This is a genomic window from Streptomyces sp. NPDC029674 (assembly GCF_044903205.1).
Classification (GTDB): Bacteria; Actinomycetota; Actinomycetes; order Streptomycetales; family Streptomycetaceae; genus Streptomyces.
In genome coordinates, this window is record NZ_JBJDPY010000008.1 from 62970 (window position 1) to 171339 (window position 108370).

General features: G+C 72.5%; 108 protein-coding genes and 2 pseudogenes. 63 read left to right on the plus strand and 47 right to left on the minus strand.

Features of this window, described 5'->3' with window-relative positions:
- Window positions 1-130: 130 nt before the first annotated feature.
- From ACI2L3_RS20310 to ACI2L3_RS20340, 7 genes are all read right to left on the minus strand, one after another.
- On the minus strand, window positions 131-1297 hold the full coding sequence (locus tag ACI2L3_RS20310; RefSeq protein WP_404753748.1) for an aldose epimerase family protein: 1167 nt from the start codon (window positions 1295-1297) through the stop codon (window positions 131-133).
- A gap of 38 nt (window positions 1298-1335) precedes the next feature.
- Window positions 1336-2565 (minus strand): multiple monosaccharide ABC transporter permease, encoded by a 1230-nt coding sequence (gene mmsB / locus ACI2L3_RS20315; protein ID WP_362993055.1) that lies wholly within the window; start codon window positions 2563-2565, stop codon window positions 1336-1338.
- Window positions 2566-2575: 10 nt separating this feature from the next.
- Entirely contained in the window at window positions 2576-4114 is a 1539-nt protein-coding gene (gene mmsA, locus ACI2L3_RS20320) for a multiple monosaccharide ABC transporter ATP-binding protein (protein ID WP_404754031.1), read from the minus strand.
- Window positions 4115-4131: 17 nt separating this feature from the next.
- Entirely contained in the window at window positions 4132-5241 is a 1110-nt protein-coding gene (chvE, locus tag ACI2L3_RS20325) for a multiple monosaccharide ABC transporter substrate-binding protein (RefSeq protein WP_404753749.1), read from the minus strand.
- Window positions 5242-5244: 3 nt separating this feature from the next.
- On the minus strand, window positions 5245-6213 hold the full coding sequence (locus ACI2L3_RS20330) for a hypothetical protein (RefSeq protein WP_404753750.1): 969 nt from the start codon (window positions 6211-6213) through the stop codon (window positions 5245-5247).
- A 159-nt stretch (window positions 6214-6372) separates the two neighbouring features.
- A complete protein-coding gene (locus ACI2L3_RS20335) occupies window positions 6373-7386 on the minus strand; it encodes a zinc-binding dehydrogenase (RefSeq protein ID WP_404753751.1) in 1014 nt (337 codons plus the stop codon).
- Entirely contained in the window at window positions 7383-8549 is a 1167-nt protein-coding gene (locus ACI2L3_RS20340; RefSeq protein ID WP_404753752.1) for a mandelate racemase/muconate lactonizing enzyme family protein, read from the minus strand. Before ACI2L3_RS20340 ends, ACI2L3_RS20335 begins: the two co-directional genes overlap by 4 nt.
- A gap of 246 nt (window positions 8550-8795) precedes the next feature.
- Here ACI2L3_RS20340 and ACI2L3_RS20345 point away from each other — a divergent pair, with 246 nt between their 5' ends.
- The gene (locus ACI2L3_RS20345; RefSeq protein ID WP_404753753.1) at window positions 8796-9566 is read left to right on the plus strand and encodes an IclR family transcriptional regulator; all 771 of its coding nucleotides are present in this window, start codon (window positions 8796-8798) and stop codon (window positions 9564-9566) included.
- Window positions 9563-10432 carry an SMP-30/gluconolactonase/LRE family protein gene (locus ACI2L3_RS20350; RefSeq protein ID WP_404753754.1) on the plus strand — a complete coding sequence of 290 codons (870 nt, stop codon included), beginning with the start codon at window positions 9563-9565 and terminating at the stop codon, window positions 10430-10432. Before ACI2L3_RS20345 ends, ACI2L3_RS20350 begins: the two co-directional genes overlap by 4 nt.
- A gap of 16 nt (window positions 10433-10448) precedes the next feature.
- On the opposite strand, the gene ACI2L3_RS20355 is transcribed toward ACI2L3_RS20350, so the two are convergent.
- The 6 genes from ACI2L3_RS20355 to ACI2L3_RS20380 are packed head-to-tail and all read right to left on the minus strand — an operon-like array spanning window position 10449 to window position 16513.
- Window positions 10449-11450, minus strand: a complete 1002-nt coding sequence (locus tag ACI2L3_RS20355) for an ABC transporter substrate-binding protein (protein WP_404753755.1) — start codon at window positions 11448-11450, stop codon at window positions 10449-10451.
- Window positions 11451-11479: 29 nt separating this feature from the next.
- Window positions 11480-12271, minus strand: coding sequence for an ABC transporter ATP-binding protein (locus tag ACI2L3_RS20360; protein ID WP_404753756.1), 792 nt, complete (start codon window positions 12269-12271; stop codon window positions 11480-11482).
- A gap of 1 nt (window position 12272) precedes the next feature.
- Entirely contained in the window at window positions 12273-13379 is a 1107-nt protein-coding gene (locus ACI2L3_RS20365; protein WP_404753757.1) for a FecCD family ABC transporter permease, read from the minus strand.
- Entirely contained in the window at window positions 13376-14644 is a 1269-nt protein-coding gene (locus ACI2L3_RS20370; RefSeq protein WP_404753758.1) for an MFS transporter, read from the minus strand. The genes ACI2L3_RS20365 and ACI2L3_RS20370 overlap by 4 nt, the downstream gene beginning before the upstream one ends.
- Window positions 14641-15477: a Rossmann-like domain-containing protein gene (locus ACI2L3_RS20375; protein ID WP_404753759.1), complete on the minus strand. Its 837-nt coding sequence runs from the start codon at window positions 15475-15477 to the stop codon at window positions 14641-14643. The genes ACI2L3_RS20370 and ACI2L3_RS20375 overlap by 4 nt, the downstream gene beginning before the upstream one ends.
- A 40-nt stretch (window positions 15478-15517) precedes the next feature.
- Window positions 15518-16513 (minus strand): cysteine synthase family protein, encoded by a 996-nt coding sequence (locus tag ACI2L3_RS20380; RefSeq protein WP_404753760.1) that lies wholly within the window; start codon window positions 16511-16513, stop codon window positions 15518-15520.
- A gap of 198 nt (window positions 16514-16711) precedes the next feature.
- On the opposite strand from ACI2L3_RS20380, the gene ACI2L3_RS20385 reads away from it, so the two are divergent.
- Window positions 16712-18136 (plus strand): hypothetical protein, encoded by a 1425-nt coding sequence (locus ACI2L3_RS20385; protein WP_404753761.1) that lies wholly within the window; start codon window positions 16712-16714, stop codon window positions 18134-18136.
- Window positions 18137-18237: 101 nt separating this feature from the next.
- Window positions 18238-18657 (plus strand): Fur family transcriptional regulator, encoded by a 420-nt coding sequence (locus ACI2L3_RS20390; RefSeq protein ID WP_404753762.1) that lies wholly within the window; start codon window positions 18238-18240, stop codon window positions 18655-18657.
- Here ACI2L3_RS20390 and ACI2L3_RS20395 read toward each other — a convergent pair.
- The gene (locus tag ACI2L3_RS20395) at window positions 18587-20572 is read right to left on the minus strand and encodes a heavy metal translocating P-type ATPase (protein ID WP_404753763.1); all 1986 of its coding nucleotides are present in this window, start codon (window positions 20570-20572) and stop codon (window positions 18587-18589) included. The two genes, ACI2L3_RS20390 and ACI2L3_RS20395, sit on opposite strands and share 71 nt — an antisense overlap.
- Window positions 20573-20729: 157 nt before the next feature.
- Between ACI2L3_RS20395 and ACI2L3_RS20400 the strand changes: the two genes are divergently transcribed.
- Window positions 20730-21098, plus strand: a complete 369-nt coding sequence (locus tag ACI2L3_RS20400; RefSeq protein ID WP_404753764.1) for an ArsR/SmtB family transcription factor — start codon at window positions 20730-20732, stop codon at window positions 21096-21098.
- Window positions 21099-21403: 305 nt separating this feature from the next.
- Here ACI2L3_RS20400 and ACI2L3_RS20405 read toward each other — a convergent pair whose 3' ends face one another.
- A complete protein-coding gene (locus ACI2L3_RS20405) occupies window positions 21404-22606 on the minus strand; it encodes a glutamate--cysteine ligase (protein WP_404753765.1) in 1203 nt (400 codons plus the stop codon).
- A gap of 136 nt (window positions 22607-22742) precedes the next feature.
- Window positions 22743-22940 (minus strand): hypothetical protein, encoded by a 198-nt coding sequence (locus ACI2L3_RS20410; RefSeq protein WP_404753766.1) that lies wholly within the window; start codon window positions 22938-22940, stop codon window positions 22743-22745.
- Window positions 22941-23030: 90 nt separating this feature from the next.
- On the opposite strand from ACI2L3_RS20410, the gene ACI2L3_RS20415 reads away from it, so the two are divergent.
- The 3 genes from ACI2L3_RS20415 (at window position 23031) to ACI2L3_RS20425 (ending at window position 24977) form a co-directional block, all read left to right on the plus strand.
- Window positions 23031-23246, plus strand: a complete 216-nt coding sequence (locus tag ACI2L3_RS20415) for a hypothetical protein (RefSeq protein WP_404753767.1) — start codon at window positions 23031-23033, stop codon at window positions 23244-23246.
- A 97-nt stretch (window positions 23247-23343) separates the two neighbouring features.
- A complete protein-coding gene (locus tag ACI2L3_RS20420; protein ID WP_404753768.1) occupies window positions 23344-24024 on the plus strand; it encodes a hypothetical protein in 681 nt (226 codons plus the stop codon).
- Window positions 24025-24065: 41 nt separating this feature from the next.
- The gene (locus tag ACI2L3_RS20425) at window positions 24066-24977 is read left to right on the plus strand and encodes a phosphotransferase family protein (protein WP_404753769.1); all 912 of its coding nucleotides are present in this window, start codon (window positions 24066-24068) and stop codon (window positions 24975-24977) included.
- Between the two features lie 198 nt (window positions 24978-25175).
- Here ACI2L3_RS20425 and ACI2L3_RS20430 read toward each other — a convergent pair whose 3' ends face one another.
- Window positions 25176-25937, minus strand: a complete 762-nt coding sequence (locus tag ACI2L3_RS20430) for an NAD(P)H-dependent oxidoreductase (RefSeq protein WP_404753770.1) — start codon at window positions 25935-25937, stop codon at window positions 25176-25178.
- A 167-nt stretch (window positions 25938-26104) separates the two neighbouring features.
- Between ACI2L3_RS20430 and ACI2L3_RS20435 the strand changes: the two genes are divergently transcribed.
- Window positions 26105-26293, plus strand: coding sequence for a hypothetical protein (locus ACI2L3_RS20435; RefSeq protein ID WP_404753771.1), 189 nt, complete (start codon window positions 26105-26107; stop codon window positions 26291-26293).
- Window positions 26294-26319: 26 nt separating this feature from the next.
- Here ACI2L3_RS20435 and ACI2L3_RS20440 read toward each other — a convergent pair whose 3' ends face one another.
- Window positions 26320-26922: a TetR/AcrR family transcriptional regulator gene (locus ACI2L3_RS20440; protein ID WP_404753772.1), complete on the minus strand. Its 603-nt coding sequence runs from the start codon at window positions 26920-26922 to the stop codon at window positions 26320-26322.
- A 96-nt stretch (window positions 26923-27018) separates the two neighbouring features.
- Here ACI2L3_RS20440 and ACI2L3_RS20445 point away from each other — a divergent pair, with 96 nt between their 5' ends.
- The 11 genes from ACI2L3_RS20445 (at window position 27019) to ACI2L3_RS20495 (ending at window position 39725) form a co-directional block, all read left to right on the plus strand.
- Window positions 27019-28005 (plus strand): GNAT family N-acetyltransferase, encoded by a 987-nt coding sequence (locus ACI2L3_RS20445; protein WP_404753773.1) that lies wholly within the window; start codon window positions 27019-27021, stop codon window positions 28003-28005.
- A 117-nt stretch (window positions 28006-28122) separates the two neighbouring features.
- The gene (locus tag ACI2L3_RS20450; RefSeq protein ID WP_404753774.1) at window positions 28123-28956 is read left to right on the plus strand and encodes a M55 family metallopeptidase; all 834 of its coding nucleotides are present in this window, start codon (window positions 28123-28125) and stop codon (window positions 28954-28956) included.
- Window positions 28949-30340: a M20/M25/M40 family metallo-hydrolase gene (locus tag ACI2L3_RS20455; protein WP_404753775.1), complete on the plus strand. Its 1392-nt coding sequence runs from the start codon at window positions 28949-28951 to the stop codon at window positions 30338-30340. Before ACI2L3_RS20450 ends, ACI2L3_RS20455 begins: the two co-directional genes overlap by 8 nt.
- Before the next feature lie 24 nt (window positions 30341-30364).
- The gene (locus tag ACI2L3_RS20460; protein WP_404753776.1) at window positions 30365-32362 is read left to right on the plus strand and encodes a prolyl oligopeptidase family serine peptidase; all 1998 of its coding nucleotides are present in this window, start codon (window positions 30365-30367) and stop codon (window positions 32360-32362) included.
- Window positions 32359-33303 carry an LD-carboxypeptidase gene (locus ACI2L3_RS20465; RefSeq protein ID WP_404753777.1) on the plus strand — a complete coding sequence of 315 codons (945 nt, stop codon included), beginning with the start codon at window positions 32359-32361 and terminating at the stop codon, window positions 33301-33303. Before ACI2L3_RS20460 ends, ACI2L3_RS20465 begins: the two co-directional genes overlap by 4 nt.
- 203 nt (window positions 33304-33506) lie before the next feature.
- Window positions 33507-35273, plus strand: a complete 1767-nt coding sequence (locus tag ACI2L3_RS20470) for a CocE/NonD family hydrolase (protein WP_404753778.1) — start codon at window positions 33507-33509, stop codon at window positions 35271-35273.
- A gap of 120 nt (window positions 35274-35393) precedes the next feature.
- On the plus strand, window positions 35394-35642 hold the full coding sequence (locus tag ACI2L3_RS20475; protein ID WP_404753779.1) for a DUF1049 domain-containing protein: 249 nt from the start codon (window positions 35394-35396) through the stop codon (window positions 35640-35642).
- A gap of 9 nt (window positions 35643-35651) precedes the next feature.
- Window positions 35652-36191, plus strand: a complete 540-nt coding sequence (locus tag ACI2L3_RS20480; RefSeq protein WP_404753780.1) for a GNAT family N-acetyltransferase — start codon at window positions 35652-35654, stop codon at window positions 36189-36191.
- A 92-nt stretch (window positions 36192-36283) separates the two neighbouring features.
- Window positions 36284-37180, plus strand: coding sequence for an arginase family protein (locus tag ACI2L3_RS20485; protein ID WP_404753781.1), 897 nt, complete (start codon window positions 36284-36286; stop codon window positions 37178-37180).
- A gap of 81 nt (window positions 37181-37261) precedes the next feature.
- Window positions 37262-39238, plus strand: coding sequence for a DUF5107 domain-containing protein (locus tag ACI2L3_RS20490; RefSeq protein WP_404753782.1), 1977 nt, complete (start codon window positions 37262-37264; stop codon window positions 39236-39238).
- 97 nt (window positions 39239-39335) lie between these two features.
- The gene (locus tag ACI2L3_RS20495) at window positions 39336-39725 is read left to right on the plus strand and encodes a VOC family protein (protein ID WP_404753783.1); all 390 of its coding nucleotides are present in this window, start codon (window positions 39336-39338) and stop codon (window positions 39723-39725) included.
- A gap of 14 nt (window positions 39726-39739) precedes the next feature.
- Here ACI2L3_RS20495 and ACI2L3_RS20500 read toward each other — a convergent pair whose 3' ends face one another.
- Both ACI2L3_RS20500 and ACI2L3_RS20505 read right to left on the minus strand, forming a co-directional pair.
- The gene (locus ACI2L3_RS20500; RefSeq protein WP_404753784.1) at window positions 39740-40096 is read right to left on the minus strand and encodes a VOC family protein; all 357 of its coding nucleotides are present in this window, start codon (window positions 40094-40096) and stop codon (window positions 39740-39742) included.
- A 141-nt stretch (window positions 40097-40237) separates the two neighbouring features.
- Window positions 40238-40315 (minus strand): 50S ribosomal protein bL37, encoded by a 78-nt coding sequence (locus tag ACI2L3_RS20505; protein ID WP_370443954.1) that lies wholly within the window; start codon window positions 40313-40315, stop codon window positions 40238-40240.
- A 148-nt stretch (window positions 40316-40463) separates the two neighbouring features.
- Here ACI2L3_RS20505 and ACI2L3_RS20510 point away from each other — a divergent pair, with 148 nt between their 5' ends.
- Window positions 40464-40970 carry a phage holin family protein gene (locus ACI2L3_RS20510; protein WP_404753785.1) on the plus strand — a complete coding sequence of 169 codons (507 nt, stop codon included), beginning with the start codon at window positions 40464-40466 and terminating at the stop codon, window positions 40968-40970.
- Between the two features lie 22 nt (window positions 40971-40992).
- Here the strand turns inward: ACI2L3_RS20510 and ACI2L3_RS20515 are convergent, their stop codons facing one another.
- On the minus strand, window positions 40993-42090 hold the full coding sequence (locus ACI2L3_RS20515; RefSeq protein WP_404753786.1) for an enolase C-terminal domain-like protein: 1098 nt from the start codon (window positions 42088-42090) through the stop codon (window positions 40993-40995).
- A 73-nt stretch (window positions 42091-42163) separates the two neighbouring features.
- On the minus strand, window positions 42164-43156 hold the full coding sequence (locus ACI2L3_RS20520) for a TIGR03557 family F420-dependent LLM class oxidoreductase (protein WP_404753787.1): 993 nt from the start codon (window positions 43154-43156) through the stop codon (window positions 42164-42166).
- Between the two features lie 254 nt (window positions 43157-43410).
- Here ACI2L3_RS20520 and ACI2L3_RS20525 point away from each other — a divergent pair.
- Both ACI2L3_RS20525 and ACI2L3_RS20530 read left to right on the plus strand, forming a co-directional pair.
- Window positions 43411-44352: pseudogene (locus tag ACI2L3_RS20525) on the plus strand (NAD(P)/FAD-dependent oxidoreductase); the annotation flags it as partial.
- 127 nt (window positions 44353-44479) lie between these two features.
- A complete protein-coding gene (locus ACI2L3_RS20530; protein WP_404753788.1) occupies window positions 44480-46333 on the plus strand; it encodes a transketolase in 1854 nt (617 codons plus the stop codon).
- Window positions 46334-46371: 38 nt separating this feature from the next.
- Here ACI2L3_RS20530 and ACI2L3_RS20535 read toward each other — a convergent pair whose 3' ends face one another.
- Complete coding sequence (locus tag ACI2L3_RS20535) at window positions 46372-46956, minus strand: hypothetical protein (protein ID WP_404753789.1); 585 nt, start codon at window positions 46954-46956, stop codon at window positions 46372-46374.
- A gap of 259 nt (window positions 46957-47215) precedes the next feature.
- On the opposite strand from ACI2L3_RS20535, the gene ligD reads away from it, so the two are divergent.
- The 11 genes from ligD (at window position 47216) to ACI2L3_RS20590 (ending at window position 53701) form a co-directional block, all read left to right on the plus strand.
- The gene (gene ligD, locus ACI2L3_RS20540; RefSeq protein WP_404753790.1) at window positions 47216-48187 is read left to right on the plus strand and encodes a non-homologous end-joining DNA ligase; all 972 of its coding nucleotides are present in this window, start codon (window positions 47216-47218) and stop codon (window positions 48185-48187) included.
- A gap of 78 nt (window positions 48188-48265) precedes the next feature.
- Window positions 48266-48658, plus strand: a complete 393-nt coding sequence (locus tag ACI2L3_RS20545; protein WP_404753791.1) for a gas vesicle protein — start codon at window positions 48266-48268, stop codon at window positions 48656-48658.
- Between the two features lie 94 nt (window positions 48659-48752).
- Entirely contained in the window at window positions 48753-49184 is a 432-nt protein-coding gene (locus tag ACI2L3_RS20550) for a gas vesicle structural protein GvpA (protein WP_404753792.1), read from the plus strand.
- Window positions 49181-49921, plus strand: coding sequence for a GvpL/GvpF family gas vesicle protein (locus tag ACI2L3_RS20555; protein WP_404753793.1), 741 nt, complete (start codon window positions 49181-49183; stop codon window positions 49919-49921). The genes ACI2L3_RS20550 and ACI2L3_RS20555 overlap by 4 nt, the downstream gene beginning before the upstream one ends.
- Before the next feature lie 10 nt (window positions 49922-49931).
- Window positions 49932-50171, plus strand: a complete 240-nt coding sequence (locus ACI2L3_RS20560) for a gas vesicle protein GvpG (protein WP_365361392.1) — start codon at window positions 49932-49934, stop codon at window positions 50169-50171.
- Window positions 50172-50173: 2 nt separating this feature from the next.
- Window positions 50174-50875 carry a DNA primase gene (locus ACI2L3_RS20565; RefSeq protein WP_404753794.1) on the plus strand — a complete coding sequence of 234 codons (702 nt, stop codon included), beginning with the start codon at window positions 50174-50176 and terminating at the stop codon, window positions 50873-50875.
- Window positions 50868-51980, plus strand: coding sequence for an SRPBCC family protein (locus ACI2L3_RS20570; RefSeq protein ID WP_404753795.1), 1113 nt, complete (start codon window positions 50868-50870; stop codon window positions 51978-51980). The genes ACI2L3_RS20565 and ACI2L3_RS20570 overlap by 8 nt, the downstream gene beginning before the upstream one ends.
- The gene (locus ACI2L3_RS20575; protein WP_404753796.1) at window positions 51977-52339 is read left to right on the plus strand and encodes a gas vesicle protein; all 363 of its coding nucleotides are present in this window, start codon (window positions 51977-51979) and stop codon (window positions 52337-52339) included. Before ACI2L3_RS20570 ends, ACI2L3_RS20575 begins: the two co-directional genes overlap by 4 nt.
- Complete coding sequence (locus tag ACI2L3_RS20580) at window positions 52320-53213, plus strand: GvpL/GvpF family gas vesicle protein (RefSeq protein WP_404753797.1); 894 nt, start codon at window positions 52320-52322, stop codon at window positions 53211-53213. Before ACI2L3_RS20575 ends, ACI2L3_RS20580 begins: the two co-directional genes overlap by 20 nt.
- Window positions 53210-53398, plus strand: a complete 189-nt coding sequence (locus ACI2L3_RS20585) for a gas vesicle protein (protein WP_362992974.1) — start codon at window positions 53210-53212, stop codon at window positions 53396-53398. The genes ACI2L3_RS20580 and ACI2L3_RS20585 overlap by 4 nt, the downstream gene beginning before the upstream one ends.
- 3 nt (window positions 53399-53401) lie before the next feature.
- Window positions 53402-53701 carry a gas vesicle protein K gene (locus tag ACI2L3_RS20590; RefSeq protein ID WP_362992972.1) on the plus strand — a complete coding sequence of 100 codons (300 nt, stop codon included), beginning with the start codon at window positions 53402-53404 and terminating at the stop codon, window positions 53699-53701.
- A 17-nt stretch (window positions 53702-53718) separates the two neighbouring features.
- Here ACI2L3_RS20590 and ACI2L3_RS20595 read toward each other — a convergent pair whose 3' ends face one another.
- The gene (locus tag ACI2L3_RS20595; protein WP_404753798.1) at window positions 53719-54534 is read right to left on the minus strand and encodes a class I SAM-dependent methyltransferase; all 816 of its coding nucleotides are present in this window, start codon (window positions 54532-54534) and stop codon (window positions 53719-53721) included.
- Between the two features lie 114 nt (window positions 54535-54648).
- Window positions 54649-56181 carry a bifunctional phosphatase PAP2/diacylglycerol kinase family protein gene (locus ACI2L3_RS20600; RefSeq protein WP_404753799.1) on the minus strand — a complete coding sequence of 511 codons (1533 nt, stop codon included), beginning with the start codon at window positions 56179-56181 and terminating at the stop codon, window positions 54649-54651.
- A gap of 124 nt (window positions 56182-56305) precedes the next feature.
- Here ACI2L3_RS20600 and ACI2L3_RS20605 point away from each other — a divergent pair, with 124 nt between their 5' ends.
- On the plus strand, window positions 56306-57934 hold the full coding sequence (locus tag ACI2L3_RS20605; RefSeq protein WP_404753800.1) for an ABC-F family ATP-binding cassette domain-containing protein: 1629 nt from the start codon (window positions 56306-56308) through the stop codon (window positions 57932-57934).
- A 25-nt stretch (window positions 57935-57959) separates the two neighbouring features.
- On the opposite strand, the gene ACI2L3_RS20610 is transcribed toward ACI2L3_RS20605, so the two are convergent.
- Window positions 57960-59501: an alpha/beta hydrolase gene (locus ACI2L3_RS20610; RefSeq protein ID WP_404753801.1), complete on the minus strand. Its 1542-nt coding sequence runs from the start codon at window positions 59499-59501 to the stop codon at window positions 57960-57962.
- A gap of 241 nt (window positions 59502-59742) precedes the next feature.
- On the opposite strand from ACI2L3_RS20610, the gene ACI2L3_RS20615 reads away from it, so the two are divergent.
- Genes ACI2L3_RS20615 through ACI2L3_RS20625 form a run of 3 tightly spaced genes read left to right on the plus strand, consistent with a single transcriptional unit; the run spans window position 59743 to window position 61637 of the window.
- Window positions 59743-59976 carry a DUF6158 family protein gene (locus ACI2L3_RS20615; RefSeq protein WP_404753802.1) on the plus strand — a complete coding sequence of 78 codons (234 nt, stop codon included), beginning with the start codon at window positions 59743-59745 and terminating at the stop codon, window positions 59974-59976.
- Window positions 59973-60578, plus strand: a complete 606-nt coding sequence (locus ACI2L3_RS20620) for a TIGR03086 family metal-binding protein (protein ID WP_404753803.1) — start codon at window positions 59973-59975, stop codon at window positions 60576-60578. The genes ACI2L3_RS20615 and ACI2L3_RS20620 overlap by 4 nt, the downstream gene beginning before the upstream one ends.
- A gap of 30 nt (window positions 60579-60608) precedes the next feature.
- The gene (locus ACI2L3_RS20625; protein ID WP_404753804.1) at window positions 60609-61637 is read left to right on the plus strand and encodes a Ppx/GppA family phosphatase; all 1029 of its coding nucleotides are present in this window, start codon (window positions 60609-60611) and stop codon (window positions 61635-61637) included.
- A 3-nt stretch (window positions 61638-61640) separates the two neighbouring features.
- Here the strand turns inward: ACI2L3_RS20625 and ACI2L3_RS20630 are convergent, their stop codons facing one another.
- Together ACI2L3_RS20630 and ACI2L3_RS20635 are read right to left on the minus strand one after the other, a co-directional pair.
- Window positions 61641-62195 carry a type 1 glutamine amidotransferase domain-containing protein gene (locus ACI2L3_RS20630; protein WP_404753805.1) on the minus strand — a complete coding sequence of 185 codons (555 nt, stop codon included), beginning with the start codon at window positions 62193-62195 and terminating at the stop codon, window positions 61641-61643.
- A 66-nt stretch (window positions 62196-62261) separates the two neighbouring features.
- The gene (locus tag ACI2L3_RS20635; protein WP_404753806.1) at window positions 62262-62648 is read right to left on the minus strand and encodes a CBS domain-containing protein; all 387 of its coding nucleotides are present in this window, start codon (window positions 62646-62648) and stop codon (window positions 62262-62264) included.
- Window positions 62649-62818: 170 nt separating this feature from the next.
- Here ACI2L3_RS20635 and ACI2L3_RS20640 point away from each other — a divergent pair, with 170 nt between their 5' ends.
- A complete protein-coding gene (locus tag ACI2L3_RS20640; protein WP_404753807.1) occupies window positions 62819-62947 on the plus strand; it encodes a hypothetical protein in 129 nt (42 codons plus the stop codon).
- A gap of 79 nt (window positions 62948-63026) precedes the next feature.
- Here ACI2L3_RS20640 and ACI2L3_RS20645 read toward each other — a convergent pair whose 3' ends face one another.
- A complete protein-coding gene (locus ACI2L3_RS20645) occupies window positions 63027-64823 on the minus strand; it encodes a thiamine pyrophosphate-requiring protein (protein ID WP_404753808.1) in 1797 nt (598 codons plus the stop codon).
- A gap of 280 nt (window positions 64824-65103) precedes the next feature.
- Between ACI2L3_RS20645 and ACI2L3_RS20650 the strand changes: the two genes are divergently transcribed.
- Window positions 65104-65913 carry an RNA polymerase sigma factor SigF gene (locus tag ACI2L3_RS20650; protein ID WP_404753809.1) on the plus strand — a complete coding sequence of 270 codons (810 nt, stop codon included), beginning with the start codon at window positions 65104-65106 and terminating at the stop codon, window positions 65911-65913.
- A 4-nt stretch (window positions 65914-65917) separates the two neighbouring features.
- On the opposite strand, the gene ACI2L3_RS20655 is transcribed toward ACI2L3_RS20650, so the two are convergent.
- Window positions 65918-67060 carry a PAS domain-containing protein gene (locus tag ACI2L3_RS20655; RefSeq protein ID WP_404753810.1) on the minus strand — a complete coding sequence of 381 codons (1143 nt, stop codon included), beginning with the start codon at window positions 67058-67060 and terminating at the stop codon, window positions 65918-65920.
- 83 nt (window positions 67061-67143) lie between these two features.
- On the opposite strand from ACI2L3_RS20655, the gene ACI2L3_RS20660 reads away from it, so the two are divergent.
- From ACI2L3_RS20660 to ACI2L3_RS20670, 3 genes are all read left to right on the plus strand, one after another.
- A complete protein-coding gene (locus ACI2L3_RS20660; protein WP_404754032.1) occupies window positions 67144-67842 on the plus strand; it encodes an ANTAR domain-containing response regulator in 699 nt (232 codons plus the stop codon).
- 282 nt (window positions 67843-68124) lie between these two features.
- Window positions 68125-69372 carry an aminotransferase class I/II-fold pyridoxal phosphate-dependent enzyme gene (locus tag ACI2L3_RS20665; RefSeq protein WP_404753811.1) on the plus strand — a complete coding sequence of 416 codons (1248 nt, stop codon included), beginning with the start codon at window positions 68125-68127 and terminating at the stop codon, window positions 69370-69372.
- A gap of 365 nt (window positions 69373-69737) precedes the next feature.
- Complete coding sequence (locus ACI2L3_RS20670) at window positions 69738-70772, plus strand: MBL fold metallo-hydrolase (RefSeq protein WP_404754033.1); 1035 nt, start codon at window positions 69738-69740, stop codon at window positions 70770-70772.
- Here ACI2L3_RS20670 and ACI2L3_RS20675 read toward each other — a convergent pair.
- On the minus strand, window positions 70660-71667 hold the full coding sequence (locus ACI2L3_RS20675) for a hypothetical protein (RefSeq protein ID WP_404753812.1): 1008 nt from the start codon (window positions 71665-71667) through the stop codon (window positions 70660-70662). The genes ACI2L3_RS20670 and ACI2L3_RS20675 overlap by 113 nt on opposite strands.
- Before the next feature lie 4 nt (window positions 71668-71671).
- Window positions 71672-72064 carry a hypothetical protein gene (locus ACI2L3_RS20680; protein ID WP_404753813.1) on the minus strand — a complete coding sequence of 131 codons (393 nt, stop codon included), beginning with the start codon at window positions 72062-72064 and terminating at the stop codon, window positions 71672-71674.
- A 111-nt stretch (window positions 72065-72175) separates the two neighbouring features.
- Between ACI2L3_RS20680 and ACI2L3_RS20685 the strand changes: the two genes are divergently transcribed.
- Window positions 72176-75610, plus strand: a complete 3435-nt coding sequence (locus ACI2L3_RS20685; RefSeq protein ID WP_404753814.1) for a CHAT domain-containing protein — start codon at window positions 72176-72178, stop codon at window positions 75608-75610.
- A 30-nt stretch (window positions 75611-75640) separates the two neighbouring features.
- Here ACI2L3_RS20685 and ACI2L3_RS20690 read toward each other — a convergent pair whose 3' ends face one another.
- Window positions 75641-76255, minus strand: coding sequence for a DedA family protein (locus ACI2L3_RS20690; protein ID WP_404753815.1), 615 nt, complete (start codon window positions 76253-76255; stop codon window positions 75641-75643).
- Window positions 76255-77031, minus strand: coding sequence for an MBL fold metallo-hydrolase (locus tag ACI2L3_RS20695; protein WP_404753816.1), 777 nt, complete (start codon window positions 77029-77031; stop codon window positions 76255-76257). Before ACI2L3_RS20695 ends, ACI2L3_RS20690 begins: the two co-directional genes overlap by 1 nt.
- Before the next feature lie 124 nt (window positions 77032-77155).
- Between ACI2L3_RS20695 and ACI2L3_RS20700 the strand changes: the two genes are divergently transcribed.
- The 3 genes from ACI2L3_RS20700 to ACI2L3_RS20710 all read left to right on the plus strand — a co-directional run bounded on the left by ACI2L3_RS20700 (window position 77156) and on the right by ACI2L3_RS20710 (window position 81252).
- Window positions 77156-77551: a hypothetical protein gene (locus ACI2L3_RS20700; protein ID WP_404754034.1), complete on the plus strand. Its 396-nt coding sequence runs from the start codon at window positions 77156-77158 to the stop codon at window positions 77549-77551.
- A gap of 69 nt (window positions 77552-77620) precedes the next feature.
- Entirely contained in the window at window positions 77621-79771 is a 2151-nt protein-coding gene (locus tag ACI2L3_RS20705) for an alkaline phosphatase family protein (protein ID WP_404753817.1), read from the plus strand.
- An 83-nt stretch (window positions 79772-79854) separates the two neighbouring features.
- Window positions 79855-81252, plus strand: coding sequence for an amino acid permease (locus ACI2L3_RS20710; RefSeq protein ID WP_404753818.1), 1398 nt, complete (start codon window positions 79855-79857; stop codon window positions 81250-81252).
- A gap of 5 nt (window positions 81253-81257) precedes the next feature.
- Here ACI2L3_RS20710 and ACI2L3_RS20715 read toward each other — a convergent pair whose 3' ends face one another.
- Both ACI2L3_RS20715 and ACI2L3_RS20720 read right to left on the minus strand, forming a co-directional pair.
- Window positions 81258-82889 (minus strand): DUF6345 domain-containing protein, encoded by a 1632-nt coding sequence (locus ACI2L3_RS20715; RefSeq protein WP_404753819.1) that lies wholly within the window; start codon window positions 82887-82889, stop codon window positions 81258-81260.
- Between the two features lie 267 nt (window positions 82890-83156).
- On the minus strand, window positions 83157-83903 hold the full coding sequence (locus ACI2L3_RS20720; RefSeq protein WP_404753820.1) for a class F sortase: 747 nt from the start codon (window positions 83901-83903) through the stop codon (window positions 83157-83159).
- 322 nt (window positions 83904-84225) lie between these two features.
- Here ACI2L3_RS20720 and ACI2L3_RS20725 point away from each other — a divergent pair, with 322 nt between their 5' ends.
- Window positions 84226-84783, plus strand: a complete 558-nt coding sequence (locus ACI2L3_RS20725) for a hypothetical protein (protein ID WP_404753821.1) — start codon at window positions 84226-84228, stop codon at window positions 84781-84783.
- A gap of 63 nt (window positions 84784-84846) precedes the next feature.
- On the opposite strand, the gene ACI2L3_RS20730 is transcribed toward ACI2L3_RS20725, so the two are convergent.
- Window positions 84847-85581: a S1 family peptidase gene (locus tag ACI2L3_RS20730; RefSeq protein WP_404753822.1), complete on the minus strand. Its 735-nt coding sequence runs from the start codon at window positions 85579-85581 to the stop codon at window positions 84847-84849.
- A 179-nt stretch (window positions 85582-85760) separates the two neighbouring features.
- Here ACI2L3_RS20730 and ACI2L3_RS20735 point away from each other — a divergent pair, with 179 nt between their 5' ends.
- From ACI2L3_RS20735 to dnaK, 3 genes are all read left to right on the plus strand, one after another.
- Window positions 85761-86561, plus strand: a complete 801-nt coding sequence (locus tag ACI2L3_RS20735; RefSeq protein WP_404753823.1) for an SAM-dependent methyltransferase — start codon at window positions 85761-85763, stop codon at window positions 86559-86561.
- Window positions 86562-86684: 123 nt separating this feature from the next.
- Window positions 86685-87110, plus strand: a complete 426-nt coding sequence (locus ACI2L3_RS20740) for an OsmC family protein (RefSeq protein WP_404753824.1) — start codon at window positions 86685-86687, stop codon at window positions 87108-87110.
- 149 nt (window positions 87111-87259) lie between these two features.
- Complete coding sequence (gene dnaK / locus ACI2L3_RS20745; protein WP_404753825.1) at window positions 87260-89146, plus strand: molecular chaperone DnaK; 1887 nt, start codon at window positions 87260-87262, stop codon at window positions 89144-89146.
- 21 nt (window positions 89147-89167) lie between these two features.
- Here the strand turns inward: dnaK and narI are convergent, their stop codons facing one another.
- From narI to ACI2L3_RS20765, 4 genes and pseudogenes are all read right to left on the minus strand, one after another.
- Window positions 89168-89890 (minus strand): respiratory nitrate reductase subunit gamma, encoded by a 723-nt coding sequence (narI, locus tag ACI2L3_RS20750; protein WP_404753826.1) that lies wholly within the window; start codon window positions 89888-89890, stop codon window positions 89168-89170.
- Window positions 89887-90465 carry a nitrate reductase molybdenum cofactor assembly chaperone gene (gene narJ / locus ACI2L3_RS20755; protein WP_404753827.1) on the minus strand — a complete coding sequence of 193 codons (579 nt, stop codon included), beginning with the start codon at window positions 90463-90465 and terminating at the stop codon, window positions 89887-89889. The genes narI and narJ overlap by 4 nt, the downstream gene beginning before the upstream one ends.
- Window positions 90462-92093, minus strand: a complete 1632-nt coding sequence (gene narH / locus ACI2L3_RS20760) for a nitrate reductase subunit beta (protein WP_404753828.1) — start codon at window positions 92091-92093, stop codon at window positions 90462-90464. The genes narJ and narH overlap by 4 nt, the downstream gene beginning before the upstream one ends.
- Window positions 92094-92127: 34 nt before the next feature.
- Window positions 92128-93620: pseudogene (locus ACI2L3_RS20765) on the minus strand (molybdopterin dinucleotide binding domain-containing protein).
- A 243-nt stretch (window positions 93621-93863) separates the two neighbouring features.
- On the opposite strand from ACI2L3_RS20765, the gene ACI2L3_RS20770 reads away from it, so the two are divergent.
- Window positions 93864-94286: a hypothetical protein gene (locus ACI2L3_RS20770; RefSeq protein ID WP_404753829.1), complete on the plus strand. Its 423-nt coding sequence runs from the start codon at window positions 93864-93866 to the stop codon at window positions 94284-94286.
- A gap of 19 nt (window positions 94287-94305) precedes the next feature.
- Here ACI2L3_RS20770 and ACI2L3_RS20775 read toward each other — a convergent pair whose 3' ends face one another.
- On the minus strand, window positions 94306-95166 hold the full coding sequence (locus tag ACI2L3_RS20775) for a helix-turn-helix domain-containing protein (RefSeq protein ID WP_404753830.1): 861 nt from the start codon (window positions 95164-95166) through the stop codon (window positions 94306-94308).
- Window positions 95167-95237: 71 nt separating this feature from the next.
- Here ACI2L3_RS20775 and ACI2L3_RS20780 point away from each other — a divergent pair, with 71 nt between their 5' ends.
- From ACI2L3_RS20780 to ACI2L3_RS20795, 4 genes are all read left to right on the plus strand, one after another.
- Entirely contained in the window at window positions 95238-95543 is a 306-nt protein-coding gene (locus ACI2L3_RS20780) for a 4a-hydroxytetrahydrobiopterin dehydratase (RefSeq protein WP_404753831.1), read from the plus strand.
- A 6-nt stretch (window positions 95544-95549) separates the two neighbouring features.
- Complete coding sequence (locus tag ACI2L3_RS20785; RefSeq protein ID WP_404753832.1) at window positions 95550-96290, plus strand: class I SAM-dependent methyltransferase; 741 nt, start codon at window positions 95550-95552, stop codon at window positions 96288-96290.
- A gap of 112 nt (window positions 96291-96402) precedes the next feature.
- The gene (locus ACI2L3_RS20790) at window positions 96403-97317 is read left to right on the plus strand and encodes a class I SAM-dependent methyltransferase (RefSeq protein WP_404753833.1); all 915 of its coding nucleotides are present in this window, start codon (window positions 96403-96405) and stop codon (window positions 97315-97317) included.
- A 102-nt stretch (window positions 97318-97419) separates the two neighbouring features.
- Entirely contained in the window at window positions 97420-97773 is a 354-nt protein-coding gene (locus tag ACI2L3_RS20795) for a CU044_2847 family protein (RefSeq protein ID WP_404753834.1), read from the plus strand.
- Between the two features lie 22 nt (window positions 97774-97795).
- On the opposite strand, the gene ACI2L3_RS20800 is transcribed toward ACI2L3_RS20795, so the two are convergent.
- Entirely contained in the window at window positions 97796-98587 is a 792-nt protein-coding gene (locus ACI2L3_RS20800) for an aldo/keto reductase (RefSeq protein ID WP_404754035.1), read from the minus strand.
- Between the two features lie 226 nt (window positions 98588-98813).
- Here ACI2L3_RS20800 and pqqA point away from each other — a divergent pair, with 226 nt between their 5' ends.
- The 5 genes from pqqA to pqqE are packed head-to-tail and all read left to right on the plus strand — an operon-like array spanning window position 98814 to window position 102294.
- Complete coding sequence (gene pqqA, locus ACI2L3_RS20805) at window positions 98814-98969, plus strand: pyrroloquinoline quinone precursor peptide PqqA (protein WP_404753835.1); 156 nt, start codon at window positions 98814-98816, stop codon at window positions 98967-98969.
- A 10-nt stretch (window positions 98970-98979) separates the two neighbouring features.
- On the plus strand, window positions 98980-100131 hold the full coding sequence (locus tag ACI2L3_RS20810) for an MBL fold metallo-hydrolase (RefSeq protein WP_404753836.1): 1152 nt from the start codon (window positions 98980-98982) through the stop codon (window positions 100129-100131).
- A gap of 32 nt (window positions 100132-100163) precedes the next feature.
- Window positions 100164-100868: a pyrroloquinoline-quinone synthase PqqC gene (gene pqqC / locus ACI2L3_RS20815; protein WP_404754036.1), complete on the plus strand. Its 705-nt coding sequence runs from the start codon at window positions 100164-100166 to the stop codon at window positions 100866-100868.
- Window positions 100865-101143 (plus strand): pyrroloquinoline quinone biosynthesis peptide chaperone PqqD, encoded by a 279-nt coding sequence (gene pqqD, locus ACI2L3_RS20820; RefSeq protein ID WP_404753837.1) that lies wholly within the window; start codon window positions 100865-100867, stop codon window positions 101141-101143. Before pqqC ends, pqqD begins: the two co-directional genes overlap by 4 nt.
- A gap of 26 nt (window positions 101144-101169) precedes the next feature.
- Window positions 101170-102294 (plus strand): pyrroloquinoline quinone biosynthesis protein PqqE, encoded by a 1125-nt coding sequence (gene pqqE, locus ACI2L3_RS20825; protein ID WP_404754037.1) that lies wholly within the window; start codon window positions 101170-101172, stop codon window positions 102292-102294.
- A 15-nt stretch (window positions 102295-102309) separates the two neighbouring features.
- Here the strand turns inward: pqqE and ACI2L3_RS20830 are convergent, their stop codons facing one another.
- Both ACI2L3_RS20830 and ACI2L3_RS20835 read right to left on the minus strand, forming a co-directional pair.
- Window positions 102310-103239, minus strand: a complete 930-nt coding sequence (locus tag ACI2L3_RS20830) for a PaaX family transcriptional regulator C-terminal domain-containing protein (RefSeq protein ID WP_404753838.1) — start codon at window positions 103237-103239, stop codon at window positions 102310-102312.
- Window positions 103236-103874 carry a GNAT family N-acetyltransferase gene (locus tag ACI2L3_RS20835; protein WP_404754038.1) on the minus strand — a complete coding sequence of 213 codons (639 nt, stop codon included), beginning with the start codon at window positions 103872-103874 and terminating at the stop codon, window positions 103236-103238. The genes ACI2L3_RS20830 and ACI2L3_RS20835 overlap by 4 nt, the downstream gene beginning before the upstream one ends.
- 136 nt (window positions 103875-104010) lie before the next feature.
- Between ACI2L3_RS20835 and ACI2L3_RS20840 the strand changes: the two genes are divergently transcribed.
- Together ACI2L3_RS20840 and ACI2L3_RS20845 are read left to right on the plus strand one after the other, a co-directional pair.
- Complete coding sequence (locus tag ACI2L3_RS20840) at window positions 104011-105102, plus strand: alpha/beta hydrolase family protein (protein WP_404753839.1); 1092 nt, start codon at window positions 104011-104013, stop codon at window positions 105100-105102.
- The gene (locus tag ACI2L3_RS20845) at window positions 105099-106382 is read left to right on the plus strand and encodes a DUF418 domain-containing protein (RefSeq protein WP_404753840.1); all 1284 of its coding nucleotides are present in this window, start codon (window positions 105099-105101) and stop codon (window positions 106380-106382) included. Before ACI2L3_RS20840 ends, ACI2L3_RS20845 begins: the two co-directional genes overlap by 4 nt.
- Here ACI2L3_RS20845 and ACI2L3_RS20850 read toward each other — a convergent pair.
- Both ACI2L3_RS20850 and ACI2L3_RS20855 read right to left on the minus strand, forming a co-directional pair.
- Window positions 106325-107134, minus strand: a complete 810-nt coding sequence (locus tag ACI2L3_RS20850; RefSeq protein WP_404753841.1) for an ABC transporter ATP-binding protein — start codon at window positions 107132-107134, stop codon at window positions 106325-106327. The genes ACI2L3_RS20845 and ACI2L3_RS20850 overlap by 58 nt on opposite strands.
- The gene (locus ACI2L3_RS20855; RefSeq protein WP_404753842.1) at window positions 107131-108036 is read right to left on the minus strand and encodes an ABC transporter ATP-binding protein; all 906 of its coding nucleotides are present in this window, start codon (window positions 108034-108036) and stop codon (window positions 107131-107133) included. The genes ACI2L3_RS20850 and ACI2L3_RS20855 overlap by 4 nt, the downstream gene beginning before the upstream one ends.
- Window positions 108037-108370 lie beyond the last annotated feature (334 nt).

Below are 108370 nucleotides of genomic sequence, written 5' to 3' on the forward strand. Positions count from 1 at the left end.
GGGGCGGGCAGCGCCGCGCCCCGGCCGTCCGGGGGCGGCGGGGGGCCCCGGGGCCGCTGTTATTTTTTCGTGGCCCCCCCCCGGGACGGGGGGCGGGGGGGCGCGCCGGAGTCCGGACGTACGGGCCGGATCAGCGGGCCGCGAAGGTGTGAACCGTGCTCGACCGGTAGGTCTCGCCGGGGCGCAGCACCGTCGAGGGGAACTTCGGCTGGTTGGGGGAGTCCGGGAAGTGCTGGGTCTCCAGGCAGAGCCCGTCGCCCTGGCGGTACGTACGTCCGGAGGGGCCCGTCAGCGTGCCGTCGAGGAAGTTGCCGGAGTAGAACTGCACGCCCGGCTCGGTCGTGGCGATCTTCATGGTGCGGCCGGACTCCGGGTCCCGGAGGGTCGCGAAGTGCTCGGGGCGGCGGGTGATGCCCTTGTCCAGGACCCAGTTGTGGTCGTACCCCTTGGCGGTCACCAGCTGCGGATGCGCGGTGCGGATGTCCTCGCCCACCGGCTTCGCGCGCCGGAAGTCGAAGGGGGTGCCCGCGACCTTCGCCAGTTCGCCCGTCGGGATCAGACCGGAGTCCGTGGGCGTGAACCGGGAAGCGGCCAGCGTCAGTTCGTGGTCGTAGATGCCGCCGCTGCCCTCGCCCGCCAGGTTGTAGTACGTGTGGTTGGTGAGGTTCACGACGGTCGCCTTGTCGGTGGTCGCCGCGTAGTCGATCAGCCAGTCGCCGCGGTCGGTGAGGGTGTACGTCACCTTCACCCGCAGCGTCCCCGGATAGCCCATCTCGCCGTCGACGCTCACGTGGCGCAGGACGAGGCCGACACCGGAAGGACCGGTGAACGGCTCCACGTCCCACACCCGCGTGTTGAAGCCCTTGGCCCCGCCGTGCAGGCTGTTCTCCCCGTCATTGACGGACAGCTGGTGTTCCTTGCCGTCCAGGGTGAAGCGGCCGCGCGCGATGCGGTTGCCGTAGCGGCCGATGAGCGCGCCGAAGAACGTGGTCCCGGCGACGTACGCATCGAGGTTGTCGTAGCCCAGGGAGACGTTGGTGTACCGGCCGCGCCGGTCGGGGAGTTCGAGGGACTGCACGATGCCGCCGTACGACAGCACCTTCATCCGGGTGCCGCCGTTCGCCAGCGACCAGCGGTACACCTTCGTCCCGTCGGCGAGCCTGCCGAAGAGTTCCTTGGTGGGGCGCGCGCCTTCCTTCGCGTACGGCGTACTCGCGTACGACGTGCCGCCCGCGACGGTCGCGGTGATGCCCGTGGCGGCGGCCGCCGCCAGTACGGTGCGTCTGCTCGTTTCCATGTACGGCTTCCTGTCGTCGTGTTGAGGCGGAGTGCCGGTCACCGGCCGACCTTGCGCTTGTTCCAGACGTCGAACCCGACCGCGGCCAGCAGCACCAAGCCCTTGATGACCTGCTGGTAGTCCGTGCCGATGTTGACCAGCGACATGCCCTGGTTGAGGACGCCGAGCACCAGGCCGCCGATCACGGCGCCCATCACCGTGCCCACGCCGCCGCTCATCGACGCGCCGCCGATGAACGAGGCCGCGATCGCCTCCAGTTCGAAGTTGAGGCCGGCCTGCGGGGTGCCCGCGTTCAGGCGCGCCGCGTACACACAGCCCGCGAGCGCCGCGAGCACACCCATGTTGACGAAGATCAGGAAGGTGACGCGCTTGTCCTTGACGCCGGACAGCTTCGCCGCCGCCTTGTTGCCGCCGAGCGCGTACACGTGCCGCCCGATGACCGCGTTGCGCATCACATAGCCGAGGCCGATGAGGAGGCCGCACATGATGAGCAGCACGACGGGCACACCGCGGAAGCTGGCCAGGGTCAGCGTGAAGGCGATGACGGCGGCGCTGATCGCGACCAGCTTGGCCACCCACAGGCTCGTCGGCGTGACGTCGAGGTCGTACGCGAGCTGCTGCTTGCGGCTGCGCCATTCGCGGAAGACCAGGAAGACGACCGTCACGAAGCCGATGACCAGCGTCGGGTTGTGGTACTGCGTGTACGGGCCCATCTCCGGGATGAAGCCCTTGGCGATGTTCTGGAAGCCGTCGGGGAACGGCGAAAGGGACTGGCCCTCCAGGACGATCTGTGTGAGACCGCGGAAGAGCAGCATGCCGGCCAGGGTCACGATGAACGACGGGATGCCGACGTACGCGATGAAGAAGCCCTGCCACGCCCCCGCGACCGCGCCGATCAGCAGCGAGAGGACGAGCGCGAGCACCCACGGCATGTCGTGTTTGACCATCATCACCGCCGACATGGCGCCGACGAAGGCCACCAGCGAACCGACGGACAGGTCGATGTGCCCGGCGATGATGACGATCATCATGCCGATGGCCAGGATGAGGATGTAGCCGTTCTGCTGGATCAGGTTGGAGACGTTGCTCGGCAGCAGCAGGACGCCGTCCGACCAGATCTGGAAGAGGATGACGATGAACGCCAGGGCGATGAGCATGCCGTACTGGCGCATGTTGGAGCGCACACTGCGCAGCAGCAGTTCACCGACGGAGGCCTTGGCGGGTGGGGTGGCCGCGGTGTCGCGCGGGGGCGTGGTCGTGGTGGTCATGGCGGATGCCTCAGCTTCTGTTCTTGGTCATGTGGCGCATCAGGAGTTCCTGGGTGGCGTCCGCGCGGTCGACCTCACCGGTCAGCCGGCCCTCGGCCATCGTGTAGATCCGGTCGCACATCCCGAGCAGCTCGGGCAGTTCGGAGGAGATGAAGAGGACCGCCTTGCCGTCGGCCGCGAGCTTGTCGATGACGGTGTAGATCTCGTACTTGGCGCCGACGTCGATGCCGCGCGTCGGCTCGTCGAGGATCAGCACCTCGGGGTCGGCGTGGATCCACTTGCTCAGCACGACCTTCTGCTGGTTGCCGCCTGAGAGCCGCCCCACCTGCTCGAACACCGTGGGCGCCTTGATGTTCATGGACTTCCGGTAGCGCTCGGCGACGGACCGCTCGTGGTGCTCGTCGACGAAGCCGTCCCGGCGCCGCATGCCGGGCAGTGAGGCGAGGGAAATGTTGCGGTTGATGTTGTCGATGAGGTTCAGGCCGTACTGCTTGCGGTCCTCGGTGACGTACGCGATGCCCGCGTCGACCGCGGCGGGCACCGTCTTCGTGACGACCTCGCGCCCGCCCACCGACACCTTCCCGGCCACGTACTGACCGTACGAACGCCCGAAGACGGACATCGCGAGCTCCGTGCGGCCCGCGCCCATCAGACCCGCGATGCCGACGATCTCTCCGCGCCGCACGGTCAGCGACACGTCGTCGACGACCTTGCGCTGGTGGTCGACCGGGTGCCGCACCGTCCACCCCTCGACGGCGAGGGCGGGCGAGCCCGCGTCCTCACCCACATAGGGCGTGCGGTCGGGGAACCGGTGGTCGAGGTCGCGGCCGACCATGCCGCGGATGATGCGGTCCTCCGACAACTGCGGTGCCGCATCCGGATTCTCACGGATCGTCAGCGTCTCGATGGTCTGCCCGTCGCGCAGGATCGTCACCGAGTCGGTGATGGCCCGGATCTCGTTCAGCTTGTGCGAGATGATGATGCTGGCGATGCCCTGCTCGCGCAGTCCCACGATGAGGTCGAGGAGTTTCGCGCTGTCCTCGTCGTTGAGCGCGGCCGTCGGCTCGTCGAGGATGAGCAGCTTCACCTCCTTGGCGAGCGCCTTGGCGATCTCCACCAGCTGCTGCTTGCCCACGCCGATGTCGGCGACCGGGGTCTGCGGCTTCTCGTTCAGGCCGACCCGCTTGAGCAGAGCGCTCGCCCTGCGCAGCGTGTCGTGCCAGTCGATGATGCCGCGCCGGGCCTGTTCGTTGCCGAGGAAGATGTTCTCGGCGATGGACAGGTACGGGACGAGCGCCAGCTCCTGATGGATGATCACGATGCCGTGCCGCTCGCTGGCGCGGATGTCCTTGAAGGCCATCCGCTCGCCCTCGAAGTGGATCTCGCCGTCGTAACTGCCGTGCTCGTGGACGCCGCTGAGGACCTTCATCAGTGTCGACTTGCCCGCGCCGTTCTCGCCGCAGATCGCGTGGATCTCCCCGGCCCGCACGGTCAGGTTCACATTCGAGAGCGCCTTGACGCCGGGGAACGTCTTGGTGATGCCGCGCATCTCCAGCACGGGCCTGCTCACTTGAGCTGCCCCGCCGTGAAGTACCCCTCGTCGACGAGGAGTTGCGTGTTTGTCTTGTCGATGCTGACCGGATCGAGGAGGTACGACGGCACGGTCTTCTTGCCGTTGTTGTAGTTCGTGGTGTCGTTGACCTTCGGCTTCTTGTCGTTGAGGACCGCGTCGCCCATCGCCACCGTCTGCTTGGCCAGCTTGCGGGTGTCCTTGAACACCGTCTGCGTCTGCTCACCGCGGATGATGGACTTCACCGAGGCCAGCTCCGCATCCTGTCCCGTGATCACCGGCAGGGGCTGACTCTTCGATCCGTAACCCGCGCTCTTCAGCGCGGAGATGATGCCGAGCGAGATCCCGTCGTACGGCGAGAGGACCGCGTCGACCCGCTCCGAGCCGTAGTTCTTGCTGATCAGGTCGTCCATGCGCTTCTGCGCGGTGCCGCCGTCCCAGCGCAGCGTGGTGGCCTGGTTCATCCGGGTCTGCTTGCTGCGGACGGTGAGCTGACCGGTCTTGAAGTACGGCTGCAGCACCTTCATGGCGCCGTTCCAGAAGTACTTGGTGTTGTTGTCGTCCGGCGAACCCGCGAACAGCTCGATGTTGTACGAGTCGCCGCCCTTCTCCGGCTTGCCGAGCTTCAGCTTCTCGACGATGTACTGCGCCTCGAGCCGGCCGACGCGCTCGTTGTCGAACGACGCGTAGTAGTCGACGTTCTCCGTGCCCAGGATGAGGCGGTCGTACGAGATCACGGGGATGCCCGCGTCGTTCGCCCGCCGCAGGACCTCCGTCAGCGCGGAGCCGTCGATGGCGGCGACCACCAGCAGACTGCGCCCCTTGGTGATCATGTTCTCCAGCTGGGCGATCTGGTTCTCGACCTTGTCGTCGCCGTACTGCAGATCCGTCTTGTAACCGGCCTTCTGGAACTGCTCGGCCATGTTCTTGCCGTCGGCTATCCACCGCTCGGAGGCCTTGGTGGGCATCGCGAGGCCGATGGTGGCGCCCTTGCCGGCGTCCGGCTTGTACCGGCTGCCGCCCTTGGCCTCCTGGCCGCAGGCGGTGAGCGAGCCGAGCAGGACGGCGGTGGCCACCGCGGCGGTGAGGCGCGTGCGGGTGCGCATGGGTCAGCTCCTTTCCGGGAAGCGGTTCAGATCGCCGGGCAGGCGCGAGCCCAGCGGCGACATCCCGGCGCCGGCACCGTGCCGGGCGAGGAGGTCGAGGGCGAGCCGGCCGCGGCGCACGCGCTCGCGGGCGGTGTCGAGGGTGACGTCGCGCAGCTGAGCTCCGTACGGGTAGATCGCGGGCGCCTTCGCGAGCCCGAACTTCAGATACAGCGGCGCCCCGCGCCGGATCAGCTCGGCGATCTCGTACATGCGGATGTAACCGCCGAGGTCGTCCGGCGCCTCCACGTACATGTCCATCGGAGCGCCCGACACCCGCCGTATCTCCGTCAGGTGAGCGAGCGTCAGATCGCTCGGCACGTTCAGCGAGTCCGCACCGAGCTGCTCGTACACGGCATAGGCGGCCGGGTTGACCGGACCGATCAGCGCGGACACCTTCAGCGTCGTGTCGGCCGGGATGATCCCCGCGGTCCGCGCGCGGTGCAGCGTCCACAGCACGCCTTCGTCGGCGACGAGCAGACACTTGACGCCCAGCTCCGTGGCCCGCAGGGCGTCTTCCACACAGCCCGCGACTGCGTCGTGGCCACGGGCACGCAGCCCCGCCCCGCGCGAGTCCGTCCGCACGGACGCACCGGTGTCCCAGGTGCCGCGCGGCCCGGTGAACAGGCAGAGCTCGATGTCGCGCTCGGCGGCCGTCTCCACCATCTCCGTGATCTGGGCGTCGGAGAGCATCCACACGCCGCTGCCCTGGCTGATGCGGTGGATCGGCACGTCGAGCCGCGCGGCCTCCTTGAGCACGACACCGAGCGCCTCGGGCCCCTCGACCGAGGGAATCTCGACCCGCCAGGTCCCCCCGTCCGGGAACGTGTGGGGCGAGGCGTCAGCGGGATCGGGGGCAGGAGCGGCAAGCCCGAGAGCGGCGAGAGCGGGTTCACCGGGCTGTCGGGGACGGGAGGGGGCGGCGTCGGTCACGGCTGTCCTTTTTTGATCATTTCGTTCGACATATCGAACAAGGTTCGCTTCATGGGGCATGCGTCGGTGTGGCCGCGCATGACGTGGGGCGCCACGGTGTTGTACTCAGGGGCGCGGGGAACTGCGCGACCAGCCACAGGCGGCCCGCAGACAAAGACATCAGGGCCGTAGCAGCACCTTCCCGGTCTTGGGATCACCGCCCCCGACCAGGGCAACCGCCTCCCCGAACCGCTCCAGCGGAAACTCGTGCGTGATCAGCGGGGCCGGGTCCAGCAACCCGAGGCGAAACGCCCGCACCGCATCGGCCCAAGCCCCGGACGACGCCCCGAACACGGACCGCACCTCCAGCTGACTCAAGGACAGATGCACGGGATCGATCCCGACGGCCACCTCCGTGAACATCCCGGTGAGCACGACCCGCCCGCCCCTGCGGGCGAGCAGACAGGACGAGGCGGCGGTGGTCGGCGCACCCGCCGTCTCGACGACGAGGTCGAAGGACCCGTTCACGGAGGCCGCCTCCGCGGGGGAGAGCGCCGAGGTCGCCCCGAACCCCCGCGCGAGCTCCCCGCGGGCTGCCCGCGGATCGACGACGGCCAGCTCCGCGGGGCCGCCCGCCGCGAGCCACTGCACCGCGAGCAGCCCGAGCGTCCCCGCCCCGACCACCGCGACCCGCTCGCCGGGCCGCGGCCCGCCCGCCCGGACCGCCGCCGCGATCACGGCGGACGGTTCGAGGAGCGCGGCGGCGCGGAGATCGGCATCGTCATGGAGCGGATGGAGCAGCCGCGCGGGCACGACGACGTGGTCGGCGAAGGCGCCGGGTTCGGTGAACCCGGTCTCCGCGTAGCCGCCGCCGCACAGGCTCGTCTCGCCGTACCGGCAGCGCTCGCAGACCCCGCACGTGCGGAACCCCTCGGCGACGGTCTTCCGGCCGACGAGGCCGGGGTCGACGCCGCCGCCGACGGCCACCACGGTCCCGGACCACTCGTGGCCGGGAATCACCGGGTAACGGACGTACGCGGCGTCGCGGTGTCCGTCGTACACCTCCCGGTCGCTCATGCAGATCCCGGCGGCGGCCACCTCGACGAGGGCCTCACCGGGGCCCGGCTCGGGGCGCGCCCCGGTGACGAGGCGGTGGCTGCCGGGGCGGTCGACGACGACGGCGCGCGATGTCATGCCTCGGCCCCGCCGGGGGTCCGCTTCTCCCAGCCCTCGGCCCACAGGTCGAACCGCGCCCGCTGCTGCGGGAACTCGGCCGCGGCGTCGGTGTCCAGCTCGACGCCGAGGCCGGGCTCGTGCGACAGGTGGAAGCAGCCCGTCTCCGGGTCGACCTGCGGGGCGCCCTTGACGACCTTCTTGATCTCCGCGTCCGCGAAGTCGTTGAAGTGCTCCAGGATCTTGAAGTTCGGTGCGGTGAAGCCGACCTGGAGCGAGGCGGCGGTCAGCACCGGGCCGCCGACGTTGTGCGGGGCGACCAGCATGTAGTGCGTCTCGGCCGTCGCCGCGAGCTTGCGGGTCTCCCAGATGCCGCCGATGTGGCCGAGGTCGGGCTGGATGATGTCCACGGCCTGGCTCTCGAAGAGCTCGCGGAACTCGATCCGGTCGTGGATGCGCTCACCGGTCGCCACCGGCATGTCCACCTTGGCGGCGACTTTCTCCAGCGCCTTCAGGTTCTCCGGCGGCACCGGCTCCTCCAGCCACGCGGGCCGGAACGGCGCGAGGTCGCGCGCGAGCCGGACGGCGGTGGCGGGCGAGAACCGGCCGTGCATCTCCAGCATCAGCTCGGCGTCGGGCCCGATGGCGTCGCGCACGGCCTCGATCAACGAGACGGCGTACAGGCTCTGTTCGTGGTCCAGCTCGTAGTGGCCGGTACCGAACGGGTCGATCTTCAGTGCGCGGTAGCCGCGCTCCATGACGCCCTGGGCGGCCTTGTGGTACGCCTCCGGGGTGCGCTCCGTGGTGTACCAGCCGTTCGCGTACGCCTTGACGCGGTCGGTGACCTTCCCGCCGAGCAGCTGCCAGACGGGGACGCCGAGCGCCTTGCCCTTGATGTCCCAGCAGGCCATCTCGATGACGGCGATGCCCGACATCACGATCTCGCCGGCCCGGCCGTAGTCGCCGTACTTCATCCGGCGCACCAGGTCCTCGACCGCGAACGGGTCGGATCCCTTGATGTGGTTGGCCTCCGCCTCGCGGAGGTAGCCGATGAGCGCGTCGGTGTGGCCGAGCATGCGGGTCTCGCCGATACCGGTCAGACCCTCGTCGGTGTGGACCTGGACATAGGTGAGATTACGCCACGGCGTCCCGACCACATGCGTGCTGATTCCCGTAATGCGCAAGGCAGTTGCCCCTTGACTTGTTCGGTATTTCGTCACACGTTCGAAATGTTGGCGTGACGGTATTCACGGTGGCCGGAAGGTGTCAATGGGTCTCGCGGAACGGTCTTGGACGGGTTCGCGTTCGCGCTGCCGGGACCCGGCGGCCATTGCGCCGCGAACTGCGCCGTGCCTACCCTGTGTTCGTCATATCGATCGGCGACCGAAGTTTCGGACAGTTTCGGGCGCGCAGGGTGGGAGGCCGAACTCATGGGACGACTGGTGCCCGCGGTGACCAGGTCGCTGGACATACTCGAACTCTTCCTGGAAGGGGACGGTACGTTCTCCGCGCCCGAGGTCACCCGCAGACTCCAGCTGCCGCGCACCACCGTGCACGAGCTGCTCACCACCCTGGCGGCCCGCTCGTATCTCGTCCAGATCCCGGACCAGCCGGGCCGCTACCGACTCGGCGTGCGCACCTACCAGCTCGGCAGCCGGTACGCGGAACAGCTCGACCTCGCCGCCGAGGGCCGGCAGGTGGCCCGCGAGGTCGCCGAGACCTGCGACGAGACCGTCCACGTCGCGATCCTCGAGGACACCGACGTCATCTACATCGCCAAGGTCGACTCCACGCACGCCGTGCGCATGGTCTCCGCGGCCGGCCGCCGCCTGCCCGCGCACTGCACCTCGGTCGGCAAGATGCTGCTGGCCTCGCTGCCCCCGTCGGAGCTCGAACTGCGGCTTCAGGGCCGGGAGTTCACCGCGATGACCGCCGACAGCATCACCGACCCCGACGAGCTCCTCACCGCCCTCGCCGACATCCGCGAGCGGGGCGTCGCGGTCGAGCACCGGGAGTCCAACCCGGACGTCAGCTGCGTGGCGGCGCCGGTGCGGGACGGCGCGGGACAGGTCGTCGCGGCGCTCTCCATCTCCGTGCCGATGATCCGCTGGAGCGAGGAGCGCGAGCGCGAGCTCGCCGAGCTGGCCGCCAAGGGCGCGGGCGACCTGTCCGTCCGTCTCGGCCACCGGGGCGCGCGATGAGCCGTGCGTACGCGAGGAGCCGCGCGTACGACGTGGCGGTGCGCGCGGAGGCCTCCCTCGGCGAGGGCCCCACCTGGGACGCCGCCACCGGCCGCCTCATCTGGGTCGACATCCTCGGCTCCCGCATCCACACGTACGCCCCCGGGGACGGCCGGCGCACGGTCATGGCGACCGAACAGCACGTCGGCGCCGCCAAGCCCCGGGCGGGCGGCGGCCTGGTGGTCAACCTCCGCGACGGCATCGGCCTGTACGGGCCGGGCGGCGCGCCCTTCAGCTGGTTGCTGCGCGACCCGGTGCCGGGCCGCCGCGGCAACGACGCCGCCGTCGCACCCGACGGCGCGCTCTGGGCGGGCACCATGCGCTACGACGAGGCGCCCGGCGGCGGCAGCCTCACCCGAGTCGGCCCCGACGGCACCGCGACCGAACTCCTCGGCGACGTGGCCGTCAGCAACGGCACCGGCTGGAGCCCCGACGGACGCCTCGTCTACTACGTCGACAGCCCCACCCGCCGTATCGACGTACTCGACCACGACGGGCAACAGGCCCTGAACCGGCGGCCGTTCGCGCACATCGAAGAGGGCGCGGGCTTCCCCGACGGGCTCACCGTCGACGCCGACGGCTGTGTGTGGGTCGCGCTCTGGGACGGCGGGGCCGTCCGCCGCTACACACCGGACGGCCGCCTCGACCGGACCGTGGAGCTCCCGGTGCGCCGCCCCACGGCCTGCGCCTTCGGCGGACCGGACCTGCGCGACCTATACATCACCACGGCCCGCACCGGCCTCGACCGTCCGCACCCCCTCTCGGGGTCGGTCCTGGTCGTGCCGGACGCGGGCCGCGGGCTGCCGGGCGTCCCCTTCGCGGGCTGATCTCTCGCGGGCGAGCTCAGCCCTTGCGGTCCAGCTCCCTCAGGTACTTCCCGAACTTCTCCAGGCCGTCGATGTTGCGCGGCCCGCTGATGCCCTCGTTGTAGTCGAGGACGAAGAAGTTGTCCTTCTTGACGGCGGGCAGCTCCTTCGTGTGCGGGGACTTCTTCAGGAAGTCGATCTTCTTCTTCGCGGGCTGGTCGCCGTAGTCGAAGATGATGACGACCTCGGGCTCGGCCTTGGTCACGGCCTCCCAGTTGACCTGCGTCCAGCGCTCGTCGAGGCCGTCGAAGATGTTCCTGCCGCCCGCACTCTTGATGATGTCGTTGGGCGGGACCTGACTGCCGGCCGTGAACGGCTGGTCGGTGCCGGAGTCGTAGAGGAACACCGGCACCCGCTCGCCACCGCGGGGCGCCTTCTTCTCCACGGCCGCGACCCGCTTCTTCAGGCCGTCGACGACCCGGTCCGCCTTCTTCTCCACCCGGAAGATCTTGCCGAGTCGCTCCAGGTCGCTGTAGAGCGCCTTGAACGGGGTGACCTTCTCCGGGTGCCCGGGATAGTTGAAGCAGCTCTCCGTGTGCATGAAGCTCTGGATGCCGAGCTTGTCGAGGATCTTCGGGGTGATGCCGCGCTGGTCGCTGAAGCCGGAGTTCCAGCCCGCGACGACGAAGTCGGACTTGGCCTCGACGACGAGCTCCTTGTTGAGCAGGTCGTCGCTGAGCATCTTCACCTTGGCGTACTCCGACGCCCAGGGGGACTCGCTCACCGGCGGGTTGGCGGGCGGCATCACATATCCGTGGACGTGCTCGGTCAGGCCGAGGCTGAACAGCTTGTCCGCGCTGCCGCCCTCGTACGCCACCGCACGCTGCGGAACCTTGTAGGGGACGGGCTCGCCGCAGCGCTTGACGGTCGTCTTCTCCGCCGCCTTGCTGCTGCTGTCCGAGTCGACCTCGGCGCCGCAGCCGACGAGCAGAGTCAGCGCGAGCGCGGAGCCGGCCGCGATGGAACGGGTGTGGGACATGGGGAGTTCGGTGCCTTTCACAGGGGATGTCAGAGGGAGGGGTGGAGCGCGTAGAGCAGCTGCGGGTCACCCGTCAGCGGATGCGTGATGACGCTGGCCTTCACGCCGAACACATCGGCCACCAGCTCTTCGGTGAGTACGTCGGCGGGTGGTCCGCAGGCCACGAGCCGCCCCTGGGACAGCACGCCGATCCGGTCGCACGCGGCCGCCGCGAGGTTGAGGTCGTGCAGTACGACGAGGACGGTGAGCCCGGCGCCGCGCAGATGCGAGAGGACCTCTATCTGATGGCGTACGTCGAGGTGGTTGGTCGGCTCGTCGAGGACGAGGACTTGCGGTTCCTGGACGAGGGCGCGGGCGAGCAGCACGCGCTGCCGTTCCCCGCCGGACAGGGTGAGAACGCCGCGCCGGGCGAGGTGGTGGATGTCGAGCCGCTCCATCGCCCGGACGCACAGCTCGCGTTCGCGCGCGGTGAGCGGCTGGTTGCCGCGCTGGTGCGGGGCCCGGCCGAGCGCGACGACCTCCTCGACCGTGAAGTCCAGCTCGACGGCGCCGTCCTGGGTCATGGCGGCGACGAGCTGGGCGCCGCGGCGCATCGTGAGCCGGGCGATGTCGTCCCCGCCGACCCGGACGGTGCCCGTCGCAGGGCGCAGCGCCCGGTAGACACAGCGCAGCGCGGTCGACTTCCCGCTGCCGTTCGGGCCGACCAGGCCGACGACCTGCCCTTCGCCCACCTCCAACGACAGATCGCGCACGAGGCTCCTGCCGTCGATGACGACCCCGAGCCCCTCGATCCGCAGATCCGATCCCACCGTCTCACCCATCTCAACGCCCCCCGAACACATAGCCCTTGCGGCGCATCAGGCCGATGAACACCGGCACGCCGACGAGCGCCGTGATGACGCCCAGCGGCAGCTCGCGCGGCGCGACCACCGTCCGGGACAGCAGGTCGACCCAGACCATGAAGACCGCGCCGACCAGCGGCGCGACGGCGAGCACCCGGGCGTGCGTGGCGCCGACGACCATCCGCACCAGGTGCGGCATGACGAGCCCCACGAAGCTGATGGCGCCGCTCACCGCGACCATCACTCCGGTGATCAGCGAGACGAGCACGAGCAGGGACTTGCGGTGCCGGTCGGGGCTGACGCCCAGACTCGCGGCGGTCTCGTCGCCGAGCGCCAGGACGTCGAGCGCCCTGCCGTACCGGTACAGCGCGGCGACACCGAGCAGCACGACCGCGGAGACGACGGGCAGCGTGCCCCAACTCGCCGCGCCGAAGCTGCCCATGGTCCAGTACAGGACCATCGCGGTCGCCTCGCTGTCCGGCGCGAAGTAGATGATCACGCTCATCACGGCCTGGAAGCCGAGCGACATGGCCACGCCCGTGAGGACCAGGCGCAGCGGCGAGAGGGAGCCACGGTCGCTCGACGCGGCGTACACGAGGAAGGACGCCACGAGCGCGCCGACGAACGCGCCCGCCGACACCGCGTACACCCCGAGCGCCGCCAGGCCGCCGGTCACCGTCACACCGACCGCGCCCACCGACGCCCCCGAGGAGACACCGAGGACGAACGGGTCGGCGAGCGCGTTGCGCACCATCGCCTGGATGGCCACCCCGACCGCGCTCAGCCCGGCGCCCACCAGCGCGGCGAGCAGCACGCGCGGCGTCCGGATCTGCCAGATGATCTGGTACGTCGTCGTCTCGTCGGCGCCGATCCGGCCGCCGCTGAGCGCCGCCCACAGATAGCGGGCGGTCTCGGCGGGCGACACGTAGGCGGCGCCCAGGCCGATCGCCACGACGACCGACACTACGAGTACGAGGAAGAGCGCGACGCACGTCAGCAGCAGGGCCCCGGGGGAGGCGAGCCGCTCCCGGACGGCGACCCGGGGCTTCGCGGCCCCGTCCGGCGGCGCCTCGACGACGGTGCTCACGCGGCACCCGCCTTCGACGTGTCGCGCGGCACCAGGGCGGCGGCGCCGAGCGCCACGAGCACGAGGGCGCCGAAGGCGGCCGCGGTGCCGGGGTAGCCGGCCAGGCCGAGACCGGCACCGCCGAGCGCCGCGCCGACGAACACGCCGAGGCTCTGGCCCGCCGCGTTCAGGCTCAGCGCCGAGCCGCGCAGCGTGGTCCCGCAGCGGCGCACGATGAGGCTGACCACGCACGCGGCGACGATCGCGTGGCTCGCCGCGTGCAGCGCGGTCATGGTGAGGGCCAGCGGCAGCCAGTGCGTGAAGTAGAAGCCCACGACGGAGACGAGGGCGGCGACCAGGCCGATGGCGAGCAGCCGTTCCGTGCCGATACGCGGCTCCGCCGAGTTGGTGATCCGCCCGGTGAGGAGGTTGCTGACGAAGAACGCCGCGCCGCTGAGCGTCCACACGAAGGCGAAGAGCCCGGCGTCGAGGTCGAACCGCTCCTCGTAGAAGGCCGCGAGGTACGACAGGTAGCCCATGAACACCGCGGTGCGCAGGAACCCGATCAGCAGCAGCGGCACCGCGCCGCGCACGGCCGCGAGCGCCTTGAACGAGGCGAGGTAGCCGAGGCGCGGCGCGTCCTCGACGGCCTCGGTGCCGTCGTTCTCCCCCTGCCGCCCGCGCCGGGCCACGAAGACCACCGCGAGCAGCAGCGACACGACGGTCACACCGATCAGGTCGCCCTGCCAGCCCCAGAACAGCGCGGGCAGCGCGATGACGGGGGCGGCGAGCATGGCGGTCATCGACTGGGTGGCCGTGACGAGGGTCGCCGCGCGCCCCGCCGCCTTGCCGCTGCCGAAGCGGTCGGCGGCCGCGGCGGTCAGCGCCGGGTTCAGCACGGACGTACTGGCGCCGATCAGCAGACAGAACACGGCGAGCAGGGCGAAGTCGCCGACGGCGCCGAGCGCGGCCGTCAGCCCGAGTGCGGCGAGCGCGCCCGCCGCGGCCCACTCCTTGGGCACCCGGTCGATCAGCGGCGCGAGCGCGGTGCCGACCAGCAGGGCGGCGAGACCGCCGAGTCCGCGCAGACCGCCCATCGCGGCGACGCTGCTGCCCGCCTCGTCGGCGATGGGCACCAGATACGTGCTGAAGACGGTGAAGGGCAGCAGCCCGACCGCGGAGGCGAGCAGCACCGGCCACAGCGTGCGGGCCATCCGCAGGTCACCGGGGATGGGTTCCTCCGCCTGCGCCGCGGGCGCGGTGTCCTTGGTGGCGTCGACGCTCACGCAGCCGCTCCGTCCGTGAGGGCGGCGCGGTAGCGGTACATCGGGGTGGCGTCGGCGCTGAACTGGGAGAACGTGAACGGCTCCGCGTTGAGCCCGGTGACGCCGGCGCCGAGGAAGGCGCGGGCGACGGCGCTGCCGCTCTGGGCGTAGACGACCAGCGGCACGCCGTGCTCGACGCAGTGCCGCAGGATCAGGTCGAAGGTGCCGTTGCTGAGCGTCATGCCGGTGGCGACGACCGCGTCGGCCTGTGCGAGCACCTCGGTCATGTCGTCGGAGACGGGCTCGCCCCACGCGGTCGTCCGCAGGTTCAGATCGCAGGGCAGACAGACGCCGCCCCGCTCCCGTATCGCCGCGACGAGCGGGTTGACCACGCCGATCAGGGCGACCTTCGCGCCGGGTTCGATGTCGAGCAGCCCGGCGATGGCCGCGTCGCGGGCCTCGGCCCTGACCTCGGGCGTGCCGGTGGGCAGCATGACGCGCTCGGCGTCTTCGGCGTCGCGGTGCGGGCGCACCCGGGCGAGGTAGGCGTCGAGGGCGGCGGTCCGCACGGGCGCGGACTCGTCGCGCAGGAGTTTCTCCAGGGAGTGGCCCGAGGCGTTCTCGCAGAAGCCCGGGGCGAGTTCGCCCGCTTCGAAGGAGCAGGCGCCGAAGGAGTCGCCGACGCGGAGCAGCAGATAGTGGTTGTGGTAGGTGACGTCGCCGCCGGCCAGCCGGGTGGTGTTGTACAGCCAGAACGCGCTGGTGACGGTGAGTTCGGCCGGATCGGGGCCGTGCGCGCCCGCGAGGACGGCCTCGGTGAGCTCCGCGACGGTGTGGGGCGTGGGGTGTGACATGTGTGATCTCTCTGGGGGTGGCCGAGGGGAGGCGAGGGGTTCAGGCGACGGCGGCGGGCGGCCAGGCCGTCGTGGACCAGGGGTGCTTGAGGTCGCCGAGCGAGGTGATCTCGTGCGGCTTCAACGTGTCGATGTCCAGGGCCTGTTCGTGCCGCGCGTAGGCGCTCTCGACGTAGCGGTGGCCGGTGTCGGCAGCGATGAAGACGTACGTGCGCGTGTCGTCCCCGCGCCGCTCCCACAGCGCGCTCAGGTAGGCGGCGCCCGCCGAGAGCCCGGCGAAGATGCCGCTGGTGCGGAGCAGGGAGACCGCGCCGGACAGGGCGCTGTCGAAGTTCACCCAGTGCACGCGGTCGTACAGTTCGTGCCGGACGTTGCGGAACTCGATGGCGCTGCCGATCCCGGCGATGATCATGTCCGGGTCCGCGACGTGCTCGGAGCCGAAGGTGACGCTGCCGAAGGGCTGCACGCCGACGAGCGACACGTCGCGGCCCGCCTCGCGCAGGTAGGTGGCGAGGGCGCCGGTGGAGGCGCCCGAACCGACCCCGCCGACCAGCGCGACAGGTCCGCCGGGCAGTTCCTCGTCCAACTCCGCGGCCACCTCGCGGTAACCGTAGTAGTGGATGTCGTCGTGGTACTGCCGCATCCAGTGGTACGAGGGGTTCTCCGCGAGGATCTCGGCGATCCGCCGCACCCTCAACTCCTGGTCGAGACGCAGGTCTTTGGACGGCGCGACCTGCTCCAGCGTGGCGCCGAGTATCTCCAGCTGCACGCGGGTCGAACGGTCCACCGTGGTGGAGCCGACGATGTGGCACTTCATTCCGTAGCGGTGGCAGGCGAGCGCGAGGGCCTGGGCGTAGATGCCGCTGGAGCTGTCGATGAGGGTGTCGCCCGGCCGGACGGCTCCGGATTCGAGCAGGTGCCGGACGGCTCCGAGGGCGGAGTAGATCTTCATGGTCTCGAACCGAAGGCAGGCCAGGTCCGGTGCGAGGGATATGAGATCGGGTTTCTTCATCGCTTCTGCGATGTGTGCGTGCATGACGGAGACCCCCCGTTGGGACATGAGGACACGAGGACTTGAGGGCGCAAGGACTGGAGGTCCGGGGGAGAGCGGGCGGCCCCCGGGACGCCGAGAGCATCACACTAGATGAAAATGATTGTCAAGAGCGAGTAAGGTCGGCACACTGGTGCCCGCGGGGTGCCGAGCGGCGCGCGCCGCGATGTCGAGGGGAGTAGCGTGAAGCTGATCCAGGAGGCCGGAACCAGGCCCCGCCCGCCACAGCAGGGACCGCCGCCGAGCACGGGCCCGGGCGTGGCGGCGGGCACGGGAGTGGGTACCGCCTTCGGTACGTTCGGCGAACTGCTGCAGGGCGTACTGCCGGAGGAGGACGGCGACTTCCTCGTCACGCTGCCCGTCGCGCGATGGACGATGGCCACGTTCTCCCAGGGGTCCGACTCGGGGGAGCTCGAAGTGTGGCCGCCGCACAAGACTAAGGCGCTCCGGCTCGCCCGCATGATCGCCGAGTATGCGCCGCGGAGGCGGGGCGCCCCGTCCGGCGGGGTGCTCACCGTCAGCAGCGTGATCCCCGAGGGCAAGGGCCTCGCCAGCTCCTCCGCCGACCTCGTCGCCACGGCGCGGGCGGTCGGCCGCGCCCTCGACATCGCGATGCCACCCGCCAGGATCGAGCGGCTCCTGTCCCGCATCGAACCCACCGACGGCGTGCTCTACCCCGCGATCGTCGCCTTCCACCACCGCAGCGTCCGGCTCCGCTCGGTCCTCGGCTCACTGCCCGCGATGGCGGTGGTCGGCATCGACGAGGGCGGCTCGGTCGACACGGTGGACTTCAACCGCATCCCGAAACCGTTCACCCCGGCCGACCGGCGCACCTACGCCACCCTGCTCGACCGGCTCACCACCGCCGTCCGCGCCCACGACCTCGCCGAGGTCGGCCGGGTCGCCACGCGCAGCGCCCTGATGAACCAGACCCTGCGCCCCAAACGCCTGTTGGAGCCCATGCGCGACATCTGCCACGAGGTCGGCGGCCTCGGCATCGCCGTCGGCCACAGCGGTACGACCCTGGGCATCCTCCTCGACGCCACGGACCCCGCGTACACGCGCCGGGTCACGGCGGCGGCGGAGGCGTGCGCGGGGTTGGTGGGGGAGACCTTGCGGGCTGGGGCTGGGGCTGGGCTTGGGTCTGGGCCCGGGGTCGGGGCCGAAGCTGGAGTTGGGCCAGGGGGCGGAGCCGGGCTCGGGGCCGTAGCCAGGGTAGGAGCCGGACCTGGCACCGGAGTCGGCGCCGGGGCTGCGGAGGGGTCTGGGCCTGGGCCTGGGGCCGGGGCCGAAGCTGGAGTTGGGCCAGGGGGCCGAGCTGGGCCCGGGGTCGGAGCCGGACCTGGCACCGGAGTTGGCGCCAGGACTGCGGAGGGGCCTGGGCCTGGGGTCGGGGCCGAAGCTGGAGTTGGGCCAGGGGGCGGGGCCGGGCTCGGGGCCGTAGCCATGGTCGGCGCCGGGCCTGGCACCGGAGCCGGGGCTGCGGAGGGGCCCGGGGCCGGGGCCGGCGTGACGGTCTATCGGACCCTCACCTTCGGCAACTGTCATGGCGTGGCGCCGACCTACGCCGCGCCCGCCACGCCTCACCCCCAGCAGGACGTGCCGTGACGAGATCCCGCCCCGGGGCCGGGGCCGGGGCCGGGGCCGGAGTCGGGGTCCGAGTCGGGGAGGAGCGTCGGCGGGGCGGCGCCAGGGCGGTCGCTACCGGGGTGCGCAGGACTCGGCAGCGTGACGCCGTGCTCGAAGCGCTCGGGTGCTGCGGGGAGTTCGTCTCCGCGCAGGAGCTGCACGCGCTGTTGGCCGGTTCGGACAGGGCGGTCGGTCTCACCACCGTCTACCGCGCCCTGCGCGAGCTCGACCGCGCCGGTCTCGTCGACGTCGTACGCGACGAGACCGGCGAGCGCCTCTACCTGCGGCGCCCCACCGACGAGCACCGGCACTACCTCATCTGCCGCCGCTGCGGCCGGAGCCGCCCGGTGGACGCGGGGGACGTCGAGGCGTGGGCGGAACGCCTGGCGGAGACCACCGGTTTCGCCGAGCTGGAGCACACGCTGGAGCTCAGTGGGGTGTGCGCGGAGTGCCGTCCTGGGGGCGCCACGCCGAACTGCGGAGCAGGCGGAGGCCGTTGAGGCCCACCAGGATGGTGGAGCCCTCGTGGCCCGCCACGCCGAGGGGGAGGGGCAGGTGGCCCGCCAGGTCCCAGACCACCAGCGTGCCGATGCAGACGGAGGCGATGACGAGGTTCTGCACCACGACCCGCCGGGCGCGCCGGGAGAGGGCCACGACCGCCGGGACCGCGGTGAGCTCATCGCGTACGACGACGGCGTCGGCGGTCTCCAGGGTCAGGTCGGAGCCGGTCCCGCCCATGGCGATGCCGGTGTGTGCGGCGGCGAGCGCGGGCGCGTCGTTGACGCCGTCGCCGACGACGAGGACGCGCTCCCCACGCTCCTCCCACTCGCGTACGGCGGCGACCTTGTCCTGCGGCAGCAGCCCGGCCCGTATGTCCTCGATCCTCGTCCCCCGTGCTGTCGGCGCGGCGGCCCGTGCGCTGTCACCGGTCAGCAGCGTCGGCGCGGAGCCCGTGAGGTGACGCAGCGCGGCGACCGCTTCGGCGGCGCCGGGCCGGGGCAGGTCCGTGAGGTGCAGGGTGGCGGCGGGGACACCGTCGACCAGGACGACGGCGACGGTGCGGCCGTCGTCCTCCCGCAGGTCCGGCACGGCCCCGTCGACGAGCCGGTCCGGGCTGCCGACCTCGACCGCGCGGCCCGCCACGACCGCCCGCACACCGCGCCCCGGCCGCGCGGCGAAGTCCCGCGCGGTCTCCAGGGCGAGGCCCCGCTCGCGGGCGGCGGCGACCACGGCGCGGGCCAGCGGGTGCTCGCTGGGGTGCTCGGCCGCAGCGGCGAGCGCGAGCACGTCGTCCTCGGACAGGTCCGTGCCGGGCAGCGGCCGGATGTCCGTGAGCCGGGGCGCGCCCTCGGTGAGCGTGCCCGTCTTGTCGAGGGCGACCTTGGTCACGGAACCCAGCCGCTCCATGACGACGGCGGACTTGACGAGCACGCCGTGGCGGCCGGCGTTGGCGATGGCGGAGAGCAGCGGCGGCATCGTGGCGAGGACGACCGCGCACGGCGATGCCACGATCATGAAGGTCATGGCCCGCAGCAGCGTCTCCTCGAAGTCGGCGCCGAGCGCGAGCGGGACGGCGAAGAGCGCGAGGGTGGCGGCCACCACGCCCACGGAGTACCGCTGTTCGACCTTCTCGATGAACAGCTGCGTCGGCGCCTTCGTCGCGCCGGCCTCCTCGACCATGGCGACGATGCGGGCGATGACGGAGTCCGCGGGGTCGCGGTCGACGCGGACGCGCAGCGCGCCCGTGCCGTTGAGGGTGCCGGCGAACACCGTGTCGCCCGCCGCCCGTGGCACGGGCAGCGGTTCACCGGTGATCGTGGCCTGGTCGACCTCGCTGCTCCCGTCGAGCACGGTGCCGTCGGCGGGCAGCCGCTCACCCGGCCGTACGAGAACGGTGTCCCCGACCCGCAGGGCATCGACCTCGACCCGCTCCTCGCCCGGCCCCCCGGCTCCCTCGGTCACCCGTACCGTCATGGCCGGGGCCAGATCGAGCAGCCCGCGCACGGAGTCCGTGGTGCGCCGGGTGGCGAGCGCCTCCAGCGCCCCGGACACCGCGAAGATGACGATGAGCAGGCCGCCGTCGAGGAACTGCCCGATGGCCGCCGCGCCGAGGGCGGCGACCACCATCAGCAGGTCGACGTCGAGGCTCCGCTCCCGCAGCGCCCGGAGACCCGCCAGGGTCGGCTCCCAGCCGCCGGCGACGTAGCAGAGGACGTACAGCGGACCCCAGAGCAGCGCCGGTGCCCCGGCGAGTTCGAGCGGACACGCAAGCAGGAAGGCGGCGGTGGCCAGCGCCGCCCAGCGGGCCTCGGGCAGGGCGAGGAAACGGGTGCGGCGCGGCCGGGCGGGGCCGGGAGGGGCACCGGGGGCCGGGGCCGGCCGGTCGCCCACCAGGGCGGAGGACGCGGGGGACATCGGGCACACCTCTTCGTGGACGGGGGCAGGGCGAAGGGGCCGGGCGGCGAGGGGAGGGGCCACGCGGCGGCGCGGACCGGGGCGGCCACACGACCGCTCCTCACCATAGCGGAACACATGAAGAGGTCTTCAAGTGTATGACGAGTAGGATTGCCGCATGGGACACGGAGTCGACAGCGAGATCAGCCCTGCCACACACCTCGACGCGGACTCCGCCGCCACGATCGCCGCCACGCTCCAGGCGCTGGCCACGCCCTCCCGCCTGATGATCCTCAGCAAGCTGCGCCAGGGCCCGTGCGGGGTCGGCGCGCTGGCCGAGTCGGTCGGCATGGAACAGTCGGCGGTCTCCCACCAGTTGCGCCTGCTGCGCGCCCTCGGCCTGGTCACCGGCGCCCGCGAGGGCCGCCGCATCGTCTACAGCCTCTACGACAACCATGTCGCCCAGCTCCTGGACGAGGCGGTGTACCACATCGAGCATCTGCGCCTGGGCGCCCGCGACGTGCCGACGCGCGGCGACAAGGGCTGAGGCCGGCTGGCCGGCTGACCGCCTGACCCGGCGACCGGATGGCCGACCGGCCGACAGCCGGGGTGAGCCGCATCCAGGGCCGGAGCCCCCCCCGGACCGCCGCAAAGCCGCCCCCGGGCAAGGGGCAACGCCCCCGACGAGAGGGAACGCCCCCGGCAAGGAGCAGCCGAGCAACTCCACGGACCGTCACGCCCCCGCCGCCGCCCCCGCTGCTCCATCCAGGTGACCCCGTGCCTGCCGGTGTGGATCACGGGCAGGCGGAGGGTGGCCCCCTGCCTCGTGCCCCGAGCGGGGCGGGGGTCACTTCATTCGAGTACTCCGAGCTCAGGGCCGGGCTGTTGCTCGGTGTGCGTGGGCGGGGTCCGGTGGCGGGCACCGGGGACGCGTGGGCGTACGTCCGGGGAGGGGCTCACGGCGGTGCGGTCGGCGACGTCGTCGACGACGTCGCGCAGGCTGCCCGCGTACGCGTGGGCGGCGCGCTGCCGCTCGGCGCCACCGCCGTACGCGACGAGCTGCCGCAAGACCGCCGTGACCTGGCGGAGTTCGCCGTGCTCGGCCAGGGCGGGGCGGGCGTACTCGAGGAGCCGGCGGACCTGGTGCGCGGTCGGGACGAGCCGGCTCGTCCGCGGATCGAGGCTGTGCCCGGTCAGGCCGTCCCGGGCGCAGCGCCAGTACGCGGCACGCAGCAGGGCGTCGTCCACGGCGGGACCGGGATCACCGCGGCGCACCCGCTCCAGGGCCTCGACGACCAACGCCCGCACCAGGACGGCGAACACCGCCGCCTCCTCGACGCTCGTGGTGACGTCCATCGCCCTGATCTCCACCGTGGGCAGATGGGCGCACGGGCGCACGTCCCAGTAGAGCGAACGTTCCCCGAGGGTCGCACCGGCCACCTGCAGCGAGGCCGCGAGCGCGTCGTAGTGGGCGGCCGAGGGAAAGTACGGCGGGGGACCGGCCACGGGCCACCGCGTGCCTCCCAGGGTCCGCCAGCTGCAGTACCCGCTGTCCCGCTCCTCCCAGAAGGGCGAGTTCGCCGCCAGCGCCACGAGGGTGGGCAGCCACGGCCGCAGATGATTGCTGACCAGGACGGCGTGGTCCCGGTCGGGAACCTCTACGTGTACGTGCAGACCGCTGAAGGCGAACGTGTCGTACAGCGACCGGAACGTCTCGACCTGGGCGAGATAGCGCGGATCGGTGTTGAGCGGTATCGGCGCGCGCATGCCCAGCAGCGGCGTGGCGGACGCGACGAGGCGCAGACCCTCGTCGGCCGCGGCACCGGCGACGGCCCGGCGGACGCGCCGCAGGTGGCGGAGGAGCTCGCCCAGGGTTTTGCAGGGTGGCGTCTTGCCCTCCACCTGGTACTGCGACGCCTCACCTGTGACCAGGTCCCCGACCACCGGTTTCAGGCGGGGCAGGACCCGGGAGGCTGCTGCGACGACGGCACGGTGCGAGGCGTCGACGAGGAAGTACTCCTCCTCGACGCCGACGGTGGGAAGATGGTCCGCCATACGTGTCGTGTCCTTCGGGGAGTCGGGTCGGATGACGCGTGCTTGTCCACCTTCCTCGCCCGGAGCCCCGACTGCGAGCCCGCGTCACCGGGCTCAACGGAGCACGCCCGCAGGGCACATGGTGCTCGCGCCACGCTCAGGAGTCGGGGTGTGCCGGAGCTTTCAGCTTCCATCCGGTGCCGGTGCAGTCCCGCTGCGGCGGCGGAAAGCGGTGGCCGCGCACGTCGGTGCTGTACCGGTGGTGCTGCCCGCACCGGCATTCGTAGATCCCGGACTCGGGGACGATCTCGCCGGGCTGGAAGATCTGCTCGCCCCGCTCTTCGTTGTCGTTCATACGTCCGGTCTAAGGGCCCGCCCGCGCCGGCGCGACTCGGGCGGCGCCGGTCGGGCTGCGGACCGGCCCCGTCCACCGCACCCTGGACGCATGGCTACCGATCGCCCTGTCGTCGTATACCCGCCCGATGAAGAAGGCGGCCGACGCGTGCGTGTCGACGGACAGATCTCCGGCCGTGCGTACAGCCTCGGGGACGTGGCGGCGTTCATGCAGGAGGCGGGCCTCCAGTCGTTCGACGAGATGGACGTCGTACGCTCGGCCCTCATCGAGTGGCGCGGCGGCGGGCCGGAAACCTGGACAGACTGATCCTGGACATACTGACAACCGGCCCCGCCCCGCCCTCCCCGCCAAACGTCCCGCCCTCCCCGCCGAACGTCCCGCCGGGCGCGATAGCGTCACGCCCGTGACGACCAACGCCCGCGGGCTCACCCCCGACTCCACCGAGAGCACCACGGCATGCGCCGGCCAGGGACGCACCGCCCGGCTGGTCACCGACATCACCGTCCTGCTGATCCCCGTCGCCATGTTCGCGGTCCCCGTGGCCCTGGTCCGGGCGGGGACGATCTCCGACGCGTTCCTCCTCCTGAACATCGGCTCGCTGTTGATCAGCGTCATGGTGGCGGCCTATGCCCCCATGGGCTGGCACTCCCGCCTGCACGACGGTGACCTCCTCTCCGCCCGCACCCTCACCGGGCGGCGCACCGTCGACCTGCGCCGGCTCACCAAGGTCGGCCGCCTCGAAGTGCCCGGCGAGACCCGGATGGACGACCGGCTGATCCTGACGGACGCACACGGGGTGCGGGTCATCCTGAACAAGCTGAAGGGCGGCGACGCCACCGTCGACGCGCACGTCCGCCGCGCGCTCATGATGCGACCTCCCGGGGCGGGCGTGGTCGTGTCGGACCGTGCCGCCGAACGCCTGGACCTGCACAAGGAGTTGGCCCGCCCGAACAGCCGCTTCCGGGCCGGCCGCAAGATCCGCGAGGGGCTCATCGGCTGGCTGCCACTGCTGTCCGCCTTCGTGGTGACACCGGTGTCCTTCGGTCTCTTGGCGCTGGCTCTGACGCTCGCCGACGTCCTGTGAGCCGCCCTGAGGCGGCTCTCCGCCCGTTGACGCTGGCTTGGGTGAACCGGCACCTGGCTGTCGGCGAACGGATCGTCCGCGTCGAGGCGTTGCACGGCGGCATCACCGCCGAAATACGGAGACTGACCATCGGCACGCGGGACGGAAGCACCCACGATCTGGTGCTGCGGTCCTTCGTCGACCCGTACTACATGGAGCGCGCCGAGGACTCGCTGGACAGGGAGGCCGGCGCCCTGACCCTGCTCACGGGGACCGGCGTACCGGCCCCTGGACTGGTCGCGGTCGATCCGGCCGCCGCGCACTGCGAGTATCCGACGCTCCTCATGACACATCTGGCGGGCCGTACCGTCCTCACCGACGAGGGGCTGGAGACACGCGTCCCACTGCTGGCCCGCCAACTCGTGGCGATCCACGCGCTGCGCCCCGCCGAACGGCCCCGGAAATACGAGGCGCTGACGACCGCCGAGACCGTCGTGGTGCCGAAGGGCGCCGACGCGGCGGCATGGGCCGCGGCGCTCGATGTGATCCGTAAGCCCGCGCCGCCCTACGAAGGGCGCTTCCTGCACCGGGACTTCCAGCCCGGCAACGTGCTGTTCGACGCGGTGCCCTCGGGGCCGGCAGGCACTCGCATCACCGGCGTCGTCGACTGGGCGGCGACCTCCTGGGGCCCGGCGGACCTCGATGTGGCGCACTGCTCCACCAATCTCGCGCTGCTGCACGGCCCGGCGTGGGGTCTGCGCTTCACCGAGGCGTACGAGGAGGCCGGCGGCGTGCTGGCCGCGGCCGCGAGCGAGCGGCTGTACTGGCAGGTACGGGACGGGCTGGCGGCTTCGGAAGAAGTCGGGGTGCTGGCACGGCTCTGGCAGGAGGCGGGGAGACCCGAGCTGACGACGTCGGTGGTGGAGGGGCGGCTGGATGCCTATGTCACTGCCGTGCTGGACGCGCTGGGCTGAGCCGCGGCGGCCCGGGACCGTCCGACGTCCCGGACCGCCGGCGTGGGGTGTGTCAGGACGGGAGGGCGGGTTCCCGGGCGGGCATCGGGCCCGCGCAGAGGGCCGGAGTCCGTCATGGCACGACTGTACTGGCGACGGGTATACCGGCACCCGATGGCACGAGCCGGGTCCGTCCGGCCCGCCCGCCCGTACGCGGGCTCAACGGTGCACGCCCACCCCGGACGTGCCCGGCGCGAACTCCGGCCGCAGCACCAGGTCCTCGTCGTAGGCGCCGCCTGCCTCGGGGCGGTAGGGCAGCGGAGCCGTGGTGTGCAGGGTGCGCAGGCGCTCGCGGAGTTCCGCCGCGCCGTGCGCGTAGCCGGCGGCCGTGAGGCGGTCGGCGCCGTACACGACGAACGGCGGGAGCGCGGCCATGCCCGTGTACCAGAACGTGCCGTGCAGCAAGGGGAACAGCACCTGTTCCAGCTGGCCGTGGATGCCGCGCGGGCCGAAGCCGGAGTCGCGGGCGCCGACCGACGTGACGACGAGCGCGCGCTTTCCGGCCAGGCCGCCGTCCCCGTACCGCAGGGTCCGGCCGTCGGGGCCCTTGATGCCGAAGCCGAAGCCCTGGACGAGCACGCGGTCGAACCAGCCCTTGAGGATCGCGGGCGGCCCGAACCACCAGAGCGGGAACTGGAAGACGAGCGTGTCCGCCCAGGCGATCTTCTCCTGCTCGCGGACGATGTCCTCGCTCAATGTCCGTTCCGTGTACGCGCGTTCCTGCTCGGCGCCCACGAACAGCCGCTCGCGCGACGCGCCCCCGAAGTCGTCGGCGTCCACCACCGCCTTCCAGCCCATGCCGTACAGATCCGACGTGCGGTGCTCATGGCCGAGGGACTCCAGTGTGCGCAGCCCCTCGGCCAGCAGGGAGCCGCCCAGCGAGCGCCGCTCAGGATGTGCGAATACCCAGAGAATCTTCATGCCTTCGATCCTGTGCTGCCGTCTCCGCCCGCAACGACTGGCCAGGTGGCCATGGTGCGCAGGGATCTAGCCATCTGGTCACCTCGGGAACTCGATGCCGATCTCGTCCGACTCCTGAAGCGGTGCGGTCCGGCCGGTCCGCGCCTTCTCGCGATTCGGGAGCGGTGATGGCTGAGCGGCGCCAACGGCGGAGATTCGTGCCACCGCCCGCGCTCTGCGGGTTCCTCGTGCTGATGGTGCTGGTCTTCGCCGCGTCGTACGCCGTGGGGAGGGCGGTCGGGCCGGGCACGCCCGGCGACAAGGGCGGCGGCGGTGGTGGTGCGGGCGGTACGCACAGTCACAGTGGAGGCCACTGACAGGTGCTGTCCGGCCCCGGACGCCGTCAGGCGCCCGTCGCCGCCGCCATCGACGCCAGGAAGTCGTCGAGCAGCGCGGTCTGCGACTCCGCGGTGAACCCGGCGGGGTCGAAGAGGGCCTGGACGACCAGGCCGTGGGTGAAGGCCACGGCCGTCGCGGTGAGTCGCTCCGGGTCGGCGGTCGCGGGCAGCTCGCCGAGCTCGCGGGCGGCTTCGAGGTGCGGGCGGATCGTCGCGCGCAGCCGCTCGTAGCGGCCGGCCTGTTCCGCGGCCAGCTCGTCGTCGGCGAGGGAGAGATCCCAGGAGCCGACCCAGACGCGGTTGCGGGCGGTGTCGCCCGGGGTGAGCGGCAGGATGTCCAGGAGTATGGCGCGCACGGTGGCGAGGCCCGCCGCGGGACGCGGCCTGCGCGGCCGCTCGGCGGTGCGCTTCTCCAGCAGGTCGAGGGCGTGCACCAGCAGGGCCCGTTTGGTCGGGAAGTAGTGCATGAGCATGCCGGTCGATACGCCCATCGCGGCGGCGACCGCGCGCAGCGTCAGACCGCCGAACCCCTTGTCGGCGAGGACCCGCCACACCGCCTCCGAGACGTCCTCGCGGCGGGCTTCACGGTCTCCGGGTGCGGGCGGCATGCTGCTACCTTACGTACCGAACACTTGTTACGCACCCAGCGGGCCCACCTACCGGCCCACACCGCGCCCCACCCCACCAGGAGAGCGAGACCGCCCGTGTTCACTCTGCCGCTCGGCGACCAGGCCCAGCTCCGCCCGCTGGAGCCCTGGCAGGCACCGGAGTTCCTCGCCCACATCGACCGGGCGAGGCCCACCGTCGACCCGTGGATACCCTGGGCGACCTTCAGCACCGACCTCGACTCCGCCACGGCCACCCTCCAGCGCTACGCCGACCGGCTCGCCGCGGACGGCGGCCGCATCTACGGCATCTGGCTGGACGGCACCCTCGTCGGCGGCGTCATGTTCACCCGCTTCGACGCCGACACCGGGGTGTGCGAGATCGGCTGCTGGCTGGAGCGGACCGCGGAGGGGCGCGGCCTGGTGACCCGGGCCTGCCGGGAGCTGATCGACTGGGCGTTCCGCGAGCGCGGGATGAGCAGGGTCGAGTGGTGGGCGGGGGCGGGCAACACCCGCAGCACCGAGGCCGCGCGGCGGCTCGGCATGACCCGCGAAGGCGTGCTGCGCCGGCGCTACCCGTACCGGGGAGAGCGCCAGGACAGTGAGGTCTGGTCGGTCCTGCGCGAGGAGTGGCCGCCCACCGGGGAGACGTCCGGCTCCGGCGTCCAGGCCGAACTCGACCGGCTGATGGACGTGTTCATCGGCGCCTTCACCAACACCGGGGGCCGCGTGCCGGATCTCGACGTCATCCGTGACGTCTTCATCCCGCAGGGAAGGATCATCGCGAACGTCGGGGACGAACCGAGGATCTACGACGTGGACGCGTTCATCGAACCCCGGCAGAAGATGCTCACCGACGGGACGCTGACGGAGTTCTCGGAGTGGGAGGTCTCCGCGCGCACGGAGATCTTCGGCTCGGTCGCCCACCGGTTCAGCGGCTACCGCAAGTCCGGCTACCACCACGGCGAGTGGTTCGAGGGCTCGGGGCACAAGACGACGCAGTACCTCAGGACCCCGGCGGGCTGGCGGATGTCCTCCCTCGCCTGGGACGATGCGCCCGCCACCGGCGGCGCACAGCGGAGCTGAAGGGTCGAACAGCCGGTCCCCACCCCCTCGCACTCGCGCCGCGCGCCTGATGGCAGTGTGAGCCGTATGGCACTGTGAGCTGTTTGGTGCTCCGAGCCGAGGGGAGGGGAGAGGGTTATGAAGATCCTCATCAGCGCCGACATGGAGGGCGCCACCGGCGTGACCTGGCCGGCCGACGTGCTGCCCGGGACCCCGCAGTGGGAGCGGTGCCGGGCGATGTTCACCTCGGACGTCAACGCCGCCGTGCTCGGTTTCTTCGACGGCGGCGCCGACGAGGTGCTCATCAACGAAGCGCACTGGACCATGCGCAATCTGCTCCTGGAGGAGCTGGACGACCGCGCGGAGATGCTCACCGGGCGGCACAAGTCGCTCTCCATGGTGGAGGGCGTGCAGCACGACGACGTGGACGGCATCGCGTTCGTCGGCTACCACGCGGGCGCCGGCATGGAGGGCGTCCTCGCCCACACCTACCTCGCCAACCAGATCACCGGCGTCTGGGTCAACGGCGTCCGGGCCAGCGAGGGACTGCTCAACTCGCACGTCGTCGCCGAGTACGGCGTCCCCGTCGTACTCGTCACCGGCGACGACCTGGCCTGCGAGGACGCCCTCGGCTACGCGCCCGGCGCGCTCAAGGTCGCCGTCAAGGACCACGTCTCGCGGTACGCGGCGGTCTGCCGCACACCGGCCCGCACCGCTGCCGACATCCGCGCCGCCGCGAAGGAGGCGGCCACCCTCGCCGTACGCCACGAGCCGGTCGTCGGCGGTCCTTTCACCGTGGAGGTCGAGTTCGACGCCGAGCACCTCTCCATGGCGTCGACCGTGGTGCCGGGCGTGCGCCGTACGGGGGAGCGCAAGGTCGCGTACGACAGCGAGACGATGTACGAGGGGATCCGTACCTTCAAGGCGGTTACGACGATCGCCTCTGCCGCCGTGGAGGAGCAGTATGGCTAGTCAGCAGCTGGTGCAGGAGCAGGATCAGGAGTCGACGTCCGGGGATCGGGAGCGGGAGCCCGGGGACCACGTGGACGCGCGGGCCCTCGACGAAGTCGTGACGTTCACCTCCGAGCTCATCCGCATCGACACCACCAACCGGGGCGGCGGTGACTGCCGCGAGCGGCCCGCCGCCGAGTACGCCGCCGAGCGCCTCGCCGACGCGGGCCTGGAGCCGGTCCTCCTGGAGCGCACCCCGGGCCGCACGAACGTCGTCGCCCGCATCGAGGGCACCGACCCGGGCGCCGACGCGCTGCTCGTCCACGGCCACCTGGACGTGGTGCCCGCCGAGGCCGCCGACTGGAGCGTCGACCCGTTCTCCGGGGAGATCCGCGACGGCGTCGTGTGGGGCCGGGGCGCCATCGACATGAAGAACATGGACGCGATGATCCTGTCCGTGGTCAGGATGTGGGCCCGCGCCGGGGTGCGGCCCCGCCGCGACCTCGTGATCGCCTTCACCGCCGACGAGGAGGCCAGCGCCGCCGACGGCTCCGGCTTCCTCACCGAGCAGCACGCCGCGCTCTTCGAGGGCTGCACGGAAGGCATCAGCGAGTCGGGCGCCTTCACCTTCCACGACGGCCGGGGCAACCAGATCTACCCCATCGCGGCGGGCGAGCGCGGCACCGGCTGGCTCAAGCTCACCGCGCGCGGCAAGGCGGGTCACGGCTCCAAGGTCAACCACGCCAACGCGGTGAGCAGGCTGGCCGGTGCGATCACCCGCATCGGCGAGCACCGCTGGCCGGTCCGGCTCACCCCGACCGTGCGCGCCTCCCTCGTCGAACTGGCCACGCTCTACGGCCTGGAGACCGACCCCGAGGCGCCCGGCTACGACGTGGACGCCTTCCTGGAGAAGCTCGGCCCGACCGCCGACCTCGTCGCCCCGACGGTCCGCAACAGCGCCAACCCGACGATGCTGCAGTCGGGTTACAAGGTCAATGTGATCCCTGGTGAGGCAGTGGCGTACGTCGACGGCCGCTTTCTGCCCGGCGGCGAGGAAGAGTTCCGCCGCACGCTTGACCGGCTCACCGGCCCTGACGTCGACTGGGAGTTCCACCACCGCGAGGTGGCGCTGCAGGCGCCGGTCGACTCGCCGACGTACGCGCGCATGCGGGCGGCCGTCGAGGAGTTCGCGCCGGAGGGCCACGTGGTGCCGTACTGCATGTCGGGCGGCACGGACGCCAAGCAGTTCTCGCGACTCGGCATCACCGGCTACGGCTTCTCGCCGCTGAGGACACCGGAGGGCTTCGACTACCAGGCGTTGTTCCACGGAGTGGACGAGTGCGTCCCCGTCGACGCGCTGCACTTCGGCGTCCGCGTCCTTGACCGCTTTCTGCGGACGGCCTAGCGAAAAATGGGGGAAGAGAAGGACATGACGCAGACCCGGCCGTACGGATCATGGCCGTCGCCGATCGACGCCGAGCTCGCCGCCGCCCACGACGGCGCTCCGGGGTTCGTGGGGTTCGTCGGCGCCGAGACCTGGTGGACCGAGCCACGGCCCACGGAGGCGGGCAGGCGCGCGCTGGTGCGGCGGCTGCCCGACGGCGAGGAGCGCACGGTGCTGCCCGCGCCGTGGAACGTGCGCAGCCGCGTCGTCGAGTACGGCGGCCGCCCCTGGACCGGCACCGAACGCCCCGACGGGCCCCTGGTGGTCTTCGTCGACTTCGCCGACCAGCGCCTCTACGCGTACGAGCCCGACGCCCCCGGCGCCGAACCGAGACCCCTGACCCCGGTCTCGGACACCGGCGGCGGGCTGCGCTGGGCCGACCCGGTGCTCCACACGGACCGGAACGAAGTCTGGTGCGTCCTTGAGGAGTTCACCGGCGACGCGCCCACCGACGTGCGGCGCGTCATCGCGGCGGTGCCGCTCGACGGTTCGGCGGCCGGGGACCGGGGCGCCGTGCGCGAGCTGTCCGACGGCAGGCACCGGTTCGTCACCGGGCCCCGCCTGTCGCCCGACGGGACCCACGCCGCCTGGATCGCGTGGGACCACCCCCGCATGCCGTGGGACGGCACGGAGCTGACGCTCGCCGACGTGCGCGACGACGGCACCTTCGGCGCGGCGCGGACCTTCGCGGGCGGCCCCGACGAGTCGGTCGCGCAGGTCGAATGGGCCCACGACGGACGGCTGCTGTTCTCCAGCGACCGCACCGGCTGGTGGAACCTGTACCGGGCCGACCCCGACGCCGCCGGCACCCCCGCCCGCATCCGGCCGCTCTGCCCCCGCGAGGAGGAGTTCGCGGGACCCCTGTGGCAGATCGGCCTGAACTGGTTCGCCCCGCTGGAGAGCGGGCTGATCGCCGTCGTGCACGGCAAGGGCGCCACCACGCTCGGCATACTCGACCCCGAGACGGGCGAGGTCGTCGGCGCGGCGGGCCCCTGGACGGAGTGGACGGCGACCGTCGCCGCGCACGGCTCGCGCGTGGCGGGCGTCGCCGCCAGCCCGCGCAGCGCGTACGAAGTGGTGGAACTGGACACCTGTACCGGCCACGCCCGCGTCGTCGGCGCCGCCCACGACGACCCCGTGGACCCCACGTACTACCCGGAACCGCAGATCCGCACCTTCTACGGCCCGGCGGGACGCGAGATCCACGCGCACATCTACCCGCCGCACCACCCCGGCCACACCGCGCCCGACGACGAGCTGCCGCCCTACGTGGTCTGGGCGCACGGCGGCCCCACCAGCCGCTCGCCCCTCGTGCTCGACCTGGCCATCGCCTACTTCACCTCGCGCGGCATCGGCGTCGCCGAGGTCAACTACGGCGGCTCCACGGGATACGGGCGCGCCTACCGGAACCGGCTGCGCGAGCAGTGGGGCATCACCGACGTCGAGGACTGCGCGGCCGTCGCCCTCGGCCTCGCCGACGAGGGCACCGCCGACCGGGCCCGGCTCGCGATCCGCGGCGGCAGCGCGGGCGGCTGGACCGCCGCCGTCTCCCTGACCAGTACGGACGTCTACGCCTGCGGAACGATCAGCTACCCCGTGCTCGACCTCGCCGCGTTCGCGTCGGGGGAGACCCACGACTTCGAATCGCGGTACCTGGAGTCCCTCGTCGGCCGGCTCGACGAGGTCCCCGCGCGGTACGCGGAGCGCTCGCCGGTGCTGCACGCCGAGCTGATCACCGCACCGTTCCTGCTGCTCCAGGGCCTCGACGACGTGGTGTGCCCGCCCGCCCAGTCCGAGCGGTTCCTCGCCAGGATGGAGGGCCGCGGCGTTCCGCACGCCTACATCGCCTTCGAGGGCGAGGGGCACGGATTCCGCCGCGCCGACACCATGGTCCGCGCGCTGGAGGCCGAACTCTCCCTGTACGCGCAGGTGTTCAGGATCGACCTCGCGGGCCGCGTGCCCACCCTGGAGCTCGCCAAGTGAGACCTCTCGTCCGGCCCGCCCGCCTCACCCCCGGCGCGCGGGTCGCCGTCGTCGCGCCGAGCGGCCCCGTCCCCGACGACCAGCTCGAAGCGGGCCTCGACATCCTGCGCGGCTGGGACCTGGACCCCGTGGTCATGCCCCATGTGCGCGCCCGTCACCCGGAGTTCTGGTATCTGGCGGGGGCGGACGCCGACCGCGCCCGCGACCTGGAGCAGGCCTGGTGCGACCCGTCCGTGGCGGCCGTGTTCTGCGCCCGCGGCGGGTACGGCGCCCAGCGGATGGTGGACCTCGTCGACTGGGCGGCGCTGCGGGAGGCGACCCGGGCCGCCGGGCCCAAGGTGTTCCTCGGCTACAGCGACACCACCGCGCTGCACGAGGCCTTCGCCACGCGGCTCGGCGTCGCCACCCTGCACGGGCCGATGACCGCCACGACCGGCTTCCTCAAACACGCGCGGGCCCAGGAACACCTGCGGACGACGCTCTTCGCGCCCGAGGAGACGCGGGTGATCCGGGCCGGGACCCCGCACGCGGCGGCCCTGGCCGGCGGCCGGGCCCGGGGCGTCACGCTGGGCGGCTGTGTGTCGCTGCTCGCCGCCGACCTCGGCACGCCGGACGCGCGGGCCTCCGCACGCGGTGGCCTGCTCTTCATCGAGGACACCGGCGAGGAGGCGTACCGCCTGGACCGGATCCTCACCCAGCTCCTGCGCGCCCGCTGGCTGGACGGTGTCGCGGGGATCGCGCTCGGCTCGTGGGAGGGGTGCGGGATCAGTGACGAGCTGCGGGCGCTCTTCGCGGACCGGCTCGGCGGGCTCGGCGTGCCGGTGGCCGAGGAGTTCGGGTTCGGGCACTGCGAGGGGGCGCTGACGGTGCCGTTCGGGGTGGCGGGCGAACTGGACGCGGACGCGGGGACGTTGACGCTGGACGAGCCCGCGCTGATCTGACACGGGCGCGGCCGCGGGGGAGAGCGGCGGCCTCGACGTCCCTAGGTGTCCGTGCGCCGGAATCTCCATGCACCGGAATCTCCGTGCAGAAAGCGCTGTCACAAGCGTTGACGTTTACATGACACGTGTCACAGCATGGCTCGGGCCGGTGCTTACCGGCCGGTAGTCGCCGGTCGTCGGCCGTCCTCAGCGTGGAGGTCCCCTTGTCCCGTCGCCGTGCCCTGACCCTCGCCACCGCGGCGGCGCTCGCCGCGCCGCTCGCGCTCGCCGCCCCCGCCCCGGCGGGCGCCGCGGGCCAGTACACCGTCACCGCGCTGAAGTTCACCGTCCAGGCGGGCGGCAGGAGCTGCACGGTCGACGCCGACCTGTACCGGCCCGCCGGCGTCGACGCCGCGCACCCCGCGCCGGCCGTGGTCACCACCAACGGCTTCGGCGGCAGCAAGTCCGACGGGACCGCCGCCACCGGCAAGGCCTTCGCCGAGCGCGGCTACGTCTCGCTCGTCTACTCCGGCCTCGGCTTCGGCAAGTCGGGGTGCCTGATCTCGCTGGACGACCCGGAGATCGACGGCAGGGCGGCGTCCGGGCTCATCGACTTCCTCGGCGGGAAGCGGGCCGCAGACGACGGCACGAAGGCCGACTACGTGACCTCCGACGGCGAGGGCGACCCGCGCGTCGGCATGATCGGCGGCTCCTACGGCGGGGCCGTACAGCTGGCGACCGCCGCCGTGGACCACCGGGTCGACGCGCTCGTCCCGATGATCACCTGGAACGACCTCGCGTACTCCCTCGACCCGAACAACGCGGCCGACCGGAGCGTCCCCGGCGCCGCCAAGTGGCAGTGGATGAACGGCTTCTACCTCATCGGCGAGGGCCAGCCCCTGCTCGTCCCCAGCCTCGACCCCTCCCGCATCAACCGCCTCGACTGCCTGCACTTCGTCACGAAGGCCTGCGAGACGATCCGCACCCTCAACTCCGGCCGCTACCCGGCCGACAAAACCGAAGCGCTCCAGAAGTTCGCGCGCGGGGTCTCCCCGGTCTCGTACCTGCACAAGGTGAAGGCGCCGACGCTCCTCGTGCAGGGCCAGGCCGACAGCCTCTTCAACCTCAACGAGGCCGAAGCGACGTACCGGACGCTCAAGAAGCAGGGCACCACGGCCAAGATGATCTGGCAGTCCTGGGGGCACAGCGGCGGCACCACCGACCCCGCGTCCGGCGAACTCAACCTGGAGCAGGGCAACTTGGAGACGTCGTACGTCGGCAAGCGCATCCTCGCCTGGTTCGACCGCTACCTCCATCAGGAGAAGGATGTCGACACCGGGCCCGCCTTCGCCTACTACCGCGACTGGATCGCCGATCCGGACAACACCTACGCGACCGCCTCCGACGTCCCCTCGCTCAGCGGCAAGCTCTACCTCTCCGGCGACGGCAAGCTCGTCGACAACCGGCGGAAGGTGGCCCGCGGCAGCCGCGAGTACCGCAACTGGCTGATCCCCACGAGCCATTCGGAGTCCTCGCTCGCAGGCATGATCGGGCTGCCCGACCCCGCACCGCACGACACCAAGGGCACCTACCTCGACTGGACGACCGAGCCGCTCACCGAGGCCGTGGACGTCGTCGGCGCGCCCAAGGCGACCCTGAAGGTCGTCTCGCCGAAGACGGAGCGCGTGCAGCACTCCGGGGACGCCGCCGACAAGCTCGTCCTCTTCGCCAAGCTGTACGACGTCGCGCCCGACGGCAAGAAGACCCTCGTCCACCGCCTCGTCGCGCCGGTGCGCGTGCCGGACGTCACGAAGCCGTTCACCGTGTCGCTGCCCGGCATCGTGCACCGTTACGAGAAGGGCCACCGGTTGCAGTTCGTGGTGGCGGCGAGCGACGGTGCGTACGGCGGCAACAGGGGTGTCAAGCCGGTGACCGTGACCAGCGCCCCGGGGGACACCGGCGTCCTCGACCTGCCGGTCGTCCGCCACTGACGTCACCCGTACGGCCCACCGCCCCACCCCGGAGGCACCCCACCGCGCGCGCTCCGCTCCCCGGCTGCCCATGCTGGGGGCGGGGGAGGCCGGCGTACCTCCGACGGAAGGGTCCACACCATGAGCCCCAACACCTCCACGGGCGGCTCCAAGGGCGGCGGCCCGGGCGGCGGGCTGATGACGCCCGGCAGGGTGACCGTCGCCGCGCTCGCCGTCCTCACCCTCGTCTTCATCTTCGAGAACACCCGCAGCACCAAGATCCGCCTCCTCGTCCCCGAAGTGACCATGCCCCTGTGGACGGCCCTGCTCGGCACGGGCATCATCGGCGCCCTGTGCGGGGCGTACTTCATGCGGCGGCGCCGCGGGTAGCGTGAGCGGATGTCCGATCATGCCTCCCCGCTCGCCGAAGGCCCGCGCGTGGCCATCCGCCGCATCACCCTCGCGGACGGCCCCGAATTCACCGCACGGGCACGGGAGAGCCAAGAGCTGCACCGCCCCTGGCTGTTCCCGCCCCGCACGGACGACACCTACCGCGAGTACGTCCGCCCGCTCGGCGAGGACCCGGCCAGGGCCGGGTTCCTCGTGTGCGACCGGGACAGCGGCGGCATCGGCGGGTTCATCAACATCAACAACATCGTCCGCGGCGCCTTCCGCAGCGGCGCCCTCGGATACGGCGCCTTCGCGCACGCGGCCGGGCGGGGCCTGATGAGCGAGGGGCTCGGACTCGTCCTGAGGCACGCCTTCGGCGAACTCGGACTGCACCGCCTGGAGGCCAACATCCAGCCCGGCAACGCCCCTTCGATCGCGCTGGTCCGCCGCGCCGGATTCCGGCTCGAGGGCTTCTCGCCGGACTTCCTCTTCATCGACGGGGCCTGGCGCGACCACGAACGCTGGGCCATCACCGCCGAGATGGCGTGAAGCACGCATTCGAGCCACGCCGCGACCGTCGAAAACACCTGGGGCAACGGCAGTGTTGAAAGCGCCGGGCCACGTCGCCGAGGATGGGCGGCATGCGGAATATCGTGGTCGTCGACGCCCCCTCCAACCTGGGCCTGCGCCCGCCCGCCCCCGGCACCGTGCCCGGCTGCCACAAACTGGCCGGCGCCCTGCGGGAGCGCGGGCTCCTGCGCCGCCTCGCCGCCTTCGAGGGCGGCGTCGTGGTGCCGCCCCGCTACGACCGCGGGGACTGGCAGGAGGGCGACGGCGTCTTCCACGCGGAGGCCATCGCCTCCTACACCCGCAAGCTCGCCGACCGCATCGAACACCACGTGCGCGCCGAGGACTTCGTCGTCGTCCTCGGCGGGGACTGCTCCATCCAGCTGGGCGCCACGCTGGCGCTGCGCCGCATCGGGCGGTACGGACTCGCGGCCCTCGACGGCTCCGCCGACTTCCGGCACCCCGGCAACTCCGACCGGATCGGCGCCGCGGCCGGCGAGGAGCTCGCCCTCGCGACGGGCCGAGGACAGGACGACCTCACCGACCTGGAAGGGCTGCGGCCCTACCTGCGCGACGAGGACGTATGCCTCTTCGGGCTGCGCGACGGGGACGAGGACCGCGCCGAGTTCACCACCCTGGAGATCACCAACGCCACCGTCGGCGAGCTCAGGAAGTGGGGCGCCGAGAACATCGCCCGGGCCGTGGCCCAGACCCTGGAAGTCCCCGAACTCGACGGGTTCTGGGTCCACCTGGACGCCGACATCCTCGACCCGTCGGTGATGCCGGCCGTCGACAGCCCCGACCCCGGCGGCCTGTTCGCCGACGAACTCCTCGAACTGCTGCGGCCGTTCGTCACCTCGCACCGCTGCGTCGGACTCAACGTCACCATCTACGACCCCGACCTCGACCCGGACGGCAAGGCGGGCGACCTGCTCACCGACGTGATCGTGGCCGCCCTCAACCCGTCCTGACCGCCGGAGGGACGTGCCCGGCGGCCTCCGCGCGATTCCGGCCCGGAAGGCCTCTGGCCGCCGCCCTGCCGACCGTGTTCCATGGTGATCGTGAAGACCACCGTGCGACGCGACGTACTGACCCTGCCCGCCGCCGCGCCGGGGCCCGAGAACCCCCTGCCGCCCCTGCTGCACCTGCGCCGGGCACACACCCTCGACGAGCGCGCCAAGGAAGGCCTGCCGCGCGACATGGTGCGGCAACTCGGGTACGAACAGCCGAGTTCGCCGCTGCCCACCCGGATCCTGGACGGGTACGGCCGCGAGCGCACCGAGACACCGCTCGACGTGCTCGTCGTCGAGAACGACCGGCTGCGCGCCACCGTCCTGCCCGGGTACGGCGGCCGCGTCCACTCGCTCCTGCACAAGCCGACCGGACGCGAACTCCTCTACCGCAACCCGGTGTTGCAGCCCGCCGCCTTCGCCCTCAACGGCGCCTGGTTCTCCGGCGGCATCGAGTGGAACATCGGCGCCACCGGCCACACCACCCTGTCCTGCGCCCCCGTGCACGCGGCCCGCGTGCGGGCACCCGACGGCGGCGAGATGCTGCGCCTGTGGGAGTGGGAGCGGCTGCGCGACCTGCCGTTCCAGGTGGACCTGTGGCTGCCGGAGGGGTCCGACTTCCTCCACGTCGGCGTCCGCGTCCGCAACCCGCACGAGCGGCCCGCGCTCGTCTACTGGTGGTCGAACATCGCGGTGCCCGAGGAGCGCCGGGTCCTCGCCCCCGCCGACGAGGCGTGGCGCTTCGCGTACCCGGGCGGGCTGCGCAAGGTGCCGGTGCCGGAGTCCGACGGGGCCGACCGGACGTACCCGCTGCGCAGCGAGTACCCCGCCGACTACTTCTTCGACGTGCCGGACGGGGAGCGGCGGTGGATCGCCGCGCTCGACGACACCGGGCACGGACTCGTCCAGACCTCCACGGACCTGCCGCGCGGCCGCAAGCTCTTCCTCTGGGGCACGGGCACCGGTGGACGGCGCTGGCAGGAGTGGCTCACCGAACCCGGCACCGGCGGCTACGCGGAGATCCAGTCGGGCCTCGCCCGCACCCAGCTGGAACACGTACGCCTCGACGCGGAGTCCGAGATCGGCTGGCTGGAGTCGTACGGGCCGCTGTCCGCGGCCGCCGACCGGGTGCACGGCGACTGGGCGGGCGCGCGGGACGAGGTCGCCGCGCGGCTCGGCGAGGCACTGCCGCGCGAGGCGGTCGACGCGGCCCACGAGGCGTGGCTGACCCGCGCCGACACCGAGCCCGGCGAAGTGCTCGCCGTCGGCTCCGGCTGGGGCGCCCTCGAAGTGCTGCGGGCCGGCCACAAGCTGCCCGGCACACCCTTCGCCGAGTCGACGCTCGGCCCCGAGCAGGAGCCATGGCTCGAGCTCCTGCACTCGGGCGCCGTCCCCGAGCCGCGCAAGGTCGCACCGCCCGGCCCCACGCCGGTCGCGCCGCACTGGCGGGACATGCTGGAGACCGCGCCCGCGCGGCCGCACACCGAGTACCACCTGGGCATCGCGCAGTGGCACGCGGGCGACCGGGCCCAGGCCGTCCGCAGCTGGGAGCGCGGCCTCGAACTGGCCCCGTCCCGCTGGCCGTTGCTGCGCTGCCTCGCCGTCGCCGACCATGCGGAGGGCAACACGGAGCGGGCCGCCGACCGGTACGCGGCGGCCTTCGACGACCTCTGCCAGGAGCGCCGCGACGACGGCCCCGTCTGGACGGCGGCCACCGCCGCCCTCGGCCGGGAGGCGATCACCGCGCTCCTCGCCGCGGACCGCGCGGAAGCGGCCCGCACGGTCTGGGACCGCCTGTACGAAGCAACCCGCGCCGAAGGCCGCTTCCGGCTCCTGGAAGCCCAACTCCGCCACGCCGAGGGCGACATGGCGGGCGTGCGCGCCATCTTCGAGGCCGGCTTCGAGGCGGCGGACCTCCGGGAGGGTGCGGAGACGCTGGGCGAGCTGTGGGCGGCGGCGACGGGCGAGGAGATTCCGGAGCGGTACGACTTCCGGATGCGCCCCGACCACACTCCGTAGGCCCCGCCGCCTGCCCCGGGACCGGTCAGGAATGGAGAAGCACCCGCGCCGTCGGCCCCTCTAGCGTGAGGGTCACCGACTTTGAGGGAGAGGTCCCATGCCGCTTCAGATGAACGCCGTCATGCTCGGCGTCGAGGACATGAACCGTGCCAGGAAGTTCTACGTGGAGGGCCTCGGCTGTACCACCGACCAGGACCTCCCCGGCTTCGTCAGACTGAGTCTGGGAGGGGAGTCCCCGATGCTCGCGCTCTACGAATGGAAGGCTGCGGCCGACGACGCCGGCGTGCCCCCGGAGGGGGCCGGGTTCCGGGGTGTCTCGCTCCACTTCATCACCGACGCCAGGGACGAGGTGGACAAGACCGTACAGGCCGCACGGGCCGCAGGCGCCACCGTGGTCAAGGAGCCCGCGGCCACCCAATGGGGCGGCTACTACGCGTACTTCAGCGATCCGGACGGCCACCTCTGGAAAGTCACCACGGCCGCCTGACGGGGGACGGCGGTTCAGCCTCCGATGACGCGGCGGTCCGCGTACTCGAAGACGGAGCCGTCCGGGTGCATCGCGATGAGGTTGCGGCCCGCCGGGGTCGGGACCGGGCCGGCGACGACCCGCGCGCCGGAGGCGTTCAGGACCATGTACGCCTCGTCGACGTCCTCGACCGCGATGGTCGCCGCGACCTTGCGGAGCACCTCGAGCTCCTGCTCCGGACCGCTCATCAGCAGGAAGCAGCCGATCGCCGCGACGGAGACGCCGCCGCGCTCGAAGCGCATGGCCTTGCCGCCCGCGAGTCGTTCGTAGAACGCGACCGAGGACTCCAGGTCCTCGACGCAGATCCGCAGCGTGGTTCCCAGGATCTCCATGGCCCGAACGATTTCATGATTGCCCGTTCGCCCGCCACCGCCTCCGCGGAGAAGAATCCCCGGCACCCTTTCGTGCCGCCCTCCGCACACGCCGGAGGGCGGCACCGTGCGGTGCCGCCCTCCGTTCGCCGTGCGCCGTCCTCAGGACTGGGGACGGCTGCCGTGGTTCGCGCCGTTCTTGCGGCGGGCCTTCTTCTTGCGGCGGCGCTTCGAGGACATGGATACCTCCGTGGTTCCGTTGGTGCTTCCCGGGTGCGAATCCGGACGATCACGCGCCGCCTACCCTAGGGGACAACCGGCCATGGTGTGTCCTGCGTCACGCGGGGGCCGCGGGCCATGTTCTCGCGGGAGCGGGTACCCGGCCGCCATGACTGACCCCGATAAACCTCTGACCGGCTCCGACAAACCCCTGACCGGCTCCGACAAGCCGCTGACCGGTCTCGACAAAGGCTTGACCGACGAACTGGTCCGGGCGATCCGCGCCGAACTGCGGGAAGAGCTGCGCGAGCAGACCAGAAAGCAGCGGCGCAAGGCCACGCTGTACGCCGCGTCCGGCGCCGCCGCCCTCTACGCGGGCGCCGCGGCCGCCCTGGCCGTCGGCCTCGTCATCGACCTCGGACTGCCCGACTGGGCGGCCGCCCTCATCGTGGCCGCGCTCCTCGGCGCGGCGGCGTTCCTGCTGCGCAACGCGGCGCGGCCCCGGCACGGCCGGGACGGCGGGACACCCGGCACCGGGGCGCTGCCCGAGCCGGGCGGCGGCGGACTCACCGCCCCCGCCGTCGCGCCGGGCGGCCTCGGCGTGCCCGGCGCCCCGCCCATGCCCCCCACCGCACCGCCCCCGGCCCCGGAGACCCCGCCGCGCCGCACCACCTGAACCTCCGGCTGAAGAGGCGCGCTCACGCGACCCGGAATTCCTCCACCTCTTCCGTGCGCAGCTGCAGCCCGTGTCCGATGCCGCCGTCCGGGCGGACCACGCCGCCGGTCGGGTCGAGTGCTCCGTCGAAGAACATCGACTCGATCCGTACGTGGTCGTGGAACCATTCGATGTGCCGCAGGTTCGGTACGCAGGCCGCAGCCGCCGCATGGGCGTGCGGTGCGCAGTGCGCCGAGACCTCCAGGCCGTGGGCCTGCGCGAGGGCCGCGGCGCGCAGCCACTCCGTGATGCCGCCGCAGCGCGTCGCGTCCACCTGGAGGCAGTCCACGGAGGGCACCATGCGGGCGAAGTACGGGAGGTCGTAGCCGTATCCGCCCGCCGTCACGTCGCACACGAGCGCGTCCCTGACCAGGGAGAGTCCCCGCAGGTCGTCCGAGGAGACCGGCTCCTGGAACCAGCCGACGCCGTGCTCGGCGAGCACCCTGCCCACCCGTATCGCCTGCTTGCGCGTGTAGCCGCCGTTCGCGTCGACGTACAGCTCGGCCTGCGGGCCGATGACGTCGCGTGCGGTGCGGACCCGGGACACGTCGCGGGCGGCCGACCGGCCCCAGGCCTCGCCGACCTTGATCTTGACGCGCGGGATGTGCTGACCGTGCACCCAGCCGTTCAGCTGGGCCGCGAGGTGGGTGTCGTGGTACGTCGTGAAGCCGCCGCTGCCGTAGACGGGAACCTCGTCGCGGGCCGTCCCGAGGAGCCGTACGAGAGGTAATTCGAGGAGGCGGGCCTTCAGGTCCCACAGGGCGATGTCGATCGCCGAGATCGCGCACCCGGCGGCGCCGGGGCGGCCGGTGTTGCGGACGGCCTGGGTCATCGCGTCGTGCGCGGCGGGGATGTCGAGCGCGTCGAGCCCCTTGAGCACGGGGGTGAGCTGCTCGTCCACCAGGGCGGCCACGGAGGCGGGGGCGTAGGTCCAGCCGGTCCCCGTCGCGTCACCCGCCGTGACCTCGACGACGACGATGGTCGTGGTGTCCCAGGCGAAGGTGCCGTCGGCCTCCGGGGCGTCCGCGGGCACGGTGTAGGCGGAGACGACGGGTCGTTCGAGGGGGACTTCGTGCTTCATCGGGCCTGTCCTGAGTCGTGACGTCGGTACGGTGGTCCTTCGCCGGCACCCGGGAGGTGCCGGGCCGCGCAGGTCATCGGCGCGCCCCGTCCCCGGGTGTGGCGGGCGGTGCACTCTGGAGCTGCGGCAGCACCTTCGTGCGGTAGAAGTCGAAGAAGCCGCGCTGGTCCGGGCCCATCTGGCTGACGTACACGCGGTCGAAGCCGGCGTCGGCGTACGCGCTGAGCGCGCCCACGTGTTCGTCGACGTCGTCGCCGCACGTGAAGGAGGCGGCGGCCATCTCGTCGGTGAGCAGCGGGTCCAGCTGCTCGAAGTGGCGTGGCGTCGGCAGGAGCTGGGCCATCTCGCCGGGCAGCAGCTGACTGCCCCACAGCTCGCGCGCCCGGCGGACGGCGGCGTCGCGGTCGGGGCCGTAGCAGACCTTGAGGCCGCCGCTGACCGGCTTGCCGCCGCCACCGCCCTTGCGGTAGCGGGAGACCAGCGTCTCGTCGGGCGTCATCGTGATGAAGCCGTCGCCGATACGGGCGGCGAGCGCCGTCGCCTTGGGGCCGAAGCCCGAGACGTCGATGGGCACGGGCTCGTCGGGCACCGTGTAGAGGCGGGCCTTCTCGACGGTGTAGTGCGTGCCGTGGTGGTTGACCTCCTCGCCGGCGAAGAGGTTCCGCATGATCTGGACGGCTTCCTCCAGCATCTCCAGGCGGATGTGGGCCGGCGGCCAGGGCCCGCCCAGTATGTGTTCGTTGAGCGCCTCGCCCGTGCCGACGCCGAGCCGGAAGCGGCCGCCCGTCAGCACCGCGCTCGTCGCCGCGGCCTGCGCCACGACCGCCGGGTGCATGCGCACGGTCGGGCAGGTCACCGCGGTCTGCACGGGCAGCGACACCGCCTCGGCGAGCGCGCCGATCACCGACCAGACGAACGGGCTCTGCCCCTGTGCCGCGTTCCACGGGTGGTAGTGGTCGGAGATCCACAGGGCCTCGAAGCCGGCCTGCTCGGCCATCCTGGCCTGTTCGACCAGTTCGGCGGGACCGAACTCCTCGGTCGCCAGAAAGTATCCGTACTCGGGCATGGGAGGTGCACCTCCGGTGCGGGGGGTGGAGCTGGGTGAACACCGCTGCGGGTAACCCCTGGGTGCGGGGGGCAAACGGCGCGCGCACGGCGTCCGTCCGGCGGTTTTCCCGCTGTCGTGCGGCGGCTGTCCGGCGTGGTCGCGGCGTCCGTGGCGGGGGTGGACGCCGGGCCCGCGCCGGAGTTTGGCGCCTGCCGCGCAGGGGCACGCGGGGGGTCCGACCGCGCCGGACTCCACCCCTCCGGAGGCGCACCGTGAGCCGACCGCGCATCGTCATCGTCGGAGCCGGGTTCGCCGGCTACCGCACCCTGTCCCGGCCGGCCCGGCACAAGGCGGATGTCACCCTGCTCAACCCGACCGACTACTTCCTGTACCTGCCGCTGCTGCCGCACGTACGCCTCGCGCTCGGGGAGGCCGACGGTGTCGACCTGGAGCGGCGCAGGGTGACGTACACCGACCCCGAGGGGCAGCGCGCCGAGCTGCCGTACGACCGGCTCGTCCTCAGCGTGGGCAGCGTCGACAAGCTGCTCCCGGTGCCGGGCCGGACGGAGCCGGCCGCGGCGGCGCCGGACCCGGAGACCTGCCGGGCCCGCCGCACGTTCGTGGTCGTCGGCGCCGGCTACACCGGGGTCGAACTCGCCGCGCACGGCCGCCCGTTCACCGACGCGCTCGTACGCAAGCAGCCGCTGCGGCAGGGCATCCGCCCCCGCTGGCTGCTGCTCGACATCGCGGACCGCGTCCTGCCCGAACTCGGCCCCCGGCTCTCGGCCACCGCGGACCGCGTGCTGAGGCGGCGCGGCGTGGACGTCCGCACCAGGACCTCCGTCAAAGAGGCCACCTCCGAGGGAGTACTTCTGGACGACGGGGACTCCGTCGACACCCGCACCCTCGTCTGGTGCGTCGGCGTACGGCCCGATCCGCTCGTCGCGGGACTCGGCCGGCCACTGGAGAGGGGACGGCTGCGCGTCGACACGTTACTCCAACTGCCGGGCCACCCCGAGGTGTTCGCCTGCGGCGACGCCGCGGGCGTGCCCGACCTGACCCGGCCGGGCGAGTTCACCCCGATGACCGCGCAGCACGCCTGGCGCCAGGGCGCGGCGGCGGGCCGCAACGTCGCCGCGTCCCTCGGCTCGGGCACCCGCCGCCCCTGCCGCCACCGCGACCTGGGGTCCACCGTGGACCTCGGCGGCGCCCGGCGAGGCGGACTCCAGCGGCACCGACCACGAGCACACCAGGGCGTGTCTTTAGGTGGCCAGGGTGCCGCGCCCACGGGCGAAGGGTGACTCGCCGCCCAAGGACGACCCATGCCCAAGGAGGCCCTTGATGCCGCACGACACCGAGCAACTCATCGCACTCGCCCAGCAGTTGCGCGTCGACTCCGTCCGGGCCTCGGCCGCCGCCGGCTCCGGACACCCCACCTCGTCGATGTCCGCGGCCGACCTGATGGCGGTGCTCATCGGCCGCCACCTCCACTACGACTTCGACCGCCCCGACCATCCCGGCAACGACCGCTTCATCCTCTCCAAGGGCCACGCCTCGCCGCTCCTCTACGCCGCGTACAAGGCGGCCGGGGCGCTCACCGACGACGAACTGCTCACCTTCCGCGAGCGGGGCAGCCGCCTCGAAGGACATCCCACACCGCGCACCCTGCCCTGGGTCGAGGTCGCCACCGGCTCGCTGGGGCAGGGGCTGCCCGTCGGCGTCGGCATGGCCCTGTCCGGCAAGCGCCTCGACCGGATCCCGTACCGCGTCTGGGTGCTGTGCGGCGACAGCGAACTGGCGGAGGGCTCCGTGTGGGAGGCCGCCGAACACGCCGGGTACGAGCACCTCGACAACCTCACCGCGATCGTCGACGTCAACCGTCTCGGCCAGCGCGGCCCGACCCGCCACGAATGGCAACTGGGCGCCTACGCCGTCCGGTTCAAGGCGTTCGGCTGGCACGTCGTCGAGACCGACGGGCACGACGTCGAAGCCGTCGACCGCGCCTTCCAGGAAGCGGGCTCCACCGCCGGACAGCCCACCGTGATCCTCGCCCGCACCGTCAAGGGCAGGGGCGTCGCCGCCGTGGAGGACCGGGAGGGCCTGCACGGCAAGCCGCTGCCGGACGCCGACGCGGCGGTGGAGGAGCTGGGTGGCGTACGCGACGTACGCGTGGAGGTGCGCAGGCCGGCCGCCGCACGGACGATGCACGCGGTACGCAGCGGCCACCTCGAACTGCCCCGCCACACATTGGGCGACGCCGTCGCGACCCGCACCGCCTACGGACAGGCGCTCACCGCGCTCGGCACCGCCCGCGGCGACGTGGTGGCCCTGGACGGCGAGGTCGGCGACTCGACGCGGGCGGAGTACTTCGCCAAGGAACACCCGGAACGGTACTTCGAGTGCTACATCGCCGAACAGCAACTCGTGGCCGTCGCCGTCGGGTTGGCGGCGCGCGGCTGGGTGCCGTACGCGTCGACGTTCGCGGCGTTCCTCACCCGCGCCCACGATTTCGTCCGGATGGCGGCCGTCAGCGGCGCCGGCATCAATCTCGTCGGCTCGCACGCGGGCGTCGCGATCGGCCGGGACGGCCCGTCCCAGATGGGCCTGGAGGACCTGGCCCTCTTCCGCGCCGTGCACGGCTCCACGGTCCTGTACCCGTGCGACGCCCACCAGACGGGGCAGCTCGTCGCCGAGATGGCCGGACTCGACGGAATCCGCTACCTGCGTACGTCCCGTGGGGACACGCCCGTCATCTACGGGCCCGACGAGAAGTTCCCGGTCGGCGGCTCCAAGGTGCTGCGCTCCAGCGACGCGGACCGGCTGACCGTGGTGGCGGCGGGGGTCACCGTCCACGAGGCGCTGGCCGCGGCGGACGCGCTCGACCGCGAGGGCATCCCCGTACGCGTCGTCGACCTCTACTCCGTCAAGCCCGTCGACCGCCGTGCCCTGCGCGAGGCGGCGGAGCGCACCGGCTGCCTGCTGACCGTCGAGGACCACCGGGAACAGGGCGGCCTCGGCGACGCGGTCCTCGACGCGTTCACCGACGGCAGGCCGGTGCCGCGCCTGGTCCGGCTCGCGGTGCGGACGATGCCGGGCTCGGCGTCACCGGCGGAACAGCTGCACGCCGCGGGCATCGACGCGGAGTCGATCGTGGCGGCGGCGAGGCTGCTGGTGGAGCGGGCCGTGGTGCGGTGAGGCGGTGGTGCGGTGAGGCGGCGGTCCGGTGCGGGCGGTCAGCGGTGCCGGGCCGCCCTGAACCAGGCGTTGGCGGCCGGGCGGAACATCAGCGCCGTAGCCGTGAGCGCGGCGGCCAGGTGCAGCACGCGTCCGGCACCGAACAGAACATCCACGGCCCCCGCCTCCGCGACGGCCTCGCCGAGCGCCCGCAGGCCGGTCGGCCACGGGGTCGGCCCGGCCGCCAGTGACAGCGTGCCGAGCGCCCCGAGCACAGCGGTCAGCGCCCAGCGCGTCCAGCGGGCGCCGCGGCGCATCCGCACCGCGACCAGCACGGCCGCCGCGAACACCGCCATGCGGAGCGGGAGGCCGCCGGGGTCCCCGGCCGCCCCTGACGACTCCCGCACGACGCCGAGCACCGTCTCGAAGACGCCCGCGGCGGCCGCGGTGAGCCACAGCGCGAAGGCCGCTGAGACGGCGGCGGGCGCCGGGGGCCCTTCGGTGCCGGGCAACAGGCGGCCGAGGATGCCGGGTTCGGGGGAGCGGGGCCGGGGGCGGGGGACGCGGGGCAGGACGGTGCCGTCCGGCGGAGCGGCGCCGCGCGCCACGTCGGCGCCGTGCTTCAGGTCGGAGCTGTGTTCCATGTGGCGGGCCTCACGGGAGCGGGACGGCTGGTCAGTACCTCGGTATCTCGGCACCTCGGTATCTCGGCATCACCGATCCTTCCTGCCGGGACGCCGCCCGGCACGCCCGCCGGCCCCCGGCTTCCAGGTGGTGCCAGCCACCCTCCCGACCAGGGTGAACACCACCGTGTCGGTGCGGCCGGGGGCGACTACCGGGCCTGACGCTGGGTACCCGCCGGGTCACGTCGCACCTGGCGCGAACCGAGCCGAAGGGACCCCCATGAACGACGTACGGACGGTGCGGGCCGGCCGCCGCACCGTAGAGCTGCACCGGCCGCAGAAGGTCCTCTTCCCCAGCCCCGACGGCAAGGACGAGGGCAAGGGGAAGCGCGGCGGAAGCGACGCGGGGGACCACGGCGGCACCGGCCACACGAAGGCGGACCTCTTCGACTACTACCGGGCCGTCGCCCCCTTCATGCTGCCCCACCTGCGCGACCGGCCGCTGATGCTGGAGCGCCACCCGGACGGCGTCGACGGCCCCCAGTTCATGCAGAAGGACACCCCGGACCACTATCCGGACTGGATCACCCGCGCCGAGGTGGCCAAGGAGGGCGGCACCGTCACCCACACCGTGTGCGACGACACGGCGACCCTCCTCTTCCTGGCCGACCAGGCCTGCGTCACCCTGCATCGCTGGCTCTCGCGCACGTCCCGGATCGACCGTCCGGACCGGATCGTCTTCGATCTGGATCCCTCCGGGGACGACTTCGGCGCGGTGCGCGACGCCGCCCGCCTCCTCGGCGAACTGCTCGACCACATGAGCCTGCCGTCCGCCCTGATGACGACGGGCTCGCGCGGGCTGCACGTCGTCGTGCCGGTCAACGGCCACCACGACTTCGACGACGCGCGCGCCTTCGCCAAGGACGTCGCCGACACCCTCGCCGAGGCCCACCCCGAGCGGCTCACCACGGCGGCCCGCAAGAAGGACCGGGGCGACCGGCTCTATCTCGACGTGCAGCGCAACGGGTACGCGCAGACGGCCGTGGCGCCGTTCTCGGTGCGGGCCGAGCCCGGGGCGCCGGTGGCCGTGCCCATCGCCTGGGAGCAGCTCGACGACCCCGCGGTGCACGCCCGCAGCTGGACCATCGACAACGCGGTGGAGCAGGCCCGCACCGACCCGTGGGCCGGTGTCCTGCGCTCGGGCCGCGCGCTCGGCCCCGCGCGCCGCAAGCTGCGCGCGCTGCGCGGCTGACCGCCCCGGCGCCCGGCCGGGCACGGAGCGATCACGTTTGGCCAAGGCTCATCGGGTAACCCGGTGAAGGAGGTGAACATGGCCAATACGACACGTAAGACGCCGGAGAACACAGACAGCAAGACATCAGGCGAAAAGCCGCCGGAGTCCAAGGCCCCGGAGACCAAGTCCAAGGCGGCGGACGACGAGAAGGAGTCGCTCCCCGGCCCCATGGCGGTTCTCCGCCAGGCCAGGGAACAGCTCGCCGAGCTGACCGGCATGACACCCGAATCGGTGTCGTCCTTCGAACGCACCGAAGACGGCTGGCTGTTGGAGGTCGAGGTCCTCGAACTCTCCCGTGTCCCCGACACGATGAGTCTCCTCGCCAGCTACGAGGTGCAGCTGGACCCGCAGGGCGAGCTGACGGGCTACCGACGGCTCCGCCGTTACGAGCGCGGACGTTCGGAACCCCGCGGCACCGGCGGCCGCTGACCGTGAGAACCAACCGGACGGAACGACGACCGGAGAAGAGCAAGCCAAGCCGAGAACAGACAGAACGCACCAGACCCGAGGAGGCACAGTCGGCATGACCGTAGTCCCGGCACAACAGTCCGGCGGCGGAGGCGGCACCAGTGGCCTGTACGACGTCGTGGAACTCATCCTCGACCGAGGACTCGTCATCGACGCCTTCGTACGCGTCTCGCTCGTCGGTATCGAGATCCTGAAGATCGACGTCCGTGTCGTCGTGGCGAGCGTCGACACCTACCTGCGGTTCGCCGAGGCGTGCAACCGTCTCGACCTGGAGACCGGAAAGAAGAAGGACCCCGGCCTGCCCGACCTGGTGGGCGAGATCACCGAGTCCGGCGCCAAGGGCAAGTCCAAGGGCGCGCTCTCCGGAGCCGCCGAGACCATATCGGACGCCTTCAAGCAGTCCCGTGAGGAAGGCCAGCGCCAGACCGAGGAGCGGCCGAGGGCGCGCCGTTCCACCACTTCCCGCCGGAAGGAGGAGCAGGAGTGACTACGTACGTCTACGGCATCGCGAGCAGCTCCCACCCGGCGCTGCCGGAAGGCATGGAGGGCATCGGCAAGCCGGCCTGCCCCGTGCGCATCCTGAAGAGCGGCGAGCTCGCCGCCATCGTGAGCGACTCCCCGGAGGACCTCAAGCCCAAGCGGCGCGATCTCCTCGCGCACCAGAACGTCCTGTCGGAGGCCGGTGCCGCGGGCTCCGTGCTGCCGATGCGCTTCGGCAGCCTGGCCCCGGACGACGAGACGGTCACCTCCGTGCTCGGCGAGCGGGCCGACCACTACTTGGAGCGGCTGCGCACCCTCGACGGCAAGGTCGAGTACAACGTGAAGGCCTCCCACCACGAACAGGCCGTACTGCACCAGGTCCTCGCAGAGAACCCGGAGCTGCGCGCGATGGTCGAGGCCAACCAGCGTCAGGGCGGCGGCACCCACGAACAGAAGCTGCAGCTCGGCGAGATGGTGACCTCGAACGTGCGGGCCCGCGAGCAGAGCGACGCCGTCGAGGTGCGGCGCGCCCTTGAGTCGGCCGCCGAGGCGGTCGCCGACGGCCCCGAGAGCAGCGGCTGGCTGGCGAACGTCTCGTTCCTGGTGAACCGCAAGTCCGCCGAGGGTTTCCTCGCGGCCGTCGAGGAGCTCCGCTCCACCCAGCCGCACCTGGACCTCCGCGTGCACGGTCCGCTGCCCCCGTACAGCTTCGTCGACCCGGGGCCCGCCAAGCCCGCGGAGTGAGAGTGACGGCATGGGCCTGATCGGTGAACTGCTCCTGCTGCCCCTGGCCCCCGCCCGCGGCTCCCTCTGGGTGCTCAGGCAGGTGGTCGACGAGGCGGAGCGGCAGTACTACGACCCCTCGGCGATCCGTCGGGAACTCTCCCGCCTCGAGGAACTCCTGGAGGCGGGAGAGATCGACGAGGCCGAGTTCGAACGGTGCGAGGACGAGCTCCTCGACCGACTGCAGCACAGCACAGGACAGGACTTCTGAGAATGAACCGAATGGCAGTGGGCCTCGCCGTGGGCGCGGGATACGTCCTCGGTCGCACGAAGAAGGCGAAGTTCGCGTTCGCCGTCGGCACGATGGTGGCCGGCAAGCGGCTCAATCTGAGCCCCAAGGCGCTGGGCGCGTTCGTGAACCAGCAGCTGCAGAACAACCCGCAGTTCAAGGAGATCGGCGACCAGCTGCGCCAGGACGTGCGGGGCGTGGGCAAGGCGGCCACCGGCTCGCTCCTCAACCGGCAGCTCGAAGGTCTCGCCGACCGTCTGCACGACCGCACCCTCGGCGTCCAGGACCGCATCTCCGGCGTGGTGCCGGGCCAGGCGGACGACGCCGACGAGGGCAGGGACCAGGACGAGGACGCCGAGGACCGGGACACAGACCGGAGCGAGGCCCGGGACGAGGACGAGGAGTCCGAGCGGTCCGGCCGGCGCAAGAAGGCGCCGTCGAAGCGGACCGCCCGGAAGCCGGACGCGAAGTCGGACGAGAAGCCGGACGGCAAGTCCGCCCCGAAGTCGGCGAAGTCGGCCGCGAAGAAGACCCCGGCCAAGAAGAGCCCGCAGGACAACACCCGCAAGACCGCCCAGAAGAAGTCGACCGCGGCGGCGCGCGGCACCGCACGCAGGGCCGCGTCGTCGGCGTCGTCGGCCCGCAGCGGCGGCGGCCGGGCGAAGGGAGGCAGCGACCATGGCTGAGTCACCCCTGAGCAACATCACGCGCAGCCCGGCCGCCGACCGCCTGAAGGACGAGGCGCAGGCCTACCTCATGGCGCAGGTCGAGCGCATGCTCGTCGGCGTGGGCCACCGGCTCGGTGACGCCACCGTCAAGCTGAACGACATAGCGGAGGGCAAGAGCCCCGGCTTCGGCAAGCTGGCGGGCCAGGCGGGCAAGAAGGTCGCCGAGGGCAAGGGCCCGGTGCGCAGCGCGCTGGAACTCGGCGGCAGCCACCTCAAGGACTCCGTGAAGGGGGCCGTCCAGAACCTCGGCGGCAAGCGCAAGAAGGGTGGCGCGGGCCAGAAGCCGACGGTCATCCTGGAGTACGTCGACATCGGCGTGCCGCTCCGTGAGGCGTACGACCAGTGGACCCAGTACCAGGAGTTCTCCACGTTCGCCAAGGGCGTCAAGGGCGCCACCGTGGCGAACGACACGGACTCCGACTGGAAGCTCAAGGTCTTCTGGTCCAACCGCAGCTGGAAGGCGCACACCACCGAGCAGGTGCCGGACCAGCGCATCACCTGGACGTCCGAGGGCGGCAAGGGAACGACGAAGGGCGTCGTCACCTTCCACGCGCTCGCCGAGAACCTCACCCGGGTGCTGCTGATCATCGAGTACTACCCGAAGGGCCTCTTCGAGAAGACCGGCAACATCTGGCGCGCCCAGGGCCGCAGGGCCCGCCTGGACCTCAAGCACTTCGCCCGGCACATCTCGCTGCGCGGCGAGGCGAGCGACGGCTGGCGCGGCGAGATCCGCGACGGCGAGGTCGTCCGCAGCCACGAGGACGCCGTGGCCGAGGAGGAGGACGAATCTCAGGACGAGCACGAGGCTCAGGACGAGCCGGAGTCCGAGTACGACGAGGAAGAGGCAGAGCACGAGGACGAACCGGCGGAGGAGTACGAGGACGAGCCCGAAGAGGCGGAGGACGAGGAGCTCCAGGGCGAGCACGAGCTCGACGAGGAGGACGAGCCGGAGGACGAGCCCGAGGACGAGTACGACGAAGAGGCCGAGGACGAGGCCGACGCCGACGACGAGAAGCAGCGCGAGTACGCCGAGTCGGCCGGCGGCGGACGGGCCACTCGATGACGACCCCCTCTGGCGGCGGACTGCCCGGCCCCTACGGCGGCGGAGGCGGCGGGGCCAACCTCGCCGACATCCTCGAACGCGTCCTGGACAAGGGCATCGTCATCGCCGGCGACATCAAGATCAACCTGCTCGACATCGAACTGCTCACCATCAAGCTCCGCCTCATCGTCGCCTCCGTCGACAAGGCGAAGGAAATGGGCATCGACTGGTGGGAGGGCGACCCCGCCCTCTCCCAGGGGGCGCGCCGCACCGAACTCTCGCGGGAGAACGCCGAGTTGCGGCAGCGCCTGGCGGAACTGGAGGAGCGGATGTCACTGGAGCCGGCCGAGAAGGAGACACATGAACGCCGTGAACGATGAACCGCACGGCGGCGGCCCGCGCCACGACGACCCGCGCCACGACAGCCTGCGCTACGTCTACGCGGTCTGCCGCCCCTTCGGCGCACCGCTCGCCGCCGACCTCACCGGGGTCGGCGGCGTTCCGCCCCGCCGCCTCGAACACCAGGGCCTGGTCGCCCTGGTCGGGCCCGTGCCGGAACGGGACTTCTCGGAGCAGGCCCTGCGCGCCCACCTCGAAGACCTGGACTGGCTCTCCGACACGGCCCGCGCCCACCAGCGGGTGATCGACGCGCTCACCTCCGTCACCTGTCCGCTGCCGCTGCGCCTCGCGACCGTCTTCCGCGACGACAGCGGCGTGCGCGCCATGCTGGAGGACGGGGCGGAGCGGTTCCACCGGGTCCTCGAACGGATCGACGGACGCGTCGAGTGGGGCGTCAAGGTCTATCTGCAGCCGCAGAGCGAGGAGCCCGCCGCCGCGTCGCGGGCGTCCGCCGCCACGACGCCCCGGCAGAGCGGGCCGGGCAGCGGGCGCGACTACCTGCGCCGGCGGCGCAGTCAGCGCACGGCGCAGGAGGAGGGCTGGCAGCGGGCCGAGACCTTCGCCCGGGGCCTGCACGAGACGCTCTCGGGGCACGCCGACGACTCCCGGCTGCACGCGCCGCAGAACTCGGAGCTGTCCCGGACGCCGGGCCGCAATGTGCTCAACGCGGCCTACCTGGTGAACCGCGCCGACTCCGAGGAGTTCGTCGAGCTCGTGGACCGCACGAAGGACCAGGAGGAGGGGACGAGCGGTCTGCGGGTGGAGCTGACGGGGCCGTGGGCGGCGTACTCCTTCACCGGTGACGAGTCCAACGGCCACGAACGCACCGGCGACGACGAGGACCGTTCCGCATGACCGTCGTCGAGCGCCGCGAAATCGCCCTCGTCGACCTGCTCGACCGGCTGCTCGCGGGCGGTGTCGTCATCAAGGGCGACATCACCCTGCGCATCGCGGACGTCGATCTCGTACGCATCGACCTGAACGCGTTGATCAGCTCGGTGAACGAACAAGTGCCGTCGCCGTGGCCGGACAGGGAGTGAACCATGGAACCGGAGCGCCGCGACGAACGCCGCAAGCGCATGGACCTCGACCCCGACACCGTGGAGCGGGACCTGGTGAAACTGGTCCTGACCGTCGTCGAACTCCTCCGTCAGCTGATGGAGCGACAGGCGGTGCGGCGCTTCGACACCGGTGAGCTGACCGAGGACCAGGAGGAGCGGATCGGCCTCACGCTGATGCTCCTGGAGGACCGGATGGCCGAACTCCGCGACCGGTACGGGCTGCGGCCCGAGGACCTGAACCTGGACCTCGGGCCGCTGGGCCCCCTGCTGCCCAGGGAGTGATGAGCTCCGGGCGGAGCTCACTTCCGGCAGAGAACCTCCCCGTGCAGCACCGCGAACCACGCGTCCTGCCGGCCGCCCCACTCCCGCCAGGCCGCCGACACGGCGCTCAGCCCCGCCGCGTCCGCGTGGCCGCCCGCCACCGCCCGCTCGGCGTACGTGGAGGCGAGCGTGCGGTCCGCCCACAGCCCGCTCCACCAGGCCCGCTCGGCCTCGGAGCTGTAGCACCAGGTGGCCGCGGAGGCGGTGATGTCCGGCTCCGCGAAGCCGGCGGCCAGGGCCCAGGACTTGAGGCGGCGCCCCGCGTCGGGCTCGCCGCCGTTGGCGCGGGCCACCCGCAGGTACAGGTCCAGCCAGTCGTCCATGGCGGGCAGCTCCGGGTACCAGGTCATCGCGGAGTAGTCCGCGTCGCGGACCGCGACGGTGCCGCCCGGCTTGCAGACGCGCCGCATCTCGCGCAGCGCCCGCACCGGATCGCCCACGTGCTGGAGCACCTGATGGGCGTGGACGACGCAGAACGTGTCGTCGGGGTAGTCGAGGTCGTGCACGTCGGCGACGGCGAACTCGACGTTGCGCAGGTCGCGTTCGGCCGCCGTTGCGCGCGCCTTGTCGAGGATGTCCGGGGCGCGGTCCACGCCGGTGACGTGGCCGTCGGGGACCAGCTCGGCGAGGTCGGCGGTGATGGTTCCGGGGCCGCAGCCGATGTCCAGGACCGTCATGTGGGGCTTGAGCGAACCGACCAGGTACGCGGCCGAGTTGGCGGCGGTACGCCAGGTGTGCGAGCGCAGCACGGACTCGTGGTGCCCGTGCGTGTAGACGGCGGTCTCCTCCGGCATGGCGGACTCCTTGGATGCGTGTAGGAGCAGGTGCATGTACGAGGCACCGTACGCCGCCGTGCCGAATGGTGAGACCTGCGTATCAGTATGTGGTCAGGTGTCCCTCTGCGGGGATCAGCGGATGGCCGGCAGTGGGCGGTAGACCGTCAGCGCCTCGGGCAGCTTGTCGACCGTCAAGGAGCCCCGCACCCGGGTGACTTCACCGTCGTACGCCACGACCGTGCCCGCCTCGAGTCCGTCCACCCGAAGGCGGGGCAGCCGCGCGGCCGCCTGCGCGGGGGAGCGCACGTCGGGGCCCGTCAGCGCCGCGGCGAGGAGCCGGGCACCCGGCCTGCGGCCGCCGTGCACGACGCGCACATCGAGCAGTCCGTCCGCCAGGTCGAGCCTGCGGCCCGGGGTGAAGCCCGACCGGTGGTAGGTGCAGTTGCCCGCGAAGAGCATCCACAACGCCCGCTCCCTGCCCCCGACGTGAGCGGTCAACGGCCGCTCGTCGGAGCGCAGCATCTTCAGCGCCGCGAGCACCGAGGCCGGTTTGCCGCCGATGCGGTGCGTCCAGTGCTCGCGCTGCCGCACCAGCTCCGGATACACGCCGAGGCTGAGCGTGTTGAGGAAGTACCCCTCCACACGCTCCCCGGCCTCCTCGTCCTCCGACCGGAACCGGCCGACGTCGACGGCGACCGCGTCGCCCGCCTCCAGCGCGCAGGCCAGATCACGGGCGTCCTCGACCCCGAGGTCGTACGCGAAGTGGTTGAGCGTGCCGCCGGGCAGCACCGCGAGCGGCAGGCCGTGGTGCAGGGCGACGCGCGCCGCCGCGTTGACGGTGCCGTCACCGCCGCAGACACCGAGGACCTGCGCGCGGGCCGCGGCCTTCTCCAACTCGGCGCCGACGTCGGCGGGCTGGGCGACGACGACCTCCGCCTCCGGCAGCGCGTCGCGCAGCACCTTCACCCGCTGCGGGGTGCCCGCGCCCGCGTTGGCCACCAGGACCAGGCCCGCGCCGCCCGGCAGCGCCGGTGCCGTCACGCGGGGGCGTCCTGGCGGCGCCAGCTGCGCCCGGGTCGGCACCAGACCGCGCACCGCGAACGCGGCCCCCGCGCCCAGCGCCCCGCCCACCAGGACATCGCTCGGAAAGTGCGCCCCGGTGTACACGCGCGAGACCGCGACGGCCACCGCGAGCGGCGCGACGGCCGCACCCCAGGCCCGCGACTCCAGCGCCACACCCGTGGCGAACGCCACCGCGGACGCCGAGTGGCCGGACGGGAACGACGTGGTGATCGGCTGCCGCTTGAGCCGCCGGATCAGCGGCACCGGGTCGAGCAGCGGCCGCGGCCTGCGCACCGAGCGCTTGCCCAGCGTGTTGATCGTCGCGGAGGCCAGGGCCAGCGAGGCCACGCCGCGCACGGCGGCGCGCCGGGCCCGCGGGGTGCGCGTCGCCGCTATCCCCGCAGCCGTCGCGAACCACAGCACGCCGTGGTTGGCGCTCCGGCTGAGCCGGGGCAGCACCCGGTCGGCGCCGGGCCAGTGCCGTGCGGCGACCGCCTCGAACAGACGGCTGTCGAGGGCGACCATGCGGGCCTTGAACGGATGGTGCCCGGTGGCCGGGCGGGACAGGTCGATGCCGGAGACGTCCGGGGAGTCAGCGCACATGCCGTTCCGCGTACCCTTCGCGCCGCCGTTCAGGCGCCGGGCCGGGCCGTCCACGCGGCGCCGGGCGGGCGCCCGGAGGGAAACGGTTTGCCCGGGCACCCTTCGGCCACGGACAATCCCGCTCATGGGACATCTGGAAGCCGCGCACCTCGAGTACTACTTGCCGGACGGGCGGGCGCTGCTCGGTGATGTCTCCTTCCGGGTCGGCGAGGGCGCCGTCGTCGCCCTGGTCGGGGCGAACGGCGCGGGCAAGACCACCCTGCTCCGGCTGATCTCCGGCGAGCTCCAGCCGCACGGCGGCAGCGTCACCGTGAGCGGCGGGCTCGGCGTGATGCCGCAGTTCGTGGGTTCCGTGCGCGACGAGACCACCGTCCGTGACCTGCTCGTCTCCGTCTCCCAGCCCAGGATCCGGCAGGCCGCGAAGGCCGTCGACGCCGCCGAGCACGCGATCATGACGGTCGACGACGAGGCCGCCCAGATGGCGTACGCGCAGGCGCTCTCCGACTGGGCGGAGGTGCAGGGGTACGAGGCGGAGACGCTGTGGGACATCTGCACCACGGCCGCCCTCGGCGTCCCCTACGACAAGGCGCAGTTCCGCGAGGTCCGCACGCTCTCCGGCGGCGAGCAGAAGCGCCTCGTCCTTGAGGCCCTGCTGCGCGGCACCGACGAGGTGCTGCTCCTCGACGAGCCGGACAACTACCTCGACGTACCGGGCAAGCGCTGGCTGGAGGAGCGGCTCAAGGAGACCCGCAAGACCGTCCTGTTCGTCTCCCACGACCGGGAGCTGCTCGCCCGCGCCGCCGAGAAGATCGTCAGCGTCGAGCAGAGCCCCGGGGGCGCCGACGCGTGGGTGCACGGCGGCGGCTTCGAGACGTTCCACGAGGCCCGCAAGGAACGTTTCGCGCGCTTCGAGGAGATGCGCCGCCGCTGGGACGAGAAGCACGAGCAGCTGAAGAAGCTGGTGCGCACCCTGCGCCAGGCCGCCGAGGTCAGCCACGAGATGGCGTCGCGCTACCACGCGGCGCAGACCAGGCTCCGCAAGTTCGAGGAGGCGGGCCCGCCGCCCGAGCCGCCGCGCGAGCAGGACATCACCATGCGGCTGCACGGCGGCCGCACCGGCGTCCGGGCCGTGACCTGCGAGAACCTCGAGCTCACCGGTCTGATGAAACCCTTCGACCTGGAGGTCTTCTACGGCGAGCGCGTCGCGGTCCTCGGCTCGAACGGCTCGGGCAAGTCGCACTTCCTGCGCCTCCTCGCGGGCGACACCGACAACCCGGTCGCGCACACCGGAGCCTGGAAGCTCGGCGCGCGCGTCGTGCCGGGACACTTCGCGCAGACCCACGCCCACCCCGAGCTGATGGGCCGCACGCTCCTGGACATCCTGTGGCGCGAGCACGCGCAGGACCGCGGCGCCGCGATGTCCCGGCTGCGGCGGTACGAGCTGACGGGCCAGGCGGAGCAGAAGTTCGAGCGGCTCTCCGGCGGCCAGCAGGCCCGCTTCCAGATCCTGCTGCTCGAACTGGAGGGCTGCACGGCGCTGCTCCTCGACGAGCCCACGGACAACCTCGACCTGGAGTCCGCCGAGGCGCTGCAAGAAGGCCTGGAAGCCTTCCAGGGCACGGTCCTCGCCGTCACCCACGACCGCTGGTTCGCCCGCTCCTTCGACCGCTACCTCGTCTTCGGCAGCGACGGCAGAGTCCGTGAGACGCCGGAGCCGGTGTGGGACGAGCGGCGGGTCGACCGGGTGCGGTAGACCCGCCGCGCCGGGCCGCCTGACCTCAGCCGAAGGCCGGCGACGCCTGCTGCGTGCGGCCGGTGCCCGGTGCCGCCCGGCACGTCACGTCCTTGGCCGGCAGCCTGCCGGTGACCAGGTAGACGGTGGCGGTGTCCTGCGCGCACCGGTTGACGGGCCCTGCCGCCATCCCGTACGCGACGCCGTGCCCCTCGCCCTCGTCGACGGTGACGAGCCGGGAGCCCTTGAGCGCGCGGTGCATGCCGAGCGCGGTCGACAGCGGGGTCTGCGAGTCCCACTCGTTCTGCAGGATCAAGGTGCCGACCTTGTTGTCCACCTCGGTCACGGGCTCCACCGGCCGGTCCCAGAAGGCGCACGGAGTGATGTTGGACGCGAAGTCCCCGAAGAGCGGGTAGCGGGCCGCGTCACGGACCGAGTCGCGGCGGTACGTCTCCGGGTCGCGCGGTGACGGGGCGTCGCCGCACATGACGGTCCAGAGCGCCGACACCAGGTTGTCCGGGGTCTCCGGCTCGGACGGGAACCCGGGGACCGGCTTGCCCGCGGCGGCGTCCCTGAGGAGGGCGACGAGTTCGGCGGCGCTGCGGACGGTGAAGAACTCTCTCCGCAGGAAGGCGCGGATGTCGGTGCCGGTGAGCTTCTCGGTGCCCACGACGATCGGGTCGCGGTCGGCCCGCTCGACCAGGCGCCAGAAGGTCGAGGCGACCTCGGCCGGGGTCTTCCCCAGGCGGTACGTCGCCGAGTGCCCGGCGGTCCACCGCGTCCAGCGCGCGAACGCGGGCTCGGCCTCCGGCGCCCAGACCTGCACCATCTTCCGCCACATGAGCTTCGGGTCGACGGCGCTGTCGAGGACGAACCGGTCCACGCGGCGCGGGAACAGCTGCGTGTAGACGGCCCCGAGGGCGGTCCCGTACGAGACGCCGAAGTACGAGATCTTCTTCTCGCCGAGGACGGCCCGCAGGACGTCCATGTCGCGTGCCGTGTTGCGGGTCGTCATGTGCCGCAGCTTGTCGCCCGCCCGGCCGCGGCACTTGTCCGCCACGGTCTTCGCCCACCTGACGTTCTCGCCGAACGGCAGGTAGGGACGCGGCCACTGCCGCTCCGCCTCGGTGAGCCCGCAGTTCACGGGCGTGCTGCGGCCGATGCCCCGGGGGTCGAACCCGATGAGGTCGTAGCGGTCCGTCACGGACCGGGGCATGTCCTTGGACAGGGCGAGCGGCAGGTCGAGCCCGGGGCCGCCGGGACCGCCGGGGTTGGAGAGCAGGACTCCGCGGCGCTTGTCGGCGTCGCCCGCTCTGATCCGGGATATCGCGAGGTCGATGGTGGTGCCGTCGGGGTCGCGGTAGTCGAGGGGCACCTTGATGGTGGCGCACCGGAATCGGGCGGGCGTGTCGGAGCCGCACCGCTGCCAGTCCGGGGTCTGGTGCGTGAAACGGGCCGGCGGGCGGCTCCCGGCGTCCGGCCGGGGTGCGGCCGAGGCGGGGAGCGCGGTGAGGCCGGGGAGCAGCACGGCCGTCGCGCCGAGCGCGAGGAGCGGTAAGAGGCGGCGGCGCGGAACGGAGTGGGGCACGGGCGGTCCTTCCGGTCGGTGAAGCTCTGCCGACCGGATGGACGCCGGAACAGAGCCCACTGCCTCCCCCGCGGGAACCGCTGTTTCAGGACATTTCCCGGGCCCCTGCCCACGGCCCCGGCCGCACCGGTCACGCCGTGCGGTGCGCGCGCGGACCGTGTGCGGTGCATCCTGGGTAGTACGGGCCCAGCGGGTACCCGGGAGACAGGGAGCGATACGACCACAGCGATCGGAGCGATCCATGAACGGAGTCGACCCGGGCCGGCTGGACGACCAGCAGCTCATCAAGGAGCTGGAGACGATCCACCGCACCCGTCACACCACCCTGCTGCACGGCTCGAGCGATGCCCTGCGGGCCCACAACGAACGCATGGCCCAACTGGAGGGCGAGTATCTGCGCCGTCACCCCCAGAGGTCGGTGGCGGGCGGACGGACCCGCGAAGGCGCGCGGGAGAGGGGAACCACAGGCTCATGACGGACACCCCCGGGGACGACGACCCCGTGAACAAGGCGGAGACGCTGGACCGGCACGGCGCGGCACTCGATCTCTTCACCGACCGGGTGCACGCCGTCCGCGCCGACCAGTGGGACGACCCCACCCCCTGCACCGACTGGACCGTGCACGACCTGGTGAACCACCTCACGGCCGAACAGCTGTGGGTGCCGCCGCTGGTCCGCGACGGCGCCACCATGGAGTCCGTCGGCGACCTCTTCGAAGGGGACATGCTGGGTCCCGACCGGATCGCGTCGTGGGACACGGCGGCCGCGGCGTCCCGTGAGGCCTTCCGCGAGCCGGGCGCCCTGGACCGCCTCGTCCACCTCTCCTCCGGGGACGCCTCCGCGACGTTCTACTGCGGCCAGATGACCGTCGACCTCGTCGTGCACGCCTGGGACCTGTCCCGCGCGATCGGCGCCGAGGAGAAGCTGCCCGGCGACCTCGTCGACTTCGCGGTGCGTGAAGTCGCGCCGTACGCGGACGAGTTGGGGGAGAGCGGACTCTTCGCCCCCGCCGTTCAGCCGTCGCCGGACGCCGACACGCAGACGAAGCTGTTGAACCTCATGGGCCGCAAGGTGTGACCCTCTCCCACCAGAGGGAACCTGATGTTCATGAGAGTCGGTGTGGTGGATGTGGGATCGAACACGGTGCGTCTCGTCGTGGCGGACGCCGACGGGCAGGTGCCGTTGCCGGTCCACACGGTGAAGAGACGGCTGCGGCTGGGTGAACTCCTGGACCACGAGGGTCGGATCGGCGAGGAGCCGGTCCGGAAACTGGTCGCCGCGGTGCGGGACGTCCAGGAAGAGGCACAGCGGTGGGGGGTGGCCGAGCCGTTCGCCTTCGTCACGTCGGTCGTGCGCGACGCCCCGAACAGGGCCGAGGTGCTCGAGGCGGTGGCGGCGGGGACCGGGGTACGGCTGCGCACGCTGTCCGGGGAGGCGGAGGCGGAGCTGACGTTCCTCGCCGCCCGGCGGTGGATGGGCTGGCGCGCGGGGCCGCTGGTCCTCTTCGACATCGGCGGCGGCTCCCTGGAGGTGGCCTTCGGGCGCAGCCGCCTGCCCGACTACGCGGCCTCGCTGCCGCTGGGCGCCAGACGGCTGACGCGGGAGATCTTCGCAGGACAGGACCCGCCCCGCGAGGAGGACGTCAAGGCGGTACGGCGCCAGGTGCGCCATCAACTGCGGGACGTCGCCGCCCGGATCCGCTGGGAGATGCCGCACACGGCCGTCGCCACGTCACGTACGTTCCAGCAGCTCGCCCGGTTGTGCGGAGCGGCTCCCGGCCGCTACGGGCCGTTCGTGGAGCGGCAGTTGGGCCGCGCGGAGCTGGGCGCGGCGGTACGGGAACTGGCCGCGCTGCCCGCCGACCGGCGCGCGCAGCTGCCGGGCATCTCGGCGGCGCGCGCCGGGCAGTGCGTGGCGGGCGCGGTGGTCGCCCACACGGCGATGAAGCTGACCGGGATCGAGACCATCACCGTCTGCCCGTGGGCGCTGCGGGAGGGGATCCTGCTGCGCTACATCGAGGACGGTGACGCCGACTGGTGGGCCGGGGAACACGTGCACACCGGGGACGCGTACACCGGCGGCGGTCACGGTGACCCGGTGTCGCTGCAACTGGCCACCGCGACCTGCGCCACCTGAAAGCTACTTTCCCTTGGCTCCCTTGGCGAACTCCGCGAGGAACGCCTCGCAGAACGCCTTGAGGTCGTCCGGCTTGCGGCTGGTGACGAGCGTGTTGGGGCCGCCCTCGCAGACCTTGACCTGCTCGTCGACCCAGGTGCCGCCCGCGTTGCGGATGTCGGTCTTGAGGCTCGGCCAGGAGGTCAGCGTCCGGCCCCGCACCACGTCCGCCTCGACGAGCGTCCACGGGGCGTGGCAGATGGCCGCCACCGGCAGGCCCTGGTCGAAGAAGTCCTTCACGAACGAGACGGCCTTCTCGTCCATCCGCAGGAAGTCCGGGTTGGCGACGCCGCCGGGCAGCACGAGTCCGGCGAAGGAGTCGGCCCGGGCGTCGCCCACGACCTCCTGGACGGGGAACGTGTCCGCCTTGTCGAGGTGGTTGAAGCCCTGCACCTCGCCGGACTGGGTGGACACCAGGACGGGCTCGTCCCCGGCGTCCTTGACGGCCTGCCACGGGTCGGTGAGTTCGATCTGCTCGACGCCCTCGGGGGCCACGAGGAATGCGATGCGCTGCGGCATGACGGAATGATCCTTTCTTCATCCGATGCTCTTTACCTCTACCCTTTTTGCCGGTGTTCGGGATTTTTACACCGATTCGCCGTGATGGCTCGGTACGAGGTCGCCGAGGCTCACCATCCCCACCGGGTGCCCGTCCTCGACGACGGGCAGCCGCCGGACCGCGTGGTCGCGCATCAGACCGACCGCGGCCGACACGGCGTCGTCGGGGCCCACCACCACCGGGTTGGGCGTGCAGACGGCCTGCGCGCTGACCGTCAGCGGATCGGCGCCGTCCGCCACGGCGCGCAGCGCGATGTCCCGGTCGGTGAGCACACCGAGAACCTGACCGTCCACGGCGACCAGGACGTCCCCCGTGTCCTGGGCGCGCATCAGCTGCGCCGCCTCCACGAGAGAAGCGTCGGGGCGGACGGCCACGACGCCCGGCGTCATGACGTCCCTCACGTAATCAGCCATGGCTGGGCCCTTCCTGCATATGTCCTGCAGATGTCCTTCGTACGTACGTCGTGCGCCCCCGCCGCAGTACCCCTCAGCCCAGCGGCTATGCCCCTTCCGGGGGTTTGCGGTGCCGGGCCGGGGAGACCCGGCACCCGAACCCCCCACGCCTAACTGGGAGGGCAGGGGTCATGGCGGTACTCGCTGTATTCATCCCGCTGGTGATGCTGGGCGTGGTCCTGGCACTCGGCCGGTACGAGGAAATGCTGCTGCCGCCCGCTGAGAACCCGGACGACGTCGTAGGGCGCCGCACCGCGTGAAGCGGCAGCACGGTGCCGCCCGGACCCGTCGAAACGGCCGGGCGGCACTGTTGCGTACGGCCTCTCCGGCGCAGGCCCTCTACCGCCGCCCCGGCAGGAATTCCTGCGCCTTCGCCTTCAGACCCTGCCTGACCATCGAACCCCGGTCCGCGTCGCCCTTCAGGACCGACGTCACCGTGGCCTCCAGCTGCTCCCACGTCGCGTGCGGCGGGACGGGCGGCACCGCGGGGTCGGTGCGGAACTCGATGACCGCGGGGCCGTTCGCCGAGAGCCCGGCGCGCCAGGCGTCCTCGACGTCCTCGGGGCGCTCCACCCGGATGCCGGTCAGGCCGATGGAGCGGGCGAACTCGGCGTACGGCACATCCGGCAGGGACTGCGAAGGCAGGAAGGACGGGGCGCCCTCCATCGCCCGCATCTCCCACGTCACCTGATTCAGGTCCTGGTTGTTCCACACGCCGACGACCAGCCGCGGATCGTCCCAGCGGTGCCGGTACTTGGCGGCGGTGACCAGCTCGGCCATGCCGTTCATCTGCATCGCGCCGTCGCCCACCAGGGCCACCACCGGCCGGTCGGGGTGCGCGAACTTCGCCCCGATCGCGTACGGCACCCCGCACCCCATCGTGGCGAGCGTGCCCGACAGCGAGGCCCGCATGTCGCCGCGGATCGTGAGGTGGCGCGCGTACCAGTTCGCCACGGAACCGGAGTCCGCGGTGATGATCGCGTTGTCGGGCAGCAGCGGGTCGAGGGCGCGCGCCACGTACTCCGGATTGACGGGATCGGCGGAGAGCGCCGCCCTGCGCTCCAGCACACCCTTCCAGCGCGTGACGTTCGCACGGATCTCGTCGTGCCACTCGCGGCACACCGCGCGGCGGTCCTTGTCGATGAGTGGGATCAGCTCGCGCAGCGTCGCCCGCGCGTCGCCGACGAGGTTCACCTCGTACGGATAGCGCATCCCGACCATGTGCGGATCGATGTCGATCTGCACGCCCCGCGCCGAGCCGAACTCCGGCAGGAACTGGGAGTACGGGAAGCTGGACCCGATCGTCAGGAGCGTGTCGCAGTCCCGCATCAGCTCGTAGCTGGGGCGCGTGCCGAGCAGGCCGATCGCGCCGGTGACGTACGGGAGTTCGTCGCTCAGCGCGTCCTTGCCGAGCAGCGCCTTCGCCACGCCCGCGCCGAGCAGCTCCGCGATCTCCTCGACCTCGGCGCGCGCCCCCGCCGCGCCCTGGCCGATCAGGATCGCCGCCTTGTCACCGGCGTTGAGGACCTCCGCCGCGCGCGCCAGGGCGGTCGGCGAGGGCATCGCCGTCCAGCTGCTGCGGTCCAGACTGGAGGGCACCATCTTGAACGCGTGCGGGGGAGGGGAGTACTCCAGCTCCTGCACGTCACCGGGGACGATCACGGCCGTCGGGCAGCGCCGCGCGTACGCGGTGCGGATCGCCCGGTCGAGGACGTTGGGCAGCTGCTCGGGCACCGTCACCGTCTCGACGAAGTCACCCGCCACGTCCTTGAACAGCGTGTGCAGGTCGACCTCCTGCTGGTACGAGCCGCCCATCGCGCTGCGGTCCGTCTGTCCGACAATGGCGAGGACCGGCACGTGGTCGAGCTTCGCGTCGTAGAGCCCGTTGAGGAGGTGGACCGCCCCGGGGCCCGACGTCGCCACGCACACGCCGAGCCGCCTGCCGAACTTGGCGTACCCGACGGCCTGGAACGCGGACATCTCCTCGTGCCGCGACTGCACGAAGCGCGGCTGGTCCTCGGCCCTGCCCCACGCGGCGAGCAGGCCGTTGATGCCGTCACCCGGATAGCCGAAGACCTGCTCGACGCCCCAGGCACGCAGCCTCTCCAGAATGTGGTCGGCGACCGTGACGCTCATGGGGATTCCTCCGGACGGGTCGGGAATCGGCGGTCACGTCCGGGTGTCCGGCCGAACCGGCGGGAAACCTCGGGGTGTTTGCTGCCGGAGGCCGGGGGCAGGCGGAAGAGAGTGCTTCGGACCGGAGGCACGTCCGTGGGAGCGACCGCGTCGATCGCCCCCGGGTGTGCCCCGTGCTGATCCGACCCGCACTCACTCCCACGGTGACCGTCCACCCAAGGCACCCACGAGGGAGTTGCGACGCACCATGCGATCCCACGCCAGCACCAGTACCACAACCATGCGATCCCACACCGGAACCGCGACATCCGCGAAGACGAAGCGGCACCCGCACGACGACGCCCCCGACACGGCGGAGGGCTTCGCCCGCCTCGTCGAGATGGAACCCGGTCCCGAACGGGACGCCCTGCGCCAGGAGCTCGTCCGGGCCTGGCTGCCCATGGCCCAGCGGCTCGCCGGCCGGTTCCGCAACCGCGGCGAGGCCCTCGACGACCTGCGGCAGGTCGCCGCACTCGGCCTGGTGAAAGCCGTCGACCGCTACGACCCGCGGCGCGGCACCGCCTTCGAGAGCTACGCCGTCCCCACCGTCACCGGTGAGATCAAGCGGCACTTCCGCGACCACATGTGGACCCTGCACGTGCCGCGCCGCGTCCAGGACCTGCGCAACCGCGTACGGTTCGCCCGCCAGGACCTCTCCCAGATCTCCGGGCGCGTCCCCACCGTCGCCGAGATCGCCGAGCACGCGCAGATGAGCGAAGAGGACGTCAAGGCCGGCCTGGAGGCGCTCGACAGCTTCACCGCGCTCTCCCTCGACGCCGAACTCCCCGGCAGCGAGGACGGCTACTCGCTGAGCGACGCCCTCGGCGGACCCGACCCCGCCCTCGACACCGTCGTCGACCGCGAGGCCGTCAAACCGCGCATCGCGCAACTGCCCGAGCGCGAACGGGAGATCCTCTACATGCGGTTCTTCGGAGACATGACGCAGAGCCGCATCGCGGACGAGATGGGCATCTCGCAGATGCACGTCTCGCGGCTGATCAGCCGCTGCTGCGACCGGCTGCGCGACCAGGTCATGCGGGACGCCGCCTGACGCCTCACCGGTCGGCGCACCGGTCGTCGGCGCCGCGCCGCATGGCGAGCGCCGTGTGCCGGGCCATCACGTCGACCACCCGCGCCTCGGCCATCGAGAACGCGAGCCGCGCACCGCTCCGGAAGAGCGTGAGCACGCCCTCCACCGGGCCGTGCGGGCGGGCGGTCAGCGGCACGCACAGCAGGGACGTGACCTCGGCGCGGATCAGCACGTGCGCGCCGGACGCGTCCCGCCCGAAGGCGTCCGGGTCCTCCGGGCGCACCTGAAGCGACGCCGCCCCGCCGCGTGCCGCCTCCACGACGAGGGGGCACGCGGCGGGGTCCTGCGTCAGCACGTCGGCGACCGGGGCGTCCGGCGGCCCCAGGACCGTGGTGCGCCGCAGCCGCGCGGCGCCCTCGTCGGCGATCACCCAGTCCGCGAACCGCCCGTGCAGGACCGCGGCCGCCCGCTCAAGGACACCCGCGCGGTCCCCGGCGGGCGCCGTGAGCAGCGTCGACGTCATGGCGTCCAGCAGGTCGAGCTGCGCCGCGTGCCGCGTCGCCTCGCCGAGGTCGGGGGCGGGGCCCGGCACGCTCGGCCCCCTCTGCACGCGGTCGGCCGCGGGCTGCAGCACGACGAGGACCGCGGTGCGCGGCTCGGCGCCCGGGCGCAGCGCCGTCAGGGTCGCGCGGACCGGTGTGCCGGGGCTCTGCTGGAGGTGCACGTTGAGGCTGCGGTCGCCCTCGCCACGGGCGACCGCCGCGGTCTGCGAGCGGAAGGCGACCCGGTCCGCGTGCACCAGGAAGCCGGTCAGCGGCCGGCCCGTCGCGTATCCCGCGCGGACCCCGGTCAGACCCGTCGCCGCGAAGTTCATCCGCCGGACCACGGTCTCCCGGTCGACCAGCGCCACCGGCAGCGGCAGCCGCTGGAACAGCGCCCGCAGCAGCCGCTGCTCGTCCCGGTCCGACGCGGCGTCGTCCCACCGGCCGTTCACGGCGAACCGCCGGTACGTGGGCCACAACCGGTCCGCCACATGGTCGAGTTCGAAGATCGCCGCGTCGAGCACGGTGCTGAGGTCACCCGCCGGCACGGAACGCGCGGACTTCAATTCCGCTATGCGGCGCACAAAATCCGCGAGCTCTTCACCGAACTCCTCCATTTGAGACATGCGTCGAACCTATCCGCTGCGGCAGTTTCCCGGGGGCCTTGGCGGGAAGCCGAAGGACAGAGGAGGAACACGTCATGGCGCCCATGCCCGACCCGGACCTGCTTCGACCTGAGTCGTCCCTACCCGGCCGCAGGCTCTCCGAACTCGCCGAACAGGCCGTCCGGTGCACCCCCGCCTGCTGCGGGGCGAGCACGACGGTCTCCGACGGCGGCGACGAGCACCCCACCGCGGTCACCCACCCCGACCTCGCCGGGCTCGTCTCGGTGCAGCTGCACTCGGGCGAGGGGCCCATCCCCGCCGCCGAGGAGCAGGGCGCGCCGGTCGGCGCGGACGATCTGCTGCGGGACGAGCGATGGCCCGAGTACCGCGCGCTGGCCCTCGACTCCGGCGTACGCTCCAGCGTCACGCTGCCCTTCCGGCGCGCGGGCCTCACGGTCACCCTGAGCCTGTTCAGCTTCCGCCCCGGAGCGCTCGACGACCCCGGGCACGGGCCCGCCCAGGCGCTCGGTGACCTCGCCACCACGAGTTTCGTGCGCGACCGGCACTACCGTGCCGCGCTGACCGAACTGGACCAGCTGGGCACGGCCATGCGGACGCGGCCCGTCGTGGACCAGGCGTCCGGGATCGTCATGCACGTCCTCGGCTGCGACGCGGACGACGCGTTCGGGGTGCTGCGGCGGATCTCCCAGACCACCAACAGGAAGCTCGCGGACGTCGCGGCCGCGCTGGTCGAGACGAAGGGCCGCGGCCTGGAACGAGAGCTGGTCTCGCTGGCCCGCTGAGAGCGGTGACAGGGGCCCGGACCGGTCGGCAGCGACCGGTCCGGGCCTTCCGCGTGTCTTTCCGCGTGTCTTCTGGCGGTCGCTCACCCGGGCGGAGGCCGGGACGGGCGCGCGGGAGGGCGCCGCGTTGTGATGGACACGTACGGCTCGGAGGCCCCGCACGGCTCGCAGGACTCGTACGGCTCGGAGATCTCGTACGGCGATGACCCGGCACCTCCTGGGTACACGGCCCCGCGACAGGGCATGACCAGGACAGAGGTACGCGAGTGCACGGAGGTACGAATGCGGTGCACGGACACGGAAGGCCGCGGACCCGTCCGGTACGGGCCGCACCCCCCGGAGCCCGGCCTTCCCGTGCTGCCCGAGCTGGCGGCGGCCGCCGCGGCGGCAGCGGGCCGCTCCCCGTGCGAGCCCGCGGGCGGGGGCCCCGCCCTCCTCGACGCGGCGTGCGGCTACTGGACCCGGCGCGGCCTGCCCGTCGAGCGCGACCGGACCGTCGCCGCGCCCGGCGCCCCGCCCCTCCTGCTCGCCCTCACCGCGGCCCTCGGCGGCGACGTCCTGCTGCCCCGCCCCTGCCCCGCCTGGTGGGCGCCCCAGGCGCGGCTGCTCGGCCGCGGCGTCTACCACGTGCCGACACCCGCCGAGTGCGGCGGCGTCCCCGACCCGTACGCCCTCCTGGAGACCGTCCGCCGGGTCCGCGCCGAGGGCGGCACGCCCCGCCTCCTCGTGCTCTCCGTCGCCGACGACCCGACCGCCACCGTGCCGCCCCCGGAAGTGCTCCACGAGACCCTGGAGGCGGCCGCCGGCGAAGGCCTGCACATCGTCAGCGACGAGACCTGGCGCGACACCCTGCACCGACCCCACGACACCGTCCTGGTCGGGCCCGCCGAAATGGACCACGAACGGGTGACCGTCCTCAGCGACCTCGCCGGCGCGTTCCTCCCCCCGGCGCTGCCCGCGGCCGTCGCCCGCTTCCCCGCCACCCCGGCCGGCGCCGACCTGCGCGCCCGCACCCTCGACGTCCTCACCGCCCTCGGCGCGACCCTCGCCGCCCCGGCAGCGGCCGCCGCCTCGTACGCACTGGGCGAACCGGACGAGATCACCGAGCGGCTCACCGCCACCGTACGGCTGCACGCACGCGTGGCCGCCGCCGCACAGCACGCCGTGGTCGCCGCCGGCGCCCTCGCCAGACCCCCGCAGGCGGGCCGCCACCTCTACGTCGACCTCGGCCCCCTGCGCCCCGCGCTCGCCGCGCGGGGCGTCGGTGACGCGCAGGAGCTCGAGGACTTCCTCACCGAACGGCTCGACATGCCCGCGCCGGGCGGCCACCGCTTCGGCGACGACATCGACGCCCTGCGCGTACGGCTGTCCACAGGGCCGCTCCTCGGCTCCGACCAGACGCAACGCCTGGCAGCGCTCACCGCACCCGACCCCCTGGAACTGCCGCACGTGCAAAGGGCGTTGAGCACCTTCGAAGCGGCCTTCGAGGACCTCCGCACAGCAGCCCGGCGAATGGAGCCGCCTCGATGACCCAGCAGGCACAGCAGGACCACGGCGGTTCCCGCCTCCACCCGGACTCCGCCCGAACCCCCGACGCGGCCTTGGCCCCTGCCGCCGGCCGGACGCCCGACACCGGCTTCTCGCCGACCTCCGCCCGGGTGTCCGGCACCGGCCTGGTGTCCGGCACCGGCTTCCCGCCGGCCTGCGGCCGAGCGCCCGGCGCCGCCCGAGCCCCCGACGCGGCCCTGGCCCCTGCCGCCGACCGGACGCCCGACACCGGCTTCTCGCCGACCTCCGCCCCGGTGTCCGGCATCGGCCGAGCGTCCGGCACTGGCCAGGCGTCTGGTGCCGGCCAGGCGTCCGACGCGGCGCGGGCGCCCGACACGCGCACGCGCATGGCGCTCGACACGCAACCGGCGCCCGACGCGGGCCGGACGTCCGGCATCCTCGCCCCGCCGCGCCCGCCCGGCGGACCCCGCGTATGGCCGAAGTCGTTCGCCGACCGGCTCACCGCCCCGCTGCCAGGACTGCGCGGACTCGCCCGGTTCGCCCGTGAGAGCGCCCTGCGCCCGCGACCCGAAGGGCTCGCCGACATCCCGCGGCTGCCTTTCGAACCCGGCCCGCTGCCGGACGTCGACGCCCGCACCGTCGCCGTCACCTGGGCCGGACACGCCAGCTGGGTCGTCCGCATCGGCGGCCTGACCGTCCTCACCGACCCCGTCTGGTCCCGCAAGATCCTCGGCACCCCGGCCCGCGTCACACCCGTCGGCGTCTCCTGGAGCGCCCTGCCACGCATCGACGCGGTCGTCATCAGCCACAACCACTACGACCACCTGGACGCGCCCACCCTGAAGAGGCTCCCCAGGGACACGCCCGTCTTCGTGCCCGCGGGCCTCGGCCGCTGGTTCACGCGCCGACGCTTCACGAACGTCACCGAGCTGGACTGGTGGGAGGGCGCCGGCCTCGGGGGAGTGCGCTTCGACTTCGTGCCCGCCCACCACTGGTCCAAGCGGAGCCTCCACGACACCTGCCGCACACTGTGGGGCGGCTGGGTGCTCACGGACGGCCGGGGGCAGCGGGTCTACTTCGCGGGCGACACCGGGTACGGCCACTGGTTCGAGCGGATCGGCGCCCGCCACCCCGGCATCGACCTCGCCCTCCTGCCGATCGGCGCGTACGAACCGCGGTGGTGGCTGCGCGACGTGCACTGCGACCCGGAGGAGGCGGTGCGCGCGGCGGCCGACCTCGGGGCGCGCCGCATGGCCCCCATGCACTGGGGCACGTTCCTGCTCTCCGCCGAGCCGGTCCTCGAACCGCTCACCCGGGTGCGCGCGGCGTGGGAGAGGACGGGGCGGCCTCGCGAGGACCTGTGGGACCTGCCGGTGGGCGCGTCGCGGGTGCTGGATCGGAGCTCCGCAGCTGTCGGCTGAGCGCGTCCCCCAGGGCCTGGTCCAGCGGGCCGCCGTGCTCGATGCCCAGCTGACCGGCCAGCTCGACGGCGTGCAGCCGGACGGCGGCCTCCAGCAACTGGGCGTAGGCCTCGACCGCGCCGCGGAGCCGGGACCTCGCGGTCAGCGCGAGCACGCCCGCGACCGGCGCCGCGGGCCACCACCACACCGCCAGCGGCGCGTACAACACCCCCCAGCCGCCCAGCGTGGCCGCACGTGTGAGCGCCTGCTCGGCGGCGGTGATCTCCGCGCGGGTGGTCTCGGGCAGCATGAGCCACAGGTGCGGCCAGAGCACCGGCAGGTCCAGGTGGTGGTCGCGCTCCAGGCGGACGGCGACGGCGTGGACACGATCGCCGCTCCATGTCGGCCGGTCCGGTTCCTCCGCGCCGACGCGCCGCACGGCCTGGTACGCGGCATGACGCGGCGCGGGGTCGGCCCGCTCGCCCCGCAGCGCCAGGAACCGGGCGTCGGCGTCCAGTTGCCGCCGGTAGCGCAGCGCGGCGTCCTCCCAGCGGGCCCGGCGGCGTACGACACGTCCGTACGCCCACTGCCGGAACGGACGCGGCCAGCCCCGCCACCCGGCGGCCAGGACGGCGCGCCGGAGCACCGAACCCAGCCCTTGGGCGGCAAGGCCCGCCGCCCCTGCCGCGGCGAGAACCGCGCCGAGCAGCACGACCTGCCCGCCCGCCTCGGAGGCGACGGGGGACCGGGCCCACCGGCCGATCCGGTCGACGAGGAGCCCGTGGTCCAGGGCATGGGCGTGGCCGAGGGAAGCGGCGACGGTGGCCGTGGCGAGCAGGAGCGCCCCCGGCAGCACCAGCAGCGTGAGCCAGCGCTCGGCGAGCTTCTGCCCCAGCGCGCCGAGGAATCCGTTCACCGCGCTACAGCCGTTCCCCGCGCAGGGGCCGGCCGCTGACGCGGCAGCGCGGCGCGTCGGAGCCGTCGGGCCAGGCGATCCGGGAGCACTGGCGCGTCGGGCAGAGCAGCACCCGCTCGTCGGGCAGGGCGGGGTCGGCCCCGAGCGGGGTCAGGCCCCGGGCGGCGCCGCCGTGCACCCCCACGGCGTCGCCCGCCGCGAGCAGCGCCTCGTGCAGGGCGTCCAGCGCGGGGGCGGGGTCCTCTCCGGCGCGCAGGTCGGCGAGGAGGCGCTCCAACGGGGCGGCGCCCCCGGTCGCGTACGTCTCCAGGTCCGCGCGGATGCGCTCCAGGCGCCCGCAGACGTGGGCGATCGCCTCCCGCACCCTCGTGTCGACACCGCTGTGCTGCTCCGCCACTCCGAGCCCCCTGTCCGTACTGACGCGGCCATGCTGTCCGAAGCCGCCCGTCCGCGGCAACAGTCGATCTAGCCTTGCCGGTTGACGAGCCGTCATCGACAGGGGGGGCTGATGGGACAGCGCGAAAGGCTGCTGGCAGCGGTCAGGAGCGGCGTGGAGCGGGCGGGCAAGAAACGGAATCTGTCCCACGCCCTGGATCCGGCCGCGCTGACGGCCGCGCGCGAGCTGGCGGCGTTCGCCGCCGAGGGTGACCTGGAAGCCGCGCACGCCTTGGCCTGGCTGCATTACGTGCGCTCCCAGGCGCTCCCGCGGGCGCAGGGCGAACGGGAGTGGAAAGAGGCGGTCCGCCTCTTCGGGCAGTGCTTCGTCGTGGCGGAGGAAACCGTACCGGAGTCCCTGCGCCTGGCCGTCGCCGAGCGGGCGCTCCCCGACCTGATGGACCTGCTCACCCGCTCGTTCGCCACCACCGATCCGGCACTCCTGGACACCACCGTGGACCTGGCACGACGTATCGAGCGCAGGCTGCCCGACGGCCATCCGCGCCACTCGCACACCCTTTCCCTCCTCTGTGCCGCCCTGGACACACGGTTCGTGCGTGGCGGGGAGCTGACGGACGCGGACGAGGCGGTGCGGGCGGGCCGTGCCGCCGTCCTGGCCACCCCTGACGGCCGGCCGCAGCGCGCGGGCTACCTCTCCAACCTCTGCGCCGCTCTGCTGAACCGCGCCAAGCGCACCGGTGACGTACGGGACATGGACGAAGCGGTGTCCACCGGCCGCGCCGCCGCCCGGGGCGGCGACGAGGACGACTCCGAGCGGGCCCTGCAGCTGACCAACCTCGGTGCGGCCCTACGGGCGCGGTTCCAGCGAAACGGCGAGCCGGGCGACATCGACGAGGCGGTGGAGGCGAGCCGCGCCGCCGTCCGGGCCGCACGCGCGGAGGACCCCCGCCGGGGCCTGTTCCTGTCCAACCTCGCCGTCGCCCTGCAGTCCCGGTTCCAGCGCACCGGGATGCTCACGGATGTGCACGAGGCCGTGGAGGCGAGCCGCGCCGCCGTCCGGACCGGCCCGCGGAGCGCGGGCTTCCTGTCCAACCTCTGCCTCGTCCTGCTGGACCGCTTCAACCGCACCGGGACGCTCGCGGACGTGGACGAAGCGGTGGAGGCGGGCCGCGCCGCCGTCCGGGCGGCCCCCGACGGACACCCCGACCAGGCCGTGAGCCTGACCGGTCTCAGCTCCGCCCTGCGGTTCCGCTTCCAGGGCACCGGGACGCTCGCGGACGTGGACGAGGCCGTGGAGGCGGGCCGCGCCGCCGTCCGGGCCACCCCCGGCGAACACCCCGAACGCGCGGTACGCCTGGCGGGCCTCGGCGCCTGCCTGCGGATGAGGTTCGAGCGCACCGGGGACGCCGTGGACGTGGACGAGGCCGTGGAGGCGGGGCGCGCCGTCCTGCGGATCGTCCCCGACGCTCACCCTCGACGCGCGGCGTACCTGGCCGAGTTCGCGGTCGCCTCGCAGCTGCGGTTCGAGCGCGGCGGAGACCCGCGCGACCTGGACGCGGCGGTGGAGGCGAGCCGCGCCGCCGGCAGGCTCACCCCTGACGGCCACCCCCGGACCATGCACCTGGTCAGCCTCTGCATCGCCCTGCGGACGAGGTTCGAGCGCGGCGGGGACCCGCGCGACCTGGACGAGGCGGTGGAGGCGGGCCGCGCGGCCCGCCGGGTGATGCCCGCGGACCACCCCCACCGTGCCGGCGCCCTGATGAACCTCGCGAGCGCCCTGCGGCTGCGGTCCGAGCGCACCGGAGCGGCAGCCGACGCGGCGGAGGAGCGGTCCGTCTGGGAAGGTGCGGCCGAGTCGGCCGCCGCTCCACCGTGGATACGTATCCGTGCGGCGCGGGGAGCGGCGCGCCTGGCCGCGTCCTCGGACCCCGGCCGGGCGGCCGCGCTCCTGGAGCGGGCCGTACTGACGCTGCCGCAGGTGGCACCGCGCCGCCTGCGGCGAGGCGACCAGCAGCACGCCCTCGGCACCGACGCCATCGATCTGGCCGCCGACGCGGCGGCCCTGGCCCTGACCGCCCCCGGCGGCACCGCGTCGGAACGGGCCGCGCGGGCGCTGCGCCTGGTGGAGGCGGGCCGTGCCGTGCTCCTGTCCCAGGCGCTGGACACCCGGGACGACCTGTCCGAGGTGCACGTCCACCACCCCGAACTGGCCTCGCGCTTCGCCGAACTGCGTGGCCTGCTGGACCAGGAGCAGACCGGGGACGAGGGGGCGGCCGCGGGCGCGGGCCACGAACGGCACCGTGTGGCGGCCGAGTTGGAAGAGCTGATGGACCGCATCCGGACCCTCGAAGGCTTCACCGGCTTCGGCCTGCCCCCGACCCTCGACACCCTCCTGAGCGAAGCCGCCCACGGCCCCGTGGTGACGTACAACGTCAGCCGCTACCGCAGCGACGCGCTGCTCCTCACCGGCGAGGGCATCACCTCCTGCCCCCTGCCCCGGCTCACGGAGAAGGCCCTCTACACCCAACTGGAGACCTTCCACCAGGCATTGGACGAGGTGAGAGCGCCCGACGGCGACCGGATCGCCGCGCAGCGGTCCCTGCGCGGCGTACTGGAATGGCTCTGGGAGGCGGCCGCGGAGCCGGTCCTGTCGGCCCTGGCGGCGACGCCTGACATGGCCGCGAGGGCTCAGGCCGGGGAACTGCCGCGGGTGTGGTGGGCGCCGGGCGGTCTGCTGGGACTGCTGCCCCTGCACGCGGCGGGCTTCCACACCGACCAGGGCGGCGCGGCACCGCGCCGCACGGTCCTTGACCGGGTGATCTCCTCCTACACGCCCACCGTCCGGGCCCTGCGCCACGCCCGCGGGAGCCGCCGCCTGCCCTCGCCCACCGGCGAGCCCCGGTCCCTGATCGTCGCCATGCCGAACACACCCGGTCTCGGCCCCTTGGAGTACGCCGCCGAGGAGGCCCGCCGGATCCACCCTCTGCTGCCCCGCCCGGTCCACCTCACGGCACCCGGCCGCACCGCCGACGGCGCCCCGCCCCCGCCGGGCCGCGAGGCTCCGACCACGGACACCGTCCTGGCCCGCCTTCCGCAGTACGCCGTGGCCCACTTCGCCTGCCACGCCGAGAGCGACCACACCGACCCCGCGCAGAGCCGCCTGCTCCTGAACGACCACGCCACCACCCCGCTGACCGTCGCCGCACTGGCCCGGTTGAACCTCACCCACGCACAGCTGGCCTACCTCTCGGCCTGCAGCACCGCGGATCCCGGCAGCTTCGATCTGCTGGACGAGGCCATCCATCTCACCAGCGCGTTCCAGCTCGCCGGTTTTCCGCATGTGATCGGGACACTGTGGCCGGTCAGCGACCGCCTGGCCGCCGACATCGCCGAGTCCTTCTACACCCACCTGACCACCGGCCCGCCCGGCGGCACGCTCACCCCCGCACGGTCCGCCACCGCCCTGCACCACACCATCCGGGAGGTACGCGACCGCTACCCGGCGACGCCGTCCCTCTGGGCGGGCCACCTGCACGCGGGCGCGTAGGCGACGGCCCCGGCTCCGACGTCCCGGCGGCTACGCCGGGGCCCGCCGGACCTTGCGCCACACGGCCGGCGCCACACTGATCAGCACCGTCAGCGCGACCGCCACCGCCACGCCCTCCCACGGCTCCTTGAACAGGGACCCGCCGAGGATCCCGATCAGCTGGTACGTCACCGCCCACGCGAGGCACGCCGGCACGTCCCCGCGCGCGAACTGACGCAGCGGCATCTTCGCCATCAGGCACGCCAGCATCACCGGGATCCGCCCGGCGGGGACCAGCCGGGACAGCACCAGGACCATGACCCCGTGGTCCGCCAGCTTGGCCTGCGCCTGCGCGAGCCGCTCCTCCGGCGCCCGGTCGCGGATCGCCGCCAGCCAGCGCGACCCGTTCTTCGAGCGCATGCCGCGCCGCCCCAGCCAGTACAGGGCCATGTCCCCGAGGAAGGCGGCGAGCGCCGCGACACCGAAGACGACGAGCAGCGCGAACGGCGCCGTCTGGTGGAAGGCGACCACCGCCGCCGAACTGACCAGCGCGCCCGTCGGCACCACGGGGACCAGCGCGCCGATCACCACGAGGAGGAACAGCGACGGATAGCCGACCGCCTGCTGCGTGCTCTCCGGCGTCACCTGGACCGCCGCGGCCAGCATCACCTGGACACCTCCGGCCGCACGCTCTGCCCATGCGCGAGCCGGTGCACGGACACGTCGGGGGCGAGCCGGGCCGCGTGCCGGACGAACTCGTGGCCCGGCGCGTGGAATTCGTGCGGGCGGACCGCGTCCATGCCTATGGGCCAGTACGTCCCGTAATGTACCGGAACCGCGCTCCGCGGCGAGATCCGGGCCAGCGCCTGCGCCGCACGGCCCGCGTCCAGGTGCCCGTGGCCGAGGTAGGGGCCCCAGCCGCCGACGGGCAGCAGCGCCACGTCGACGGGACCCACCTCGTCGGCCATCCCGTCGAACAGGCCCGTGTCCCCGGCGAAGTACGTGCGCGCCTCGCCGTCCACCACATAGCCGAGAGCCGGGGACCGGTGCGGGCCGACGGGCAGCCGCCGCCCGTCGTGCAGTGCGGGCACCACCCGTACGACGAGATCGCCGACCGGGACCTCGTCGCCCGGCACCACCTCCGTGAAGCGCAGATTCGGCAGTCTGCGGGCGAGGCCAGGCACCGACCGCGCCGTCCCGCGCGGGACCAGCGCCCGGGTGCCCGGCGCGAGCCGGGCGAGCGACGGTACATGCAGATGGTCGGCGTGCAGATGCGAAAGGAGCACGACGTCGGCGACGGCGGCGTGCGGCGGCGGCAGTGCGCCCCTGCGGCGCCGCAGATGCGCCAGGCGGCGGGCGAAGAGGGGATCGGTCAGTACGCGGACGCCCGAGTCCTCGACCGTGCAAGTGGCGTGACCCCACCATGTGACCTCGACGGGCACCCGGTTCCTCCTTCGTGCGACTGTCTCCGAGCCTACGGCCAGGAGTAGGGTCAGCGGCTGAGACCGATGGCCGGGACCGAGGGACAGGGGGGACGCCGTGGGAGATGCCGTGGGCACCGCCGTCGTGCGCGTCGCGGCGATCGCCAGCCTGACGCCCCTCGAGGAGCTCGAGGCCGACCCCTTCCTGGTCGACTCGCGCAGCCAGCACGCGATGTGCGCGCGGTGGGCCGCCGCGCAGGGATACGTGATCACCCGGGAACTCGTCGTACGAGGGCTGCGCGCCGACCACGCCATGCTGTGGGGCGACATCGAGGCCGGGCTCGTGGACCTCTTCGTCGTGCCGAGCCGCAGGGTCCTGGAGCGGGCGCTGAGGTCCGCGGACGAGTTCACCGCGGAGTGCGGGCGGCGGGGCGTACGGATCGAGACGGCGGGCCTCGCCGAGCCGGCGTACGACTCCCAGATGAAGGCGAGCGTGCACCGAAGGCTGTCGATGCCGACGGCGGGCTACGACGGCCGCTGACGGGCCCGCCGCTCCGCACCGAGCCTCCCCCCGGGTGTATGACACGCTGGTGTCCGAAAACGGGGGTTCATGGAAGGGCTGGGCGTGGGGCAAGGGCGATGGCGGCGGGTCGGCAGCGCTCTGTGGCGGGTGGTCGCCGTATGGGCCGTCAGTACGCTGACGATGCTCGTGCTCGCCGGCCTCCTGCCGGACTTCAAGCTGCAGTCCGCCGACGGCGACAGCGCCACCCGCATCGCGGTCACCGCCGCCCTCGGCGCCGGCGCCTTCGGTCTCCTCTCCGTCCTGGTGTGGCCCCTGCTCGTCCGCGCCCTGCTGCTCGTGCCCGCGCTCGTACTCGGGCTGCTCGCGTTCTTCCTCAACGGGTCGCTGCTGCTGCTCGCCCTGAGCCTCATCCCCGAGGGCCGCGGCGAGGCGGGTGCGGAGACCGCAGTCGTCGTCGCGGCGGTGATGTCCGCCGTCGCCTCGGCCACCGGCGGCGCCCTCGCCGTACGGGACGACGACGCCTACCGGCGCAGGCTGTACCGGCTCGCCGACCGGCGCCGCAGGCGCGGCCCTGACGGCAGCCCCGGGCCCCTCGGCCCCGGCACCGTCTTCATCCAGCTCGACGGCGTCGGCCACGACGTCCTCACGGCCGCCGTCGCCAAGGGACTCATGCCCACCGTCGCCCGCTGGCTCGGCGCAGAAGGCACCGCCACCCACCGGCTCACCCCCTGGCGCACGGACTGGTCCAGCCAGACCGGCGCCAGCCAGCTCGGCATCCTGCACGGCTCGAACCATGACGTTCCCGCGTTCCGGTGGTACGAGAAGGACACCGGCGAGGTCATGGTCAGCAACCGGCCCGCCTCCGCCGTCGAACTCCAGCGGCGGGCCGTCGCGCGCACCGGGCACGGCGGACTCCTCACCGTCGACGGCGCCAGCCGCGGCAACCTGTTCAGCGGGGGCGCCGAACAGCTCGCCCTCGTGCTGTCCGTGGCGGCCAGGAGGGGCAAGGAGAACCGGTCGCGGGCGGGGTACTTCGCCTACTTCTCCGACCCCGCCAACGCCGTCCGCACCGCCCTCTCCTTCGTCGCCGAGGTCTTCCGGGAGATCGGCGAGTCCACCCGGGCCAGGTTCAGGAGGACCCGCCCACGCGTGAGCCGCGGGGGCCTCTACCCCTTCATCCGCGCCTTCGCGACCGTCGTCGAGCGCGACGTCGTGGTCGCCGCCGTCATCGGGGACATGCTCGCCGGACGCAGCGCGGTCTACGCCGACCTCGTCGCGTACGACGAAGTGGCGCACCACTCCGGACCGTCGGGCAGGGACGTCGAGAAGGTCCTGCGGCGCCTGGACCGGTCGCTCGCGCTGCTCGACCAGGTGGCCGACCACGCGCCGCGCGCCTACCGGATCGTGGTGCTCTCCGACCACGGGCAGAGCCCCGGCGAGACGTTCCGCGCCCGCTACGGCCTCACCCTCGGCGACCTGGTCCGGGCCGGCTGCGGGCTGCCCGTGCCGCGCAGGGCGCAGCGTACGCACAGCGGCGCGGAGGCCCGTTCCGCCGTGCGGGCCGCGCTGCGCCGGCCGGTGGAGGAGGGCGCCGAAGAGCGGCGCCCGGCCCGCCGCGCCGAGCCGATCGTGCTGGCCTCCGGCAACCTCGGGCTCGTCTCGTTCCCCGACGTACGGCACCGCATGACCCGCGAGGAGATCGACCGCCGCCACCCGGCGCTGCTCCCCACCCTCGCCAACCACCCGGGCATCGGCTTCCTGCTCGTACGCAGCGAGGAGCGGGGCCCGGTCGTGCTCGGGGCGCGCGGTGCCGAGGTGTATCTCGCCGAGGAGCCCGCCGAGCCCGGGCCGCTCGCCGATTTCGGCCCCGGCGCCGCGGAGGCCGTCCGGCGCACCGACGGCTTTCCGCACACCGCCGACATCATGGTCAACTCCTGGTACGACCCGGAAGACGGCGAGGTGCTCGCCTTCGAGGAGCAGATCGGTTCGCACGGCGGGCTCGGCGGGGCGCAGTCCCGGCCGTTCCTCCTGTCGCCGCTGGTGCTCTCCGAACCGGTGCCGGACGGCGGGGACCTGGTCGGCGCCGAGCAGGTCCACCACGTCCTGCGGCGCTGGCTGGGCGAGGCCGTGGGGCCGCAGATCCCCGTGACCGTCGACGTGAACGATTCCTTGTTCGACACCCCGGACGACACAGCTTTTGCGGCCCCCGACCACGCCGCGCCGGACAAAACACACTGATTTGGAGCAGCGTCTCCCGTGCCCGACCATGTCTCTCGCCCGGCGATCCCGGGCGCCGGGCACGACGAGAGGCGCACCACCCCATGCACGACACCGGAACCGCCGCACCCCCGGATCCGGCCCCCGACCAGGGAGAACCGGCGCCGGCGCAGGAGCCGAGCAAGCACGCCAGGCGCTTCGGCCTGCCGATCGCCACCTGCCTCGTCATGGGGAACATCATCGGCGGCGGCATCTTCCTGCTCCCGGCCTCCGTCGCCCCGTTCGGCACCATCAGCCTGGTCGCCTTCGCCGTCCTGACCGCCGGGGCCATCGCCCTCGCGCTCGTCTTCGGACGGCTCGCCGAGCGCGACCCGCGCACCGGCGGCCCGTACGTCTACGCCCGCGCGGCCTTCGGTGACTTCGCGGGCTTCCTGGCCGCCTGGTCGTACTGGATCACCACCTGGGTGAGCAACGCGGCCCTCGCCGTCGCCGCCGTGGGCTACCTGGACGTCCTGATCCCCGTCAACGACCACAAGTGGACCGCCTGCCTGGCCGCGCTGGTCCTGCAACTCCTGCCCGCCCTCGCGAACTTCGCGGGCACACGGTACGTCGGGGCCGTCCAACTGGTCGCCACCGTACTGAAGTTCCTGCCGCTGCTGCTCGTCGCCGTCGGCGGCCTCTTCTTCTTCGACAGCTCCAACCTCGGGGCGTTCCGGGCGAGCGACGACAGCCCGCTGGGCGCCGTCTCGGCGGCCGCCGCGATCCTGCTCTTCTCCTACCTGGGCGTCGAGTCGGCCGCCGTCAGCGCCGGCGAGGTCCGCGACCCGCGGCGCAACGTCGGACGCGCCACCATCCTCGGCACCCTCGGCGCCGCCCTCGTCTACCTGCTCGGCACCCTCGCCGTCTTCGGGACGGTCGCGCACGACAAGCTCGTCGCCTCCACCGCGCCGTTCTCGGACGCCGTCGACGTGATGTTCGGCGGCTCCTGGGGCGGCACCGCGGTCGCCTGCGCCGCGCTGGTCTCGATGGTCGGCGCCCTCAACGGCTGGACGCTGCTCAGCGCGCAGACGCCGTACGCGGCCGCCCAGGACGGGCTCTTCCCGAGCGCGTTCGGGAAGAAGAAGCGCGGCGTGCCGACCGTCGGCGTCCTCGTCACCGTCGTCCTCGCCTCCCTGCTGACCGTCTACAACTACACGGCGGGCTCCGGCGGCGTCTTCGAGTCCCTGGTCCTGATCACCACGTTCACGGCGACCGTGCCCTATCTCCTCGCCACCGCCGCGCAGATCTACTTCCTGGTCTCCGGACAGCGCGAGCGGGTGCACCGCGGCCGTCTGGTGCGGGACGGGATCCTCGCGGGCACCGCGTTCGCGTTCGCCATGTGGCTGGTCGCGGGCTCCGGCTACGCGGCCGTCTACCAGGGCGTCCTGTTCCTCTTCGTGGGTGTGCTCGTCTACGCGTGGATGGCGGCCCGCAAGCAGCGGGCCGCCACCGTGAGCTGCTGAGCGGGTTACCTCGCCAGTGGTGCGACGACCCAGCGGCGTGTCTTGAACATGCCGCCCGGCGAGCCGATCTCGATCAGCTTGCGGGCCGCGGGATAGGCCTCGTTGCCCTCCATCTCGTAACCGACCTCGAAGGTGCCGGGGACGTCGCTGACCTGCGGCGCCTGCGCCGCCGTGGCGGCCTGTGCCGGAGCGTCGGCGGTGACCGTGGCGAGCTCGGCGAGCAGCTTCTTCTGCGCCGCGGCGAGCGCCTTGCGCGGGTCGCGCTCCAGCGGCGCCGCCGTGGCCCTGCCGCCCTTGGGCTGCGGCGGCGAGACCTCGGTGCTCGGCTCGCGCATGATGCCGGTGGTCCTGCGGGTGGCGATCTGCGCCTGGACGGCCGTGCCGTCGTTGTCGAGACCGACGCGGATCAGGCCGAGCCCCGGTGTGATGACGGGCACGCCGTCGAAGACCTGCCGGAACGTCACGTGCGTCTGCAGCGACACCGGGCGTCCGACCTCGGAGCCGTCCTTGGTCCCGGAGTTCTGCATCAGGTCGTGCACGCTGTCGACGACCAGCTCGGCGCCCTCGGCGTACCGCTCGGCGACCGCGCGGGCCGCCTCGACCGCGCGCTCGGTGGCCAGCTGCTGGGTGTTGCGGTGGTTGGGCTCGGCGAGCCTGACCCAGCGGACGCCCTGCGGGCCTGTGGAGACGATGCGGTCCCCGGAGGTCGCGCTGAGCACGCCGATCTCCTCGACCTGCACCTCTTGCAGCGCCGCCGACGGGAAGTCGGCCAGCTGCCCGAGTTTGCCGAGCTCGGCGCTCGGGTCGCGGGGCGCCAGCTGGACGATCTGCTGCTGCCCGGGAAGCTGGGTGAGCGGCTCCCTGACGCCTTCGCGCGCGTAGTACCAGCGCCACGCGTACCAGTTGTCCGGCACGTGCTCGCGGAAGAAGTTCCGCTCGGTGTTGAGGCGGTTGGTGGCCTCGGCCTGGGTGGCGCCGACGGCGCACACGGAGGGCGCCTGGCCGTGGTGGATGTCCCAGCTGGCGTTGAGCCAGGCGTCGCAGTACGTCTGTCCGGACCGCCACTTCTCCCAGAACTTCTTGCCGTAGTCCGGACTGTCGATGCTGACCGTCTCGAACCCGAAGATCATCCGGAAGCCGATGTTGGGCCCGGCCCAGGTACGGATCGGCGAGTGCCCGCCGGTGACCTTCAGCGAGTCGCACGTCGACCAGAAGACATAGTTCGCCTTCTCGTTGCCGAGCGCCATCCTGTTCGAGACGGCGTCGCTGCGCCCGTCCCAGGCGGCGCCGAGTGGCGCGAAGAAGACGCCGTTGCCGTCCATGCCGCCGTGACCGGAGTGGTACACGGCGACGACGGCGTCCATGCCGTACCGGTCCTGCCAGTTGTCGTACGTCTCCTCGTACGCCCACACCTGCGCGCCGCCGTCGGCGAACCAGAAGTTGCGGTCGTAGAACTGCTGGAGGTACGCCAGCCAGCCGGTGGCGTCACCGTGCGTGTGGTAGAGCGGCGACTGGTTGACGAACTTCTGGATGCTGAAGGCCCCCCACCAGCCGAAGGTCGAGTCCCGGTCACCCGCGGCTCCGGGCTTCTCCGGTTCGAGCGGTGACGGACCGCGGTCCGAGTAGTTGATGCGCATGGCCATACCCCCTGAGAGGATCTCCTCGCCGTCGTCCGCGAGGGGGCCTCAAAGTGTCACCGCGGGCCCGCCTTGCCCAGTTGCCATTCCGGCCATAGGACCCCCGCCACGCGCCTGTTCCCGCACCTCAGGGGCCCCTGTGGGGTTGGCGCCCCGCACGGCTGTGTTCGCATCGGGCGACGCGCACCTGCACCCCCTGCTCGAACACCTCCCGGGTGCCCGCCGAGCGCCGGGCGGCCCGTTTTCATCCGGGGCCACGCCGCGGGCTCAGCGAGTCCCTACCAGATAGGCATATGCCACCACGTTCCCGGAATACCCGGCGCTCTTCGAGTAGGTTCCGCCGCAGGTGATGATGCGCAGCTCCGGGCGGCCCCTGTCCCCGTAGACCTCGCGCACGGGAAAGGCCCGCTTCGAGTAGGCCGCGACTCCGTACACGCGGAACACGGCGGTTTTTCCGTCACGTCGCCGCACTTCGATGGAGTGCCCTGCACGGAGCACGCCGAGGCCATAGAAGATCGCACGCCCGTGACTGTTGTCGACGTGACCGACAAGGACGGACGTGCCGGAAGAGCCGGGTGACGCCGAAGCCCTGTACCAGGCCGCCAGGTTGGGGTTCTCGGGGGGCGGTTCCTGAATCTGGCCGTCGCCCCGCAGCCCGACGTCCACAACGGGGGCGGAAACACGGAGTGAGGGGATCCGGAGGCCTACGGGCTTCGAGGGAAGGAGTGGAGGAGCGGCAGGCGGCTCGCGTTCCTTCTTGCCGGCCAGGGCCGGCGTCTGGGACCGCGGCGGCTGCGGGGGGCCTGCCTCCCCGAACAGGCCGTCTGCCGCCAGGACGAGCCCTCCGGCGATGAAGACGGCGGCGCAGCAGGCGAGCAGTCGACGGCCGCGCAGGGTGAGCTGCGCCGTCCGGGCCCCTCGTACGCGCTGAGGGCCCGTCGGCGGCCGACGGTCGACTTGAGACCGCGCGGGCGCGGGCGGATGTGGCGGGCGTGCATTTCCCGGGTGGCGCATGGGACCTGATGACCACCTGACAAGAGGTCTACGCAACGCGGCCGATGATGTCACTTACCGGCGCGTTCGGTGCGTAACGGGCGGCGTGTCATCGTGCCGGAAGTGTTTTTCGTGCGTCGTCGACAGCAGGTGGTCCGCTCGCCTCCAGGTCCGGCAACCGGACCATCGCGGGCGCGTGTGGGTGAATCAGATCGGACACGTATGTCGACAAGTCGTCTGAGTGGGAGGTTACCGACGCCGCCCCTTCGCCTGAATGTGCGATGCACCGACACGTGCGCCGCGCCAAGGGGCGGCTACCTCAACGAACTGAACGGAGACTCAAGTGCGCGCATCACACGTCTTCCATGCCGTGGCGCTCATCACGACGACGGCAGCTTTCTCGCTTCCGGCCTCCGCCCTCGCCCTCCCCGACGAGGTCACCATCGAACCTCCCAGCGTTCAGCAGTACGCCCAGACGAAGGTCAGCGCTCACGCATGCGGCAATCACGCCGTCCGCGCCACCGGTTCCACCACGGCCGTTCCCGGCACCTTCACCTTGACCAAAGGCCCCGGTGACGCTCATCCCACCGGACGCTTCACCGTCCCGGGAACCGCTCCGCTGGGGACGAACACCGTCACGGTCATGTGCGATACGGGCGCCGATTTCAGCGTCGACTTCACCGTGGTCAGGGGCACACCTCCCCAACCGGGCCAGACACCACCCGAACAGGCCATCGACGTGACGGGGCGTCACAGAACGCCCGCCGGGCCCGTGAACACCGGAGTCGGTGGCTCGGCTCAGGACGGCACCGCCACGGGACTCCTCGGCCTCGGGGCGCTCACGGTCGGCGCAGGAGCCATCTACGCGCTGCGCCGTCAGGCGCAGAGGAGGAGCTGCTGATCAGCTCCATATCGCCGGCAAGGCTATGGGCTGCCCACGCGGGTCGGGCAGCCCATGCCCGCGTCATCGCCGGATGACGGAGCGGATCCAGGAGAGCTGCTGGGAGACCTCTCCGGCCTGGGCGCTCTTCTCGCGGTCGGAGCCGTTGAAGACGCCGATGAGGGTTTCGGTGCCGCGCGGGCCGACGGTCATCACCGGGCCCCCGGAGTCGCCCCCGGCGGGTATCCCGGACACCTTCTTCATGCAGAAGTCGGGGCCGCCGGGCGCGGTGTGACCGGCGCACAGGGGGTCGTTCGCCCGTACGACCTTCAGCTTCGACTGCTTGAGTACGGGAGACTGGCAGGCGCTCTCGTCCGTGGTGCAGGTGGCGCCCCACCCGTACTGCCGCACGATCTGGCCGCGGTGGACGCCGACCGTGGACAGGCGCGCCGTGGGCACGTTCATCGGCGGGACCTTGACGAGCATCATGTCGGCGTGCGAGCTGCCCACGCGCTTGCCGCGGATGGGGCGGACCGTGGTGCCCCTGCGCATGTCGAGCTTGCCCACGCGGAAGGAGATCCGCCGGTCGGCGACCGGCTGCGCCTGCTCGTAGAAGCAGTGGGAGGCGGTGAGGATCCACTGGCGGGCGACCGCTGTCCCGGTGCACGCCGGTTCGCCGTCCACGAGCATGCGTACCGCCCACGGGCCGTAGGTGCTCTTCGACCCGCCGATGACGGCGGAGGCCGGGGCGGGCGACATCACCGAACCCGCGACCAGCGCAAGCGCGGCCACCAGCAGTACACGAACGCGACGCACCATGCGGAACAACTCCTATCAGGGGGGGGACAGCCGTACAGGTAGTGAGAGACCCCTCCGGGCAAAAGCGTTCCGTGCGAACTGCCGCGGCTTGCCGACGGCGTGGCGGTATCGCGTCGTCGGCTTCGAGGCCTGGCATAACGTACGCAGTTCAATGTCATTGCTGAGAAGCGGAGTTGCCCATGCACGGCGCAGGTGAGCGGATCGACACCTCCACGGCACATTCGGCGCGGGTGTACGACTACATCCTGGGCGGCAAGGACCACTACCTCGTCGACGTCGAGGCGGGCGACGCCATGTGCAGGCACTGGCCCGCGCTGCCCGTGCACATGCTGGAGAACCGGCGGTTCATGCACCGTGCCGGGCGGTTCCTCGCGCAGGATCACGGTGTCCGGCAGTTCCTCGACATCGGCACCGGCCTGCCCACCGCCCCGAACCTGCACGAGGTCGTGCAGGGCGTGGCGCCGGAGTCCCGGGTGGTCTACGTCGACAACGACCCGATCGTCCTGGCCCACGCCCGCGCCCTCCTGCAGAGCTCGCCGGAGGGAGCGACCGCCTACGTCGACGCCGACATGCACGACCCGGACGCCATCCTGGACAGCCCCGAGTTCCGCGCCCTGGTGGACCTCGACGAGCCGGTCGGCCTGATGATCATCGGCATCCTGCACTTCATCCTGCCGCCGGACGACCGGCACCTGGTGCGCCGCCTGCTGGAACCCCTGCCGTCCGGCAGCTACTTGGCTATGACGATCGGCACCGCCGACTTCGCGCCGGAGGAGGTCGGCCGGGTGGCCGAGGAGTACGAGCAGCAGGGCATGCCCATGGTGCTGCGCGACCTTGCGACCGCCACCGCCTTGTTCGACGGTCTGGAACTCCTGGACCCGGGCGTCACCCAGGTGCACAAGTGGCGCCCCGGCCCGCTGCAGGACGGCATCGACGACGGGGCGATCGCGATGTACGGGGCGGTGGCGCGGAAGCCGTGATCCGGCCGCCCGGGCCGACGCACACCGCACGAGGGGACCACGCGCCCCCTTTTCACCCGGAGTGTGATCGGATGGCGGCAACGGAAGATCCGATCACGGATCCGCACTGAAGGGAACTGCATCGTGGCTACCACCCGTTCCGCGCACACCGTCTGGGAAGGCACTCTGACGGAGGGCGCGGGCACCGTCACCTTCGACTCCTCCGGCATCGGGGAGCAGGCGGTGTCCTGGCCGTCGCGCGCCGAGGAGGCGAACGGCAAGACCAGCCCGGAGGAGCTGATCGCCGCCGCGCACTCCAGCTGCTTCTCCATGGCGCTTTCGCACGGCCTCACCGGTGCGGGCACCCCGCCCACCCGGCTGACCACGTCCGCCGACGTGACCTTCCAGCCCGGCACCGGCATCACCGGCATCCACCTCACCGTCGAGGGCGCCGTGCCCGGTCTCGACGAGGCCGCCTTCGTCTCGGCCGCCGAGGACGCCAAGGCCAACTGCCCGGTGAGTCAGGCGCTCACGGGCACGACCATCACGCTTTCGGCCAAGCTGGCCTGACACGGCGCCTGTTGACGATGCCGCCGCCCCTGTCGGGGTGGCGGCATTGTCACGTGCGGCATTGACTTCGGCCCGCTCAAGTTTTGTGATGGGAGACGGAGTAGACCGGGAAACGGGGGACGTGAGCTCGCGGCGGAAGGGACTGGACCATGGCACGTGCGGTCGGGATCGACCTCGGGACGACGAACTCAGTGGTGGCCGTACTGGAGGGCGGTGAGCCCACCGTCGTCGCCAACGCGGAGGGCGCGCGCACCACGCCCTCCGTCGTCGCCTTCGCGAAGAACGGCGACGTCCTGGTGGGCGAGGTCGCCAAGCGGCAGGCGGTCACCAACGTGGAGCGCACCGCGCGCTCCGTGAAGCGGCATATGGGCGACGGGAGTTGGCGCTTTCCGGAGGATGGCTCCGTGGACGGCACCCGCTACACCGCGCAGGAGCTGTCCGCGCGCGTCCTGCAGAAGCTGAAGCGCGACGCCGAGTCGTATCTCGGCGAGGACGTCACCGACGCGGTGGTCACCGTGCCCGCGTACTTCGACGACACCCAGCGCCAGGCCACCAAGGAGGCCGGTGAGATCGCGGGGCTCAACGTCCTGCGGATCATCAACGAACCGACCGCGGCGGCCCTCGCGTACGGCCTCGACAAGGGCGACGACCAGACCGTCCTCGTCTTCGACCTCGGCGGCGGCACCTTCGACGTCTCCCTCCTGGAGATGGGCGAGGGCGTCATCGAGGTGAAGGCCACCAACGGCGACACGCAGCTCGGCGGCGACGACTGGGACCAGCGGATCGTCGAATACCTGGTGCGGCAGTTCAAGAACGGGCACGGCGTGGACCTTGGCAAGGACAAGATGGCGCTCCAGCGCCTGCGCGAGGGCGCCGAGAAGGCCAAGATCGAGCTGTCCTCGTCGAGCGAGACGGACATCAACCTGCCCTACATCACCGCCTCGGCGGACGGGCCGCTGCACCTCGCAGAGAAGCTGACGCGCGCCCAGTTCCAGGAGCTCACCGCCGACCTGCTGGACCGCTGCAAGGAGCCGTTCCACCAGGCCGTGAAGGACGCGGGCGTCAAGCTCTCCGCCGTGGACCACGTGATCCTGGTGGGCGGCTCCACCCGGATGCCCGCGGTGACGGAGCTGGTCAGGGAGCTCACCGGCAAGGACCCGCACAAGGGTGTCAACCCGGACGAGGTGGTGGCGCTCGGCGCGGCCCTGCAGGCCGGTGTGATCCGCGGCGACGTCAAGGACGTGCTCCTGCTGGACGTGACACCGCTGTCCCTCGGCATCGAGACCAAGGGCGGCATCATGACGAAGCTCATCGAGCGCAACACCACCATTCCCACCCGCCGTTCGGAGACCTTCTCCACCGCCGAGGACAACCAGCCCTCGGTCGGCATCCAGGTCTTCCAGGGCGAGCGGGAGATCGCCGCGTACAACAAGAAGCTCGGCGTCTTCGACCTGACCGGACTGCCGCCCGCACCGCGCGGCGTCCCCAAGATCGAGGTCACCTTCGACATCGACGCCAACGGGATCATGCACGTCTCGGCGAAGGACGAGGCCACCGGGCGCGAGCAGCGCATGACGGTGACCGGCGGTTCCGCGCTGCCGAAGGACGACATCAACCGCATGGTGCGGGAGGCCGAGGAGCACGCGGAGGAGGACCGTAAACGCCGTGAGGCGGCGGAGGTCCGCAACCAGGCGGAGCAGCTCGTCTACCAGACGGAGCGGTTCCTGCGCGAGAACGGGGAGCGGGTGCCCGCGGACACGAAGAGCGAAGTCGAGGCCGCCGCTGCCGAGTTGCAGGAGATTCTCAAGAACCGGGCCGACGACACGGCGGCCCTGCGCGCCGGCGCGGAGAAGCTGGCCACGGTCAGCCAGAAGATGGGCCAGGCGATGTACGCGGCTCCTGGCGAGGGCGCCCAGGAACCGAAGGGCCCGGAGGCCACCGGCGAGGAGAGCGTGGTCGTCGACGCCGAGATCGTGGACGAGGACGACCAGAAGGACGACCAGAAGAACGACCAGAAGAAGGACGGCACCCCTTAGGCGGCACGGGAGCGGGCGGGGTCAGGAGCCCGTCCGCTCCCAGCCCCGCCGCTCCGGCCGCGCGCCCAGCCGCTCCGGGTCCCGGCTGCGGTACACCACGTACGGCCGGAACAGGTACTGGAGCGGGGCGCTGAACATATGGACGAGCCGGGTGAACGGCACCAGCGCGAACAGCACCATGCCGACCACCGCGTGGATCTCGTACAGCACCGGCACGCCCGTCATCCGGTCGATGTCCGGCTGGAGCGTGAAGAGGCTGCGGGCCCAAGGGGCGATGGAGTCGCGGTAGTCGTAGCCGTCGCCGGACGAATGCGCCAGCTTGGCGACCATGCCGAGCACGATCGCCGCGAACAGCACCAGGTACATCAGTTTGTCGTTGGCGGTCGTGGCGCGGAACACCGGCGTGTTGGTCCGCCGCCGGTAGAGCAGCAGCAGGATGCCGACGACGAGGAGCACTCCGGCGGCCGTGCCGCCGTACAGCGAGAACAGGTGGTACGTGTGCTCGCTCACGCCCGCCTTGTCGGTCCACGACTCCGGCAGGAACAGCCCGACCAGATGGCCCGCGAGCACGAAGAGGATGCCGTAGTGGAACATCGGTGAGGCGATGTTCAGGAGCTTCGACTCGTAGACCTGGGAGGAGCGGGTCGTCCAGCCGAACTTGTCGTAGCGGTAGCGCCAGAGCGTGCCCGCGACGAGCAGGACGAAGGCCAGGTAGGGGAGCACGCCCCACAGCAGCGTCTTCATGAATCCGGCTCCCCGATGAGTGCGAAGGGCTGGAGTCCGACGTCCTCGCGCGGCGGCCCGGAGCGGGCGAGTGCGAGGGCCTCCGCGCGGTCCTTGGGGGAGGGTCCCGGCAGCGTCGCGCACACCGCCTCGACGACGGCGGCGTACGGGGTGCCGTGGTCGGCGAGCGCGATCCGCAGCAGCTCAAGGCCGCTGCGGTGCTCCTCCAGGAGCACCGGGCCTGCGTGCGCCGAGAACTCCAGGACCGCGGGCAGGAAGTCCGGCAGTTCCTCGCCGGTGAACTCCATGCCGTGCTCGCGGTAGACCTCCTTGAAGCGGACCAGGGCCATGCCGCGCCGCCGGGTGTCGCCCTCCCGCCACCAGCTCAGATACAGGCTGTGGCGGTTCTTGAAGTCGAAGACCTGGACGTAGTGCGCGGCCAGCTCGTGGGGGCCGGCGGCCGAGGCGTACTCCAGGAAGCCGTGGAGCTCCGCGGGAGCGGCCGCCCGCAGCAGCGGCAGCCGCGTACGGAACTCGTCGTCCGGATAGGCCAGGCAGAGCGCCGCCGCCTGGTACAGCACCGCGTGCCGGGTCACGTCTCGTCCTCCTTCGGCGCATGGGCCTTCTCGACCGCGCTGGGCTGCTCGTCGGCGGTCTGCCGGGCCCGCAGCGTGTGGAAGTTCTCGATGGTGACGAGCGGCAGCTGCCTGCGGCCGGAGTCCTGGCCGAACGGCCCGTCCCCGCCCATTCCGGGGCCGCCCTCGAAGTCGAGGCTGCAGGAGCCGGAGCCCTCGGGCAGCGCGGAGTCCTCCAGGCGCCGGGCGTCCGCGACGGCCGCGGTGGGGATGACGTACCGGTCCTCGTACTTGGCGATGGCGAGCAGCCGGTACATCTCCTCGATCTCCGGTCCCGACATGCCCACCGACCCGGCGGTCGAAGTGCCGGGCTCGTCACCGAGGTTGATGGCCCGCATGTGGGAACGCATCGCCGCCAGCTTCTCCAGCGAGGCCCGCACGGGCCCCACGTCTCCGGCGGTGAAGAGCTCCGCGAGGTATTCGAGGGGGATGCGCAGCGTGTCGATGGCGCCGAAGAGGTTGCCCAGGTCCTCGCCGTCGTGGCCGGTCTCCGTCAGCGCGTCCACCACCGGGGAGAGCGGCGGGATGTACCAGACCATCGGCATGGTGCGGTACTCCGGGTGCAGCGGGAGCGCCACCTTGTACTTGCTGATCAGCGCGTGCACGGGGGAGCGGCGCGCCGCCTCGATCCAGTCGTACGAGATCCCGTCCCGCTCCGCCGCGCGGCGCACCTCGGGGTCCTCGGGGTCGAGGAAGACGTCCAGCTGGGCGTCGTAGAGCTTCTTCTCGTCGGGCTCACTGGCCGCCGCCGTCACCCTGTCGGCGTCGTACAGGATCACGCCGAGATAGCGCAGCCGGCCCACGCACGTCTCCGAGCAGACGGTCGGCATGCCGACCTCGACGCGCGGATAGCAGAGCGTGCACTTCTCGGCCTTGCCGGTGCGGTGGTTGAAGTACACCTTCTTGTACGGGCAGCCGGTCACGCACTTGCGCCAGCCCCGGCAGTGGTCCTGGTCGACGAGGACGATGCCGTCCTCCGACCGCTTGTACATCGCGCCGGACGGGCAGGACGCCACGCACGACGGGTTCAGGCAGTGCTCGCAGATGCGGGGCAGATAGAACATGAAGGTCTGCTCGAAGCTGAACTTCACCTTGTCCGCGACCTGTTGACGCGTCTTGGCGACCATCGGGTCGAGGTCGCCGTGCTCGGTGGCGCCGCCGAGGTTGTCGTCCCAGTTCGAGGACCACTCGATCTTCATGGGTTTGCCGCTGATCAGGGAGCGCGGTTCGGCCACCGGGTAGTCGTCGCCGAGCGGGGCGTCGGTGAGGTTCCGGTACTCGTACGTCCAGGGCTCGTAGTAGTCCTTGATCTCGGGCAGCTTGGGGTTGGAGAAGATCTCCAGGAGCGACTTGATCCGGCCGCCGTTCTTCAGCTTCAGGGCGCCGCGCCGGTTCAGCTCCCAGCCGCCGCGCCACTTCTCCTGGTCCTCGTAGCGGCGCGGATAGCCCTGGCCGGGGCGGGTCTCGACGTTGTTGAACCAGACGTACTCCATGCCGTCGCGGTTGGTCCACGCCTGCTTGCAGGTGACGGAGCAGGTGTGACAGCCGATGCACTTGTCGAGGTTCATCACCATCGCGATCTGGGCCATACAGCGCCCAATGGTGCCTTCGGCACGGGGCATCTCAGTACTCCACCTTCTGCGAGCGGCGGCGGATGACCGTCACCTCGTCGCGCTGGTTGCCCGTAGGGCCCAGGTAATTGAACGCCCAGGACAACTGCGCGTAGCCGCCGATGAGATGGGACGGCTTGAGGATGAGGCGGGTCAGCGAGTTGTGGATGCCGCCGCGCCTGCCGGTCGTCTCCGCCTTGGGGACGTTCACCGTGCGTTCCTGCGCGTGGTGCATGTAGACCGTGCCCGCCGGCATGCGGTGGGAGACGATGGCGCGCGCCACCACCACGCCGTTCCGGTTCACCGCCTCGATCCAGTCGTTGTCTTTCACACCGATGGCGTCCGCGTCCTGCGGCGCCATCCACACGCACTGGCCGCCGCGCGAGAGCGACAGCATGAACAGGTTGTCCTGGTACTCGGAGTGGATCGACCACTTGTTGTGCGGAGTCAGGTAACGCACCGTCACCTCGCGCTCGCCGTCCGGGCCGAGGCGTGGCTCTCCGAAGAGGCGGTTCATGTCCAGCGGCGGCCGGTAGACGGGCATCGCCTCGCCCAGCTCGTGCATCCAGTCGTGGTCGATGAAGAAGTGCTGGCGCCCGGTGAGCGTGTGCCACGGCTTCAGGTGCTCGGTGTTGAGCGTGAACGCCGTGTACCTGCGCCCGCCCGCCTCGCTGCCGCTCCACTCCGGCGAGGTGATCACCGGCACGGGTGCGGCCTGGGTGTCGGCGTACGTGACGCGCTTGCCCTCGTGCTCGGCGGCGAGGTGCGCCATCTCCTGCCGGTCTGGTCGCCGAAGACCTGCGGCGAGGCGACCGGCAGGTCCGCGTACCAGTCGTAGAAGGAGAGCATCGGCGCGCCGATGAGGCTCATGAAGCGGGCGCCGGCCGCGTGCGACACCATCGACATCGCGGGGATGGGCGAGAAGCCCGCGACGCGGTCGGGGCCGTACGTCTTGATGGTGTGCACGTGCGCCGCCGCGATGATTTCGACCGCCTCGTCCCAGGCCGCCCGCACCAACCCGCCCTTGCCGCGCGCCTGTTGGTACGTCCGGCGGCGCTCCGGGTCGCCCTGGATGTCCGCCCACGCGAGCACCGGGTCACCCAGGCGCGCCTTCGCCTCCCGGTACATCTCCAGGAGGACGCCGCGCAGGTACGGGTAGCGCACGCGCGTGGGGGAGTACGTGTACCAGGAGAACGCGGCGCCCCGCGGGCAGCCGCGCGGCTCGTACTCGGGGCGGTCGGGGCCCACGCTCGGATAGTCGGTGGCCTGCGTCTCCCAGGTGATGATGCCGTCCTTGACGTACACCTTCCAGCGGCAGGAGCCGGTGCAGTTCACGCCGTGCGTGGAGTTCACGACCTTGTCGTGGCTCCACCGGTCCCGGTAGAAGGCGTCCGCGTCCCGGCCGCCGGTCAGCCGCACGCTGTGCAGGTCGCGGGCGGCTTCGCCGCGCCGGAAGAACCGTCCCGCCCGCAGCAGGGCGGCAGCGGGCTCGGTCGTCTCTGTCACCGTGAAGCTCCCTGGGTGTGCCTGCCACCGAACGTAGGGGCGGGACCGGAGCCGCACCCGTCGGCGGCGGCCGTACGGGTTGCCGGGCGGCCCGCGCGGCATTACCTGCGACGTAATCGACCGGTCGGCGCGGGCGCGACAGAGTGATGTCACCGGGTCCGGTCCGGCGCACTCCGGACCGGACCCGGCACCCGAAACCGTTCCCCGAAACCGTCCCTCACTGGAAGGCATTCCGTCATGGCCATGACCACAACCACGTACCCGCTCGCCGCGCTCGCCCGCACCACCGACCCGACGACGATGCTGCGCCGCTTCCTCGGCCTGGACGCGGTCGTGACCGCCGGCAACGGCATCGCGTACGCCGCCGCCTCGGGCCCCCTGGGACGCTTCCTCGGCGTCGACTCCGGGCTGCTGCTGGGCCTCGGCGTCTTCCTCGCCCTGTTCGGCGCGGGCGTCGGCTTCCTCGCCTCGCGCAAGCGCCCGCCGACGCCCGCCGTGCGGGCGGTCGTCGAGGCGAACGCCGTCTGGGCGGTGGCGAGCGTCGTCGCCCTCGTCGCCTGGCTCTCGCCCAGCACGGCAGGAGCGGTCTGGATCCCGCTCCAGGCCGCGACCGTCGGCGGCTTCGCCGCGCTGCAGTACGCGACGCTGCGGACGCTCAAAGGCTGACGGCCTGAGAGGCGAGCGTCTAGGACATGTGGTTCTGCAGGTACTTGGACGTCGCCGGGTCGGCCGGGAGCAGCGTCTCGATGGCCAGCTCGGCGACCGTCACGTCCATCGGGGTGTTGAACGTCGAGATCGACGAGATGAAGGACAGCACGTGCCCGTCGTGCTCGATCCGCAGCGGCAGCGCGAAGTACGGCACCTCCGTCCCCGCCTCGAAGGCGTCCACCCCGGGATCCGCCACCGGATACGCGGCCACCTCCTCGTACACGGCCCGCAGCGCGTCCGAGCGCTGCAGCGCGATCTGCCGCTCCATCTGGTGCAGCAGGTGCCCCCGCCACTCCCGCAGGTTGCGGATCCGCGGCGCCAGGCCCTCCGGGTGGAGCGTCAGCCGCATCGCGTTCAGGGGCGGCGCCAGCAGATGCCCGGGGATGCCGTCGAGCATCATCGTGATGCCCCGGTTCGCCGCGACGACGTCGTACGCCGCGTCGACGACCAGGGCCGGATAGGGCTCGTAGCCGGCAAGCAGCTGTTCGAGGCCCTCGCGCAGCGTGCCCATGGCCGGGTCGTCCAGCGGCGTCTCACGGAAACGGGGTGCGTAACCGGCCGCGAGCAGCAGGGAGTTGCGGTCCCGCACCGGCACGTCGAGGTGGTCGGCGATGCGCAGCAGGAACTCCTCGCTCGGGCGCGACCTGCCCGTCTCGACGAAGCTGATGTGCCGCGCGGAGGAGTCGGCGCGCAGGGCCAGCTCCAGCTGGCTCACCCGGCGCCGCTCGCGCCAGCCCCGCAGCAGCGGACCCACTCCGGTGGCGGTCCCGCTCGTGTTGCCGGCGGTCCCCTTGGCCTTGCCTCTGGTGCTCCCCTTGCCGGGCGCGGCGGTTGTCATACGTAGAAGGTAATCGAAACAATTTGTGGCAGGGTGAGCCGAAGACCGACTTCCCGGAAGGAGCGTGGCCCATGACCCCCGAACCGCTCTCGCAGAAGGAGATCGAGGACCGCCTGGCCGAGCTGCCCGGCTGGTCCGTGGACGGTGACAGGCTCACCCGCTCCTACCGGCTCGGCTCGCACTTCGCGGCGGCCGGCCTCGTCGTCCACATCGCGCGGACGCAGGAAGAGCTCGGCCACCACTCCGACCTGACCCTCGGCTACAACACCGTCACGCTCGCCGTGAACACGCACAGCGCGGGCGGCGCGATCACCGACCTCGACTTCCGACTGGCCCGCCGGGTCCAGGACTTGGCGCCCGCGCACGGGGCGGGCTGACGGGCCGTGCTGGACTACGGCAAGGAGGCCGACCGGTACGACGCCTCGCGCGGCGGCGAGCCCCGCGCCGCTGCCGCCGCCGAGGCGGTCCTCGGCCTGCTGCCCGCCGACACCCGCACGCTTCTCGACGTCGCCTGCGGAACCGGCCTGGTCACCCGGCGCCTCGCCGGGCGGCCCGGGCTGCGGGTGACCGGGGTCGACGCCGCGTACCGCATGGCCCGGATGGCCGCGGGCCGGGTGCCGGGCGCCATCGTGCTCGGCGACAGCCGCCAACTCCCTTTCCCCGACGGCGCGTTCGATGCCGTCAGCACCGTATGGCTGCTGCACCTCCTCTCCGGGCCGGAGGAGACGTCGTCGGTCGTCGCCGAGTGCGCGCGGGTGCTGCGGCCGGGCGGGGTCTACGTCACCACCGTGGACAAGGCCGCCTCGCACGACGTGCGCAGCGACATCGACGCCGTGCTCGCGCCGCGCCCGGTGCGGCTCGCGGTCGACCGGGTCCAGGCCGTCGACGCGTACGCCGCCGAGCACGGTCTGGCACCGGCAGGACAGGCGCGGTTCCGCGGCCACGGCCAGGGCCGCACGCCCCGCTCCACGGTCGACGACCTGCGGCGCGGCTGGTTCACCCGGATCCCGCCCGACGGACCGCTGGCCGCGGAGCTCGCCGCCCGGCTCGCGGAGCTCCCGGACCAGGAGGTCCCGCGGCCCGACCCCCGGTTCACCCTGCGGGCGTACCGTAGGCGACGCTGAGTTTTTGCGATAGCGGCAACATCGCTCGCCGGAAACCGGGAAGCGGGAGCAGGCTGGTCCTGTCCACGCACGAGGGCCCACGAGGGCCCGAACCGGAAGGCGGCACAACACGATGGGGCATCACCACGGGCACGGCGGAGGCCACGGACACGGTCCCGGCCACGGGCACGGGCACGACCACGACGGCGACATGGACTGGGCCGCCATGGGCGTCATGCTGGAACGCTACGCCCGCGTCGCCGCGCCGATGTACGGCGAGGTGGCGTCCTGGCTCACCCGCTGGGTGCCGGAGCCGGGCGTCGTCGTCGACGTCGGCAGCGGCCCGGGCGCGGTCTCCTTCCTGCTGGCCGAGGCGTTCCCCAAGGCGCGGATCGTCGCGGCCGACCCCGAGGAGGCCCTCCTCGAGCGGGCCCGCGACCGCGCCGCGGCCGAAGGCCTCACCGACCGCTTCGAGACGGTGCGCGCGGCGCTCCCCGACGCCATCGACGACGTGCCTCAGGCGGCGGACCTCCTGTGGCTGTGCAGGTCCCTGCACCACGTCGGTGACCAGGGCGCCGCCCTCTCCGCACTCGCCGGCCACCTCGCCCCCGCCGGCGCCGTCGCCCTCCTGGAGGGCGGCCTCAGCGCCCGCTACCTGCCCCGCGACATCGGCTTCGGCCGCCCCGGACTCCTCTCCCGCCTTGAGGCGGCCGACGAGGAGTGGTTCGCCGGGATGCGCGAGGGGCTCGACGGTTCGAAGGCGGCGACGGAGGACTGGCCGGCCCTCCTCACCGCCGCCGGCCTGCGGTACGAGGCCACCCGCAGCTTCCTCCTCGACCTGCCCGCCCCCCTCTCGGAGGACGCCCGCGCCCACGTGGTGCAGGAGTTCACCCGCCGCCGCGAGATGCAGGCGGAACGCCTCACCCCCGACGACGCCGCCACCTTCGACCGCCTCCTCGACCCGTCCGACCCGCAGAGCCTGCACCGGCGCCCCGACCTGTTCCTGCTGACGACGCAGACGGTGCATGTGGCGGTCAAGGACGCGTAAGGGTGACGAGAGGCCAACTGGGCTGCCTCGCAAGGCCGGTTGGCGTACCTTCGGGGAAGCGCCGGGCGCCGGGGGCCGGTGGAGCGAGCGAGGGGGACACCCGTGAACGAACTGGTGCGGTGGGAGTCCGACGAGGGGCCCGTCGTCGTCGAGGTGGACACGCGGGATCCCGGGTTCAGGTCCGTGTCGCGGCGCGGCGAGAGCGGTGAGATCCACGAGGTCGAGGGGCGCTTCGAGTCGGCGCTGAACAATGTGCGGGGCGCCGCGATGTCCGCCCTGCGGACCTTCCGGGACCGGGCACTCGACCCCGAGACGATCGAGCTGGAGTTCGGCGTCAAGCTCAGCGCCGCGGCGGGCGCCGTCATCGCCAAGACGGCGGCGGAGGGGCATCTGACCGTCAAGCTGACCTGGTCGCGTCCCGTCCCGCCGGAGGGCGGTCCGGGACGGGACGCGTAGGGCGAACAGCGGGCGTGCGGTCTCAGACCACGTCGAACGTCGCCGGGTCCGGGCCGAGCCGCCGGTCCTCGTTCAGGGCGGAGATCGCCGCCATGTCCTCGGGGTCGAGCTCGAAGCCGTACACGTCGATGTTCTCCTTGATGCGCGACGGCGTCACGGACTTGGGGATCACGACGTTGCCCAGCTGGACGTGCCAGCGCAGCACGATCTGCGCGGGCGTGCGCCCGTGCTTGCGCGCGATGGCGACGATCGCCGGGACCTCCAGGAGTCCCTTGCCCTGGCCGAGCGGCGACCAGGCCTCGGTGGCGATGCCCTGCTCCGCGTGGTACTCGCGGGAGGCGCGCTGCTGGAGGTGCGGGTGCAGCTCGATCTGGTTGACGGCGGGGATGATCGACGTCTCGCCGATGAGCCGCTCCAGGTGTTCGGGCAGGAAGTTCGAGACGCCGATGGACTTGGCGCGGCCGTCGGCGTGGATCTTCTCGAAGGCCTTGTACGTGTCGACGTACGCGTCCTTGGAGGGCAGCGGCCAGTGGATCAGGTACAGGTCCACGTAGTCGAGACCCAGCTTCTCCAGCGAGGAGTCGAAGGCGCGCAGCGTCGCGTCGTGGCCCTGGTCGGCGTTCCAGAGCTTCGTCGTGACGAACAGTTCCTCACGGGCCACGCCGGAAGCGGCGATCGCCTTGCCCGTGCCTTCTTCGTTGCCGTAGACGGCCGCGGTGTCGATGCTGCGGTACCCGGCCTCCAGCGCCGTCGCGACAGCCGTCTCGGCCTCGTCGTCCGGAACCTGCCAGACGCCGAAACCGAGCTGGGGCATCTCGACGCCGTTGTTGAGGGTGATCGGGGGAACCTTGCTCACGAGCTTTCGATCCTTAAGTCGTCGGTTGTTGCTCCCATGGTCAACGATCAACGGCTCTGCCGCATTCCTGCACGGCCGGATCCGCTGAACACGGGACACCTATATGAACGCTACAAGCACATGGGCTGTTCCGCGTCCCTGTGGTTTGTTCCTGACACTCCACCTCTTCGGGAAAGGCAGCGTCATGCACCACAGCACCGACCAGGAGAAGCCCGCCCGCGAGCCGGCGCGCGGGGCCGCCGCTGACGCCGCCGCCGACGGCACGGGCTGGCGGACCCCCGAGTACGCGGTCGTCGACACCGCCCTCGAAGTCACCGCCTACCGACTCGCAGAGCGGTAGGCCCGCCGCCATGCTGCTGCAGGTGCTCGGCACCGCCGCGGGCGGCGGGCTGCCCCAGTGGAACTGCGCGTGTCCCGGGTGCGCCGGGGCACGCGCCCACCCGGAACGCCGCCGCCGGCACGCCGCGCTCGCCGTCCACACAGGCTCTGAGGACCGCTGGTACCTCGTCAACGCCACCCCCGACATCGGCGACCAGATCGAGAGCGTCCCGGCGCTGCGCCCCGGCGCGGGAGGCGACGCGCGGCGCACCCCCGTCGCCGGGGTCGTCCTCACCGACGCCGAGCTCGACCACACGCTGGGCCTCGCCCGGTTGCGTGAGGCGCGCGACGGCGTGGAGGTCCTGGCGACCGCTCCCGTACGCGACGCCGTGCGCGAGGGGCTGCGCCTCGACGCCCTTCTGGAGCCCTACACGCACGTACGGTGGCGGGAGCTGCCGCGGGGGCGCGCCGTGCCGCTGAACGGCGACGGCTCCGGAATCCACGCCGGCGCGGTACCACTCTCGGCCAAGCGCCCGCGGTACGCCGTCACCGGTCCCGGCACTGGTTCCGGCACCGGTTCCGGCTTCGGTCCGGGTTCGGGTTCCGGCCTCGGTCCGGGCGCCGGTCCCGGCCTCGGTCCGGGTTCCGGCCCCGGTTCCGGCCCCGGTCCGGGGCATGGTCCCGGTTCCGGCCTCGGTTCGGGTTCTGGCCTCGGTTCGGGTTCCGGCCTCGGTCCGGGTCTCAGCCCCGGCCCCGGCTCCAGTCCCGGTCCGGGTCCCGGCCCCGGCCCCGCCCCCGACCCCGCCCCCTGGTCCGTCGCCCTGCGCCTCACCGAACCCGCCACCGGCCGCACCCTCCTCTACGCCCCCTCCCTCGCCGTCTGGAGCGACGCCTTCGACGAAGCTGCCCGTACGGCGGACTGCGTCATCGTCGACGGCACGTTCTGGGACGAGGACGAACCCGTGCGCGCCGGATTCACCGCTCGCACCGCCACCGCCATGGGGCACCTGCCTATCGCCGGACCCGCCGGCACGGCCCACCGCCTTGCGCGGCTGCCCGGTCGCGTCCTCTACACCCACCTCAACAACACCAACCCCCTCGGTGACCCGCACGCCGAACAGCACAAGTTCCTCGCGGAGCGGGGCATCGAGGTCGCCGCCGACGGGATGGTGATTGAGCTGTGAGCGCGACGACCACAAGCACCGCAACGGCCTCCGTGGAGGTCGCGCCGCCCTGGACTCCCGAGGAACTCACCGGCCGGCTGCGTGCCGTCTCCGCCGAGCGCTACCACGACCGGCACCCCTTCAACGTACGCATGCACGAAGGCGCCCTCACCCCGGAAGAGGTGCGCCGCTGGATCGCCAACCGGTTCCACTACCAGCGGCACATCCCCGTCAAGGACGCCCTGATCCTCGCCAAGTTCGACGATCCCGCGCTGCGCCGCGGCTGGCTGCGCAGGATCCGCGACCACGACGGGGAACGGGACGGCGAAGGCGGCATCGAGCGCTGGCTGCGGCTCGGCGAGGCGGCCGGGCTCGACAGGGGGCAACTCACGGACGCCTCACGCGTGTTGCCGGGCGTGCGGCTCGCCGTCGACGGATACGTCAACTTCTGCCGGCTCAGCCCCGCACTCGACGCCGTCGCCGCCTCGCTCACCGAGCTGTCCGCGCCGGACCTGATGCGCACCAGGATCGCCGCCTTCGAGAAGCACTATCCGTGGCTCGACAGGGCGGGGCTCGACTACTTCCGTACGCGCGTCGGGCAGGGCGGCCGCGACGGCCAAGAGGCGCTCGCCCTCGTCCTGGCCTGGGCGCGCACCCGCGAGGAACAGGAACGGGCCGTCGCCGCCCTCGCGTTCAAGTGCGACGTGCTGTGGTCGCTCCTCGACGCCGTCGACCGGGGCGCCGGGGGTGAACGGTGACCGCCCAGGATGTCGTACGCGAGGTCTGGCGCCCCGTGCTCATCCGCTCGGTGCTGCTCCGGCACGACCGGGTGCGCGGCGTCGACCTGCTGGTGCTGCCCGAACGAGTCGTCGTGCTGCGCGGAGCCGCCGGAAGCATCGTGGGCCTGTGCGACGGTGAACGAGACGTCGCGGGCATCGTCGCTGAATTGTCGGAGCGGCATCCGGGCGCCCCCGTCGCCGAGGAAGTACCGAAGTTCTTGGGGGAGTTGTGGGCGGAAGGGTGGTTGAGGTGACGTCCGGCGAAGGGGCGTGTGTCCCGATGCCGGCCCGCCCCGAAAGCCGCCCCGATCCGCCCTGGGCGCTCCTCGCCGAACTCACCCACGGCTGCCCACTGCGCTGCGCCTACTGCTCCAATCCGATGGAACTCGTGTCGCGCTCGGCCGAGTTGACGGCCGCGGAGTGGGCCTCCGTGCTGCGCCAGGCCGCCGGCCTCGGGGTGGTGCAGACCCATCTGTCCGGCGGCGAGCCACTGCTGCGCCGGGACCTCGCCGAGATCGTGGCCGCGGCGGACGGCGCCGGTATCCACACGCAGCTCGTGACCAGCGGCGTCGGCCTGCACCGCGAGCGCCTCGAAGGGCTCGTCGACGCCGGACTGCGCAGCGTCCAGCTGTCCGTGCAGCACGCCGACCCGTCGGCCGCTCAACACATCGCGGGAGCGCGGGTGTTCACCGCGAAGGAGCGGGCGGCGCGGCTCGTCGGGCGGGCCGGGCTGCCGCTCGGCCTCAACGCCGTGCTGCACCGCGCCAACCTCGACGCGCTCGACTCCCTCGTGGAGCTCGGCCTGGCCTGGGGCGCCGACCGCGTCGAGCTGGCCAACACCCAGTTCTACGGCTGGGCGCTGCGCAACCGCGACGCCCTGCTGCCGGACCGCGACCGGGTGGCGCGGGCCCGCGACCGGGTCGAGCGGTGGCGGGAGCGGCTGGCGGGACGCATGGAGCTGGTGTGGGTCGCCCCGGACTACGTCGACGGCACCGCGAAGCCCTGCATGGGCGGCTGGGGCGCCCTCTCGCTGACCGTCGCCCCCGACGGCACGGTGCTGCCGTGCCCGGCGGCCGCCGAACTGCTCGGCCCGGCCGCACCCAACGTGAGGGACCGCGAACTGGCCTGGATCTGGCGGGAGTCGGACGCGTTCAACCGCTACCGCGGCGAGGCCTGGATGGGTGACCCGTGCCGCGGCTGCGACCTCCGTACCGTCGACTTCGGCGGCTGCCGCTGCCAGGCATACGCCCTGACCGGCGACGCCGCCCGGACCGACCCCGCCTGCCACCGCTCGCCGGACCACGCGACGGTCCGCGCCCTGGTGGACCGGGCGAGCGCCCCCGCGAAGGCACCGCCCCGCTACGAGTACCGCACCCACACCGCCGACGGTCAGGCGACCCGGTGACCGCGTCGCAGTGTGTCAGGTGAGGCCGTCGGGGACGGAGGCGAGCAGCTCCTCGTACTGGACGAACAGGCGCGGGACGGGGGTCCCGGCAGGGGCGTCGGTGTCGGCCTCGGCGAGTGCGGTCCAGCAGGCGGCCGCGAGCCGGCGGGCGTGCGTCCCGGGCCAGGGCCGGGGCAGGAGCTCGGGGGGCAGGAGGGGGTCCGGTTCCATGGCGTGGGTGAAGGCCGCGGCGAGCCGGACGGCCATGGCCAGCCGCTCGGGCCCGGCGGGGCCCTCCGGCTGCGCGAGCCGGTCGAGGCAGGCTTGGGCGAGGCCGGCGAGGCCGTCGTGGCGAGCGGCGATGTCGTCCAGGGGCCAGAGGGCGGCGGCCAGGGCGGGCGGGTGCCCGACGCCTCCGACGCGCAGGTCGGTGCTGGTGAGGCAGGTGACCGCGTCGCCGACGCCGAGGTGGCGGACCTGGGCCTCGACCAGCTCTTCGATGGGGTTCGCGCTGACGTAGAGGCCGCTCTGGACGGGGGCGGCGCCTAGGTGGCGCAGGGTGTCGCGGAGCGTGTCGCGGGAGGCTCTGTTCGACTCGGGGACGGCGAAGGCGAAGAGGTGCCAGACGCCGTCCCAGGCGGCAAGGCCGTGGTCCTGGCGGTAGGCGTGGCGGACGTAGGCGACGTTGGGGGTGATCGAGCCGGTGAAGTCGGCGACCGCCTGCAACCGGGCCTTGCGGCCGCGGCCTTCGTGGGTGAAGCGGCCCTCGGCGACGAGCCGCTTGACGCAGAGGCGGACCTGTTGGTCGGTCATGCCCAGCAGGCCCGCGACGGCGTAGAGCTCACCGGAATCGACGGAGCCGTCCTCGCGGACCAGAGCGTGGACGAGCAGCCGGGTGGGGACGGGCACGGGGGCGGCCGCGTCGGCGTGCGGGCCCGTCGGGGCGTTCGGCGGCGGGGTGTTCATCGAGCCTCCCGGCGGTTGGTCGCGGCGTCCTGCGTGATGGGCCGGCGCATGGTCGTGACGGCGCCGAAGCCCATCAGGTCGCGCAGGTACGGGGTCTTCTCGGTGCGTACGGCGGTGAATCCGTGCCGTTCGTACAGGGCGCGGGCGCGCGGGTTGACGTCGATGACGTCGAGACGGACGCGCCGGCAGGAGTGCTCGGCGGCCACGGCCGCGATCTCGCGCAGCAGGAGGCCGCCGATGCCCTTGCCGCGGTGCTCGGGGGCGACGGCGATGCCGTCCATCACGAGTTCGCCGTCGGCGGGGCGCCGTTCCAGCAGGGCGAGCAGAGCAAGGCGGGGCAGCCCGCGCAAGGTTCCGTACGTGGAGAGGACGTCGCCCGCGCCGCCTCCCGTCAGGCCGCGCTTGTCGAGCTGGTAGCCGGCCACTCCCGCCACCTCGCCGTCGACGAGGGCGACCACGCCCCGGTCGTGGTGGAGATGGGCCGCGAGGAAGGCGCGGGCCTTGTCCGGCGGGTTCAGGGCGGCGCCGAGCTTCCGCCCGAAAGCCTCCCAGTACAGCGCGGCCACACGCGTCTCGCTGCCCTGGGGCACGCCCCTCCGTATCGAGGCGTCTGTCGACTCCGTCGTCGGCTCCATCGGCTCCATCGGCGTTCCTTCCCTCCGGCGTCCTTCCGCGAGGCGCCGCCGAGGCACCCCCCTTGCACTATCGACCTTACTACGCTCATTCTGAATACGAACGTATCGAGAGTGATAGTTTCCTTGGGGGGAAGATATGAGCCGACTCATGGCGCCGCCCGTGCGCCGCCGCCGACGGGTCCTCGTGTGGTCGCTGGTCGCCGTGCTTCTGCTCGGCGCGGGAGCCGCCGGTGTCGCGGTCTGGCAGAACACCTACGCGCTGCGGGAGGAGCGCATCACCGTGCGCCACGACGGCCGGCTGATGGACGGCGTCCTGGCGCGGCCGCAGAACGGCGAAGGCCCTTACGGACTGGTGGTCTTCGTCCACGGCGACGGACCCGTCGACGCCACGCACGACACCTTCTACCGGCCGCTGTGGGAGTCGTTCGCCAAGGCGGGCTACGCCTCGCTCTCCCTGAGCAAGCCCGGTGTCGGCGCCTCCGAGGGCGACTGGCTCGACCAGAGCATGGACGACCGCGCGGACGACACCCTCGCCGCCATCGCCTGGGCCCGCGCGCGCCCCGACATCGACGACCGGCGCATCGGTCTGTGGGGGGCCAGCCAGGCCGGGTGGGTACTGCCCAAAGTCGCGGCCCGCGACCGCGCCGTCCGGTTCGTCATCGCGGTCTCACCGGCCGTCGACTGGCAACAGCAAGGGCGCTACAACCTCCTCGCCGAACTGCGCCGGGACGGCGCCACCCGGGACGAGACACGAACGGCGCTGCGGCGGCGCGAGACGACCCTGCGCCTGCTGCGGCAGGGTGCGACCTTCGAGCAGTACCGCAGAGCGGTCGCCGACACCGACACCGGCACCGATACCGACACCGGCACCGACGGCATGACCGCCGAACGCTGGCGGTTCATCACCAAGAACTACCGCTCCAACGCGAGCGAGGACCTGCGCACCATGCGCGGCACACCCACGCTCCTGGTCCTCGCCGGGCACGACATCAACGTCGACGTCGCCGACACCGAGGCCGCCTACCGCCGCATCCTGCCGCCCGCCGAGCTGACGGTGCGGCACTACCCCGACGCCACCCACTCACTGGTCGACCACGCCGTCGAAAGCTCCGGGCCGCGCCTCACCCTCACCGCCGTCTTCGCCCCCCGGCGCCTGTACGCCGCCGGATTCCTCGCCGACCAGCGCCGGTTCGTCGAGCGGCTCACCGACCGGGAGGGGGCCGAGTGACCACCACGACCACCACACCCCCGTCCCGGGCGGCCGGCGGGCGCCTCGCCCACGTCGACGCCCTGCGCGGCTTCGCGCTCCTTGGCATCCTCATCGTCAACATCGGCTACCTCGCCTCCAGTTACCACGGCACGGGCCTGGAGGACCCCAGCTTCGCCTCGCCGCTCGACAGCGCGGTCCGCTGGTTCGTCGCGGTGTTCTTCGAGGCCAAGTTCTTCCTGCTGTTCTCGTTCCTGTTCGGCTACGGCTTCACCCTCCAGCTCTCCTCCGCCGAGCGGCACGGGGCCCGCTTCGCCGCCCGCTTCCTGCGGCGCCTGGCCGGCCTGTTCGTCCTGGGCGCCCTGCACGCGGTCCTGCTGTTTCCCGGGGACATCCTCACCACGTACGCGGTACTCGGCCTGATCCTGCTGGCCGCCCGTCGCCTGCGGCCCCGTACCGCCGTGCGCACCGCCGTCGCCCTCCTCGTCCTCACCTCCGCCGCGTACGTCGTGCTCGCGCTCTCCGCCCACGCGGCGGGCGGCTCCGGGGTGGACCCGGGCGCGGCGGCCGACGCCGAGCGGGCCGCCGAGGCGCTGCGCGGCGGCCCGGCATCGGTGGTCGCCGCCCACCTGGAGCAGCTGCCCGAGGTCCTGGCCTTGCTCGTCTTCTTCCAGGCCCCGGCCGCCCTGGCGGCCTTCCTGCTCGGGCTCGCGGCGGGCAGGCGGCAGGCGCTCGGGGACGTCGCCCGCCACCGCGGGACGCTGCGCAAGCTCCAGTGGACGGGCTTCACTGTGGGGCTGCTCGGCGGTGTCGTGTACGCCCACGCGAGTCTGGAGCACCCGGGCGGGGCGTACCAGATCCTCGCCCTGGGCATCGACGTCGTCACCGCCCCGCTGCTCGCCGCCGCCTACGCCGCGACGGTCCTCCGGCTCACCTGCGGCCGGCCCGCGGGCCGGCTGACCGCGCTGCTCGCCCCGGTGGGCCGCATGACCCTGACCGGCTACCTCACGCAGTCCGCCGTCTGCACCCTGCTGTTCACCGGCTACGGCGCGGCCCTGGTCGGCGACGTACCGCCCCTCGGCGTCCTGGCCATCGCGCTCGCGCTCTTCACGGCGCAGGTCGTCGCGAGCCGTTGGTGGCTGCGCCGGTACCACTACGGTCCGCTGGAGTGGCTGCTGCGCGCCTGGACCACGCTGACCCGGCCGCCCCTCCGCCGAGGGCGCCCCCGCCGGAACGCCGCGCTTCAGGCCGTTGCGCCACCGGAGCCGCTCCCGCCCTCGGCACCCGTCGACCCCAGATAGGCGTCCCGCACCCGCGGGTCCGCGCGCACCTCGGCCGCCGTGCCCTGCGCGAGGACGCGGCCCAGGTCGAGGACGACGACACGGGCGCAGAGCTCCATCACGAAGGCGACGTTGTGCTCCACGAGCAGGACCGCGCAGCCCTCCTCGTGCGCGAGACGGCGGACGACGGCCGACAGCCGGTCGCGTTCGTCGGCGGTCATCCCGGAAGCGGGCTCGTCCAGGAGCAGCACCCTGGGCGGGTCCGCGACCGCGCGTGCCAGCTCCACCATGCGGGCCTGCCCGACCGGCAGCGCCCCCGCGTACTGCCCGGCGAGCGCGTCGAGACCGCACGAGCGCAGTACGGCCGCCGCCCGCTCCCGCCGTGTCGCCTCGCGTGTACGCCGGGTCGGCGCGGCCAGCAGGTCGGCGGTGATCCCGCCGCCACCGCCCCGCCACTCCTGCGCGACGACGAGGTTGTCTGCGACGGTGAGCTGCCCGAAGAGCTGCTGGCGCTGGAACGTGCGGCGCATCCCGTGCCGGGCGCGCCACACGGGGGAGCGGCGCGTGACGTCCCGGCCGTCGAGCAGCACCCGTCCCCGGTCGGGCCCGCGCATGCCCGACAGCACGTCGAACAGGGTCGTCTTGCCCGCCCCGTTGGGGCCGATGAGACCGCAGACCTCGCCCGGGCGGACGGCGAGTCCCACGCCGTCCAGGGCGCGGATCCCGCCGAAGCGGACGTCGACGCCCTCGGCCTCCAGCACGTACTCGCTCATGGCCTGCCCGCCCCCTCGGCCGGCCTGCCGCCCGCGGCCATGCCCAGATACGCCTCCGTGAGCCGGTCCGCACGCACCTCGGAACGCGGCCCGCACCAGGAGACACGGCCCTGCGCGAGATACGCCACCGTGTCCGCGACCCCCAGGACCTCGGCGGCCTTCTCCTCCACGAGCAGCAACCCGGCGCCCCCGTCCCGGAGTTCGGCGAGGAGACGGAACACGTCGTCCACCACGCGGGGCGCGAGGCCGAGCGACGGCTCGTCCGCGATCAGTACTCGCGGCGGGCGCTGCAACAGCGGGGCGAGCGCGAGGAGTTGCTGCTCCCCGCCGGAGAGGGAGCCCGCGACGACCTTGCGCCGCGCCGCGAGCCCCGCGAACCGCTCGTACACGGCGTCGCGCTCGTCCCGGTCCCTGAGGTACAGGGCCAGGTTCTCGTCGATGGTGAGGGCGGGGAAGATGCCGCGGCCCTCGGGGGCGAGGACGACACCGGCGCGCGAGCGGCGGACGGCACCTTCGCGGGTGGCGTCGCGTCCGGCGACGTACACGTGCCCCTCCGTGGGCGCGAGCAGCCCGGCCGCGGCGAGGCACGTGGTGGACTTCCCCGCACCGTTGGGCCCGAGCAGCGCGACGATCTCACCCGGGCGAACGGTGAGGTCCACGCCGTGGAGGACGGGGGCGCCGTCGTACCCGGCGTGGACACGCCGGAGAACGAGAACGGCGGACGCTTCCGGCTCGGCCCCACCCCTTCCCGGCCGCGCCTTCTGCGGCTCCGCCGCGCGAGGGCTCTGCTCCGGGGCGCGCTCTTCGGGCGGGGGAGGGGCGGAGTTCGTCCGCTGCGGGTGCGGCCGGGCCGACGCCGCGGCCCCGTGCGCGTTCGGGTCGCGCGCCTTCTGCGGCTCCACCGCGCGAGGGCTTCGTTCCTCGGGCGCGGGAGGACCCGAATCCGCCCGCTGCCGGTGCGGCCCCACCGGCACCGTCGCCCCGTTCCCATCCCGGTCGTGCGCCTTCTGCGGCTCCGCCGCGCGACGGCTTCGCTCCGGGTCTTGTTCCTCGGGCGCGGGCGGACCCGAACCCACCCGCTGGCGGTGCGGCCCCGCGGGCATCGTGGCCCCGTTCCCATCCCGGTCGTACGTCTTCTGCGGTTCCGCCGCGCGAGGGCTTCGCTCCGGGTCTTGTTCCTCGGGCGCGGGCGGACCCGAACCCATCCGCTGCCGGTGCGGCCCCGCGGGCATCGTG

Coding starts and splice junctions, on each gene's coding strand:
- ACI2L3_RS20310 (WP_404753748.1), bottom strand. CDS start 1,297: ATGGAAACGAGCAGACGCACCGTACTGGCGGCGGCCGCCGCCACGGGC.
- mmsB (WP_362993055.1), bottom strand. CDS start 2,565: ATGACCACCACGACCACGCCCCCGCGCGACACCGCGGCCACCCCACCC.
- mmsA (WP_404754031.1), bottom strand. CDS start 4,114: ATGCGCGGCATCACCAAGACGTTCCCCGGCGTCAAGGCGCTCTCGAAT.
- chvE (WP_404753749.1), bottom strand. CDS start 5,241: ATGCGCACCCGCACGCGCCTCACCGCCGCGGTGGCCACCGCCGTCCTG.
- ACI2L3_RS20335 (WP_404753751.1), bottom strand. CDS start 7,386: ATGACATCGCGCGCCGTCGTCGTCGACCGCCCCGGCAGCCACCGCCTC.
- ACI2L3_RS20345 (WP_404753753.1), top strand. CDS start 8,796: ATGGGACGACTGGTGCCCGCGGTGACCAGGTCGCTGGACATACTCGAA.
- ACI2L3_RS20350 (WP_404753754.1), top strand. CDS start 9,563: ATGAGCCGTGCGTACGCGAGGAGCCGCGCGTACGACGTGGCGGTGCGC.
- ACI2L3_RS20355 (WP_404753755.1), bottom strand. CDS start 11,450: ATGTCCCACACCCGTTCCATCGCGGCCGGCTCCGCGCTCGCGCTGACT.
- ACI2L3_RS20360 (WP_404753756.1), bottom strand. CDS start 12,271: ATGGGTGAGACGGTGGGATCGGATCTGCGGATCGAGGGGCTCGGGGTC.
- ACI2L3_RS20375 (WP_404753759.1), bottom strand. CDS start 15,477: ATGTCACACCCCACGCCCCACACCGTCGCGGAGCTCACCGAGGCCGTC.
- ACI2L3_RS20380 (WP_404753760.1), bottom strand. CDS start 16,513: ATGCACGCACACATCGCAGAAGCGATGAAGAAACCCGATCTCATATCC.
- ACI2L3_RS20395 (WP_404753763.1), bottom strand. CDS start 20,572: ATGTCCCCCGCGTCCTCCGCCCTGGTGGGCGACCGGCCGGCCCCGGCC.
- ACI2L3_RS20400 (WP_404753764.1), top strand. CDS start 20,730: ATGGGACACGGAGTCGACAGCGAGATCAGCCCTGCCACACACCTCGAC.
- ACI2L3_RS20405 (WP_404753765.1), bottom strand. CDS start 22,606: ATGGCGGACCATCTTCCCACCGTCGGCGTCGAGGAGGAGTACTTCCTC.
- ACI2L3_RS20410 (WP_404753766.1), bottom strand. CDS start 22,940: ATGAACGACAACGAAGAGCGGGGCGAGCAGATCTTCCAGCCCGGCGAG.
- ACI2L3_RS20415 (WP_404753767.1), top strand. CDS start 23,031: ATGGCTACCGATCGCCCTGTCGTCGTATACCCGCCCGATGAAGAAGGC.
- ACI2L3_RS20430 (WP_404753770.1), bottom strand. CDS start 25,937: ATGAAGATTCTCTGGGTATTCGCACATCCTGAGCGGCGCTCGCTGGGC.
- ACI2L3_RS20435 (WP_404753771.1), top strand. CDS start 26,105: ATGGCTGAGCGGCGCCAACGGCGGAGATTCGTGCCACCGCCCGCGCTC.
- ACI2L3_RS20440 (WP_404753772.1), bottom strand. CDS start 26,922: ATGCCGCCCGCACCCGGAGACCGTGAAGCCCGCCGCGAGGACGTCTCG.
- ACI2L3_RS20450 (WP_404753774.1), top strand. CDS start 28,123: ATGAAGATCCTCATCAGCGCCGACATGGAGGGCGCCACCGGCGTGACC.
- ACI2L3_RS20455 (WP_404753775.1), top strand. CDS start 28,949: ATGGCTAGTCAGCAGCTGGTGCAGGAGCAGGATCAGGAGTCGACGTCC.
- ACI2L3_RS20460 (WP_404753776.1), top strand. CDS start 30,365: ATGACGCAGACCCGGCCGTACGGATCATGGCCGTCGCCGATCGACGCC.
- ACI2L3_RS20475 (WP_404753779.1), top strand. CDS start 35,394: ATGAGCCCCAACACCTCCACGGGCGGCTCCAAGGGCGGCGGCCCGGGC.
- ACI2L3_RS20480 (WP_404753780.1), top strand. CDS start 35,652: ATGTCCGATCATGCCTCCCCGCTCGCCGAAGGCCCGCGCGTGGCCATC.
- ACI2L3_RS20485 (WP_404753781.1), top strand. CDS start 36,284: ATGCGGAATATCGTGGTCGTCGACGCCCCCTCCAACCTGGGCCTGCGC.
- ACI2L3_RS20490 (WP_404753782.1), top strand. CDS start 37,262: ATGGTGATCGTGAAGACCACCGTGCGACGCGACGTACTGACCCTGCCC.
- ACI2L3_RS20495 (WP_404753783.1), top strand. CDS start 39,336: ATGCCGCTTCAGATGAACGCCGTCATGCTCGGCGTCGAGGACATGAAC.
- ACI2L3_RS20500 (WP_404753784.1), bottom strand. CDS start 40,096: ATGGAGATCCTGGGAACCACGCTGCGGATCTGCGTCGAGGACCTGGAG.
- ACI2L3_RS20505 (WP_370443954.1), bottom strand. CDS start 40,315: ATGTCCTCGAAGCGCCGCCGCAAGAAGAAGGCCCGCCGCAAGAACGGC.
- ACI2L3_RS20510 (WP_404753785.1), top strand. CDS start 40,464: ATGACTGACCCCGATAAACCTCTGACCGGCTCCGACAAACCCCTGACC.
- ACI2L3_RS20515 (WP_404753786.1), bottom strand. CDS start 42,090: ATGAAGCACGAAGTCCCCCTCGAACGACCCGTCGTCTCCGCCTACACC.
- ACI2L3_RS20520 (WP_404753787.1), bottom strand. CDS start 43,156: ATGCCCGAGTACGGATACTTTCTGGCGACCGAGGAGTTCGGTCCCGCC.
- ACI2L3_RS20530 (WP_404753788.1), top strand. CDS start 44,480: ATGCCGCACGACACCGAGCAACTCATCGCACTCGCCCAGCAGTTGCGC.
- ACI2L3_RS20535 (WP_404753789.1), bottom strand. CDS start 46,956: ATGGAACACAGCTCCGACCTGAAGCACGGCGCCGACGTGGCGCGCGGC.
- ligD (WP_404753790.1), top strand. CDS start 47,216: ATGAACGACGTACGGACGGTGCGGGCCGGCCGCCGCACCGTAGAGCTG.
- ACI2L3_RS20545 (WP_404753791.1), top strand. CDS start 48,266: ATGGCCAATACGACACGTAAGACGCCGGAGAACACAGACAGCAAGACA.
- ACI2L3_RS20550 (WP_404753792.1), top strand. CDS start 48,753: ATGACCGTAGTCCCGGCACAACAGTCCGGCGGCGGAGGCGGCACCAGT.
- ACI2L3_RS20560 (WP_365361392.1), top strand. CDS start 49,932: ATGGGCCTGATCGGTGAACTGCTCCTGCTGCCCCTGGCCCCCGCCCGC.
- ACI2L3_RS20565 (WP_404753794.1), top strand. CDS start 50,174: ATGAACCGAATGGCAGTGGGCCTCGCCGTGGGCGCGGGATACGTCCTC.
- ACI2L3_RS20570 (WP_404753795.1), top strand. CDS start 50,868: ATGGCTGAGTCACCCCTGAGCAACATCACGCGCAGCCCGGCCGCCGAC.
- ACI2L3_RS20575 (WP_404753796.1), top strand. CDS start 51,977: ATGACGACCCCCTCTGGCGGCGGACTGCCCGGCCCCTACGGCGGCGGA.
- ACI2L3_RS20580 (WP_404753797.1), top strand. CDS start 52,320: ATGAACGCCGTGAACGATGAACCGCACGGCGGCGGCCCGCGCCACGAC.
- ACI2L3_RS20585 (WP_362992974.1), top strand. CDS start 53,210: ATGACCGTCGTCGAGCGCCGCGAAATCGCCCTCGTCGACCTGCTCGAC.
- ACI2L3_RS20590 (WP_362992972.1), top strand. CDS start 53,402: ATGGAACCGGAGCGCCGCGACGAACGCCGCAAGCGCATGGACCTCGAC.
- ACI2L3_RS20595 (WP_404753798.1), bottom strand. CDS start 54,534: ATGCCGGAGGAGACCGCCGTCTACACGCACGGGCACCACGAGTCCGTG.
- ACI2L3_RS20600 (WP_404753799.1), bottom strand. CDS start 56,181: ATGTGCGCTGACTCCCCGGACGTCTCCGGCATCGACCTGTCCCGCCCG.
- ACI2L3_RS20605 (WP_404753800.1), top strand. CDS start 56,306: ATGGGACATCTGGAAGCCGCGCACCTCGAGTACTACTTGCCGGACGGG.
- ACI2L3_RS20615 (WP_404753802.1), top strand. CDS start 59,743: ATGAACGGAGTCGACCCGGGCCGGCTGGACGACCAGCAGCTCATCAAG.
- ACI2L3_RS20620 (WP_404753803.1), top strand. CDS start 59,973: ATGACGGACACCCCCGGGGACGACGACCCCGTGAACAAGGCGGAGACG.
- ACI2L3_RS20625 (WP_404753804.1), top strand. CDS start 60,609: ATGAGAGTCGGTGTGGTGGATGTGGGATCGAACACGGTGCGTCTCGTC.
- ACI2L3_RS20630 (WP_404753805.1), bottom strand. CDS start 62,195: ATGCCGCAGCGCATCGCATTCCTCGTGGCCCCCGAGGGCGTCGAGCAG.
- ACI2L3_RS20635 (WP_404753806.1), bottom strand. CDS start 62,648: ATGGCTGATTACGTGAGGGACGTCATGACGCCGGGCGTCGTGGCCGTC.
- ACI2L3_RS20640 (WP_404753807.1), top strand. CDS start 62,819: ATGGCGGTACTCGCTGTATTCATCCCGCTGGTGATGCTGGGCGTGGTC.
- ACI2L3_RS20645 (WP_404753808.1), bottom strand. CDS start 64,823: ATGAGCGTCACGGTCGCCGACCACATTCTGGAGAGGCTGCGTGCCTGG.
- ACI2L3_RS20650 (WP_404753809.1), top strand. CDS start 65,104: ATGCGATCCCACACCGGAACCGCGACATCCGCGAAGACGAAGCGGCAC.
- ACI2L3_RS20655 (WP_404753810.1), bottom strand. CDS start 67,060: ATGTCTCAAATGGAGGAGTTCGGTGAAGAGCTCGCGGATTTTGTGCGC.
- ACI2L3_RS20660 (WP_404754032.1), top strand. CDS start 67,144: ATGCCCGACCCGGACCTGCTTCGACCTGAGTCGTCCCTACCCGGCCGC.
- ACI2L3_RS20665 (WP_404753811.1), top strand. CDS start 68,125: ATGCGGTGCACGGACACGGAAGGCCGCGGACCCGTCCGGTACGGGCCG.
- ACI2L3_RS20670 (WP_404754033.1), top strand. CDS start 69,738: ATGGCGCTCGACACGCAACCGGCGCCCGACGCGGGCCGGACGTCCGGC.
- ACI2L3_RS20685 (WP_404753814.1), top strand. CDS start 72,176: ATGGGACAGCGCGAAAGGCTGCTGGCAGCGGTCAGGAGCGGCGTGGAG.
- ACI2L3_RS20690 (WP_404753815.1), bottom strand. CDS start 76,255: ATGCTGGCCGCGGCGGTCCAGGTGACGCCGGAGAGCACGCAGCAGGCG.
- ACI2L3_RS20705 (WP_404753817.1), top strand. CDS start 77,621: ATGGAAGGGCTGGGCGTGGGGCAAGGGCGATGGCGGCGGGTCGGCAGC.
- ACI2L3_RS20710 (WP_404753818.1), top strand. CDS start 79,855: ATGCACGACACCGGAACCGCCGCACCCCCGGATCCGGCCCCCGACCAG.
- ACI2L3_RS20715 (WP_404753819.1), bottom strand. CDS start 82,889: ATGCGCATCAACTACTCGGACCGCGGTCCGTCACCGCTCGAACCGGAG.
- ACI2L3_RS20720 (WP_404753820.1), bottom strand. CDS start 83,903: ATGCGCCACCCGGGAAATGCACGCCCGCCACATCCGCCCGCGCCCGCG.
- ACI2L3_RS20730 (WP_404753822.1), bottom strand. CDS start 85,581: ATGGTGCGTCGCGTTCGTGTACTGCTGGTGGCCGCGCTTGCGCTGGTC.
- ACI2L3_RS20735 (WP_404753823.1), top strand. CDS start 85,761: ATGCACGGCGCAGGTGAGCGGATCGACACCTCCACGGCACATTCGGCG.
- dnaK (WP_404753825.1), top strand. CDS start 87,260: ATGGCACGTGCGGTCGGGATCGACCTCGGGACGACGAACTCAGTGGTG.
- narI (WP_404753826.1), bottom strand. CDS start 89,890: ATGAAGACGCTGCTGTGGGGCGTGCTCCCCTACCTGGCCTTCGTCCTG.
- narH (WP_404753828.1), bottom strand. CDS start 92,093: ATGGCCCAGATCGCGATGGTGATGAACCTCGACAAGTGCATCGGCTGT.
- ACI2L3_RS20770 (WP_404753829.1), top strand. CDS start 93,864: ATGACCACAACCACGTACCCGCTCGCCGCGCTCGCCCGCACCACCGAC.
- ACI2L3_RS20775 (WP_404753830.1), bottom strand. CDS start 95,166: ATGACAACCGCCGCGCCCGGCAAGGGGAGCACCAGAGGCAAGGCCAAG.
- ACI2L3_RS20780 (WP_404753831.1), top strand. CDS start 95,238: ATGACCCCCGAACCGCTCTCGCAGAAGGAGATCGAGGACCGCCTGGCC.
- ACI2L3_RS20790 (WP_404753833.1), top strand. CDS start 96,403: ATGGGGCATCACCACGGGCACGGCGGAGGCCACGGACACGGTCCCGGC.
- ACI2L3_RS20800 (WP_404754035.1), bottom strand. CDS start 98,587: ATGCCCCAGCTCGGTTTCGGCGTCTGGCAGGTTCCGGACGACGAGGCC.
- pqqA (WP_404753835.1), top strand. CDS start 98,814: ATGCACCACAGCACCGACCAGGAGAAGCCCGCCCGCGAGCCGGCGCGC.
- ACI2L3_RS20810 (WP_404753836.1), top strand. CDS start 98,980: ATGCTGCTGCAGGTGCTCGGCACCGCCGCGGGCGGCGGGCTGCCCCAG.
- pqqE (WP_404754037.1), top strand. CDS start 101,170: ATGCCGGCCCGCCCCGAAAGCCGCCCCGATCCGCCCTGGGCGCTCCTC.
- ACI2L3_RS20830 (WP_404753838.1), bottom strand. CDS start 103,239: ATGAACACCCCGCCGCCGAACGCCCCGACGGGCCCGCACGCCGACGCG.
- ACI2L3_RS20835 (WP_404754038.1), bottom strand. CDS start 103,874: ATGGAGCCGACGACGGAGTCGACAGACGCCTCGATACGGAGGGGCGTG.
- ACI2L3_RS20840 (WP_404753839.1), top strand. CDS start 104,011: ATGAGCCGACTCATGGCGCCGCCCGTGCGCCGCCGCCGACGGGTCCTC.
- ACI2L3_RS20850 (WP_404753841.1), bottom strand. CDS start 107,134: ATGAGCGAGTACGTGCTGGAGGCCGAGGGCGTCGACGTCCGCTTCGGC.